Annotated in this window: 78 protein-coding genes, 1 pseudogene and 2 riboswitches (1 of these 81 running past the window's edge); of the genes and pseudogenes, 48 read left to right on the top strand and 31 right to left on the bottom strand. The window is 68.2% G+C overall.

The features are described from left to right. The 3 genes from DM450_RS18965 to DM450_RS18955 all read right to left on the bottom strand — a co-directional run. Positions 1-1,800, bottom strand: partial view of a TonB-dependent receptor domain-containing protein gene (locus DM450_RS18965; protein WP_142638239.1) — the 5' portion only. Its footprint begins 927 nt before the window's first position; 1,800 of the gene's 2,727 nt are visible here — the first part of the coding sequence; the start codon lies at positions 1,798-1,800; the stop codon falls past the left edge of the window. Positions 1,801-1,929: 129 nt separating this feature from the next. Further along, positions 1,930-3,036: an anhydro-N-acetylmuramic acid kinase gene (locus tag DM450_RS18960; protein WP_142638237.1), complete on the bottom strand. Its 1,107-nt coding sequence runs from the start codon at positions 3,034-3,036 to the stop codon at positions 1,930-1,932. Then, positions 3,036-3,893, bottom strand: a complete 858-nt coding sequence (locus DM450_RS18955; RefSeq protein WP_142638235.1) for a hypothetical protein — start codon at positions 3,891-3,893, stop codon at positions 3,036-3,038. The genes DM450_RS18960 and DM450_RS18955 overlap by 1 nt, the downstream gene beginning before the upstream one ends. A gap of 194 nt (positions 3,894-4,087) precedes the next feature. Between DM450_RS18955 and DM450_RS18950 the strand changes: the two genes are divergently transcribed. From DM450_RS18950 to DM450_RS18930, 5 genes are read left to right on the top strand one after another with little or no spacing between them, the layout of a single operon-like run. Then, the gene (locus DM450_RS18950) at positions 4,088-5,110 is read left to right on the top strand and encodes an SIS domain-containing protein (protein WP_260610561.1); all 1,023 of its coding nucleotides are present in this window, start codon (positions 4,088-4,090) and stop codon (positions 5,108-5,110) included. Positions 5,111-5,133: 23 nt separating this feature from the next. After that, the gene (gene nagA / locus DM450_RS18945) at positions 5,134-6,330 is read left to right on the top strand and encodes an N-acetylglucosamine-6-phosphate deacetylase (RefSeq protein WP_260610559.1); all 1,197 of its coding nucleotides are present in this window, start codon (positions 5,134-5,136) and stop codon (positions 6,328-6,330) included. Next, positions 6,327-7,391 carry a beta-N-acetylglucosaminidase domain-containing protein gene (locus tag DM450_RS18940; RefSeq protein WP_142638231.1) on the top strand — a complete coding sequence of 355 codons (1,065 nt, stop codon included), beginning with the start codon at positions 6,327-6,329 and terminating at the stop codon, positions 7,389-7,391. The genes nagA and DM450_RS18940 overlap by 4 nt, the downstream gene beginning before the upstream one ends. 14 nt (positions 7,392-7,405) lie before the next feature. After that, entirely contained in the window at positions 7,406-9,148 is a 1,743-nt protein-coding gene (gene dld / locus DM450_RS18935) for a D-lactate dehydrogenase (protein WP_142638229.1), read from the top strand. Next, on the top strand, positions 9,145-10,014 hold the full coding sequence (locus DM450_RS18930; protein ID WP_142638227.1) for a BadF/BadG/BcrA/BcrD ATPase family protein: 870 nt from the start codon (positions 9,145-9,147) through the stop codon (positions 10,012-10,014). The genes dld and DM450_RS18930 overlap by 4 nt, the downstream gene beginning before the upstream one ends. A gap of 216 nt (positions 10,015-10,230) precedes the next feature. Here DM450_RS18930 and ppdK read toward each other — a convergent pair whose 3' ends face one another. After that, positions 10,231-12,909: a pyruvate, phosphate dikinase gene (ppdK, locus tag DM450_RS18925; protein ID WP_142638225.1), complete on the bottom strand. Its 2,679-nt coding sequence runs from the start codon at positions 12,907-12,909 to the stop codon at positions 10,231-10,233. 167 nt (positions 12,910-13,076) lie between these two features. After that, positions 13,077-14,720 (bottom strand): Na+/H+ antiporter, encoded by a 1,644-nt coding sequence (locus tag DM450_RS18920; RefSeq protein ID WP_185928823.1) that lies wholly within the window; start codon positions 14,718-14,720, stop codon positions 13,077-13,079. Between the two features lie 410 nt (positions 14,721-15,130). Between DM450_RS18920 and DM450_RS18915 the strand changes: the two genes are divergently transcribed. From DM450_RS18915 to DM450_RS18885, 7 genes are all read left to right on the top strand, one after another. Next, positions 15,131-17,905, top strand: coding sequence for a TonB-dependent receptor (locus DM450_RS18915; RefSeq protein ID WP_142638221.1), 2,775 nt, complete (start codon positions 15,131-15,133; stop codon positions 17,903-17,905). Positions 17,906-18,026: 121 nt separating this feature from the next. Next, a complete protein-coding gene (locus tag DM450_RS18910; protein ID WP_142638219.1) occupies positions 18,027-21,059 on the top strand; it encodes a TonB-dependent receptor in 3,033 nt (1,010 codons plus the stop codon). Positions 21,060-21,150: 91 nt separating this feature from the next. After that, positions 21,151-21,693 carry an RNA polymerase sigma factor gene (locus tag DM450_RS18905; protein ID WP_260610558.1) on the top strand — a complete coding sequence of 181 codons (543 nt, stop codon included), beginning with the start codon at positions 21,151-21,153 and terminating at the stop codon, positions 21,691-21,693. Positions 21,694-21,700: 7 nt separating this feature from the next. Next, the gene (locus DM450_RS18900; RefSeq protein WP_142638217.1) at positions 21,701-22,729 is read left to right on the top strand and encodes a FecR family protein; all 1,029 of its coding nucleotides are present in this window, start codon (positions 21,701-21,703) and stop codon (positions 22,727-22,729) included. Between the two features lie 138 nt (positions 22,730-22,867). Next, positions 22,868-25,093 carry a TonB-dependent siderophore receptor gene (locus DM450_RS18895; RefSeq protein ID WP_142638215.1) on the top strand — a complete coding sequence of 742 codons (2,226 nt, stop codon included), beginning with the start codon at positions 22,868-22,870 and terminating at the stop codon, positions 25,091-25,093. 204 nt (positions 25,094-25,297) lie between these two features. Then, positions 25,298-26,638: an Hsp70 family protein gene (locus DM450_RS18890; RefSeq protein WP_142638213.1), complete on the top strand. Its 1,341-nt coding sequence runs from the start codon at positions 25,298-25,300 to the stop codon at positions 26,636-26,638. Positions 26,639-26,726: 88 nt separating this feature from the next. Continuing rightward, positions 26,727-27,704: a rhodanese-related sulfurtransferase gene (locus DM450_RS18885; RefSeq protein WP_142639348.1), complete on the top strand. Its 978-nt coding sequence runs from the start codon at positions 26,727-26,729 to the stop codon at positions 27,702-27,704. A 40-nt stretch (positions 27,705-27,744) separates the two neighbouring features. On the opposite strand, the gene DM450_RS18880 is transcribed toward DM450_RS18885, so the two are convergent. The 5 genes and pseudogenes from DM450_RS18880 to DM450_RS18860 form a co-directional block, all read right to left on the bottom strand. Further along, positions 27,745-29,724, bottom strand: coding sequence for an OPT family oligopeptide transporter (locus tag DM450_RS18880; protein WP_142638211.1), 1,980 nt, complete (start codon positions 29,722-29,724; stop codon positions 27,745-27,747). 103 nt (positions 29,725-29,827) lie between these two features. Beyond that, positions 29,828-31,372, bottom strand: coding sequence for a vWA domain-containing protein (locus DM450_RS18875; protein ID WP_260610557.1), 1,545 nt, complete (start codon positions 31,370-31,372; stop codon positions 29,828-29,830). A 256-nt stretch (positions 31,373-31,628) separates the two neighbouring features. Further along, positions 31,629-32,528 (bottom strand): helix-turn-helix transcriptional regulator, encoded by a 900-nt coding sequence (locus DM450_RS18870; RefSeq protein ID WP_142638209.1) that lies wholly within the window; start codon positions 32,526-32,528, stop codon positions 31,629-31,631. A 167-nt stretch (positions 32,529-32,695) separates the two neighbouring features. Then, positions 32,696-33,886 (bottom strand): acyl-CoA dehydrogenase family protein, encoded by a 1,191-nt coding sequence (locus DM450_RS18865; RefSeq protein ID WP_142638207.1) that lies wholly within the window; start codon positions 33,884-33,886, stop codon positions 32,696-32,698. Positions 33,887-33,909: 23 nt separating this feature from the next. After that, positions 33,910-35,046, bottom strand: a pseudogene (locus DM450_RS18860) (AMP-binding protein); the annotation flags it as partial. 27 nt (positions 35,047-35,073) lie between these two features. Here DM450_RS18860 and DM450_RS18855 point away from each other — a divergent pair. After that, positions 35,074-35,883, top strand: a complete 810-nt coding sequence (locus DM450_RS18855) for a sensor histidine kinase (RefSeq protein ID WP_260610555.1) — start codon at positions 35,074-35,076, stop codon at positions 35,881-35,883. Between the two features lie 29 nt (positions 35,884-35,912). On the opposite strand, the gene DM450_RS18850 is transcribed toward DM450_RS18855, so the two are convergent. Further along, positions 35,913-36,317, bottom strand: coding sequence for a hypothetical protein (locus DM450_RS18850; protein ID WP_142638205.1), 405 nt, complete (start codon positions 36,315-36,317; stop codon positions 35,913-35,915). A gap of 566 nt (positions 36,318-36,883) precedes the next feature. Here DM450_RS18850 and DM450_RS18845 point away from each other — a divergent pair. Both DM450_RS18845 and DM450_RS18840 read left to right on the top strand, forming a co-directional pair. Next, positions 36,884-38,191: an acetamidase/formamidase family protein gene (locus DM450_RS18845; RefSeq protein ID WP_142638203.1), complete on the top strand. Its 1,308-nt coding sequence runs from the start codon at positions 36,884-36,886 to the stop codon at positions 38,189-38,191. An 85-nt stretch (positions 38,192-38,276) separates the two neighbouring features. Next, complete coding sequence (locus tag DM450_RS18840; protein WP_142639342.1) at positions 38,277-39,188, top strand: histone deacetylase; 912 nt, start codon at positions 38,277-38,279, stop codon at positions 39,186-39,188. Positions 39,189-39,198: 10 nt separating this feature from the next. Here the strand turns inward: DM450_RS18840 and DM450_RS18835 are convergent, their stop codons facing one another. Next, a complete protein-coding gene (locus DM450_RS18835) occupies positions 39,199-39,450 on the bottom strand; it encodes a hypothetical protein (protein WP_142638201.1) in 252 nt (83 codons plus the stop codon). Between the two features lie 202 nt (positions 39,451-39,652). On the opposite strand from DM450_RS18835, the gene DM450_RS18830 reads away from it, so the two are divergent. From DM450_RS18830 to DM450_RS18820, 3 genes are read left to right on the top strand one after another with little or no spacing between them, the layout of a single operon-like run. Further along, the gene (locus DM450_RS18830; RefSeq protein ID WP_142638199.1) at positions 39,653-41,278 is read left to right on the top strand and encodes a DUF4153 domain-containing protein; all 1,626 of its coding nucleotides are present in this window, start codon (positions 39,653-39,655) and stop codon (positions 41,276-41,278) included. Positions 41,279-41,301: 23 nt separating this feature from the next. After that, entirely contained in the window at positions 41,302-42,033 is a 732-nt protein-coding gene (locus DM450_RS18825; protein ID WP_185928822.1) for a response regulator transcription factor, read from the top strand. Next, a complete protein-coding gene (locus DM450_RS18820) occupies positions 42,030-43,646 on the top strand; it encodes a sensor histidine kinase (RefSeq protein ID WP_260610552.1) in 1,617 nt (538 codons plus the stop codon). The genes DM450_RS18825 and DM450_RS18820 overlap by 4 nt, the downstream gene beginning before the upstream one ends. On the opposite strand, the gene DM450_RS18815 is transcribed toward DM450_RS18820, so the two are convergent. Further along, on the bottom strand, positions 43,600-44,703 hold the full coding sequence (locus DM450_RS18815) for an NAD(P)/FAD-dependent oxidoreductase (protein WP_142638197.1): 1,104 nt from the start codon (positions 44,701-44,703) through the stop codon (positions 43,600-43,602). The two genes, DM450_RS18820 and DM450_RS18815, sit on opposite strands and share 47 nt — an antisense overlap. A 255-nt stretch (positions 44,704-44,958) precedes the next feature. On the opposite strand from DM450_RS18815, the gene DM450_RS18810 reads away from it, so the two are divergent. From DM450_RS18810 to pnuC, 5 genes are all read left to right on the top strand, one after another. Further along, entirely contained in the window at positions 44,959-46,497 is a 1,539-nt protein-coding gene (locus DM450_RS18810; protein WP_185928821.1) for an MFS transporter, read from the top strand. Between the two features lie 129 nt (positions 46,498-46,626). Then, positions 46,627-48,459, top strand: coding sequence for a diguanylate cyclase (locus DM450_RS18805; protein ID WP_142638195.1), 1,833 nt, complete (start codon positions 46,627-46,629; stop codon positions 48,457-48,459). 94 nt (positions 48,460-48,553) lie between these two features. Beyond that, a riboswitch (TPP riboswitch) is annotated at positions 48,554-48,663 on the top strand. A gap of 29 nt (positions 48,664-48,692) precedes the next feature. Continuing rightward, positions 48,693-51,002 (top strand): TonB-dependent receptor, encoded by a 2,310-nt coding sequence (locus DM450_RS18800; RefSeq protein ID WP_409529373.1) that lies wholly within the window; start codon positions 48,693-48,695, stop codon positions 51,000-51,002. 53 nt (positions 51,003-51,055) lie between these two features. Further along, positions 51,056-52,162 (top strand): phosphotransferase enzyme family protein, encoded by a 1,107-nt coding sequence (locus tag DM450_RS18795; RefSeq protein WP_409529372.1) that lies wholly within the window; start codon positions 51,056-51,058, stop codon positions 52,160-52,162. After that, entirely contained in the window at positions 52,162-52,722 is a 561-nt protein-coding gene (gene pnuC, locus DM450_RS18790) for a nicotinamide riboside transporter PnuC (RefSeq protein WP_142638191.1), read from the top strand. Before DM450_RS18795 ends, pnuC begins: the two co-directional genes overlap by 1 nt. A 214-nt stretch (positions 52,723-52,936) precedes the next feature. Here the strand turns inward: pnuC and DM450_RS18785 are convergent, their stop codons facing one another. Next, complete coding sequence (locus DM450_RS18785; RefSeq protein WP_142638189.1) at positions 52,937-54,382, bottom strand: alginate export family protein; 1,446 nt, start codon at positions 54,380-54,382, stop codon at positions 52,937-52,939. Positions 54,383-54,506: 124 nt separating this feature from the next. Further along, positions 54,507-55,844, bottom strand: a complete 1,338-nt coding sequence (locus DM450_RS18780) for a dicarboxylate/amino acid:cation symporter (protein ID WP_142638187.1) — start codon at positions 55,842-55,844, stop codon at positions 54,507-54,509. 234 nt (positions 55,845-56,078) lie between these two features. Between DM450_RS18780 and DM450_RS18775 the strand changes: the two genes are divergently transcribed. The 6 genes from DM450_RS18775 to DM450_RS18750 all read left to right on the top strand — a co-directional run bounded on the left by DM450_RS18775 (position 56,079) and on the right by DM450_RS18750 (position 65,080). Next, on the top strand, positions 56,079-57,887 hold the full coding sequence (locus DM450_RS18775; RefSeq protein ID WP_260610550.1) for an ATP-binding protein: 1,809 nt from the start codon (positions 56,079-56,081) through the stop codon (positions 57,885-57,887). Continuing rightward, on the top strand, positions 57,887-59,215 hold the full coding sequence (locus DM450_RS18770) for a sigma-54 dependent transcriptional regulator (protein WP_142638183.1): 1,329 nt from the start codon (positions 57,887-57,889) through the stop codon (positions 59,213-59,215). Before DM450_RS18775 ends, DM450_RS18770 begins: the two co-directional genes overlap by 1 nt. A gap of 104 nt (positions 59,216-59,319) precedes the next feature. Further along, on the top strand, positions 59,320-59,883 hold the full coding sequence (locus tag DM450_RS18765) for an RNA polymerase sigma factor (RefSeq protein ID WP_142638181.1): 564 nt from the start codon (positions 59,320-59,322) through the stop codon (positions 59,881-59,883). A gap of 84 nt (positions 59,884-59,967) precedes the next feature. Then, positions 59,968-60,948 carry a FecR family protein gene (locus tag DM450_RS18760; protein ID WP_142638179.1) on the top strand — a complete coding sequence of 327 codons (981 nt, stop codon included), beginning with the start codon at positions 59,968-59,970 and terminating at the stop codon, positions 60,946-60,948. 92 nt (positions 60,949-61,040) lie between these two features. Next, positions 61,041-63,722: a TonB-dependent receptor gene (locus tag DM450_RS18755; RefSeq protein ID WP_221889500.1), complete on the top strand. Its 2,682-nt coding sequence runs from the start codon at positions 61,041-61,043 to the stop codon at positions 63,720-63,722. Between the two features lie 17 nt (positions 63,723-63,739). Next, positions 63,740-65,080: an aminotransferase class V-fold PLP-dependent enzyme gene (locus tag DM450_RS18750; RefSeq protein WP_185928820.1), complete on the top strand. Its 1,341-nt coding sequence runs from the start codon at positions 63,740-63,742 to the stop codon at positions 65,078-65,080. On the opposite strand, the gene DM450_RS18745 is transcribed toward DM450_RS18750, so the two are convergent. Next, positions 65,052-66,110, bottom strand: a complete 1,059-nt coding sequence (locus DM450_RS18745) for a PepSY domain-containing protein (RefSeq protein WP_142638177.1) — start codon at positions 66,108-66,110, stop codon at positions 65,052-65,054. The two genes, DM450_RS18750 and DM450_RS18745, sit on opposite strands and share 29 nt — an antisense overlap. Then, the gene (locus DM450_RS18740) at positions 66,110-68,263 is read right to left on the bottom strand and encodes a TonB-dependent receptor (protein ID WP_142638175.1); all 2,154 of its coding nucleotides are present in this window, start codon (positions 68,261-68,263) and stop codon (positions 66,110-66,112) included. The genes DM450_RS18745 and DM450_RS18740 overlap by 1 nt, the downstream gene beginning before the upstream one ends. 176 nt (positions 68,264-68,439) lie before the next feature. On the opposite strand from DM450_RS18740, the gene DM450_RS18735 reads away from it, so the two are divergent. Further along, positions 68,440-69,087, top strand: a complete 648-nt coding sequence (locus DM450_RS18735; protein ID WP_142638173.1) for a DsbA family protein — start codon at positions 68,440-68,442, stop codon at positions 69,085-69,087. On the opposite strand, the gene DM450_RS18730 is transcribed toward DM450_RS18735, so the two are convergent. After that, the gene (locus DM450_RS18730; protein WP_142638171.1) at positions 69,078-69,575 is read right to left on the bottom strand and encodes a hypothetical protein; all 498 of its coding nucleotides are present in this window, start codon (positions 69,573-69,575) and stop codon (positions 69,078-69,080) included. The genes DM450_RS18735 and DM450_RS18730 overlap by 10 nt on opposite strands. Positions 69,576-69,968: 393 nt before the next feature. On the opposite strand from DM450_RS18730, the gene bglX reads away from it, so the two are divergent. Both bglX and DM450_RS18720 read left to right on the top strand, forming a co-directional pair. Continuing rightward, entirely contained in the window at positions 69,969-72,287 is a 2,319-nt protein-coding gene (gene bglX / locus DM450_RS18725) for a beta-glucosidase BglX (protein ID WP_142638169.1), read from the top strand. Between the two features lie 328 nt (positions 72,288-72,615). Next, on the top strand, positions 72,616-75,600 hold the full coding sequence (locus tag DM450_RS18720) for a TonB-dependent siderophore receptor (RefSeq protein ID WP_142638167.1): 2,985 nt from the start codon (positions 72,616-72,618) through the stop codon (positions 75,598-75,600). 146 nt (positions 75,601-75,746) lie between these two features. Here DM450_RS18720 and DM450_RS18715 read toward each other — a convergent pair whose 3' ends face one another. The 4 genes from DM450_RS18715 to DM450_RS18700 all read right to left on the bottom strand — a co-directional run bounded on the left by DM450_RS18715 (position 75,747) and on the right by DM450_RS18700 (position 80,452). After that, positions 75,747-77,519 carry a sensor domain-containing diguanylate cyclase gene (locus DM450_RS18715; RefSeq protein WP_260610549.1) on the bottom strand — a complete coding sequence of 591 codons (1,773 nt, stop codon included), beginning with the start codon at positions 77,517-77,519 and terminating at the stop codon, positions 75,747-75,749. 252 nt (positions 77,520-77,771) lie between these two features. Continuing rightward, positions 77,772-78,398, bottom strand: coding sequence for a glutathione S-transferase (locus tag DM450_RS18710; RefSeq protein WP_142638164.1), 627 nt, complete (start codon positions 78,396-78,398; stop codon positions 77,772-77,774). 108 nt (positions 78,399-78,506) lie between these two features. Further along, entirely contained in the window at positions 78,507-79,670 is a 1,164-nt protein-coding gene (gene lldD, locus DM450_RS18705; protein WP_142638162.1) for an FMN-dependent L-lactate dehydrogenase LldD, read from the bottom strand. Further along, entirely contained in the window at positions 79,667-80,452 is a 786-nt protein-coding gene (locus DM450_RS18700; RefSeq protein ID WP_142638160.1) for an FCD domain-containing protein, read from the bottom strand. Before DM450_RS18700 ends, lldD begins: the two co-directional genes overlap by 4 nt. A gap of 245 nt (positions 80,453-80,697) precedes the next feature. Here DM450_RS18700 and DM450_RS18695 point away from each other — a divergent pair, with 245 nt between their 5' ends. From DM450_RS18695 to DM450_RS18665, 7 genes are all read left to right on the top strand, one after another. After that, entirely contained in the window at positions 80,698-82,614 is a 1,917-nt protein-coding gene (locus DM450_RS18695) for an FUSC family protein (protein ID WP_142638158.1), read from the top strand. A 110-nt stretch (positions 82,615-82,724) separates the two neighbouring features. Further along, positions 82,725-83,417, top strand: coding sequence for a ferritin-like domain-containing protein (locus DM450_RS18690; RefSeq protein ID WP_142638156.1), 693 nt, complete (start codon positions 82,725-82,727; stop codon positions 83,415-83,417). Next, on the top strand, positions 83,414-83,899 hold the full coding sequence (locus tag DM450_RS18685) for a GtrA family protein (protein WP_142638154.1): 486 nt from the start codon (positions 83,414-83,416) through the stop codon (positions 83,897-83,899). Before DM450_RS18690 ends, DM450_RS18685 begins: the two co-directional genes overlap by 4 nt. 3 nt (positions 83,900-83,902) lie before the next feature. After that, complete coding sequence (locus tag DM450_RS18680) at positions 83,903-85,093, top strand: glycosyltransferase family 1 protein (protein ID WP_142638152.1); 1,191 nt, start codon at positions 83,903-83,905, stop codon at positions 85,091-85,093. 18 nt (positions 85,094-85,111) lie between these two features. Next, positions 85,112-86,593, top strand: a complete 1,482-nt coding sequence (locus DM450_RS18675) for a CHAD domain-containing protein (RefSeq protein ID WP_142638150.1) — start codon at positions 85,112-85,114, stop codon at positions 86,591-86,593. 320 nt (positions 86,594-86,913) lie between these two features. After that, the gene (locus DM450_RS18670; protein ID WP_142638148.1) at positions 86,914-88,050 is read left to right on the top strand and encodes a VacJ family lipoprotein; all 1,137 of its coding nucleotides are present in this window, start codon (positions 86,914-86,916) and stop codon (positions 88,048-88,050) included. Between the two features lie 7 nt (positions 88,051-88,057). Beyond that, positions 88,058-88,399, top strand: a complete 342-nt coding sequence (locus DM450_RS18665; RefSeq protein ID WP_142638146.1) for a cupin domain-containing protein — start codon at positions 88,058-88,060, stop codon at positions 88,397-88,399. A 33-nt stretch (positions 88,400-88,432) separates the two neighbouring features. Here the strand turns inward: DM450_RS18665 and DM450_RS18660 are convergent, their stop codons facing one another. The 4 genes from DM450_RS18660 to DM450_RS18645 all read right to left on the bottom strand — a co-directional run bounded on the left by DM450_RS18660 (position 88,433) and on the right by DM450_RS18645 (position 92,027). Further along, positions 88,433-89,458, bottom strand: coding sequence for a HoxN/HupN/NixA family nickel/cobalt transporter (locus tag DM450_RS18660; protein ID WP_242526517.1), 1,026 nt, complete (start codon positions 89,456-89,458; stop codon positions 88,433-88,435). Positions 89,459-89,631: 173 nt separating this feature from the next. Continuing rightward, positions 89,632-89,874, bottom strand: a riboswitch (cobalamin riboswitch). A gap of 68 nt (positions 89,875-89,942) precedes the next feature. Continuing rightward, positions 89,943-90,416: a DUF2269 family protein gene (locus DM450_RS18655; RefSeq protein WP_142638144.1), complete on the bottom strand. Its 474-nt coding sequence runs from the start codon at positions 90,414-90,416 to the stop codon at positions 89,943-89,945. Beyond that, positions 90,409-91,692 carry an SDR family oxidoreductase gene (locus tag DM450_RS18650; RefSeq protein ID WP_142638142.1) on the bottom strand — a complete coding sequence of 428 codons (1,284 nt, stop codon included), beginning with the start codon at positions 91,690-91,692 and terminating at the stop codon, positions 90,409-90,411. The genes DM450_RS18655 and DM450_RS18650 overlap by 8 nt, the downstream gene beginning before the upstream one ends. A gap of 11 nt (positions 91,693-91,703) precedes the next feature. After that, positions 91,704-92,027 carry a hypothetical protein gene (locus tag DM450_RS18645; RefSeq protein WP_142638140.1) on the bottom strand — a complete coding sequence of 108 codons (324 nt, stop codon included), beginning with the start codon at positions 92,025-92,027 and terminating at the stop codon, positions 91,704-91,706. Positions 92,028-92,215: 188 nt separating this feature from the next. Between DM450_RS18645 and DM450_RS18640 the strand changes: the two genes are divergently transcribed. The 4 genes from DM450_RS18640 to DM450_RS18625 all read left to right on the top strand — a co-directional run bounded on the left by DM450_RS18640 (position 92,216) and on the right by DM450_RS18625 (position 100,462). Further along, a complete protein-coding gene (locus tag DM450_RS18640; RefSeq protein WP_260610547.1) occupies positions 92,216-93,976 on the top strand; it encodes a sensor histidine kinase in 1,761 nt (586 codons plus the stop codon). Continuing rightward, complete coding sequence (locus DM450_RS18635) at positions 93,973-95,325, top strand: sigma-54-dependent transcriptional regulator (RefSeq protein WP_142638136.1); 1,353 nt, start codon at positions 93,973-93,975, stop codon at positions 95,323-95,325. Before DM450_RS18640 ends, DM450_RS18635 begins: the two co-directional genes overlap by 4 nt. A gap of 364 nt (positions 95,326-95,689) precedes the next feature. After that, complete coding sequence (locus DM450_RS18630; protein ID WP_185928819.1) at positions 95,690-98,077, top strand: TonB-dependent siderophore receptor; 2,388 nt, start codon at positions 95,690-95,692, stop codon at positions 98,075-98,077. A gap of 171 nt (positions 98,078-98,248) precedes the next feature. After that, positions 98,249-100,462 (top strand): FkbM family methyltransferase, encoded by a 2,214-nt coding sequence (locus tag DM450_RS18625; RefSeq protein ID WP_142638134.1) that lies wholly within the window; start codon positions 98,249-98,251, stop codon positions 100,460-100,462. Between the two features lie 110 nt (positions 100,463-100,572). Here the strand turns inward: DM450_RS18625 and DM450_RS18620 are convergent, their stop codons facing one another. Both DM450_RS18620 and rtcR read right to left on the bottom strand, forming a co-directional pair. After that, positions 100,573-101,625 carry an integrase gene (locus DM450_RS18620; protein ID WP_142638132.1) on the bottom strand — a complete coding sequence of 351 codons (1,053 nt, stop codon included), beginning with the start codon at positions 101,623-101,625 and terminating at the stop codon, positions 100,573-100,575. Positions 101,626-101,767: 142 nt separating this feature from the next. Continuing rightward, positions 101,768-103,354: an RNA repair transcriptional activator RtcR gene (rtcR, locus tag DM450_RS18615; protein WP_142638130.1), complete on the bottom strand. Its 1,587-nt coding sequence runs from the start codon at positions 103,352-103,354 to the stop codon at positions 101,768-101,770. Between the two features lie 432 nt (positions 103,355-103,786). Here rtcR and DM450_RS18610 point away from each other — a divergent pair, with 432 nt between their 5' ends. Then, positions 103,787-105,013, top strand: a complete 1,227-nt coding sequence (locus tag DM450_RS18610) for an RtcB family protein (RefSeq protein ID WP_142638128.1) — start codon at positions 103,787-103,789, stop codon at positions 105,011-105,013. A gap of 40 nt (positions 105,014-105,053) precedes the next feature. Then, positions 105,054-106,079: an RNA 3'-terminal phosphate cyclase gene (gene rtcA / locus DM450_RS18605; RefSeq protein ID WP_142638126.1), complete on the top strand. Its 1,026-nt coding sequence runs from the start codon at positions 105,054-105,056 to the stop codon at positions 106,077-106,079. A gap of 9 nt (positions 106,080-106,088) precedes the next feature. Here rtcA and DM450_RS18600 read toward each other — a convergent pair whose 3' ends face one another. Then, positions 106,089-107,138 (bottom strand): alpha/beta hydrolase, encoded by a 1,050-nt coding sequence (locus DM450_RS18600; protein ID WP_142638124.1) that lies wholly within the window; start codon positions 107,136-107,138, stop codon positions 106,089-106,091. A gap of 362 nt (positions 107,139-107,500) precedes the next feature. On the opposite strand from DM450_RS18600, the gene DM450_RS18595 reads away from it, so the two are divergent. The 3 genes from DM450_RS18595 to DM450_RS18585 all read left to right on the top strand — a co-directional run bounded on the left by DM450_RS18595 (position 107,501) and on the right by DM450_RS18585 (position 111,600). After that, a complete protein-coding gene (locus DM450_RS18595; protein ID WP_142638123.1) occupies positions 107,501-108,730 on the top strand; it encodes an MFS transporter in 1,230 nt (409 codons plus the stop codon). A gap of 90 nt (positions 108,731-108,820) precedes the next feature. Beyond that, the gene (locus DM450_RS18590; RefSeq protein ID WP_260610544.1) at positions 108,821-109,759 is read left to right on the top strand and encodes a LysR family transcriptional regulator; all 939 of its coding nucleotides are present in this window, start codon (positions 108,821-108,823) and stop codon (positions 109,757-109,759) included. Positions 109,760-110,391: 632 nt separating this feature from the next. Next, on the top strand, positions 110,392-111,600 hold the full coding sequence (locus DM450_RS18585) for a hypothetical protein (protein ID WP_142638121.1): 1,209 nt from the start codon (positions 110,392-110,394) through the stop codon (positions 111,598-111,600). A gap of 76 nt (positions 111,601-111,676) precedes the next feature. On the opposite strand, the gene DM450_RS26310 is transcribed toward DM450_RS18585, so the two are convergent. Then, positions 111,677-113,179, bottom strand: coding sequence for a DUF2779 domain-containing protein (locus DM450_RS26310; protein ID WP_260610543.1), 1,503 nt, complete (start codon positions 113,177-113,179; stop codon positions 111,677-111,679). A gap of 547 nt (positions 113,180-113,726) precedes the next feature. Continuing rightward, a complete protein-coding gene (locus tag DM450_RS18575; protein WP_142638119.1) occupies positions 113,727-114,986 on the bottom strand; it encodes a replication initiator protein A in 1,260 nt (419 codons plus the stop codon). Positions 114,987-115,343 lie beyond the last annotated feature (357 nt).

Here is a 115,343-nt window from a genome sequence, read left to right as displayed (position 1 = left end):
CAGGCTGCTGAACGGCAGCGACGACATGCCGGCGGCGAATTCACCGAAGTTCGGCGTGCGCAGGACGCGCTGGTAGGTGCCGCGCAGGCGCAGGTTGCCGTCGACTTCCCAGTTGCCCTCGACCTTCCAGGTGCCGTGGGTGCCGAACATGTTGTAGTCCGACAGACGATAGGCGCCGCCCACGTCCAGCTTGCGGATCAGCGGCAGGTCGCGCAGCACCGGCACCAGCACTTCGCCGTAGAGTTCCTTGACGTCGAAGTCGCCGCTGTAGGCCGACTGCACGCCCTGGCGGTAGGTGTTGCCGGTCAGCAGCGCGGTGTCCTGGTTGATGCTGGCGGTCTCGCGGCGGTATTCGAGGCCGACCGCGAAGCCGATCGGGCCGGCGGGCAGCGAGAACAGCTCTTCCAGCGTGCCGCTCAAGGTCGCCGCCGTCACGAACTGGTCGCGCTTGCGGTCGAAACCTTCGATCGAGCTGCCCAGCGCTTCGGCGATCCCGCTCTGGTTGGGGCCGAAGATGTTGACGCTGTTGACGATGGAATCGAACTTGTTGGCGCCCGTCGAGCTGGTGACGAGGCCGTCGCCGGTGATCAGCGTGTGCTCGGTCGAGCGGCCGTACTGGGCGTAGACGTTCCACTTGGTGGCGCCGGTCAGCGGGCCGCGCAGGCCGGTCTGGACCTGCAGGGTGTTACGCTCGGTCTCGTAGTTGATGAGGCCGAGTTCGGCCAGCGAGCGCGAGACGTTCACCTGCGCCGCGCCGTTGACGAAGGTCAGCTGGTTGCGGATGTCGTCGGTGAGGTAGGGGTTGCTCTCGCTGATCGAGACGGTGCGGTTCACCGAAACCGGCGTGGCGCCGGGGGTGCCGGTCTCCTGGGTGCGCGAATTGTTGTACATCACGCGGCCATAGGCCTCGATCTGCGGAGTGATCTCGTACTTGAACAGCGCCGCGGCATTGATGCGCTTGAGCGGCGAGACCAGCGGATAGCGGTTCGAGATGTTCGAGGTGGCGGACGGGTTGGTGGTGAACTCGCCGCTGTCGGTGAAGCCGAACTTGCGGCCGCTCGCCACGTCGGTGAAGACGCCGCCGATGCTGGGAATCGTCTGGTTCGGGGTTTCCGCCCAGTCGCGCTGGCCGGCGCGGATGAGGTCGCGCTGGGTGTAGTCGGCGGCGATGACGATGTGGCCGCGATCGCCAAGACCGGTGCCGACCATCAGCGAACCGCCGTACTGCGCGCCGCCATGTTCGGACAGGCGGCTCGTCGCGGTGCCGCGCATGCCTTCGAAATCGTCGTTGAGGATGAAGTTGACGACACCGGCCACCGCGTCGGCGCCGTAGACCGCGGCAGCGCCGCCGGTCAGCACGTCGACCCGCTTGATCAGCGAGGCGGGGATCGAGTTGACGTCGGCCGAATTACGGAAGCTGAACGGAGTCGCGCGGGTGCCGTCGATGAGCACGAGCGAGCGGCTCTGGCCGAAGTTGCGCAGTTCGAGAACCTGGGCGCCGAAGGCGTCGCTGCCCTGCGAACCCTGGCGGACACCGCCGGAAAGCTGGGGCAGCTTGGTGGAGAAGTCCTCCACCGTCAGCGCCGCCTGCAGCTTGATCTGCTGCTCGCCGGTGGAAACGACAGGGCTGCTGGAAGTCAGGCCGGCCACCGAGATGCGGGTGCCGGTGACGACGATTTCAGCGGCGGCGCTGGTATCGTCGGCGGGGGCGGAATCGGCGGACTGTGCGAACGCCGTGCCTTGCGACAGGGCAATCGCCAGCGCTGTGGTGGCGACCATGGTCCTTTGAAACTTAACCATTTTTGACTTCCTCATTGTCGTTTCCCTGGCGCCGGAGTTCGTTGCTCCGGCACATTTTCGCACCATGCATACCTGTATGGGATATGTAAAGCGCTGGTATTTTATTGGTCGTAGTTTTCTGGAGGCCCCTCAGACCACTCCGGCCAGAGCCGCGTCCGGCCGCCAGATCGCGCCGCCGGTGAGGGGGCGCCCGACCCCGGTGGTGCCGGGATAGGTCAGCGGCAATCCGCGCAGGCTGCGCGCCGCCAGGAAGGCCATCGCCTCGGCCTCGACATAGTCGCCGCGCAGGCCCACCTCGTCCGCCGTCCGGCAATCGCCGAGACGCGCGCGCAGCGCCTGCATCAGCGTGGGATTGTGGCTCCCGCCGCCGCAGACGATCCACACTTTCGGGGCCGCCGGCAGCAACCGCAGCGACGCCCGCACCGCTTCCGCCGTGAACGCCGTCAGCGTCGCCGCCGCATCTTCCAGCGAACGGGCGCCCGCCCATTCGAGCGGAAAATCGTAGCGGTCAAGCGACTTCGGACCCGATCCCCGGAAATGTTCGTGCTCCAGCAGCATGGCCAGCACCGCCGCGTCGACCGCGCCCGCCGCCGCGATCCGCCCACCCTCGTCATAACGACCGGCCCCGCGCGCCTGCACCACCTGGTCGATCAGGCCATTGCCCGGCCCGGTGTCGAACGCCACCAGCGACCCGTCCGCGCCGATCCACGTGAGGTTCGCCACGCCGCCGAGATTGAGGAACGCGATCGGCCCCGCAAGGCCCAGCCGCTCCGCCAGCGCGGCATGATAGGCGGGCACCAGCGGCGCGCCCTGCCCGCCCGCCAGCAGGTCGTCCTGCCGCATCTGCGCAACCACCGAAACGCCCAGCGCATCGGCGAGGACCTGCGGGTCGCCGATCTGCACGGACAGCCGCCGCTCGGGCCGGTGCAGCAGCGTCTGCCCATGGAAACCGACCAGATCGGGCCTGCGCCCGGCCCGTGCGATCACCTGTTCACCGGCGCGCAGATGCGCCGCCTCGATCACTTCGGCCGCCAGCGCGAACGAATGCGGCCTTGCGCCATACCCGTTCCAGGCCAGCGCATCGCGCGTGGCCTTTTCCAGCGCATCGCGCTCCGCCGCCGAATAGGCGGTCATCGCCCCGGGCCCGAAGGCCGCGATCCGTTCCCCATCGGTTTCCAGCAGCGCCACGTCGACGCCGTCGAGCGAGGTTCCGCTCATGTACCCCATGACCAGCATCAGCCGTCATTCTCCCAACTACAGATGACAAGGCTCGCATCGTCGTGCCGCTTGACCCGCGCGAATTGCCGCAGGGATTCCGGCGCGCTTTCCAGCTCGCGCAGCCGCGCCAGCCAATGCGCCCAGTCCCGCTGCCCGGAAATGGCCAGCAGATCGGCGGGCTCGGCCGCATCGAAAAGTTCGAACAGGCGCAGGAAACCGTCACTGGCCAGGGCGAAACGCGCGCCCGGCCGGACCGGGAACCGCACCTGCCAGACATGATCCGCCGCGCGCGGCTCGGTGCCCAGCACCCAGTAGCCACCGGCGCGGTTCATCAACCGGCGATTGGCCAGAAGCCCCGGCAGCAGCCGCGCCTTGAACGCCTCGGGCGAGATTTCCCCCTCTTCGGCAAGGATCTGCCGCAAGGCCGCAATCGTGCGCGCCTCGATGGCGTCGAGCGCCGAACTGCCAAAAACCTGCCCCTGATTTGCAATGACACGGCAATCGGCAAGCGTCGTGATCTCCGCCTCGCCGCCGATCACCCGCACCATCGCGAAGGCCGCCGAAGGGTGCTCGTGCGCCTCGGCGCGCGGACCGGTCTGCTCGCGCTGCAAAGCCTCGCCGCATTGGCGCATGACCTGGCGCAGCAGTTCGGTGGTCGGCATATCGGGGTCTTGCGCCAGCCCCTCGGCCAGCAGGCCATTGGCCTTTTGCGCCAGCCAGCTGGCATCGCTGGGCGCATCGAGCAACCGGGGACCAATGCCGGTCGCCCCGTCAATCACCCAGGCGGCATTGCCATGGTGGCCCACGCAATCCTCGTTGACTCCGCCCTTGACGCTGCCCGCGCCATCGGTGGCGGCAATCTCGATCCTGAGCATCGGCTTCTCCCAGCTTGCGACTCCGGCATCCCTTGCGGAACACCGAACCGGTATCATGAGGTCAGGAGGAATAAAACCACTTTAATGCCACTTGTATCGCAATTCGAAAGTGGTATCTTCCCAATATGACCCTGACCAAGCCAGACCTAACCGCACCAGAAACGCACCTGGAGGCCACTGAGGGCGAGACCCTGATGGCCCGGGAAGCCCGCGAGGCCCCGCTTCGCTGCACCGAGCAATTGCAGCGCAATGCCGAACTGGTGCGCGAGGCCGGTCGCCGCCTGCGCGCGCTGGCCCCGCCGTTTGCCGCCACCCTTGCCCGTGGCAGTTCCGATCAGGCCGCCGCCTTTGCCAAGTTCCTGCTGGAGACCCATGCCGGGGTGCCCACGCTGAGCCACGCGCCTTCGGTCGGCTCGCTCTACCATGCCACGTCGCCGCGTTTTGCCGGGGTCCCGCTGATCGCGATCTCGCAGTCCGGCCGCAGCCCCGACCTGCTCGCCGCCGCCGAAGATGCCAAGGCGCAGGGCGCGGTGGTGATCGCCGTGGTCAACGACGCGCAGTCGCCGCTGGCCGACCTCGCCGAGATCGTCATTCCGGTGCACGCCGGGCCCGAAACCAGCGTGGCCGCCACCAAGAGCTTTGTCTGCACGCTCGTCGCGCTCACCCATCTCGTGGCCGAATGGAGCGAGGACGCGGCCCTGCTCGCCGCGCTCGAGACCGCGGGCGAGGTTCTCGAAGCCGCCGCCGCGGCCGACTGGACCCAGGCGGTCGAACTGCTGAAGGATGCCGGCGACATGCTGGTGCTGGGCCGCGGCCCGACCCTGCCGATCGCCGGCGAGGCCGCGCTCAAGCTCAAGGAAACCTCCAGCCTCCATGCCGAGGCCTTCAGCAGCGCCGAAGTCGCGCATGGGCCGATGACGCTGGTCGGCGCGGGCGATCCGGTGCTGGTGCTTGCCCCGCTCGACGTCGCCCGCACCGGCCTGCGCGAGCGGCTGGACGACTTTGCCGCGCGCGGCGCCAGAGTGATCGCCGCCGGCATGGCCGAGGACATCGCCCCGGCCGCGCTCACCCTGCCCTCACGCAGCGACGTCCACCCGGTGCTGGGCGCCATCGCCGCGATCCAGAGCTTCTACGGTCTTGCCAATGCCCTGTCGCTGGCGCGCGGCCGCAACCCGGACAATCCGCCCCATCTCAACAAAGTGACACGCACGTTATGAGCCTGTCGGCCATGAACCCCGCCATGAACCCCGCAACGACTCCCGCAATGCCCGAGGCGGCTCGCCCCCTTACCGCGCTTGTCGGCGCCCGCATCGTGCTGGCCGACCGCGTGGTCGAGGATCAGGCGCTGCTCCTTGCGGGCGATCGCATCCTCGGCCTCGCACCGCGCGATACCCTGCCCGAGGATTGCCGTGTCGAGCAGATCGACGGCGGCTGGCTGCTGCCCGGCTTCATCGACGTGCAGGTCAACGGCGGCGGCGACGTGCTGCTCAACGACAGCCCGACGGTGGAGGGCATCCGCGCCATCGCCCGCGCCCATCGCCGCTATGGCACCACCGGCCTGCTGCCCACGCTGATCAGCGACTATGCCGAGGCGGTGGACGTGGCGATCGCGGCCGGCGAGGCAGCGCTGGCCGAAGGCGTGCCGGGCGTGCTCGGCGTCCATATCGAAGGCCCGCACCTCAACCCCGCCAAGAAGGGCATCCACGACCAGACCCGCTTCGCGCCGGTCGATGCCGAGGTGATCGCCCGGCTCGCCGCGCCGACGCTGGGCCGCCGGGTGGTGACGCTGGCGCCCGAACTGGCACCGGCGGGATCGGTGCGCGCGCTGAGCAAGGCGGGCATTCTTGTCTGCGCGGGCCACAGCATGGCCGATTACCAGCAGAGCCACGCCGCGCTGGCCGAAGGGCTGGCCGGGTTTACCCACCTGTTCAACGCGATGACCCAGTTCGTCAGCCGCGATCCCGGCATGGTCGGCGCGGCGCTGGAAGACCGCGCCAGCTACTGCGGGCTGATCGTCGACGGCTTCCACGTCCACCCCGCCGCCATGCGGGTTGCCATCAAGGCGCGCGGCACCGAGGGCATCATGCTGGTGACCGACGCGATGCCGCCGGTGGGCGGCACGCGCGGCACCTTCACGCTGATGGGCACCGAGATCACCGTGGCGAACGGCAAGTGCACCGGCCCCGACGGCACCCTGGCGGGATCGGCGCTGACGATGGCCGAGGCGCTGCGCAACACGATGGACATGCTCTACTGCGACATCGTCACCGCCTCGCGCATGGCCAGCGGCAACCCTGCGCGGTTCCTGCGGCTGGAGCACGAGACCGGCACCATCGCGCCGGGCCTGCGCGCCGACCTCGTGCTGCTGGATGAGGCGCGCCGCGTGCGCGCCACCTGGATCGGCGGCGCGCGCGAGGATCTGGGAGAAGACGCGTGACCCCGCCGCTCGGGCTGATCGAGGGCCGCTTCGGGCGGATCTGGGACGCGGCCGAGCGCAGCCACGTGGTGCGCACGCTGGCCGGGGCCGGCTACGGTTTCTACCACTATGGCCCCAAGGCCGACCGTTCACTGCGGCGCGAATGGCGCAAGGCGCATGACCTCGCCCAGAGCGAGGCGCTCGCCCGGCTTTCCGCCGAATGCCGCGCGGCGGGCATGCGTTTCGGCATGGCGATCACCCCGGTCGGCTCCACCCATCCCTTCGACGATGCCGCGCGGGCCGACCTTGCCCGCCGCATCGCCGACCTCGACGCCATCGGCATCGACGACCTGGCGGTGCTGTTCGACGATCTGCGCGGCGACATGCCGCAGCTGGCCGAGCGGCAGGCCGATGTCGTCAACTTCTGCGCCGGGCTGACCAAGGCCACGCGGGTCTATACCTGCCCGACTTATTATTCCGACGATCCGGTGCTCGACCTGGTCTTCGCGGACCGTCCGGCGGACTATCTCGGCACGCTCGGGCGGCTGCTCGACAGCGCCGTGCAGGTCTACTGGACCGGCGAGGAAGTCTGCGCGAAGGAAATCGGCCCGGCGCACCTCGAACGCGTGGCGGGCGAGCTCGGCCGCAAGGTCTGCCTGTGGGACAACTGGCCGGTCAACGACGGGGCGCGGATGTCGCGCTTCCTGCACCTGCGCGCCTTTACCGGCCGTCCGGCGGCGATTGCCGAACACATCAGCGGCCATGCGGTCAACCCGGCGATCCAGGCGCACCTCGGCTGCATTCCGGCGCTGACGCTGCCGATGCTCTACGCGAAAGGGGAGCGCTATGCCTATGGCGCCGCGTTCGATGCCGCCGCGCGCACGCTGCTCGGCGCGGAATTCACGCAGCGGCTGCGGCAGGACCTTCCGGCGCTGCAGGACGTCGGCTACGAGCGCCTCGGCGCACGGGCGGACCGCCTGCGCGCACGGTATCGGGACATCGATCACCCCGCCGCGCGCGAGATCCTGCGCTGGCTGGACGGCGATGACCTGATGACCGACGACGAGGTCCAGACCCAGTAAGCGGGAAACACGCGATGACGACAAGCGCCACGACACGAGACCGCAAGCTGCTGGGCGAACTGCGCGGCGCGGTCGGCGGGCGCCACGTGCTGACCTCGGCGCGGGCGACGGCGCGGTTCCGCAAGGGCTATCGCACCGGCGAGGGCCCGGCGATCGCGGTGGTGCGCCCGGGCAGCCTGGTGGAACTGTGGCGGGCGGTGCAGGCCTGCGTGGCGGCGGACGTCTCGATCATCATGCAGGCCTCGAACACCGGCCTCACCGGCGGCTCGACACCCGATGGCGACGACTATCCCGGCGGCCTCGTCATCATCAGCACGACGCGGCTCTCGGCGCTGAAAGTCATTCGCGGCGGCGAGCAGGTGCTCTGCCTGCCCGGCACCACGCTCTACGCGCTGGAAGCGGCGCTGCGCCCTTATGGGCGCGAGCCGCATTCGGTGATCGGCTCCTCCTGCCTCGGCGCCTCGGTGGTGGGCGGGGTCTGCAACAATTCGGGCGGCTCGCTGATCCGGCGCGGGCCCGCCTATACCCAGCTGGCGCTTTACGCGCAGGTCCAGCCGGACGGCAGCCTGCGCCTCGTCAACCACCTCGGCATCGCGCTGGGTGACGCGCCCGAGGCCATGCTCGCCCGGCTCGACGGCGGCCAGTTCACCGAAGCCGACATCGACCCCGCCGGTGACAAGTGGGCGCACGACCACAGCTATGCGGCCCACGTGCGCGACATCGACAGCGACGTGCCCGCCCGCTTCAACGCCGACCCGCGCTGCCTGTTCGAAGCCGCCGGAAGCGCGGGCAAGCTGATCGTCTTTGCCGTCCGCCTCGACACCTTCGCGCGCGAGGAGGAGACCAGCACCTTCTACATCGGCACCAGCCGGCCCGACCGGCTGACGGCGCTGCGCCGCACGATGCTGCGCGATTTCGACACCCTGCCGATCGCCGGCGAATACATGCACGCCGAGGCCTTCGACGTCGCCGACCGCTATGGGCGCGACATGTTCTTCGCGATCGAGCGGCTCGGCACCGACCGGCTGCCCGCGCTGTTTGCCGCCAAATCGCGCTTCGACGGGCTGTTCGGCAGCCTGTTCGGAGGCGGCCTGTCCGACCGCCTGATGCAATGGTCGAGCCGCTTCATCCCCGATCATCTGCCGCCGCGCATGCGCGAATACCGCGCCCGCTTCGACCATCACCTGATCCTGAAAGTCCCGCGCGAGCAGGTCGATGCCGCCCGCGCACTGCTCGGCGAGTTGTTCCCCGGCGGCGGCGAGGCCGACCATTTCGAATGCACCGCGCAGGAGGCCGCCAAGGCCTTCCTCCACCGCTTCGTCGCGGCGGGTGCCGCCGTGCGCTACCGCGCCGTCCACCGCGACACGGTGGAAGACATCGTCGCCCTCGACGTCGCGCTGCCGCGCAATACCCGCGACTGGGTGGAGCAGCTGCCCGCGGAGCTTGCCGCCCGCACGGTCCACACGCTCTATTACGGGCACTTCTTCTGCCAGGTGTTCCACCAGGACTACATCGTCACGAAGGGCACCGATCCGCTCGCCTTCGAACACGCGCTCTGGGCCCTGCTCGACGCGCGCGGCGCCCAGTATCCGGCCGAGCACAACGTCGGCCACCTCTACGTTGCCCGGCCCGAGCTGGCGCGGTTCTACCGCGAGATCGATCCGCGCAACCAGCTCAATCCCGGTATCGGCCATACCCCCCGTGGCCGCGACTGGAACGACCATGCCTGCGCGGGGCCCCACGGAGAACACCCATGACCTACTACCTCGGCATCGATGCAGGCGGCAGCAATTGCCGCGCCCGGCTGGTCGATGCCCAGGGCCGCGCGATCGGCGAGGGCAAGTCCGGCACCGCCAACGCGCGCATCGGCATCGAGGCGCTCTATGACACCTTGCGGGAGACCGCGGATCAGGCGGTCGCCGAGGCGGGCCTGACCCCGGCCCAGCGCGCCACCATCCACGCCGGCATGGGCATCGCCGGGATCACCCGCCCCGGCGTGCGCGAGGCGCTGGCAGAGCTCGATTTCGGTTTCGCCTCGGCCGCTTACGCCACCGACGCGCAGATCGCCAACCTCGGCGCCCATGGCGGCGAGGACGGCGCGATCCTCATCATCGGCACCGGCAGCGCCGCCCAGCTGCGCGTCGAGGGCCGCGATTTCACCATCGGCGGCTACGGCTTCCCCATCTCGGACGAGGGCAGCGGCGCCGCGCTAGGGCTGTCGGCGATGCGCCACGCCTTGCGCGCGCTCGACGGGCGCACCCGCAAGACCCCGCTCAGCGCCGCCGTGACCGAGCGTTTCGGACACGACACCGCCCAGGCCATCGCCTGGATGGACCACGCCACCCCGCGCGACTACGGCACTTTCGCGCCGCTGGTGATGAGCTATGCCGAGGCGGACGACGCCATCGCCCGTTCCATCGTCGAGAATGCCGCCGGGCACATCGAGCGTTTCATCGAGACGATCTTCGAGCGCGGCGCCGCCCGCTGCTCGCTGGTCGGCGGCCTCGCCCCGCGCATGCAGCCCTGGCTGCGCGCCCGCACGGTCGAACGCCTGAGCGCACCGCTGGGCGATTCCCTCGACGGCGCCCTGCGCCTTGCCGGTTTTGCGGCGGCCAAGGCCTGACGGGCTGTTTCAAAATGCCCGAACGGGCATTGTGAGGGCGGCACCAGCGGCCTGTGGCACCCGGAAAGCAAATGCGGACCGCACGCTGGCGCATGCGGTCCGCATTCCCGGTCGGGTCGCTCCTCCTCCCCGACACGGTTTACCTCGGTTGGCCTTATACCAGACTGCGATGAGGCAAGCGCAACGCAGCCTGGAACGCTCAGGCGCCGCGCGGGCTTACTGGCCCGCGAGCGCCGCCTGCGCGGCCGCCAGACGCGCGATCGGCACGCGGTAGGGCGAGGCGGAGACGTAATCGAGGCCGATCTTCTCGCAGAACGCGATCGAGGCCGGATCGCCGCCATGTTCGCCGCAGATGCCCAGCTTGATCCCCGGGCGGGTCTTGCGGCCGCGCTCGGCCGCCAGCTCGATCAGTTCGCCGACGCCGTCGACGTCGATGCTGACGAAAGGATCGCGCTCGAAGATGCCCTTGTCGACGTACTGGGTCAGGAAACGCCCGGCATCGTCGCGGCTGATGCCGATGGTGGTCTGGGTCAGGTCATTGGTGCCGAACGAGAAGAATTCCCCGATCTCGGCGATCTCGCCCGCCTTGAGCGCGGCGCGCGGCAGTTCGATCATCGTGCCGACCAGATAGTCGACCGAGGCGCCGCGCTCGGCGAAGACTTCGGTGGCGACGCGGTCGACGATCGCCTTCATCAGCTCCAGTTCCCGGGCCGTGGCGACCAGCGGGATCATCACTTCGGGGATCGGCGCCTCGCCGGTGCGCTCCTTGACGATCAGCGCCGCCTCGAAGATCGCGCGGGCCTGCATCTCGTAGATTTCGGGATAAGTCACGCCGAGGCGGCAGCCGCGATGGCCGAGCATCGGGTTGAATTCATGCAGTTCGGCCGCCCGGCGCTTGAGCGTGTCCACCGCCACCCCGGCCGCGCGGGCCACGTCCTCGAAGTCGGCGTCGGCATGGGGCAGGAATTCGTGGAGCGGCGGATCGAGCAGGCGGATGGTGACCGGCAGGCCCGCCATGACCATGAAGATCTCGGCAAAATCGTCGCGCTGTTCGGGCAGCAGGCGGTCCAGCGCGGCGCGGCGGCCGGCCTCGTCCTCGGCCAGGATCATCTCGCGCACGGCGGTGATGCGGGCGGCGTCGAAGAACATGTGCTCGGTACGGCACAGGCCCACGCCCTCGGCGCCGAAGTCGCGCGCGGTGCGGCAGTCCTGCGGGGTTTCCGCGTTGGCGCGGATGCGCAGGCGGCGCACCTTGTCGGCCCATTCCATCAGCGTGCCGAAATCACCCGCCAGCTCGGGCTGCACGGTCGCCACTTCGTTGGCCATGATCTCGCCGGTCGAACCGTCGATGGTGACGATGTCGCCTTCCTTGAGCACCCGGCCTTCCATGCGCACGGTGCGCGCGGTGCCGTCGATCGAGAGGCTGCCCGCGCCCGAGACGCAGGGACGGCCCATGCCGCGCGCCACCACCGCGGCGTGGCTGGTCATGCCGCCGCGCGCGGTGAGGATGCCGCGGGCCGCATGCATGCCGTGGATGTCCTCAGGGCTGGTCTCGACCCGCACGAGGATCACCGCCTTGCCCTGCTCGGCCAGCTTCTCGGCGGTATCGGCATCGAGCACGATCGCCCCCGAAGCGGCGCCCGGCGAGGCGGGCAGGCCCTTGGTCAGCACGTCGCGCGGCGCCTTGGGATCGAGCGTGGGGTGGAGGAGCTGGTCGAGCGCGGCGGGATCGACGCGGGCGACCGCCTCTTCCTCGCTGATCAGCCCTTCGCGCGCCATGTCGACGGCGATCTTCAGCGCCGCCTTGGCGGTGCGCTTGCCCGAGCGGGTCTGGAGCATCCAGAGCTTGCCCTGCTGCACCGTGAACTCGATGTCCTGCATGTCGCGGTAGTGCTTTTCGAGGATCTCGAAGACACCGGCGAGTTCCGCGTACGTCTGCGGCATCGCCTCTTCCATCGACAGCGGCTTGGCCCCGGCGCGCTCGCGGGCGGCCCGGGTCAGGTACTGCGGGGTGCGGATGCCGGCCACGACGTCCTCACCCTGCGCGTTGATGAGGTATTCGCCGTAGTAGGCGTTCTCGCCGGTCGCCGGGTCACGCGTGAAGGCAACGCCGGTGGCCGAGGTCTCGCCCATGTTGCCGAAGACCATCGCCTGGACGTTGACCGCCGTGCCCCATTCGCCGGGGATCGCATTGAGGCGGCGATAGACCTTGGCGCGGTCCGACTGCCAGGACCCGAACACGGCGCCGATCGCGCCCCAGAGCTGGTCGTGCACGTCCTGCGGGAACGGCTTGTTCCAGAGCTTGGCGACGATGCCCTTGTACTCGGCGACCAGCAGCTTCCAGTCGGCCGCGGTCATCTCGGTATCGAGCTCGTAGCCGCGATCTTCCTTGGCGATGTCCAGCGCTTCCTCGAAGGCACCGTGATCGAGTTCGAGCACGACGTCGGAATACATCTGGATGAAGCGGCGATAGCTGTCCCAGGCGAAACGCTCGTCACCCGACGTCGCCGCGAGGCCTTCGACCGTCTCGTCGTTGAGGCCGAGGTTGAGCACGGTATCCATCATGCCCGGCATCGAGATGCGCGCGCCCGAGCGGACCGAGACCAGCAGCGGATCGGCGGTGTTGCCGAACTGCTTGCCGGTCACCTGCTCGATATGGGCCAGACCCTGGGCCACTTCGGCCTTCACGCTTTCGGGATAGACGCCGCCGTCCTGATAGTAGCGCGTGCACATCTGGGTGGTGATGGTGAAACCCGGGGGAACCGGCAGACCGATCGCGGCCATGCCGTCGAGGTTGGCGCCCTTGCCGCCCAGCAGGTTCTTGTCGCCCTTGCCGCCGTCGTCGACACCGCCACCAAAGCGATAGACATAGCGCGTTTCAGTCAAAGCCGTCATCAATCCATTTCCTTGTTACCGCTCCGCCCGAAAACCGGGATTCGGCGATTTGCGAGGATATGGCATGCTAAATGGCGGCTTTTGGACGCGGTCACCATCGACAAATCGCAAAGCCGGATTTCACGATTTGTGAAATCCGGCCCCGTCGAACCCCGTCCAGGAAACGGCTAACCCCTGAGACGCGCCTCGGAAAGATCGAGTTCGCGCGTCAGCTTGCGGATCGTCGCGCTGCCGACCTGGCGGCTGCGGATGAGGTCCGCCAGCCTCGCCCGCTCGGCCTTGACGCCGACCAGGCGGAATTCGCGGAACAGCTTTTCCTGCGCCCGCACGGCATCGCGCTCGTCCTCGCTCAGCCCCTCGATGCGTTCGCGGTAGAGATCCATCACCCGGCCGCCGGCCGCCGCGAAACGGTCGGCATCGCCGCGCTCTTCGGCGAGCCGGTGCTGGTGGCGCTCGATCGCGCGGATCGCCGCTTCCGCCGTCGCCACGCGGGCGGCATCTTCCTCGGCCTGCTTCGAGGGCTCGCCGGGCATCGTCAGCCCCTTGAGCAGCACCGGCAAGGCGATGCTGGCGAGGATCAGCGAAACGATGATCACCCCCGCCGCCAGGAAGATCGCCAGATCGCGCGCCGGGAACGGCGTGCCGTCGCCGAGCGCCAGCGGCAGCGTCAGCACACCGGCCAGCGTGATGGCGCCGCGCACGCCCGCGAACGACATCGCCGCGACCAGCCGCCAGTTGGGGCTGCGCAGCGCGGAATCGGGAAGCGATCCGGTCTGGCGCCGACGCAGGATCGTGAACTTGAACGAGAGCCACACCCAGGCGAAACGCAGCGCCGCAAGACCCGCCACGATCGCCACGACATATAGCGCCAGCCAGCCCGGCTGGCTGTGCCCGGTCACCGCGACGGTCTGCCGCGCTTCATAGAGGATGCCCGGAAGCTGCTCGCCCAGCAGCACGAAGATGATGCCGTTCAGCGTGAACTGGATCGTGTCCCACACCGAATTGCGGCGCATGCGGGTGACCGCCATGGCCTCGCGCGAGATTTCGGCAAACGTCATCGTCACCCCCGCGCCGACGGCGGCGAGGATGCCCGAGGCATGGAAATGCTCGGCCAGCATGTAGGAGCCGAAGGGGATCAGCAGGCTGACGAGGATCTGCGAGCCGGTATCCTCGCCCCAGCCGCGCGTCACCCAGGCCTTGGCGCGCGAGACCACCACCGTCACCGCCACGCCGATGGCCAGGCCCGCGCCCGCCACCCACAGGAAACTCAGCGCCGCATCGCCCGCCGAAAACGTGCCGGTCAGCGCCGCCGCGACGGCAAAACGCAGGCAGACGAGGCCCGATGCGTCGTTCAGCAGCGATTCCCCTTCGAGGATGTGCATCATGCGCTTGGGGATCGGCACGCGCGCGGCAATGGCGGAAACCGCGATCGGGTCGGTCGGCGAGACCACCGCGGCGAGCGCGAAGGCCACCGCCAGCGGCATCGCCGGGATCATCCAGTGGATGAACAGCCCCATGCCGATCACCGTCGTCAGCACCAGCCCCAGCGCCAGTTCGACCACGGTCGAGACGTCCTTGAACAGTTCGTCCTTGGGAATGCGCCAGCCGTCGAGGAACAGCAGCGGCGGCAGGAACAGCAGCAGGAACAGCTCCGGGTCGAGCGAGACGCTATAGGATGTCGACAGACCGATCGCGCCGCCCAGCACGATCTGCACGAGCGGCGTCGGCACCGACCAGGGCAACATCCGCGACACCGCACCGCTGACGACAACCGCCAGCAGCAGAAAAAGCACGACCGAAACGGACTCCAAACCGGGGCTCCTTTGAGTTGCATGGAAATGACCGCGCGAAGACAGGCTCAAGGCCCGTCGCCAGCCGCAGGTCGATAATCCGAAAATGTCCGGGACGGACACAGGCAAGGGCTGAGCAGGGACCATGGCCCGGCCAGTCCGGGATTGCAAACCCTGCCGCGGTATTTTTTTCGCCCCGCGCATTAGGGAAACATTTTGAAACAGCACCGGCGGAAATTTCAAAAACAGAACAGATCAGACGAAACAACTAAACAACTACAACAGTATTCACAAAAACGTCACAAATAGTCTTTGAACTTTCATAATTTTATGTGTCCCCGCCAGTATCCCGCCGCGCTCTTCACCTGCGATCGCGACGACCTTTTCCGCTCGCGAACAAGGACGGACAAATTGCAATGAGGGGTAAGACAATGTGGCATAAGCGCAGCCTCTGGCTGGTATCGACGGCACTCGCCTGCGCGGCGCAGCCCGCGATAGCGCAGGACACGGGGCAGGACACGGCGCAAGACGCGGGGCAAGCCGGGGCGCAAGCCGGGGCGCAGGACGGCGGCTCGATCGTCGTCACCGGGTTCCGCGCCAGCCTGCTGGGCGCGCGCGATGCGAAGCGCAACGCCACGATCATCCAGGATTCGATCGTCGCCGACGACATCGCCGCCTTCCCCGACCTCAACCTCGCCGAAGCGCTCCAGCGCCTGCCCGGCGTCGCCATCAACCGCGAGGCCGGCGAAGGCCGCCGCATCTCGCTGCGCGGCCTCGGCCCGGACTTCACCCGCGTCCAGCTCAACGGCATGGAAGTGCTGGGCAACGTCGACAGCCCGCAGGACAGCCGCGGCCAGGGCACGCGCGACCGCGCCTTCGACTTCAACATCTTCGCCGCCGAACTGTTCAACCACGTCGACGTGCGCAAGTCCTACTCGGCCGACCAGACCGAGGGCGGGCTGGCCGGCACCGTAGGCCTCTACACCGCACGCCCGCTCGACTATGCGGGCGACAAGATCGCCGTGTCGGCCTCGGCCGGCACCAACAGCTACACCAAGGACTTCCAGCCGCGCCTGACCGGCCTCGTTTCCAAGAACTGGGGCGATTTCGGCATTCTCGTCTCGGCCGCCTACAGCCACCGCCAGACCCGCGAGACCGGTGTCGACACCTACCGCTGGCGCACCAACGGCGCCAACGGCTCCGACATTTCCGGCCTGACGCAGGAGGAGCAGGACAAGATCACCTCGGGCACGCTGCGCTTCGCACGCGGCAACCGCCTGTCGGTCTGGGATTCGACGCAGGACCGCCTGGGCGTGACCTCCTCGATCCAGTGGAACCCCGGCGAGGCCACCCACATCACCCTCGACGGCCTCTACGGCAAGTTCAAGGCCGACCGTTTCGAGACCCACCTCGCCTCGCGCGGGTCGGGCGGCTCGACCTGGCTTGGCGGCGCGCAGACCTTCGCCGGCGTCACCTACCCGGCCTCGAGGATCAACGCGATCGGCTGGAACGACGAGAACGAGGTGACCTACCTCGACGTCTCGGGCGGCCAGACGTCCACCGAGACCCGCACCCAGAAGACCAGCAACACCTTCAAGCAGCTGGTGCTGAGCGGCGACACCGGGTTGACCGACAAGCTGACGTTCCGCTTCCTCGGCGGCATCGAGCGCTCCAGCTACGACATGCCGATGAGCGACAAGTTCTATACCGAGGCCTACGGCGACGTCATCTCGCAGTACACCGGCACTTACGGCCTCAAGAACACCTACGGCTGGGACACCAGCGACGCCGCCAACTACCACGCCCACGAGATCGACATGTCGGCGTCCTACCAGGACACCGCGATGGACACGGTGCGCGGCAGCCTCGAATACCAGTTCTCGCCCGACGACAAGCTGAGCCTGGGCGGTGAATGGCGCCGCTTCAAGAACAGCGGCTATACCCTGACCGCCGACGACGTGCTGCTCAGCAGCTTCAAGTCCGGCGCCGTCAGTGCCGACATCGGCGACTATTCCAAGGTCTACAACGGCTATTCCGGCCAGTCGTGGGTCATCGTCGACTACGACAAGGCGCTTTCCGCGCTCGGCATCGATCGCGGCGACTACCTGACCAACCGCGGCAGCGAATATGCCGTCGAGGAGCGCACCTGGGCGGTCTATGCCCAGTACGACTGGAACCACATGCTGGGTTCGGTGCCATTCCGAGGCAATATCGGCGGCCGCTTCTACCACACCGGCATCGATTCCGTCGGCGTGGGCACGGTCGACGGATCGCTGAACACCATTCGCGGCACCTCGAGCTACCAGGGCTTCCTGCCGGCGGCCAACCTGATCTTCGAGCTGACCGACAAGCTGGTGGTGCGCGCCGCCGCGGCCCGGAACATCAACCGTCCGACGCTGAGCGCGCTGGCCGTCAACGGCACCGTCAGGAGCGGCGACGGCGGCGAAGTCTCGGTCTCGACGGGCAATCCCAACCTCAAGCCCTACAAGTCGACCGACCTCGACCTCTCGGTCGAATACTACCTCGGCAATCACGGCTCGATCACCGGCGCGCTGTTCTACAAGACGCTCGACGGCTTCATCGGCACCAAGACCGTCACCAACACGACTTACGGCGAGACGGGTCTCTCCACCGACCTGATGGACGGACTCACCGCCAATACCGTGGTTTCGAGCTACTCGCGCCCGATCAACCTCGGCAAGACCGACCTGTGGGGCCTCGAACTGGCGGCGCAGAGCGACTTCACCTTCCTGCCCGCACCGTTCGATCACTTCGGGGTCGCGGCCAACTTCACTTATGTGAAGTCGCAATACGATTACCGGACGATCTACGGTGACATCGCCGCCAGGACGACGCTTGAAGGCCTGAGCAAGTACAACGGCAATATCACGCTCTACTATCAGGACGCCAGGTTCGACGTGCGCGGTTCGGCCAACTACCGCTCCAGCTACGTCTATTCGGCAGCGCCGATCACCACCACCGTGAACGGCGTGACGGTCGTCGACCAGGATCTCTCGGGCTATGCCGCGACGGTCTATGTCGACATGTCGGCGCACTACAAGATCACCGACCGCATCCAGCTCACGCTCGATGCCATCAACCTCACCAACCAGGCCGAGAAGCAGTATTCGGACACCTCCAAGCGTCTCTACGTCTACACCCGTTCGGGTCGCACCGTGATGGGCGGCGTCCGCTTCGAGTTCTGATCGAGGCGGCGGCGGAAGGACGGGCCGCGCGCTTCGTCCTTCCGCCGTTCATACCGGCAAGCGAGGTCACACCACTGTCATGGAGCCCTGATAGCCGCGCCGGCGAAAGGGCGCATCCTCCGTGTCTTCGCTTCCGACAGGCGGCCGGCTCAGGGCCGTCCTCATCCTGTCCGGCTTCGTGCTTGCCCTGCCACCGGCAGCGGCACAGGCGCGCGAGGCGGCCACGCCGCGCGAAGGCACGGTCAGCCTGCATGTCCCGGCCGGGCGCCTGGCCGATGCCCTGGCCGAGATCTCGCGCCGCTCGGGCATGCAGATCGTCACCTCGGCGCCCGCCGACCTCAGGACCCTCCACCCCGTGCGCGGCCGTTTCGCGGTGAGCGAGGCCATCCGCCAGGTGACGCAGGGCCTGCCGGTGACGGTCCGGCAGGTGCCCGGCGGCTATCTCGTAACTCCGGCAGCGCCGGTTGCCGTTTCCGCTCCTGCTTCCGCCCCCGTGCCGCCGCCGGATGGCAAGGCAGCCCCGCAGCCCCTCGCCCTCGCCCTCGTCCTTGCCGATCCCTTCGGCCAGCCCATCGTCGTCACCGGCTACCGCGAGAGCCTGCGGCAGGCCATGGCGGTGAAGCGCTCCGCCCGCGCCATCCTCGAGGCGACCCGCGCCGAGGACATCACCGCCTTCCCCGACCACAATGCCGCCGACGCGCTCCAGCGCCTGCCGGGGGTGGCGATCAGCCGCGACAACGGCGAAGGCCGCCAGATTTCCGTGCGCGGCCTTGGCCCGCTGTTCACCCGCACCACGCTCAACGGCATCGAGGCGCTGGCGACGACCGCTTCCGGCATGGACAACCGGGGTTCCGCCAGCCGCCAGCGCAAGTTCGACTATTCGGTCTTCGATGCCGGGCTGTTCTCGGGCGTGGAGGTGCGCAAGACCTGGTCGGCCGACCGCGACGCGGGCGGCATCGGCGGCACCGTCGCCCTGCATACGCTGCGCCCCTTCGACCGCCCCGGCAACGTCACGCTGGTTTCAGTGCAGGGTCGCAGCTCCGGCGATGCAGGCGGCGTGACCCCGCAAGTGACTGCCGAAGTGTCGCGGCGAAGCGACAGCTGGGGCGCGCTTCTCGCGCTCTCCTACAGCCGCAACCGCGTGACCGAATACGGCTACCGCAACTGGGACTGGGTGCCGGTCACGTTCGGCGAAGACAACATCGGCGCAGCGGTCGACGCCGCAGACCGCGCGCGGCTGACCGGCGCTTCGGGCGATCCCGTCTACATGTCGCGCGGGCAGACCTATTCGACCTGGACCAACCGCTTCGAGCGCCTGAACCTCGTCGCCGCCTTCGAGCGCGAGGACGACAGCGGGCTGCACATGACGCTCGACCTGATCCATGCCCGGCTCGCCAACCACCGCGGCGAATATTCGCTGGCCGCCGCCGGCACCAACGGGCTCACCGCGGGCACCGTCGATGGCACGCAAGTCCTGAATTCGGTGCGGATCGCCGGGGACACGATGGTCGCGGCGGACTTTTCCGGGGTCGACATGCGCAGCGAGCGCAAGGTCACCGAAGACCACACCGACTTCAACCAGGCGGTCTTCGCGCTGCAACGCCCGCTCGGCGACAGCACGCGGATCGAGGCGCGCGCCGGCTATGCGCGCTCCGACTTCGAGGAACCGGTGTTCGACAAGGTCTTCCTCGAATCCACCGGCCAGTCCTTTTCCTATGTCGCCACCGGCCGCCATCCGCGCAACCGCTACGCCTTTGACCTCGCCGATGCCGCAAGCTGGGATCTCATGCGCGCCGACGTGCGCGAGGATGCCATCGTCAATGAAAACGCCACCGCCCGCCTCGACGTGATCCGCCGCCTCGCCCCGGGCATCGAGCTCAGGGTCGGCGCCAGCTTTCGCCATTACGGCAACGACGGCTACGAGCGGCGCGTGTCCGCCGACTACCGGTCCGGCAGCCAAGCCGCCGCGACGGGCCTGATCGAGGCGCGCTCGCTGGCCCGCTATGTCGTGGCCGATCTCGACGCGACCTTTGCCCGCATCGGCCAGTCCCGCGACCTGACCGCGGCGGACAACCTGCCCGGCACCGCCTACCGCGTCAGCGAGAACGCCTTTGCCGCCTTCGCGCTCGCCCGGTTCAACCTCACGCTGGGCACGCTGCCGCTCGATGCGGAACTGGGCCTGCAATACCTGCGCATGGATACCCGCTCGGCCGGCGAGGCGAGCGACGACACCACGCTGGTCTCGGTGGTCCAGCACAGCCGCCATGGCGCCTGGCTGCCCTCGCTGCAGACCCGGCTCGACCTTGCGAAGGACCTGCGGCTGCGGTTTGCCGCCAGCCGCAACCTCAACCCGCCCGACGTTGCCGACCTGCGCGCCGCCGCCTCGGTCAATTCCACCCCGTTCGGCGGCACCGTGGAGACCGGCAACCCGGCGCTGCGCCCGTTCAGGGCCACCGCGTTCGACCTCTCCATCGAGCGCTACATGGGGCGCGACGGCTATGCCTCGCTCGGCCTGTTCTACAAGCGGATGGATTCGTTCATCATCTCCGAAACCACGGTCATGGCCTATTCCGAAACCGGGCTGCCGCTGGCCTTCCTCTACGACGGGCTGGACGGGACCGCGCTCTACAACGTGGTGCGCCCGCTCAACGGCCCACTGGGCGGCCCACTTGGCGGCAGGGGCGCCTCGATCCTGGGCGCGGAAGCCGCGATCCAGCGCGACCTGGATTTCCTGCCCGCCCCGTTCGATGGACTGGGCGTGCAGGCCAACCTCACGTTCGCCTCGGGCAGCAGCGAGGTGATCTACGACGGAAAGGCCGTCCAGCTGCCGCTGATCGATCTCTCGCGCTGGTCGGGCAATGCCACGCTCTACTACACCGGGCGCGGCTGGGACGCCCGCCTCGCCGCGGCCTGGCGCGGCACCTACCGCATCGACATCGGCAACAACGGGAACATCGGCGAATGGATCGAAGGCGGCATGACGCTGGACTTCGCGGCGCACCTGCGCATCACCGCCGCCATGCAGGCCTCGCTCGAGGCGCGCAACCTGACCGACGCGCCGATCACCCAGTACACCGACCGCGACGCCCACCGCCTGCTCGCGCGCACGCGCAGCGGGCGGGTCTTCGCGCTCGGCCTGCGCTCGACATTCTGACGATGGGAACCGGGATGTCCCCGCTTGCCCGCCGCGAACCTCTACACCAACGGCGCCGCCGGTCCGGCGCTCCTGTATCGGGATGCCCGACATGTTCATGAGCGATGCCGCCAGCCCCCTGCTGGCGGGAATGACACGGCTGAAAAGCTATGTCCGCAAGCGCATGCGCGATCCCGAGGGTGTGGAGGACGTGGTGCAGGAAACCCTGGCGCGGGTCATGGAACAGGAGCGCAGGCAGGCGATCGAGCAGCCGCTCGCCTATGCCTTCCGGGTGGCGGATTCGGTGATCGTCTCGGACCTTCGCAAGCACCGCCGGGCCGGATCGCCGACGGGGCGGCAGGCCGATGCCCATCCGCTCGAACTCGATCCGCTGGAACTGGTCTGCGACATGCCGCTCGCCGACGAGGTGCTGGATTACCGCGAGCGCTTCGCCCGCTTCGAAGCCGCGCTGGCCCGCCTGACGCCGATGCGGCGCACCGTGTTCCGGATGCGCCACATCGACGGCCAATCGCGGCAGGACATCGCCGAGGAACTGGGGCTCGGCCTCGAAGCCGTGAAAAAGCACCTCGTGCGCGCCATGGCCGACCTTGCGCTGGCGCTCGAGAGCGATCTCGAGACGGCCGCAGAGGACTGACAAGACAATGGACAAGCCCCTCAACGATACGCTGGAACTGGCCGCGGACTGGGCCGACCGGTTCGGCGACCTCACCCCCGACGAGCGCCGCGAACTGGCCGCCTGGCTCGAAGAATCCGCCAGCCATGCCCGCGCCTTTGCCCGCATGCGCCGCCTGATGGGCGACAGCGCGCTGATCGAGGCCTGCGAGGCGCGTGCCGAGGCCGGGTTGCCGCCGCTGCCCGGCTTGCGCCCGGACACGGGCCACGCGCTCCGCCCGCGCAGGCGCCTGCAGGTACCGGCCCGCCCGGCCCTGACCCGCAGGCAAGCGCTTGCCGCCGGTATCGCCGGGGCACTGGCGCTGCCGCTTGCCGGTTACGGGTTCATGGAGGCAGCAGCGCCCGACGCCCCGGCGCCGCTGCGGTTTGCCAGCAAGGTCGGCGAGCGGCGCCGGCTGACCTTGCCGGACGGATCCGGGCTGCTGCTCGATGCCGCCTCGCGCGTGGCGGTGGACTTCTCGCAAGCCGCGCGCCGGGTCGTGCTCGAACAGGGCGCGGCCCGCTTCGACGTCCGCCACGATCCCGCCCGTCCCTTCGCGGTCCACACCCCGCATGCCGCCATGATTGCGCTCGGCACCAGCTTCAGTGTCGACCGGCTGGCCCGGGCCAGCGAGCTGCGGGTGTTCTCGGGCCGGGTCGGGCTCGAGGTGCCGCAGCGCGACAGGCTCGAGGTGGCGGCGCACCGCTGGGCGCTGGTCGAGAGCAATGGGGACGAAAACGGGGGCGCTGCACGGGTGACCAGCGGCCGCTTCGATCCCGCCGCCAGGGCGGACTGGCAGGACGACTGGCTCGATGCCGATGCCATGCCGCTCGGCTTCGCGGTGGAACGGCTTGCCCGCTACAGCCCGGTGCCGATGCGGATCGCCGATCCCAAGCTGGGGCGCCTCACTTTCAGCGGACGGTTCCGGCTCGACCAGCCGGAACAGTCGCTCGAACTGATCGGCGCGCTGTTCGGACTGCGGCCGCAGCGGCGGGGCGACACCCTCTACCTCGCCTGAAGCACCAGCCGCACCGCGCCCCGCAAGAGGCGGAACGGCAACGCGGTTTTCCATTTTTGCTATTGCGAATGTATCGCAATATCTCTAGCCGCCAGCGAAAGGGAAGCGACTCCAATAACAGCTCAGGGTTCGTACACGATGACTTTCAACACGGTTCGCAGCCGACTGCTGGTTGGCGCCGCCACCGGCCTGCTCGCGGCAACGCTCTTCTCCGCCGCAGCCGCAGCCGCAGCCGCAGACGCAGATTCCGGTGCCGACGGCGCGGAAAACGCCCGCCCCCGCCGCGACGACATCGTCGTGACCGCCGAACGCGGCGGGCAGACGATCAACGCCGCCACCAAGTCGACCCTGCCGATCGCCGACACCCCGCAGTCGATCAGCGTCATCACCTCCAGCGACATTGCCGGGCTCGGCCTGCAGAGCCTCAACCAGGCGATGCGCTACGTTGCCGGCGTGACCCCGGAGACGCGCGGCACTTCGGCCGAAGTCTACGACCAGTTCAAGCTGCGCGGCTTCGACGTGCCGACCTATCTCGACGGCCTCAAGATGTTTTCCAGCGGCACCGGTTATGCCGTGCCGCAGGTCGACGTCTCGCGCATCGACAGCATCGAGATCGTCAAGGGCGCCGCCTCGGCGCTCTACGGCGCGTCGAGCCCGGGCGGCTTCGTCAACGAACAGAGCAAGCTGCCGATCGACCGTGATTTCTACGGCGCCGCCTCGGCCAGCTACGGCACTTACAACCTCTACCGCTTCGACGCCGATGTCGGCGGCAAGATCGGCGATGGCGACGGCAGCGTGCTGTGGCGCCTCTACGGCAGCGCCAACGGCGCCGACACCCAGCAGGACTTCGGCAAGCGCGAACGCCAGACCGTATCGGGCGCGGTGACGCTGGGCGCGGGCACCTCGACCGACTTCACCGTGCTGGCCGCCTATTCGCACGATCCCTACAACGGTAACTACGGCGCCTTCCCGACGGTCGGCACGCTGATCGCCAACGAGGCCGGCAAGCTGCCCACCTCGTTCTACGGCGGCGAGCCGAACGACCGCTTCAGCCGCGAGCAGTTCGGCCTGACCTACATCCTGAACCACGATTTCGGCGGCGGCTGGAAGTTCCGTTCCTCGGCGCGCTACCAGTACGTGTCGAGCGAGCTCGGCCTCGTCTACACCGGCGGCCCGCAGGCCTCGCCCGACACCGACCCGACGCTCTACACCCGCTATTCCTACGCGACCGACGAGAGCCTCAACAACTGGACGTACGACAACCGCCTCTCCGGCGAAGTCGACACCGGCCCGCTGCACCACGCGCTGATGTTCGGCGCCGACCGGCAGGTCGCCCACTCGCGCGAACTCTATGCCTTCGGCGGCGGCACCACCATCGATGCCTACGACCCCGTCTACGGCACCATGGATACGCCGAGCGATCCCTACCACGTGCTCAACTACAGCCTGGTCGGCTATGCCGATCCCAAGCTCGTCACCGCCCGCCAGCGCCAGCAGGGCGTCTATGCGCAGGACGAGATCTCGCTGGGCGCCCTCAGGGTGATCCTCAGCGGCCGCCAGGACTGGGCCCGCGCCACGCAGGCAGGCGTGGTCAAGAAGGACAGCAAGTTCACCTACCGCGCCGGCGCCCTCTACAAGACCAGCATCGGCCTCTCGCCTTACGTGAGCTATTCGACCTCGTTCGAACCGCAGGGCACGACGCTGCTGGAAGACGGCTCGCTGGCGGATCCTTCGCTCGGCAAGCAGCTCGAGATCGGCGCCAAGTACACGGTTCCGGGCACCGACATCCTGATCAGCGGCGCCTGGTTCAACATCCGCCAGACCAACGTGATCGTCTCCGACCCGGTGACCTACACCTCGCAGCAGATCGGCAAGGTCCGCTCGCGCGGGTTCGAGCTGGAGGCGAGCGGCTCGCTGCCCTATGACCTCAGCTTCCGCCTCGCCTACAGCACGCAGGACGTGAAGGACATCGAGGACGTCTACGCCAACCGCCAGGGCCGCGGCCTTGCCACCGTCGGCCGCGGCGGCGTGAGCGCCAATCTCGAATGGTCGCCCAAGTCGGGCGCGGCAGAAGGCCTCACCATCGGCGGCGGCGTGCGCCACGTGGATCGCACCTACGCCGATCTCTACACCAATGCCGACGGCACCGAGACGCCCTACAACACCCCGTCCTACACGGTGTTCGATGCGCTGCTGCGCTACAACCTCGCCAAGCTCGGCACCGGCATGGAGCGCGTGACGCTCTCGGCCAACGTCACCAACCTGTTCGACAAGAAGTACCTGACGAGCTGCTACGCCAACTACAGCTGGTGCTGGTACGGCAGCCGCCGCACGGTGCAGGGGACCATCGGCTTCACCTGGTAAACCGATAAGCGGGCGAAAGCCCCGCACCCTGACCAGACCCGCTTCCCCCGCGCGCCTCCCCGCAGGCGCGCGGGGGAAGTCGTTTGCGCCATGGCTTGCGGGACCGCAAAAGGACTGCAATAGGCGCCGCCCGCTTTCGCTGGCGAGATTCCTGTGCCAGCGTTCGCGAAGCCCCTGCTCCCAAGACCGTTTCAAGGATCCCCCATGACCGCGCCCTCCTCCGTCGGCATCGACTTCGGCACGACCAATTCGGTCATCGCCCTCTCCGGCGCGCCGGGCGAGGCAGACCTCGTCGAGTTCGCGGCACCCGGCGGGCCGTCCTCGGTGTTCCGCTCGGCGCTGTGCTTCTGGCAGGACGATGCGGTGAAGGGCGGCCCGTTCCCAGGCGGGCTGGCGCATGAGGCAGGCCCCTGGGCCATCGCCGAATTCCTTGACTTCCCGCAAGGCTCGCGCTTCCTGCAATCGTTCAAGTCGGTCGCGGCAAGCGCCACCTTCGAACATGCCAACCTCTTCGAAAAGCGCCTGCGCTTCGAGGAACTCGGGCAAGTGTTCCTCACCCACCTGATGGCCCACGGCGGCGCCCCCTTGCGTGACCTGCCAGAGCGGATCGTGATCGGCCGCCCGGTGCGCTACGTCGGCGCGCGGCCTGACGCGGCGCTGGCCCGCAAGCGCTACGACGCGATGTTCGCGATGCTCGGCCGCCCGGTCCACTACGTCTACGAACCGATGGGCGCCGCCTTCAGCTTTGCCTCGCGCCTGTCCGAACCGGCAACCTTGCTGGTGGCCGACTTCGGCGGCGGCACCAGCGACTTTTCCATCGTCCGGGTCGAGGCGCCCGGTGCCGCGCGGCGCTGCGTGCCGCTGGGCGCGGCGGGCATCGGCATTGCCGGTGACCGTTTCGACTACCGGATCATGGACCATCTGGTGCTGCCGCTGCTCGGCAAGGGCGGTACTTACCGCTCGTTCGACAAGGTGCTGGAAATTCCGCCCGGCCACTTCGCCGATTTCGGCGACTGGTCGCGCCTCGCGCTGATGCGCAACCGCCGCACGCTGGAGCAGCTGGCCCGCCTCAGACACGGCGCCACCGACCCTGCCGCCATCGACCGCATGATCGCGGTGGTCGAGCATGAACTGGGCTTCGGGCTTTACGAGGCGGTCGGCCGGCTCAAGCGGACGCTGTCGGGCGCCGAGCAGGGCGCGCTGCGCTTCGAGAGCGACAACCTCACCATCGACGCCGACGTCAGCCGCGCCGATTTCGAGCGCTGGATCGCCCCCGACCTCCAGCGCATCGACCAGACCGTCGACCGCGCGCTGGCCAAGGCCGGGTTGCAGCCGGACCAGATCGACCACGTGTTCCTGACCGGCGGCTCCTCGCTGATCCCGGCCGTGCGCGCGCTGTTCGAACGCCGCTTCGGCGAAGGCCGGATTGCCACCGGCGACGAACTGACCTCGATCGCCCACGGCCTCGCGCTGATCGGCCAGTCCGCCGACTTGTCCGAATGGACCGCCGAGGACGAAGACGAGGACGACGGCGTAGAAGTGTGAGAGTCCGAACCGAAATTCGCTCTTCCGCGAATTTCGCATGAACCACTCCCTCTTTGGCATCCGCGCGCGTTCACGCTATGGGCGCGCGATGGATACCCTCAGCCGCGACTCCGAAGCGGCCACCTTCTGCGTGGCCGCGCTGTACCGCTTTACCCCGTTCGCGGACTTCGCCGCCTTGCGCGATCCGCTTGACCGGGTGTGCCGCGATAACGGCATCCGCGGCACCCTGCTGCTGGCGCATGAGGGGATCAACGGCACCATCGCCGGCAGCGACGCGGGCATCGCCGCGGTGCTGGACCACATCCGCGCGCTGCCCGATTGCGCCGACCTCGACGTCAAGTTCTCGCGCGCTTCGGCGATGCCGTTCCACCGCATGAAAGTGCGCCTGAAGCGCGAGATCGTGACCATGGGCGAGCCCGAAGTCGATCCGCTGGCCGTCGTGGGCACTTATGTCGAGCCGCAGGACTGGAACGCGCTGATCGCCGATCCCGACACCATCGTCATCGATACCCGCAACGACTACGAAGTGGCGGTGGGCACGTTCGAAGGCGCCATCGACCCGAAAACCGCGACTTTCCGTGACTTTCCCGCCTGGTTCCGCGCCGAACGCGACCGCCTGATGGCCGAGAGCGCCGCAGCGGCAGCGGGCAGGACGCCCAAGGTCGCGATGTTCTGCACCGGCGGCATCCGCTGCGAGAAATCGACCGCGTTCCTCAAGCAGGAAGGAATCGACGAAGTCTACCACCTCAAGGGCGGCATCCTGAAGTACCTCGAAACCGTGCCCGAGGACGAGAGCCTGTGGCGCGGCGAATGCTTCGTGTTCGACCAGCGGGTGACGATCGGCCACGGCCTTGTCGAAGGTTCGCACGTGCTGTGCCACGCCTGTCGCCGCCCGGTAAACGCCGAGGACGTCGCCTCCCCGCTCTACGAGGAAGGCGTGTGCTGCCCGGCCTGCCACGCCGAACGCACGGACGAACAGCGCGCCTCCTATCGCGAGCGGCACCGCCAGGAAATGCTCGCCGCCACGCGCGGCGTTGCGCATGTTGGAGCCGTACGCGCCGACTAATTCGCGATGATCCGGCCGGTGCGCACCGGCCGGTGCCGCCTTACGCGGCGGGGGCGGTAACCAGCCCCCGCGTGCGCCGGTAGAGCCCGGCCACCATCAGCACAAACAGCACCGTGCCCGCCACCAGCGGGATCTTGCCAAGGTCGCCCACCAGTGCCAGCGGCGCCTCGCTGTTGGTCGCCCAGACGATCAGCGCGAAGCCGACACCCCACAGGCTTTCGCCAACGATGAGGCCAGTCGCGGTCAGCACGCCCATGCGGTGGGCAAACTCGGGATCGGCGCGGCGCGCGGCCCAGCAGTCGTAGAACCAGCCGACGATCGCTCCGGTGACGGTCGGCAGGATCACGCTCATCGGCAGGTAGATGCCGATGCCGACCGCCAGCGGCGGCAGCCGCAGGCGGCCTGTCAGCCCCAGCACTTCGTCGAGCGCCACGAAGGCCGCGCCCGCCGCCGCGCCCCAGCCGATCATCGCCCAGTTGAGATCGCCACCCAGCACGCCCTTGGCCAGCGCCGAGATCAGCGCCGCCTGCGGGGCGGGCAGGGCCTCGGCGGTCGCGCCGGGCGCTCCGGCAAAACCGACGGTCATGTTCAGCAGGTTCAGCACCGGCGGAATCACCAGCGAACCGAACACCACGCCGATAACCAGCGCCACCTGCTGCTTCCACGGCGTCGCGCCGACCAGCTGGCCGGTCTTGAGGTCCTGCAGGTTGTCGTTGGAGATCGTCGCCACGCCGAACACCACGCCGGTCACGATCAGCGCATAGGCGACGAGCGCCGCCGTCGTATCCGCGTTCTGGTCACGCCCGAACAGGCCCACCAGCAGGATCGAGGCGGCCACCACGGCCAGGATGCCGATGCCCGAGACCGGCGAGTTGGACGCCCCGATCAGGCCCGCCATGTAGCCGCAGACCGCCGCGATCAAGAGGCCGATCACCAGCACGAAAAGAAGCGCGCCGCCCACCAGAAGGAGCGAGGAACCGGCCAGCGGTCCGCCCGACAGCACGCTGGTGAGCAGGATGCCGATGGGCACCAGCATCGCCAGCGTCGCGGCAGCGACGATGCCGATCGGCATGTCGCGCTCTTCCAGCGCCAGTTCCTGCCCGGCACTGCGCGCCCGGCTGGCCGCCAGCGCCGAGCGCACGCCCGAAACCACCGGCCCGGCGATGCGCAGCAGCGTCCAGATGGCGGCAACCGCAATCACCCCCGCGCCGAAGAAGCGCACATCGGCGCTGAACACGCTGCCCGCCCAGTCTTCCACGCTGGCACCCGGCATCGGATGATTGGCGGTCAGCATCGGCAGCAGCACCCACCAGCCGACGACAAGGCCCAGCAGCATCGCCATGCCCACCGAGATCCCGACGAGATGGCCGACCCCCAGCAGCGCGAACGAAAGCCCGCCGGAAATGCCGGTCGCCCCGGCCCCGGTGCGGAACCACACCGAAGCTTCGGCGGCAATCAGCTTGGTCTGCGTCAGGATCGCGAAGGCGGCCGAGGCCACCGTGTTCCAGGCCAGCACCGAGAGGCCCCTGGCACTCTCCGCCGCGCCCTGCTCGCTGGCGAAACCGACCCGCAGCACTTCGGCGGCGGCATGGCCTTCGGGATAGGGAAGCGGTGTATCGACCACCAGCGCGCGGCGCAGCGGCACCGAGAACAGCACGCCCAGGATACCGCCGGTGCCGGTGATCGCCGCCGTGGTCCAATAAGGGAAGCCCTGCCACCAGCCGATCATGACAAGCCCCGGCAACACGAAGATGATCGCCGCCAGCGTGCCCGCCGCACTCGCCACGGTCTGGACGATGTTGTTTTCCAGGATCGTCGAATTGCCCAGCATGCGCAGGATCGCCATCGAGATGACGGCGGCGGGAATCGAGGTCGCAAAGGTCAGCCCGACCTTGAGCCCGAGATAGACGTTCGCCGCCGTGAACAGCAGGGTGATCGCCCCGCCCAGCAGCACGCCGCGCAGCGTGAGTTCCGCCATCGGCCGCGCGCTGGCTGGCGTGGCCTCGGAAATGCCTGTCATTCTTGCTGTACCTTCGATCCGGCCCTGCGCCGATCCGCCCTGATGGCACGGGCGGATCGGGCTGGCCAGAGGAACGCGCGCGATCGTGGGGAAAGTCGCCGCGTTACTCTGCGGCGGAAGTCTCCGCCCCGACAGGCGCGCGGCTGGCGGCAAGCCGCGTCAGTTCCACGAACTCCTTGCGCCAGTAATCGCCCTGCGGCCCCGCCAGGCTGGCGATGTCGCCATAGTCGAACCGGCCCAGCCGGGTATCGCCGCGCAGCTTCTGCCCGAAAGCGGCCACCGCAATGGCAAAGGCCATGTCCCCCGTCGGCGCCTTTGCCGCCGCAAGACGGCCCGCCGCCACCGGCACCTCGATCAATCGGCTTTCGGTGCCATCCGGCAACTTGTAGCGCAGCCGCACGGTCGCCGCTTCGGAGGCATCGCCGGCCGGAACCGGCGGCGGCGCGCCATTGGCGGCATACCTACGCGCCGGCAACCACCCCTGCTGACCGGCAGGCACGATCTCGTAGAGCGCGGTGACCTGATGCCCCGCCCCGATCTCGCCCGCGTCCACCTTGTCGTCGGCAAAGTCCTCCTCGCGCAGCGCGCGGTTCTCATAGCCGATCAGGCGGTACTCGCCGACCGCCGCCGGATTGAACTCCACCTGCACCTTCACGTCCCTGGCGATGGTGAACAGGGTGGAGGAGAGCTCCTCGTCCAGCACCTTGCGGGCTTCCATGGCGCTGTCGATATAGGCGTGGTTGCCGTTGCCGAGATCGGCCACCGCCTCCATCATCGCATCGTTGTAATTGCCCTGCCCGAAGCCGAGCGTGGTCAGGCTGATGCCGTCCTCGCGGTTCTGGCGGACCATGGCCTCAAGCCCCTTCTGGTCCGACAGGCCAAGGTTGAAGTCCCCGTCGGTGGCCATGACGATCCGGTTGATGCCGCCCGCGATGCGATGCGCACGGGCCAGCTCGTAGGCCATCGACAGGGCCGGGCCGCCCGCCGTGCCGCCCCCGGCCGTCAGCCCGGACAGCGCCGCCCTGATCGCCGCCGGATCGTGGCTGCCCTCGATCAGCGTCTCCACCGAACCCGAGTAGGTGAGGATGGAAACGCGGTCGTCCGCGCGCAAGCCCTCGGCAAGGATCGACAGCGCCTGCCTGACCAGCGGCAGCTTGTCCGGCGCATCCATCGAGCCCGAAACGTCGACCATGAACACGAGGTTCGCCGCCGGTCGCTGGGCGCGCGGGGCATCGTAACCGCGCAGGCCGATGCGCAGCAGCCTGGTGCCGGGATTCCACGGGGTGACGGCAAGATCGGTGGTCACGCTGAAGGGCGTGGAGCGGTCTGTCGGGGCGGGATAGTCATAGCGGAAATAGTTGATCATTTCCTCGGTCCGCACCGCCTCGGGCGGCACCGGCTGACCGCCCATCAGCATGCGCCGGACATTGGCATAGGAGCCCGTGTCGACATCGACCGCGAACGTCGAGACCGGCTCGCTCGCGACCCGGTGGATCGGGCTGACCGCCTTGCCATCGTATCGCTCGCCGCTTTCGGCGTTCCCCGCCATCGCCTCGTACCCCGCCTCGCCGGCAGGTCTCGAACCGCCACAGCCCGCCAGCATCAGTCCCGGGACCAGGGGGCAGCACACTATCAGACGCAATCGCACGGGCTTTCTCCACCAGTTTCGTGGAGATGAAATAGTTCGGCAATTCCGCGACCTACAAGTACGCCGCCGCCGTCAATCCGATGCATGCACCGGACGTCAACGACGGCTGGCGAGCGGCAACCCGAATTTCACGGAACCCATGCTTCGGCCTGCACCCGTCCTGCACCGACATTACACGAACAATCGACGGCCATAAAAGGGGAGGTACATGCGATGCGATGGCCGCGGATCGCCCGTCCACGCCGCCCCAGGCCGTTCAGGCGTTTGCGGCCCAGCCCCGACTGCCGGCCCCTCGCCGGTTGCGGAAAGCGGTCGGCGTTTCGCCGGCAAACCTGAGGAACGCCCGGTTGAAGCTGCTCTGGCTGGCGAATCCGAGCATTTCGGCGATGGCGTTCATGGGGGTTTCGGACTGCGAAAGAAGCTGTTGCGCCCGTTCCAGCCGCACCTTGAGGACGAACTGGTGCGGCGTCATGTTTGTCGCCTTGCGAAACACGCGGCAGAAGTGGGAAGCGGTGATTCCCGCTTTCGCCGCCATGTTTTCCAGATTGTGCTCCGCCTCGGGCTTCTGCCTCACCGAATCCATGATGTGGTGAATGCGGTAGGAGGAGAAGGCCGACGTCGGAAAATCCGCCGCGAGCGTCTTTCGCGGACCACGCATCATGTGGTGCTTGAGCGCATCGATCAGCGACGCCACGTAGATATCGCGCGCGCCCGATTCCGGCTCGTAGAGTTCGGCCAGGATCTGGCGCGACAAGGCCGAGCCAAGGGGATCGTTGAAGGCAAAGCGCATGTGGGAGAACTGGTCGAGCACGGCCGCCGAGCGCAGTTCGTCCGCATCGATGCTGAGCGTCACGACATCGAGCTCGCCGTCGACCAGCCAGCGCGTCGCCATCGTCGCCGGTACGATCGTCGCCGCGCCGGGATAGGATGCGTCCTCGCTCCACCCGTCCCGCTCCCAGGTCCGCACGCTGGTCTTGCCGGCGAGCTGGACCACGAACAGCGGATCGGGCAGCCCCGGCAGGGCGTAGCTGCCGACAAACTGGCGCCAGCGGCTGAAACGCCAGCGGCCGTCGGTCGATGCCAGGCTGACTTCCGGACCGCGCTGCAACGTGTCGGCGATTATGGCCTCGCCATGCCAGACGTGAGGCACGTCCATGCCGCGACCCGCCATCATGGCCGCCACCGCAAGGGCCGCGAATGCCCGTCAGGAACGCTCATGCGTATCCATTCCTCTTCCCGTTTCGGCAGTCAGGCTGCTCTTTCGATCCGAGAGGGATACCCCAATTCACGGCGAGATGCCTTGTCAAAAATTTGCATCGATTTTTACGTTTTGTGATCTCGGCCCGGCCAGTCCCGCTCGTCGAACCCCATGCCGCGGGCGATGATTTCCAGCATGATCTCGTTCGATCCGGCAAAGATGCGACTGATCCGCGCGTCGGTATACATGCGGCTGATGCGGAATTCGTCCATGTACCCGGCGCCGCCATGCAGTTGCACGCCGAGGTCGGTCATCTCGCCCTCCAGTTCGCTGGCGATGAGCTTGGCGGCGGCGGCCGCTTCGCCGGAAAGCTGCCCGGCATTGGCCAGCAGCACCAGCTGATCGACAAACACCTGCGCGGCGTCGATCCGCGCCTTCAGCGCTGCCAGACGAAAGCGGTTGTGCTGGAACAGGCCAACGGGACGACCGAACGCGATCCGGGTCTTCACGAAGTCCGTGGTCAGCGCCAGCGCCGTCTGCGCGGTGGCCATGCTGGCGATGGCGGCGATCAGGCGCTCGGTCGCCAGGAATTCGATCAGCACGGCCAATCCGCGCGCGGGATCGCCCAGCAGGTTTTCGGCGGGAACCTGCACATCGCTCAGGAATATCTCGGCGGTGTCCTGCGCGGCGAGCCCCATCTTGCCAAGCCTGCGCCCCCGCTCGAAACCGGCCATCCCGCGCTCGACCACGAAGAGGCCGAGCTGTTCGCCGCCCGCCTCCTCCTTACGTGCCGGCCCCGTCCGCGCAGCAACAACCACGGCGTCTGCAAGAATGCCATTGGAGATATAGGTCTTGGCGCCGTTGAGCCGCCAGCCATCGCCATCGCGCACCGCCCGGGTCCGGATCGCGCGCAGATCGCTTCCCCCGCCCGCTTCGGTCATGGCGATGGCAAGGATGGTCTGCCCGGCAATGATCTTCGGCATCAGCCGGTCGCGCAGGGCAGGCGCGCCGAGTTTCGCGATATAGGGCGCCGCGAGGTTGCTGTGCAGGTGGAGATAGAACCCCGTCTCCCCGCCGCGCACGTTCTCCTCGATGACGATCTGGTCGAAGCGCAGGTCCTCCATCCCCGCGCCCCCATGGGCGGTATCCGCCCAAAGACAGAGGAGCCCTGCTGCCCCGGCTTTCAGGTAGGCGTCCCGGTCGACGATCCCCTCGCGGCGCCAGCGTTCGGCATGCGGGGCAATTTCGGCAGCCATGAAGCGGGCGACCGAGGCGCGGAACAGGGCATGCTCCACTTCGAAGATGCGGCGTTCCATGGGTCAGCCCTGCGCTGCGCCGCTCATGCGGCGCGGAACTCGTCGATGAGCTTGCGTTTCATGAGCTTTCCCGTCGGCTCGCGCGGCAGTTCATCCCGGAACACGAATGCCTTGGGTGTCTTGACCCCGCCCAGCGCGGAGCGGGTGAAGCCTGCCAGTTCGTCCGCCAGCTCGTCCGCCAGCTCGGGCCCCGCGACCACGCCGGGCGCCAATTGCACCACCGCCATGACCCTTTCGCCCAGGTCCTCGTCCGGAACGCCGATCACGGCGACGTCGGCGACCCTGGGGTGGGTGACCAGACAGTTCTCGATCTCCTGCGGGTAGATGTTCACCCCGCCCGAGATGATCATGAAGCTGCGACGGTCGGTCAGATAGAGATAACCGTCCCGGTCGACATGCCCGACATCGCCAAGTGTCGCCCAGCCCCGGGCATTGATGGCAGCGGCGGTCTTTTCCGGATCGTTGTGATAGGCGAACGCAGGACCGTCGGCGAAATAGACGTCCCCCGTCTCGCCCGCCGGCAGTTCCTCGCCGTCCGGTCCGAGAATCCGGACATTGCCCAGCACGGCCTTGCCCACCGAGCCCGGCCTTGCCAGCCACTCGTCCGAGGCCAGCGCCGTGATGCCGCAGCATTCGGTGCCCGAATAGTATTCGTGCACGATAGGCCCCCACCAGTCGATCATCGCCTGCTTGACCGCGACCGGACACGGCGCCGCGGCGTGGATCACGGCACGCAGCGAGGAATGATCGTGGCGGGCGCGGACTTGCGGGGGAAGTTTGAGCAGCCTGACGAAGTGCGTCGGCACCCAGGTGGCGTGGGTGATGCGGTGCGCCTCGATCATCGCCAGCGCGGCTTCGGCATCGAAGCGCTGCATGACGACGACCGTGCCGCCAAGCCGGTGGATCGTCATCGCCCAGCGCAGCGGAGCGGCATGGTAGAGCGGCGAGGTCGACAAATAGATCGTCTCCTCGCTCATCCCGTAGAGACCTGTTCCCATCGTCTCGAGCGGGGTCGTTTCATCGAGCGGGCCTTGCGGGAGCGGTGGTTTTACGCCCTTGGGCCGTCCGGTCGTGCCCGAAGAATAGAGCATGTCGGTTCCGGCGCTTTCATCCGCCACGGGCGTTTCGGGGAAACGTGCAGCCGCGTCCCGCCAGCCGCCCAGCCCCTGCGCGCCGAAGGTGCCCCGGTGGCCTATGACACATTGACGCGCGACGGCCACTCCTTTGCCATACGCTTTGCGCCGCAACGCTCGCTGGCGGGCAATTTCCTTGGCTGGATCGTCCAGTTCATGGACGTGAGCGAAGCGCGGGCAGCCCAGCGGCAGCGCGACGACATCCTCGAACTGCTCACCCACGACATGCGCTCTCCGCAGGCGTCCATCCTTGCCGTGCTGGAAACGGCGCCGGCGGAAACCATCGCCCCCGAGGTTGCGCGGCGCATACGGCATTACGCGGAGCGCACGCTGGGCCTTGCCGATGGCTTCGTCCAGCTCGCAAGGGCGGAAGCGCTGGACTATACCCTGGAGGAAGTGTCGCTGAACGACATGATGATCGACGCCGTCGACGATCTATGGCCGCAGCTTTCCGCCAGGTCGCTCGACCTCGAGACAAGCGAGACGCACGCGCGCCTGATGGTGCAGGTCGAACGCTCGCTGATGACACGGGCGCTCATCAATATCCTGGACAATGCGATCAAGTACAGTCCGGCTGGAAGCGGCATCCGCTGCACACTGGAGCGCGAGGTCGACGCCGATGGCCGGGCCTGGGCGCTATGTGCGATTGCCGATGAAGGCCCGGGGCTGGGGACGGAACAGAAGCTTCGGATATTCGACCGCTTTCACCGCGCCCCGCTGGGGGGCGGGCGCAAGACCGATGGCGTCGGGCTTGGTCTGAGTTTCGTGCACACGGTGCTGATGCGGCATGGCGGTGCCATTCGCTGCGAAAGCGAACCGGGCCAGGGGGCAACCTTCACCCTCGCCCTGCCGATCATCGGCTAGAGCGGTTTCCAGACCGTCAGATCGCAAACTCACTCAACCGGAGCCTGACGCGCAGCGGCAAGCCTGGACGCGACCGCCTCCACGATCCGCGCGTCGGAGATTGCCTTGCCTGCCCGTCCTGCCTTGCCAGCCCTGCCTGCCTTGCGGGGCTCGCTGGCGAGCACGCGGTAGAGGTTTCGGCCGGTCGCCCTGTCCGAGAGCGAAAGGACAACAACCCGCTGCATCCTCGATCTGGAACGGCTGGGCGCCAAAAGCCACGCACCTGCCGACGCCCCTCCTTCGCTCGGCGCGAACAGTCCCGCCCGGCCGGGAAGATCGGACACCGTCAATTGCACGAGATACGCGCCCCGATCGGAAGCGGAGAACCCCTGCGCGACCAGCCCGGCCTCCAGTTCGTCAGCCAAAGGCCGGGTTACATTGCCGTCCACCAGCATCCGGACACTTCCGGGCGGCGGCAGGGCACCAAAGGTCTGGACAACCACTGGCGGCTTGCCTGCACATCCCGCGAGCATGGCCAACGCGACCACGGCGGAACACCGCCCCCCAAACCGCACTTGCTGGCTTCCTGCACTCGTCAACGTCCAACTCCTTGCAGGTGACACCCCCTCCCAGATCGTAACCCCACCTTGTGCCTGCCTGGCAACCGGGTGAACGGCAATTTTACATTGCTTTACACCACTTCAGCCGATTTTCCGCTTAGGGTGCGCCTGTCACACCGCCTCGGGCGCTGTACCACTCTGATCGCAAGTGCTGACCCCAGCACACCACCCCATGCACTGCGTCAGAGGTGCAATCTGACCCGGGCAAAACCGGGCATACCACCTCAGGCCCTGCCTCTGCAGTTTCTGTGAGGCAGGGCCTATCTCTTGCCCCGCACACGAAGGGATTGCTGGCCGGACTTCGGCAACGGCCGGCGGCACGCTTCCAGGCGGCGTAAACACATTCCGCATTGCCAACGCCCCTTTTGATTACATATGTAGTCGGTAAAGGGAGAAAGCCGATGTTGCGTTCCATGACAGCCGCTGGCGCCTTGTGCCTGTCGACAAGCGTGGCACTGGCCTCGCCCCCGGCTCCGTCCGCGTTGGACGGTCAGTGGGTGCTGACGGTCGATCGATGGGGCAATCCGGAATATTCGACGCTTGACCTGTCGATCCGGCGCAATGTCGTCTCCGGCGACTGGGACGGTGCCCCCTTGTCCGGGACCGTGGACGGCCGGACCCTGCGGTTCCGGACAACCGACCAGCGCGGGGCGGAGTATCGCTTCGAGGTACGACTGGAAAATGGCCGGCTATCGGGCACCGCCGACTACCCTGACAACAATTTCGCGGACAGGCGCCAGACATTCACCATTTCCGCCCGTGCCGTGCCCGAGCGCCCGACCGCTCGGCCGCGCGTGATCGACTATGCCCCGCACTCGTTTGCCAACAGCTTCTCGGCGGAGCGCGAACCGGTCCTGACGATCTGGCCCGGCGATATCGTGCGCACGTCGACCGTCGATTCCGGCGGCATCGACGCGCAGGGCGTCACCCGCGCCCTGTTCGGCAATCCGCAGACCGGACCCTTCTTTGTCGCGGGCGCACGGCAAGGCGACACGCTGGCCATCCACATCCGCAAGCTGACCCCCAACCGGGATTGGGCGGAGAGCCTCGACACGATCGTGACACGGGTGCTGGGGGCGGGCCTGAGCGCAAAGGCTTCCGAGCTTGGCCGCCCGGTGCGCTGGCACCTCGACCGGGAAAACGGCCTTGCGACGCTGGAGGAGCCCGGGAGCCGGCTGAACGGCTATCGTGTCCCGCTGCGACCGATGCTGGGAGGGGTCGGGCTGGCAAGCGGTTTCGCCTCGCCGCCGCTGTCGACGGGGGATACCGGCCGTGCGGGCGGCAACATGGACTTTCCCGAGGTGGTCGCGGGCAGCACGGTGCTCCTGCCCGTGCAGCAGCCCGGCGCATTGCTCTACCTGGGCGACGCACACGCCCTACAGGGTGACGGCGAGACCTCCCAATATGCACTCGAGACCTCGATGGACGTCGAATTCTCGGTCGAGATCATCAAGGGAACCGCCATCATGATGCCGCGGGTCGAAACGGCCGGCGAGATCATGACGCTGGGTCAGGCCGGCTCGCTCGATGAAGCGACACGGGCGGCGACCACGGGCCTGATACAGTGGCTGCAACAGGACTACGGCCTGAGCCTGTCCGACGCGGCAAAGGTCCTGGGAAGCGCGGTGCGCTATTCGATCCCGAACCTCGCAGGCCGCAGTGTCGGCGTGGCCGCGCGCATCGACAAGGCATTGCTGCCGCCCCGGTAGCCCGGGTAGCACCGGCCGCCGCCGGGAGGCCCGGCGCGCCTATGCATGCTCGACCTGTGTTCCTCGGTGTTCTACCGCGATGGCCATGCTGCATGTCGTCCATCACCCCGGCTACGTGGTCGCAACCGAGCGCACCGGCACGTTCCCGCATGACAAGTATGCGCTGGTCATGCAGGCGCTTGGCAAAAGCGGCGCGGCGATGCGCGTTCACACCCCGGACGTCATGCCGCGGGAATGGCTCGAGGCCGTCCACGACCCGGCCTATGTCGACGAAGTGATCGGCTGCGCGGTGCCGGAAGCCAAGCAGCGCCGGATCGGTTTTGCGATCGACGAACGCATCTCCCGGCGATCGCAGCTCTCGCCCGGTGGAACCTGGCTCGCCGCGAAGCTCGCCCTGCAGCACGGATATGCCGCGAATTCCGCCGGCGGCAGCCATCATGCCCTGGCCGATACCGGCGCGGGATATTGCGTCTTCAACGACCTGGCGCTGGCCGCCAACCGGCTGATCGAGGAAGGCAGCGCTTCACGCATCCTCATCCTCGATCTGGACGTACATCAGGGCGACGGCACGGCGGCCCTGACCGCGGGGCGCGGCGACATTTTCACGCTTTCCATCCATGCCGAGAAGAACTTCCCGGCCCGCAAGGCACGCTCCTCGCTGGATGTCGGCCTCCCCGACGGCACCGGCGACACCGGCTACCTCGATGCCCTTGCCGGATCGCTGCCCATGGCGCTCAATCATTTCGGGCCGGACCTGATCCTGCTGCAGGCCGGCGTCGATCCCCACGCGGACGACAAGCTCGGCAGGCTGTCCTTGACCGACGAGGGCCTTGCCGCGCGCGATCGGTTTGTGGCGGCAGAGGCCAGGCTTCGCGGCGTTCCCCTGGCGAGCACGCTGGGCGGCGGCTACGGCGCCGACCGCGAAGCCGTGGCCTGGCGCCACGCCCGCACGATCCTCACCCTTTCCGCCGCGATCGCCGCAGGTGCTGCCGCCTGATCGCGCCGGCCTACCGGGACGCCTCCCGTTCGGCCTTGAGCCGCTCCACCAGTCTTTCGATTTCGTCGGGATTGAGCACCCAGGTGCGGGTCTTGCGGCCTTCGCGAAACACCGGCCGCGTGAGCAGGATACGTGCCTGCTCCTTGGCGAAAGGCTTGAAAAGCGCGAAATGCATCACGCATTCGAGCATCACGCCGATCACCGGCGTCTTGCCGTCCAGATCGATCAGCGTTGCCGGCTGGTCCCAGGGAATGTTCATCATCCCCCGCGCCTATCGCGCCTCGCGCCGAATGCAAAGCCTTTGCCTGCGGGCGCCGGCCGCAGGAGCTTCACCGCTTCGGCCTGCACCATTTCTGCCTGCACCATTTCTGCAACGCGCCTGCGCCGACAATTGACCGCGATCCCGCGATAAACTGCCCGCCGCCCGCCGAATGATGGCTCCCGTCAATCAGGGAGACACACAAATGCACTTCGCCGCCGCCCCGCTGGGGGCCAGCTTCCGGTGGAAGCTCGGACTGGGTCTGGCCGTGGTCGCGGTGGGGGACTGGCTGCTCTACCAGCGCGGCCTTGCCTATGGATCGTGGGGCCTCCTGGCCCTTGCCCTGCTGGCGGCGCTGCTGGCCGGAACCCCGGCACTGCGCCGCAGCAAGCCCGGCCTGCCCGCCGCACTGGCCGCCTGCCTGTTCGCGCTGGCGCTGACCTGGGATCCGGGGCCGCTGGCGTGGACGCTGTTCTGGCTCGCGGCGGGCATGGCCGCCCTGCTGGCGCGAACCGGACGGTTCGACGACGGCTGGCGCTGGGCGCAGCGCCTGTTCTGGCAGGCCCTGCGCGCACCGTTCGCTCCGCTGCTCGACATGCGGCGCATCGCGAAGGTGCGTGCCGCCGGGCACGGCAGGCGCATCGGCCTGCGGCGGGCGGCATCGCTGCTGACGATGCCGCTGCTGGGCGGCGCGGTGATCGTCGCGCTGTTCTGCGCCGCCAACCCGATCCTGGCCGGCGCGGTCTCCTCGCTGCTGTCGATCGACACCTCGCTGGTCGCGCAAGGGGGCCGCGCGATCCTCTGGACGATAGTCTTCGCGATGGCCTGGAGCCTGCTGCGCCCGGGCCTGCTCAGGCACCCGCTGCCGCTGTTCGAAGGGCGCGGCGAGCTTCGCCTGCCCGGGTTTTCGCCCGCCTCGATCACCCTCTCGCTGGTGGTCTTCAACGCCATCTTCGCCGTGCAGAACCTGCTCGATGCCGCCTATCTCTGGGGCATGGCCGCGCTGCCGCCGGGCATGACCCTGGCCGACTACGCGCACCGCGGCGCCTACCCGCTGATCGCCACCGCGCTTCTTGCCGCGCTGTTCGTGCTGATCGCGCTGCGTCCGGGCTCCGAGACCGCCGGTTCGCCCGCGATCCGCAGGCTGGTGACCTTGTGGATCATGCAGAACATCGTGCTGGTCGCCTCCTCGATCCAGCGCACGGCGGACTACATCGAAGCCTATTCGCTGACGAGGCTGCGCATCGCCGCGCTGGCGTGGATGGTGCTGGTCGCCTTCGGTCTTGCCACGATCTGCTGGCGGCTGCTGCGGAATCGCAGTTCGGCCTGGCTGGTCAACGTCAACCTGGCCGCCACCGCGCTGGTGCTGACGGGGTTCTGCTTTGTCGACCTGGGCACCATGGCGGCGCGCTGGAACGTGCGCCATGCCCGCGAGGTGGGCGGCCGCGGCGCCGCGCTGGACTTGTGCTACCTGAACCGCATGGGCGGCTCGGCGCTGCTGCCGCTGCTCGAACTCGAACAGCGGCGCGGCCTGAATCCCGGGTTCCATGCGCGCGTGCAGGCGGTCCGTCTCGACGCGCAGCAACGCCAGCCGGTCGCCCTGGGCCTGATCGACATGCGCCGGCAGGAACAGGCGCGCACCATCGCCGCCACGCTGCCCCGGCCCGACCTTGGCGGCGGCTTGCGGGACTGCGACGGCGCGGTGATCACCGAGCTCCCCGCCGAGCCGCCGTCACCCGTCCCAGCACCGGCACCGGCACCCGCATCAGCCCCGACGCCGTCTCCGGCGCCGCCCGCACAATCCCCGACGCAACCCGCTGCGCCGCGTTGACACGGACCTTCCAGGAAATGAACATGGCCGCCATGCCCGGCACGATCCTTCTCGTCGACGACGATCCCCATATCCGCCAGTTGCTGGTCTTCGCCTTCGGCAAGGCCGGTCTCCAGACCATCGAGGCGGGCGACGGCGAGGACGCGCTGGCCCAGGTCGCGCGTCACGGCCCCGATCTGGTGATCCTCGACATCAACATGCCGCGCATGGACGGGCTGGAAGTCTGCCGCCGCCTGCGCGCGACCAGTGACGTGCCGATCTTTTTCCTCTCCTCGCGCGATGACGAGATCGACCGGGTGCTGGGCATCGAACTGGGCGGCGACGACTATGTCGTGAAGCCCTTTTCCCCGCGCGAGGTCGTGGCCCGCGCGATGGCGATCCTGCGCCGCACCGGCGCGCGCGGCGCCTCGGCTGCCGCGCCCGCCGAAACCGTCGCGGTCCTGCGCCACGGCCTGCTGAGTCTCGATCCCGAAAGCTGGACCGCGCAGTGGCATGGCCGCGAGGTGAGCCTGACGGTGACCGAATTCACCATCCTGCGCACGCTGCTCGCCGGGCCCACCCGCATCTTCTCGCGCGACCAGATCATCGACCGGCTGCGCGGCCCCGGCTTCGCGCTGACCGACCGCACGATCGACAGCCATGTCCGCAACTTGCGCCGCAAGTTCGCCGAAGCGGGCGGCTGCGACCTGGTGGAGACGCGCGCCGGGATCGGCTACCGGCTCGGCGCCTGCAGCGGAGCGGCCGCGCCGGGATGATGCGCCTCTGGGCCCGCACCAAGGCCGCGGTCGCCCGGCGCTGGCCGATCCTGCGCCTGCGCACGATCCTGCTGGGCACGCTGCTGTTTGTCGCCGCGCTGCCGGGGTTCGGGGCGATCTTCCTGCGCGTCTACGAAAATGCGCTGGTGCGGCGGACCGAGGCGGAGCTGGTCGCCCAAGGCGCCGCGCTCGCCGCCAGCGCCGCCGTGGTGGGCAGCGGGATCGCGCTTCCCGCCCCGCTGCCAGCCGCGCCGCCCGCCGTCCCCGAACGCTACCACGACCGCGTGACCGAGGTGGACTTGCGCTCCTCCCCCATCCTGCCGCCCCGCCCCAGGGCAGCAGCAGGGGCGGTGGCCGATCCCGCCGCCGTGGCGCTGGCCTGGCGGATGATGCCGGCGTTTCAGGAAACCAAGGTGACGACGCTCGCCTCGATCCTGATGCTGGACCGTCAGGGCATCCTGCTCAATGGCCCGCAAGCCGGCGGAAGCCTTGCCACGCTGCCCGAAGTCCATGCCGCGCTGGCCGGCGTGCCGACCACCGTGCTGCGCGAGAACGCCGGTTATCCCGCCCGCCACGCACTCGACTGGCTGAGCCGCGCCGCCAACATCCGCCTGCACCATGCCCGCCCGGTCGTGGTGGAAGGCAAGGTGGTGGGCGTCCTGCTCCTCTCCCGCTCGCCGCGCGCGCTGTTCCTGGGCATCTACGAGGACCGCGGCAAGATCGCGCTGGGCGTGGCGGCGATCTTCGCGATGCTGCTGGTGCTGTCCGCGGTGCTGTCGCGCGCCATCGTGCGACCCATCGAGGGCCTCAGCCGGGCCACCCGCGCGCTTGCCTCGGGCCGCCGCGTCCCCTCCCGCCAGCCGACCCTGCAAGTCGTCGAGATCCGTGCCCTCTACGAGGATTTCGAGCAGATGGCCGACGCCATCGAGAAACGCTCGCGCTACTTGCGCGATTTTGCCGCCTCGCTGAGCCACGAGTTCAAGACCCCGCTGGCGGGCATTTCCGGCGCCATCGAACTGCTGCAGGATCACGGCGCGCAGATGTCGCCTGCGGATAGCGAGCGGTTCCTCGCCAACATGGCCGCCGACGCGCGGCGCCTGTCGCGGCTGGTCGGGCGGCTGATGGAACTGGCCCGCGCCGACGTCCACGTCGGCGCAGCGCAAGCCGCCGCCCAGCCGGGAGAGATCCTGGCCGCGGTTGCCGACGCGCTTTCGGGCGAACATTTTGCCGTCACGCTCGATCTGCCCGAAGCCATGCCCGCGGTGTCCATCGACGGCGACGCGCTGGAAGCGGTGCTGACCACGCTCGCCGAAAATGCCCGGCAAGCCGGAGCCCGCAGCCTCGCCGTGACGCTCGCCAGCGACGGCAACGGCGTGCGGATCGATCTTGTCGACGATGGCCCCGGCATCCCCGAAGCCGACCGCCCCCGCGTGTTCGAGCCGTTCTTCACCAGCAAGCGCGAACAGGGCGGCACCGGGCTCGGCCTGCCGATCGCCCGCTCGCTGCTCGGGGCCTATGGCGGCGACCTTGCGCTGCTGCCCGCCGCCACCGGCGCGCATTTCCGGATCAGCTGCCCCGCCGCCCCGCCATCGCCGCCACCCGCTCCGCGATAGCGAGCGACGAGGTCAGGCCGGGAGAATCGATCCCGAACAGGTTGATGAGCCCCGGCAGGCCGTGGTCCGCCTCGCCCTGCAGCATGAAATCGGCCGCCGGCATGCCCGGCCCCGACAGCTTCGGGCGAACCCCGGCATAGGCGGGCTGGAGGCGCTCTTCCTCGACCTCGGGCCAGATCCGCCGCGCGGCGGCGAGAAATTCCCCCTTGAGCGCGGGATCGACGGTATAGTCGATGGCATCGACCCAATGGATGTCCGGCCCGAACCGCGCCTGCCCGTCGAGATCGAGGGTAAAATGGGTGCCCAGGCTCGCCGGGCCGGGCACCGGATAGATCAGGTGCGAGAACGGCACTTTGCCGGAATAGGAAAAATAGCAGCCCTTGCCATGGAACAGCGGCGGCACCAGCCCCGGCTCCAGCGCCTCGATGGTCCGCGCCAGCGCCTGCGCCCCCAGCCCAGCGGCATTGACGAGGATCGGCGCCGCCAGCCGCGTATCGCCGACCTGCACGCACCAGAGCGATCCGGCCCGGACGATGGCATCCACCCCGGTCTCGCAGACCAGCATCGCCCCATGCGCCTCCGCCTCCCCCAGCAGCGCCAGCATCAGTCCGTGCTGGTCGACGATGCCGCTCGACGGCGAATGGACCGCCCCCGCGCAGGCCAGCGCCGGTTCGATCATGCGCGCCTGCTGCGCGGTGAGGCGCACGAGGTCCTCCACCCCGGCACGGGCGCCGCGCGCCATCACCGTGTCCAGCGCCGCCAGTTCGGCCTCGTCGCCGGCGATGATGAGCTTTCCGCAACGCCGGTGAGGCACTCCGCGTTTTTCGCAAAAGTCATAGAGCCGGTGTCGCCCCTCGACGCAGAGCCGCGCCTTCAGCGATCCGTCGGGATAATAGAGCCCGGCGTGGATCACCCCGCTGTTGCGGCTGGACGTGACCATGCCGAACTGCTTCTCGCGTTCGAGCACGATCACCTCGTGGCCGCCCAGTGCCAGCGCCCGCGCCGCCGCGAGCCCGACCACGCCTGCCCCCACCACGATCGCGCCGACTTCGTCCATGCCCCTACCCTAACGCCTTGCCCGCCGCCGTGAAGGCATTTTCCCGCAAATCCGGACACGCGCAGGCAGTTGCGCCGCGCGCAAACAGGGGCGGTTTTGCCGCCGGTTGGCCGCTCGGGCGGCCACGACAGTTCGCATAAATGAAATCGCACTTGCGCAGTTCGATCGGGCGAGCGGGGGCCGGGCGTCCTATATGACACGTCGAATCATGTTGATGCCAGCCCCCCTCTCCCGCCCCCGCAGACCGGACACCCCGTGCTGAGGCCCCGCCGCCGCGGGATCGCCTCGGTCAACGCCGAAGTGCGCGACGGCATCGTCCCGGCGGCGGGCAGGATCGCGATGACGCCCGATCGCAGCGCGCAGGCGCCCGGCGCCAATTACCGGCTGGTCGCTCTCATCATCGCCTCCGCCCTGTTCATGGAATTCGTCGACGCCACGGTGCTCGCCACCGCGCTGCCGACGATGGCCCGCGATTTCAGCGTCCGCCCGCAGGACATGAGCGTGGCGCTGACGTCCTACCTGCTGGCGCTGGCGATCTTCATCCCCGCCTCGGGCGTGCTGGCGGACCGCTTCGGATCGCGCACCGTGTTCCGCACCGCGATCGTGCTGTTCATGCTCGGCAGCCTGGCCTGCGGGCAATCGCCGACGCTGGAGATGATCGTGCTCTCGCGCTTCGTGCAGGGCATTGGCGGGGCCATGATGATCCCGGTCGGCCGTCTGGTGCTGCTGCGCACGGTGGCCAAGCAGGACATGGTGAACGCGATGTCCTGGCTGCTGGTGCCCGCACTGATCGGCCCGATCGTCGGACCGCCGCTCGGCGGCTTCATCGTCACCTATCTCGACTGGCGCTGGATCTTCTACATCAACCTGCCGATGGGCATGCTGGGCCTGTGGCTGACCGGCCGCTTCATCGCCAACGTGCGCGAAGAGCGTCCCAACCCCTTCGATGTCACCGGCTTCATCCTGAGCGGCATCGCGCTCGGCTGCCTGCTGTTCGGCTTCGAGATGGTCAGCCGTCCCGGCGAGGCCGTGCTGGCAGGCACGCTGATCGCCGTCGGGCTGCTTGCCGGCATCGCCTATGTCGCCCATGCCCGCCGCCGCGAAGGCGCGATCCTCGACCTGGCACTGCTGCGCGACGACACCTTCCGCCTTTCGGTGATCGCCGGATCGGTGACGCGCATCACCCAGGGCGCGCAGCCCTTCCTGCTGCCGCTGATGATGCAGGTGGGCTTCGGCTTTTCCGCCGCGCGCAGCGGCACGATCACGGTCGCCACGGCGGTCGGATCGCTGGCGATGAAGAGCTTTGCCCCGCGCATCCTGCGCCGCTTCGGCTTCCGCCGCTCGCTGATCGTCAACGGGGTGATCGCCACGGCAGGCTACGCGATCTGCGGCCTGTTCAATCCGGCCTGGCCGACCTGGGCGATGTTTGCGGTGCTGGTGGTGGCGGGCTTCTTCATGTCGTTCCAGTTCACCGCTTACAACACGATCGCCTACGACGGCATCGACAAGCAGCAGATGAGCAATGCCACCGCGTTCTACGCGACCTTCCAGCAGCTGATGCTCTCGCTGGGCATCTGCGTGGCCGCGGTCGCCTTGCACCTCGCCATGCTGGCGCGCGGTCATGCCTTGCCGACGCTGGGCGATTTTTCGGCCGCGTTCTGGGTGGTGACCGCCATCTCGCTCTCGGCAACGATCTGGAACCTGCGCTTTGCGCCCGAGGCAGGCGCGGAGATCAGCGGCCATTCGGACGACACCGCAGCGCAAGGCGCCAGGCCTTCCCCGCAGGAAGGCTGAGAGACCGTTCGGAAATTCGCCAAAAGCGCATTTCGCGGCACCAGCCCCTGAACGCTTGCCAACTCGGCGCCGATGAAAGAACAGTCGGGCGCTTCCGTCTTTAGCGATAAACCTGAAGGGGCCGATCGCATGCGTATCGCGACCATCACCAACTGGGCCTACGGCGCCACTGTCTGCCTGACCATCGCCGCGGGCGTCGCCATGGTCATGGCCTCCAGTGCCGACAGCGCCGAACATGGTGCCATCGTGCAGCGCGACCTGTTCGACCAGCTCACCGCCGAGGTCGAGACCGACCTTTCGGAGCTGACCGATCAGGCCCGCCTCTTCGCGGTATCCGGCGATCCCAGCCACGCCATCGCCTATAATCGCCTGCGCACCGAACTCGGCCCGGTCGAGCAGCGCATGGCCAAGCTGCGCGACAATGGCGCGAGCGAGGAGGAACTGCGCTCGCTGGAACAGGCGCTGCGGCAGGCGCGTACGCTGGAAGACGAACAGCAGGCCGCCATCGCCGCCATGCGCAAGGGGGACGATGCCGTGGCCCGCAAGATCGTGTTTGGCCCCGAATACGAACGCGAACTGGAACGCACCCACTTCCTGCTCGGCCGCTTCCGCTACATGCTCGACGAGCGTTCCGACGATGCCGTGGAAGAAGCCGCCACCGCCTCGCAGCGCCTGCGCACGATCTCCGAGGTCATGGTGGCGTTTACCGCCGTGCTGTTCCTCTTCGTGCTGGGCTTCATCCTCAAGCGCCGCATCCTGAAACCGGTGGTCACGCTGAGCGACGTGGTGAACCGGCTGGCCGACCAGGACTACGAAGTGGAGCCCCCCGCGATCTCGCAAGTCGACGAGATCGGCGACATGGCCCAGGCAGTGCGCATCTTCCGCGAGAACGGCCTCGAACGCCAGCGCCTGCAGAAGGAGCGCGATGCCGACTGGGCGGTGCGCGACCTGCTCGCCCGGATGACCCAGCGCCTGCAGGGCTGCGAATCGGTGGATGACCTCTACCGGGTGGTGCAGCTCTTCGCGCCGAAGATCGCGCCCGACCTCGCCGGCCGCCTGTTCATCCTCGACGAGCGGCACGCGCGCATGGCCTGCGCCGCGCAGTGGCTGACGCCCCACGGCAGCAACCTCGCCTTCAGCCCGGACGACTGCTGGGCGCTGCGGCGCGGGCAGATCCACAGCCCGGGCCACAACCTCACCGACGTGCCCTGCCGCCACGTCGCGCTCGAGGCGGTGCAGGCGACGATGTGCGTGCCGCTCACCGCGCAGGGCGAGACGATCGGCCTGCTGGTGCTCGAAAACCTCTCGGCAGCAGGCGAGCCGGCGCCGTCGACCACCACCTACATCGAACTGATGTCCGAGACGGTGGGCCTCGCGCTCGCCAATCTCAACTTGCGCGAGGCCTTGCGCGACAAGGCGCTGCACGATCCCCTTACCGGCCTGCGCAACCGCCACGAGCTGGACGCCACGCTGCGCAGGCTGGTGATCGCCGCCGATGAGACGGATGCCCCGCTCGCCTGCCTGATGATGGACATCGACCACTTCAAGCAGCTGAACGACCGCTACGGCCATGATGTCGGCGACCTCGCCTTGCGGGCGGTTGCAGGCGCCTTCGCCGGCGTGGTGCGCAGCGACGAACTGGTGTTCCGCTACGGCGGCGAGGAATTCCTGATGCTGATGCCTGATTTCGACGAGAAACGGGGGCTTGAGCGCACCGCCCTCATCCGCGAGCGGATCGCCGAACTGGACCTCCTGCACGAAGGCCAGCCGATCGGTCCGATCACCGTGTCGATGGGCCTTGCCGTCTATCCCCGTCATGGCACCGCACACACCCTGATCGCGGCGGCGGACGCTGCCCTGCTGCGGGCCAAGGAAACCGGACGCGACCGCGTGGTCGTTGCCACCGACCGCCCCGCCCCCAACCACGTCCCCCGCCACGGCGACAATGCCCCCGGGGCCTGACGCGCCCTTGCCCCCGCTCGCGCGATCACTTGGGCGGCGGCCTGCCATGAAATGCAATAAAGGGTTTCCACCGCCCCCGCGAACGACTAGAGGCGCGCCATCCCCGGGGGGCCGCTCATGCGCGACTGAGAGGTGGTCAGCAGACCACGACCCGCTGAACCTGATCCGGCTGACACCGGCGTAGGGAGGGCTGGCGGCTGATCCGTTGTCCCTCCGATTGGAGTGGACACGAAGTGAAGACCGGCAATTTCCGTACGATTTCCCGCCTGGCCCTCGGGCTCCCTGCCCTGCTCGCGGCCGTTCCGGCGCTGGCCGACGAAGCCGGTTCCGCAGACGGCGCCGACGGCAAGGCAGACATCAGGGTCATCGGCCACCCCGATCCCGAAGGCCTGCTGCCCGACCAGACCGCCCCCAAGGCGATCAGCGCGATCTCGTCCGACTTCATCGTCAAGCAGGCGCCGACGCTCAACGCCTTCCAGCTGGTCAACCTGCTGCCCGGCGCCAATGTCTCGTCGAGCGATCCCTACGGGCTTTCGACCAGTTCCAGCCTGACCATGCGCGGGCTTGGCCAGGACCAGATCGGCGTGCTGATGGAAGGCGCGCCGCAGAACGACATCGGCTATTTCTACGCCTATCCCTCGCAGTTCGCCGATGCCGAGAACGTGCGGCAGATCGCGCTGGCGCAAGGCGCCGCCTCGATTGACGCCCCGGTGGTGGCGGCCGCAGGCGGCCTGCTGTCGCTGACGCTCGACGATCCCAAGGCGGAGATGGGCGGCCTCGTCAACCTCTCGCTCGGCTCCTACGATGCGCGCCGCGCCTTCGTGCGCTTCGACACCGGCACGCTCGGCGCCAGCGGGATCAAGGCCTTCATCTCCTATTCGAACAACCGCGCGGACAACTGGCGCGGCGCCGGTTTCGACAAGCGCCAGCACGTCGACGCCAAGCTCCTGCGCGAATGGGGCGAGGGCAACCGCGCCGCCATCGCCTTCTCGTACAACGACGCCAAGACCTCGACGTATGCCAGCCCCTCGCTGGCCGACTGGAAAGCCTATGGCCGCGGCTACAACTACGACAAGCAGTACAGCGAGGGCAGCACCACCTACTGGCGCCTCTACCGCGCGCCGTTCCGCAACTTCTACGTCTCCGCGCCGATCCACCTGAACCTCGGCGACCGGCTGGCCTTCGACACCACCGCCTACCTCCAGTTCGGCCACGGCAACGCCCCTTACGGCACCCAGCTGACGACCACCGGCAACTACCTCGGCACCGAGGAACTGACCCAGCCGATCACGCTGCCCGGCGCGGTGGACGGGACGGCGACGGTGCTCGGCAACTGGACCGGCAAGCAGCGGCGCGTCGGCGACGTCAGCAAGCTGACCGTCACCGCCGGCGCCCACACGCTCACCGCCGGGCTCTGGTTCGACTACGGCACCGACCGCGTGACCCAGTCCTACACCTCGATCGACGCCAGCGGCCATCCGCTCGACCAGTGGGGCTACCAGAGCAAGGCGATCCGCACCGCCGACGGCCGCCTGCTGGCCTATGAGAATGCCCGCACGGAAACCGTCACCAAGGGCTTCTTTGTCGCCGACAGCATCGCCGTGACCCCGCGCCTCGGCGTCGAGCTGGGCTTCAAGGGGGTCGACGTGCTGCGCAATGGCCGCAACTACCTGCCCGGCCCGCAGGACAAGGTCCGCCGCGACAGTTTCGCCGCGCTGCCCCGCGCCGCCGTGCACTACACGCTGGACGAGCGGCAGCAGCTCTTCGCCAACGTCACCACCAATTTCCGCACGCCCAACGAGTTCGCGCTCTACAACAGCTACTACGCGGGCGAGCTGGTCAGCCAGGGCACGAGCGGCCTCAAGAACGAATATTCGGTCTCCGAGGAACTGGGCTATCGCTACATCGGCCCCAGCCTGTCGTTCTCGCTGACCGCCTTCCACTACCACTTCCGCAACCGGCAGGTGGCAACCGTGGTGAACAGCGGCGGCGCGCTGGTCAATTCGACGATCAACGGCGGCAGCCAGACCTCCTACGGCCTCGACGGCGAGATCGACTATCGCCCGGCCAGGGGCGTCAGCGTCTACCTCTCGGGCGAATACCTGCACACCCGCCAGGACGACGATCTTGCCGTGGGCGGCGACTATCTGCCGACCAGGGGCAAGCGTGCCGTCGCCAGCCCGCAGTTCCAGTTCGCCATGGGCACGACGTATGACGACGGCCGCCTGTTCGGCAGCACCGCGCTCAAGTACGTCGGCCGCCAGTACGCCACCTTCATGAACGACGAGAGCATCAAGGGCTACGCCACGCTCGACCTTTCGATCGGCGTGCATCTCGCCGGCCTCATCGATGCGCAGCGCATGGACCTGCGGCTCAACGCGATCAACGTGACCAACCCGCACGTGCTGTCCGGCGTGCAGGCGATCACCGCCAATGCGCTGGATACGACGGCGCGCGGCGGCACGCTGATCTCCGGCTCGGCGCCGACCTACTACGTCGGCAGCGGCCGCGCCTTCGTGGCGACGCTCTCGCGCGCCTTCTGACCATGAGCAGCGCGGCACCTCGTCCGGCCGATGGCCCTCATCGGGTGCACGGGATGGGCACGGCCTGGGAGGCGCCGACCTGGCCTGCGATCACGGCCGGGGAGGCCGCCGCGATCCTCGATGCTTTCCCGGATGCGGGGACCTTCGCCGGACTGCGCTGGCATTCGCCGCGCCCGTTCTCGGCTGCGGTGCTGGCGCAAACCGACCGCGGTGAATTTTTCCTGAAGCGCCATCACCGGCGGCTGCGCACGCGGCAAGCCCTCGCGGAAGAACATGCCTTCATGGCGCACCTGCGCGGTGCGGGCCTCGGCGTGCCGGACGTCATGCCCGCGCGGGACGGCTCCGGCGCGGTGACGCGGGGCGAATGGAGCTACGAACTGCACCGGCGCTCGGAAGGGGACGATCTCTACCGCGACCGGCAGTCGTGGACACCGTTCCTCTGCGCCGGTCATGCCCGCGAGGCCGGCGCCGCGCTGGCAAGGCTGCACCTGGCGGCACGCGGCTTCGCGGCCCCCGAGCGCGGCGGGCACCCGCTGGTCGCCAGCTTCACCATCCTGCCCGCCCGCGATCCGCTGCTGGCGGCCGAGGCCTATGTCCGCGCCCGTCCGGCGCTGGGCGCCTATCTGGCCGACAGGCCGTGGCAGGCCGAACTGGCGCGGCTGTTCGCGGCGCTGGGCAGCGGCCTTGCCGACCGGCTCGAACACGAGCCGCTGCTGTGGACACACAACGACTGGCATCCCTCCAACCTGCTGTGGTCACAGCAGGGCATGGTGAGCACGGTGTTCGATTTCGGACTGGCCACGCAGACCTGTGCGCTGCACGACCTTGCCACCGCGATCGAGCGTACCGCCATCCCCTGGCTCGACATTGCCGAAGGCCGCGACAGTCCCGCCGATGTGCGCGCCGCGCTGGCGCTGCTGTCGGGTTATCGTGCGGTGCTGCCGCTCAGCCAGGGCCAGCTCGTCACTCTCCTGCGCCTGCTGCCGCTGGTGCACATCGAATTCGCGCTTTCCGAAGTGGACTATTTTGCGGGCATCCTCGGCGATCACGCGCAGGCCGATCTTGCCTGGCAAGGCTACCTGATCGATCATGCCGACTGGTTCCTCTCTGCCGCCGGACAGGCCTTCCTCGGCGCACTTGAGCAGGGGCACCTCGCCTGATGTCGGCTCTCGAGATCATCGCCGTCATCGTCAGCTTCCTCGGCATCTGGATGACCGCGCGGCGCTGGCTGCTGTGCTGGCCGGTGAGCCTCCTGGCCTGCGCGCTCTACTTCAAGCTGTTCCTCGACGTGCGGCTCTATGCCGACATGGTGCTGCAGGCGCTGTTCGGCCTCGCCATCCTCTACGGCTGGTTCGTCTGGGCACGGGGCAAGCAGGATAGCGGCGAAGTGGTGGTCAGGCCGCTCGCGCTGTCGCGGGCGGCGGCGGGGCTGGCCCTCGGCGCCCTCGGCGGCCTCGCCATCGGCTGGATCACCAGCCGCTTCACCGACGCGGCCTTGCCGTGGATGGACGCGATGCTGAGCAGCTTCAGCCTTGTCGCCCAGTACTGGACCGCCCGCCGCCATGCCGCCAGCTGGCTGCTGTGGATCGCGGTGGACGTGCTCTACGTCGGCATGTTCGTGTTCAAGGGCCTGTGGCTGACGGCGGGCCTCTATGCGGCGATGATCGGGCTCGCGGTGATCGGCTACCGGGCCTGGCAGCGCGCGCGGACACGCACCTGACCGCCCCGCTCCCACCCATGGCGAAGCGCCGGCGGCCGTTCAGGCGGCAATCGTCGCCCGTTTGAACGCGCTGCGCTTGGGCGCCATGGCAAGGGTGGCGCGCACGTCCGGCCCCGCCTGCCCCGGATCCTCGAAGGCATCAGAAACGCAAGCCCCAGAAACGCAAGCCCCAGAAACGCAAGCCCCAGAAACGCAAGCCCCAGAAACGCAAGCCCTAGAAGCGCAAGCTGAGCCAGCCCGCGAGGAAATCGGAACTGCGGTAGCCTGCCGAAGTCAGTGCGGGACCGGCCTGGAGGTGCTCGTAGCGGCCGGTAAAGGTCACGCGCGGCGAGATCGTCCAGACCGCCTGCAGGCGCGCCAGTTCGGCGATCTTGCGGGCGCGCCCGTTCTGGGTACCGGCAAAGGCCTGGCCGTTGGCGCGGTAGACCGCGTCGGTCACGCTGTCGCGCCAGGCGAAGCGGTACTCCGCGCTGACTTTCACCGACTGCAGCGGCGCGAAGCTGAACGTGGGCGCCAGCGAGCGCAAGTTCGTGGGTGTCAGATAGAGCTGGTAGCTGAAGTAGACGTTGTTGCCGAACGGCGAGTAGGCATCCCGCAGCTTGCCATCGCCGTAACCGCCGCCGCCGCTGGCGTAGTCGGCGCTCACGCCGATGCGCGGCGCCGCCTTGCCGGCCCCCAGCCGCAGTGACTGGGCCAGCAGCACCTGCCAGGCATCGATCCGCTGCTCCATGAATTCGCCCCACTGGTGGTTGACGGTCCAGTCGAGATTGACCGGCCCGGCATCGCCGTAGACGTGGACACCGCCGTAATAGCGGGTCGCCGGGCCGACCCGCCCGCCCCAGGCGCCAACCCCGTTTTGCCGCCGCCAGAGGAAAGGATCGACGAACAGCTTCGAACCGCCCAGAAACGTCGGCGGCACCGCGAAGCCCAGCGTCACCCCGGAAAACCGGCGCTCGGGATCGCTCTTGTCATCGCGCAGGCCATCCTCGCCATAGGCCGTGGGGCGCAAGTCGAACACGTCCGCGCGCACGGCCTTGCCGCGCACCCAGGCACGCACGCCGTTCAGGGTGTAATGCATGGTGTTGTTGTCGCGCTGCGAGGTCAGCAGGTTGGGGCCGTCCACGAACTCCTGGCGGCCATAACGCAGGCCGAGCTCCAGCCCGCCGACCTCTTCGCTGACTTGCGCAAAGTACTGCTGCGCGGCAAGACCGTTGCGAAAGTTGCTGGAAGGCTTGCCGAGGTTCTCGCCGCCGAGGCCGCCACGCGCCAGTTCGCCGTAGAAACGCACGTGCGGGCCCACGTGCAGGTCGGCGCCGGCAACCACGCGGGAGATGTCCTGGCGCTGCGCCTCACCCTCGCGCAAGTTGGGATTGGTGGTCTGGTTCATCCGCAGGCGCAGTTCGCCGGAGAGCGTCAGGTAGACGCTGTCATCGCCGGTCAGCGGCAGGAACTTGAGACGGTCGAGCGGATCGTCGCGCCTCGCCTTGCTGGCCATGACCCGCCAGTCCTCGGCCCAGCGCGAGATGCTGTAGCCGTTGGTCACGGCGCCGTCGCCGTTGGCGGAAACCGGGTAGGCGGGGGCTTTCGCCTCTTCGGCATGCGCCGTGACGGAGGCGCAGCAAAGGGTTGCGGCAAGCAGCCGCGCAGACAGAATGGTCATGTTCGGGGGGATCCTGTGCGGGGCTTTTGCCCCGTCTTGGTTCAGGCGGAAATCAGGCCGGCCTCGGCGCCGGCTTCAGGTCGGGCGCGCCGCTTGCTCTCCCGCGAGCGGCGCGTGCAAGCGGTCAGACGAGGGCGCGGTTCTCGGCGGCGACGGGCTCGGCGGCAGCGGGGTCGCGCTGGGCAAGCACGGCCCTGAAGCGCGCGGTATCGAGCTTGCCTTCCCAGCGCGAGACCACCACGGTTGCCACCGCATTGCCGATGAAGTTCGTCAGGCTGCGGCACTCCGACATGAACCGGTCGACCCCCAGGATCAGCGCCATGCCCGCCACCGGCACCGCGGGCACGATGGAGAGCGTGGCCGCCAGCGTGATGAAACCGGCGCCGGTCACGCCCGCCGCGCCCTTGGACGAGAGCATCGCAACGCCCAGCAGCAGCACCTGCTGGCCCAGCGTCAGTTCCACGTTGCAGGCCTGGGCGATGAACAGCGCCGCCAGCGTCATGTAGATGTTGGTGCCGTCAAGATTGAAGCTGTAGCCGGTCGGCACGACCAGGCCGACGATGCTCTTGGGGCAGCCCGCGCGCTCCATCTTCTCCATCAGCGAGGGCAGCGCGCTTTCCGAGGACGAGGTGCCCAGCACCAGCAGCAATTCGGCCTTGAGATAGGAAATCAGCGCAAAGATCGAGAACCCGGCAAGCCGCGCCACCACGCCCAGCACCACCACCACGAACAGCGCGGACGTGACGTAGAAGGTCGCCACCAGCCCGGCGAGGTTGGCAAGGCTGCCCACCCCGTACTTGCCGATGGTGAAGGCCATCGCGCCGAACGCACCGACCGGCGCCGCCTTCATGACGATCGACACCAGCTTGAAGAACACCATCGAGACGGTTTCCAGCAGCGAGAGCGCGGGCGCGCCGCGGTCCCCCAGCATGGCCAGCGAAATGCCGAAGAGGATGGCGATCACCAGGACCTGAAGGATATTGCCCTCGGTCATGGACGAGAGGAACGTGTCCGGGATCATGCCCGTCAGGAACCCGGTGATCGTCGTTTCGTGTGCCTTCTCGGAGAAGAGTGCGACCTTCGAGGCATCGAGCGTGGCAGGATCGATGTTCAGGCCGTGACCGGGGCGAACCACGTTCGCCACGACCAGCCCGACGATCAGCGCCAGGGTCGAGAAAAAGAAGAAATAGGCAAATGCCTTGCCTGCCACCCGGCCGACCGCGCGCAGATCGCGCATCGAGGCGATGCCGGTGACGATGGTCAGGAAGATGACCGGGGCGATCACCATCTTGACCAGCTTGATGAACGCATCCCCCAGCGGCTTCAGCGCCTCGCCCGTGGCGGGCGCGAAGTGGCCGATGGTGACACCCGCCGCGATGGCGATGAGCACCTGCACGTAGAGATGAGCATACCAGCGGCGGGGCGCGGCGGACTCGTGCGTATCGGGCAATGGGGTGTGCATGGCAGGCCTTTCTTCCTCTCTCTGCACGCGCAAGACTTATGCTTATCGCGGGCTGGGCCAAGGCTGTTCGATTCCACGCTGCGGCCAAAGACATTTTTGCAATCCATTTAAACCGCCGGATTCCGGGCACTTCGCGGCGGAGCCGGCGATGGCGATGGGCGGAAATCGGCACATTGCACTGCAGCGATGTGCAACAATTTGCACATCGCTGCCACTGCGGCTACCGTCCGGGGGGTGAATCGCCGCCATGGTCTCTACTGGCTTGTCGCCGCACTCGCCGCCGCCCTTGTTGCGGGCAGCGTGGCGGGCGAAGTGGTGCGCCGCCGCTCCGCGGCCGCCTTCGCGGCCTCGGTCGCCGCCGACGCGCGCCTGCGACAGGCCCTACTCGACAGCGAGATCGCCCGCTTCCGCCTGCTGCCGCAAGCGCTGGCCGACGACCGCGACGTGATCGCCGCCGCGCGGGCCCAGCCAGGCGCGGTCAAGCGGCTCAACGCCAAGTTCGAGACCTTTGCCAACCGCATCGGCGCCTCGGCCATCTACCTCATCGGGCCGGACGGTTTTTCGGTGGCCGCCAGCAACTGGAACCGCCGCGAGAGCTTCAGCGGGCGCGACTATCGCTTCCGGCGCTACTACCGCGACGCGATGCGCAGCGGCGGCGGCGCGCAGTTCGCGCTGGGCACGGTCAGCCATCACCCCGGGCTCTACCTGGCCCGCAAGGTGGCCGGCAGCAGCGTGCTTGTCATCAAGCTGGATTTCGACCGGATCGAGGCGCAGTGGCGCACCGCCGGCGGCGAGACCTTCGTGACCAATGCCGACGGCGTGATCCTCGTCACCAGCCGCGATGCCTGGCGCTTCGCGATGACCGCGCCGATCGGCACCGCGGCGCAGCAGGCCGTGGCCGCCGACATCGGCGCGCCGGGGCTGAAGCCCACGCCCTACACGATCGACCGCGAGGGGCTGGTCCGCATGGGCGAGCGCGCCGGCGCCCTGCAACTGGCCAGCAGCCCGCCCAGCCGCGACGGCTGGCGGGTCAACCTCGCCCTGCCGATCCGCGTCGCGGTGACGACGCCGATGCGCAGCGCCCAGATCATGGCCGCGCTGCTGGCGCTGCTGGCCGTCGGCGCGGTCTGGTGGCTGGCGCAGCGCAACCGCCGCCGCCGCGAACGCACTGCCCTGCTCGAAGCCGCGGTGACCGAGCGGACCGCCGAACTGCGCCGCGAGATGGAGGAGCGCGCCGCGCTCGAACACCGCGCCGCGCTCCTGCGCGAGGAACTGCGTCTCGCCAACCGCCTCGCCACGCTGGGCCAGGTGACGGCAAGCGTCGCGCATGAAACCGCCCAGCCGGTGACCGCCATTCGCAACTATGCGGCTTCGGCGGGCCACCTGCTCGACCAGGGTGCCAGCGACGAGGTGCGCGAGAACCTCTCGGCGATCGACCGGCTTGCCGAGCGGATCGGCGTGATTACCGCGCAGCTTCGCGGGTTCGCGCGAAAGGGCATTGCCGGAGAGGGTAGCGGCGCAGGAGGCGGGGCAGGATCGGTGCTGCTGGCAGATGGGCTCGACGGTGCCCGCCTGCTGCTCAAGGAACGGCTGGCCGCCGTGCGCTACGAGACACCGGACATTCCCCCCGGCCTCGTTGTCCGGGGGGACAAGGTGCGGATCGAACAGATCCTCGTGAACCTGCTGCAGAACGCCACCGAGGCGCTGGCCGGACACCCCGATCCGCGCATCAGGATCACGCTGGCGCTCGAGGAGAACGAGGACGGCAAGGCGCAGGCCCTGCGCCTCGTCATTGCCGACAATGGCCCCGGCATCGCCCCCGAGATCGCCGCCCGCCTGTTCACTCCCTTTGCCACCAGCCGCGCCGAAGGGCTGGGGCTGGGCCTGGGCCTCGTCATCGCCCAGGACATCGCCCAGGAGTTCGGCGGCTCCCTGCGCCTGCTCCCCGATGAAGCCGTACGGAACGCGATTCCGGGCGCGATGCCGGACACGATGCCGGGAATCGGCGGCGCCACGTTCGAACTGCGTCTGAGACTTGCCTGATGACCGACAGCCCCCTTCCCGCCAGCCCTTCCGAAAACCGCGATGCCCCCCGCGTCGCGCTGGTCGAGGACGATGCCGACCTCGCCCGCGCCACCGCGCAATTGCTGCGGCTGGCGGGTTTCGCGGTGGAGACCTTTGCCGCCGCCGCCCCGGCGCTCGCCGCCATCACCGCCGACTGGCCGGGCGTGGTGGTCACCGACGTGCGCATGCCGCTCATCTCCGGCATCGACCTGTTTCGCCAGCTCCATGACCGCGATCCCGAACTGCCGGTGATCCTCGTGACCGGGCACGGTGACATCGCGATGGCGGTGCAGCTGCTCAAGGGAGGGGCCTGGGACTTCCTGACCAAGCCCTTCGCCCCGGACGCCCTGATCGCGGCCGTTCGGCGCGCCGCCACCGCGCGCGGTCTCACGCTGGAAAACCGCCACCTGCGCAGCCTTGCCGAAGCCGACGACGCGCCGCTGTTCCTCGGTGAAAATCCCGCGATCCGCCGCCTGCGCGAGATGATCCCGGTGCTCGCCAATGCCGATATCGACCTGTTCATCGAAGGCGAGACCGGCACCGGCAAGGACCTGCTGGCGCGCCTGATCCACCGCGCGGGCAAGCGCGCGCGCCACCGTTTCCTGCCGATCGCCTGCGCCGCGATGCCGCAGGCGCTGGCCGATCCGCTGTTCACCGCCAGCGGCCATGCCGAACCCGGCCTGGCCGCCGCGCATCGCGGCACGCTCTATCTCGACGACGTCGACCGCGCCCCGTCCCATCTGCAGGAACGGCTGCTGCCCTTTGCCGAACAGCGCGTGCTGCGCCGCCGCGACGAGGCCGTGCCAGTGGACATACGTGTCATCTCGACCAGCCAGAACGCCGCGGAAGGGCCGCCGCCGGCGCTGCTGGCGCCGCTGTTCTACCGGCTCGCCGCGATGCGCCTCAGCATCCCCCCGCTGCGCGAGCGGCGGGAGGACATTCCAGCCCTGTTCGCCCGTTTCGCGGGCGATGCCGCCCGGCGGCTCGGCCGCGACCTGCCGGTGATCACCGCGCCGCTGCGCACCATGCTCGAACGGCACGACTGGCCCGGAAACGTGCGCGAGCTCGGCAATTTCGCCGAACAGTTCGTGCTGGGACTGGGCGATCCCGCCCCTGCCCCCGGTGCGGCGAAGGGGCTGACCGAACGGGTCGATGCCTTCGAGCGGGACGAGATCATCGCCGCCGTGCAGGCGGCGGGCGGCGAGATCGGTGCGGCCATCCGCGCACTCGATCTGCCGCGCAAGACCTTCTACTACAAGGTCAACAAGCACGGCATCGACCTGACCGCGCTCCGCCGCAAGGACTGACCGGGCCGCAGGGGCTGACCGGGCCGCAACCGTCCCACCGTCATCGATCTGACACCGGCAGGCCATAGGAGAGCCGCCGTCCCGCAAGCTTCACCGGTTCTCCCGTGCCTGTCATTCGCCCGATCGACATCTGGTTCGCCGATGAGGTGCTTCCCCACGAAGGCCGCTTCCTCGCCGCCGCACTGCGCATCTGCGGCGCGCGCGAGGAGGCCGAGGACCTTGTGCAGGAGGCATTCGCCCGGCTCTTCACGCTGGACGGCTGGGCCGCCATCGACAATCCCCGCGCCTACGTGATCCGCATGCTGCGCCATATCGCCATCGAGCGGATGCGCCGCCAGCGCATCGTCGATTTCCGGCAGCTCGCCGACGTCGATCACCTCGCCCTCGCCGACGACACGCCGGACCAGCACCGCATCATCGCGGGACGCGACGGGCTGCGCCGGGTGGCGGAGCTGATCGCCGGCCTGCCGGAACGCTGCCGCACCGTCTTTGTCCGCCGCCGGATCGAGGGGGAATCCTCGCGGGCGATCGCGCGGGATCTCGGCATCAGCCTGTCGACGTACGAAAAGCGGCTGGCCCGCGCCATCGAACTGCTCTCCCGCGCCCGTCTCGACGCGGAGGCGGAACCGCCCGGTGCCGGCGAAGCCCAGGCGCGGCGCCAGCGGTAAAAAATAAATCGGCCGCGGACTTGGCGGGTTTGCACGCGCCGCTCGTCTTCTGTTCCGGCCTTTGAACTTACCGCATCCGGAACCATGAGCATCTTCGACGAGAAACGGCATCGGCGCCGCAAGGCGACCGGCGAAGCGGCGGTCTGGCTCGCCCGCCATGAGGCCGGCACGATCGATGAAGCGGCTTTCGAGACATGGCGCGGCGCCGCGCCCGGCAATGCCATCGCCTTCGCCCGCGCGCTCTCGGTCTGGCGGGCAGCCGCACCGGACCGCGCCGGGGCCGCCGATGTCCATGCCCCCACACATGCCCCCGCACACGGCACCGCACCGGCTCAAGGCCTGTCGCGGCGCCGGGCGCTGGCCGCGTTCGGCGGCATCGGCCTCGCCGGATTGCTGGCCGCCGGCGGCGTCACCACGCGGGCCTATGCCTGGCAAAGCGCTCGCTCCGATGTCGGGCAAAGCAAGCGCCTGATCCTGCCCGATGGCAGCCACGCCATGCTGAACACCGACAGCCAGCTGCAATGGCGGTTTTCCGAGAGCGAACGCAGCCTGTGGATCCTGCGCGGCGAAGTGGCGCTGGACTTGCGGGCCGGTGTTGCCGCCCGCGTCCACGGCGACGGCCAGGTCGCCCTGCTCTCGGCCGGGCGCTTCAACGTCCGCATCCAGCCCGAGGCGATGGACGTCACCGTGCTCGCCGGCCGGGCCTTGGCGGGGAGCGGGCAAAGCACTATCGATGCGCCCGGCCAGGTCGCCGCCGCCAACGAGGGGCTGCTGCTCTCCGCCGCCCGGCCCACCGTCCGCCCCGCCAGCCCGCAGCGCCTGGCGGCAACGCTGGCCTGGCAGCAGGGCGAGATCGTGTTCGACAACCAGCCGCTGCAGACCGCCGTGCAGGAGTACAACCGCTACCTCACGGGCAAGATCCTGATCGCCGATCCCGAACTGACCGGCATCCCGGTCGGCGGGCGCTTCACCTCGACCGATCCGGCCGCGTTCCTCTCCGCGCTCGATCTGGGCCTCGGCATCCGCGCCACCCCCAGCGGCGGCGGCTTCGTGCTGACACGCTGAAAAATTTCGGCGCCGCTTGGCGGTTCGGCCCGGCCGGATCGTCTGGAAAGGCAGAGGCGCCGGTCGGCGCCTGTCAAAGGGGTCGTTCATCCATGTCCGCACGGTTTCGCCGCGCGCCGCTTTTCGCGGCGTTGCTTGCCACGTCTGCTGTCTGCGCCGCATCCGCCACCTTCGCGGCGCCTGCCATGGCTGCCGAGCAGCCTGCCTTCGCCATTCCCGCCCAGCCGCTGTCGAGCGCGCTGACGCTGTTTGCCCGCCAGGCCAAAGTGCAGATCTTCTTCCCCAGCGCCACCATCGCCGCCCAGCGCGCGCCCGCGCTCAATGGCCGGATGCCGCGCCAGCTTGCGCTGTCCCGCCTGATTGCCGGCAGCGGCCTTGCGGTGAAAAAGGACGACGGCAGGACCGTGATCCTCGGCCTCGAGGACGACCGTTCCGAGCCCGCCCCGCGCGGCGGCCGCAGCACCCTTCCCGCCGAGGAAGACGCCTCCGACATCATCGTCACCGGCACCCGCGCGCAGGCACAGACGGTGTTCACCGCGCTCTCCCCGGTCGACACGCTGTCCCAGGAGCAGGTCAGGGCCACCGTGACCGCCCGCCTCGACGAGAAGCTCACGCAGCTTGTCCCCGCCTTCATCGTCCAGAAGCTGCCCGCCTCCGACGGCCCGGAATTCATCCGCCCCGCCTCGCTCAACAACCTCTCGCCCGACATGACGCTGGTGATGGTCAACGGCAAGCGCTTCCACCGCTCCTCGTTCCTCAACAGTGGCGCCCAGGCAACCGACCTGGCGCAGATCCCCTCCTTCGCGATCGGCCATGTCGAAGTGCTGCGCGACGGCGCCTCGGCCCAGTACGGATCGGACGCGATTGCCGGTGTCATCAACGTCATGTTCGACACCAAGCCGGGCTTTTCCGCCTATGCGCAAGGCTCGCAGTACTACAAGGGCGACGGCGGGCAGGTGCAGCTGGGCGGCCGCGCGGGCTTTGCCCTGCCCGGCGGCGGCCACTTCGTGGTGACCGGCGAATTTGCCGACACCAACCCGACCTCGCGCAGCCAGCAGCGCCAGGACGCCATCGATTTCGCGAATTCCACCGGCATCGCCGTGAAGGCCCCGGTCCAGCGCTGGGGCAATCCGCAGCTCCAGACGATCAAGTTCGCCGCCGACGCCGCCGAGCCGATCGGCGAGGACATGGAAATCTACGGCTTCGGCACGTTCGGCAAGGGCAAGGGCTGGTCCGACATCAACTGGCGCAACCCGGCGACCACCACGTCGGTCTACAAACAGACCGCCGCCTTCCCCGGCTTCGACGTCAACGCCATCTATCCCGCCGGTTTCACCCCCAGCGAAGGCGTGCGCTATACCGATTTCCAGACCGTGGGCGGGCTTCGCGGCGGCAAGGGCGGCGACTTCCACTGGGATCTTTCCGCCTCGCTGGGGCAGAACGCCACCGCCTTCTACCTGCACAATTCGATCAATGCCTCGCTCGGGCCGGACAGCCCGCTGGACTTCTACCTCGGCCGCAACATCCAGCGCGAGTTCAACCTCAATGCGGACGGCGTCTACACGCTTTCCCTGCCGGTCTTCGCCAGCCCGGTGACGGTGGCCTTCGGTGCCGAGCGCCGGGTGGAGACCTACACGATCCGCGCCGGTGACAAAGCCTCCTATGCCGTCGGCGCCGGCGCGGCTTATGGCCTGGCCGCCGGTTCCAACGGCTTTCCCGGCTTCTCCGACCTTCAGGCGGGCTCGTGGAGCCAGACCAGCTACGCCGGCTATCTCGACGTGACGGTGCCGGTGACCCGCGCGTGGAGCGTCGAGGCGGCGCTGCGCGACGAGGACTATTCGAGCTTCGGCAACAGCTTCAACTACAAGGTCTCGACCCGCTACGAGATCACCCCGGCACTGGCCGTTCGGGGGTCCTATTCGACCGGGTTCAAGGCGCCGACCCCGGCCCAGCTCCATTCGACCAGCACCTCGCAGGGTCTCGATACCACCACGCTGCTGCTCTACACCACCGGCCGCCTCTCTCCGCTCAACCCGGTTGCGCAGTATTTCGGCGCCACCGCGCTGAAGCCGGAGACCTCCAAGACCGCCACGGCGGGCTTTGTCTGGCGCACCGGCATGGGCCTGTCCGGCTCGATCGACGCCTACCAGATCAGGGTCGATAACCGCTTCAGCGTCTCGCCCAGCCATGTCCTGACCGATGCGATCAAGGCCGACCTCATCGCCCAGGGCATCAGCCAGGCGGCGGACTATCGCACGATCACCTTCTTCACCAACGACTACGACACCCGTTCGCGCGGGGTCGACTTCGTGGTCTCGTACAAGCACCCGGTCGGCCCCGGCACGCTCGATGCCACGGCCTCCTACAGCTATACCCAGACCCGGGTCGTCTCGAGCCGGATCGCCCAGAGCGACACTACCCGCGTGAAGTACCAGAACGGCCTGCCCGAACACAACGCGGTGGGCACGATCACCTACACGCTGGGCAAGGTCTCGCTGATGGGCCGCCTGCGCTATTACGGCGGCTGGACGGATTCGAGCGGCAACTCCACCGGCGACATCTTCCAGGACTTCGGCGGCATCGCCTTCGTGGATGCGGGCGTGACCTATGCGCTGCGCCCCGGCCTGTCGATGCGGGTCGGCGCGGAAAACCTGTTCAACACCTACCCCGCCAAGGCGACGTTCCAGGCCAGCCGCGGCCTCGTCTATTCGCGCAACGCCCCTTACGACACCAATGGCGGCAACTACTACGCCCGCCTCGACGTGGCGTTCTGATGGAAGGAAGCGAAGCCATGGCCCAGCGGCGGCCCGCGCAGTTCGATCGCCGTGCATGGATGACCGGCGCCATGGCCTCGGGCCTGCTGTCCGGCACCCTGGCCTCCGCAGATGCGGGGCCGGGAAATGGGCCGGGAAATGGGCCGATCGGGGCCGCGCTGCGCCGCGCGGTCCCGGCGGCCCCGCAGGACAGCGCCTACTGGGCCCAGGTGGCGGCCCAGTTCGACGTGACGCACGACATCGTCCAGCTGGAGAACGGCAACTGGGGATCGATGGCGCGGCCGGTCGCGCAGGCCCATGCCCGCAGGCTCGCCCGGGTCAACGCCGAGAATTCCTACTACGCGCGGCGCGGCTTCTGGCAGGACATCCTGCCGGTCCGCGCCCGCGCCGCCGCCATGCTCGGCGTCTTGCCCGAGGAGATCGCCTTCACCCGCGGGGCGACGGAAGCGCTGCAGACCCTGATCGCCGGCTACAACCGCCTGCGCCCCGGGGACCAGGTGCTCTGCTGCGACCTCGACTACGACAGCACCCAGGCCGCCTTCCGCTGGCTCAGGCAGCGGCGCGGCGCCGATCTGGTGACCGTCGCCATGCCCGAACCGGCCAGCCATCAGGGACTGATCGATGCCTATGCGGCGGCGCTGGAGGCCCACCCCAGGGTGCGGCTGATGCTGCTCACCCATGTCGGCCACCGCACCGGGCTGGTGATGCCGGTCAAGGAGATCATCGCCCTTGCCCGTTCGCGCGGGGTCGACGTGATCCTCGATTCCGCCCATGCTTGGGGGCAGCTGGACTTCACCATCGGCGATCTCGGCGCCGATTTTGTCGGTCTCACCTGCCAGAAATGGATCGGCGCGCCGATGGGCGTGGGGCTTGTCTACATCCGCAAGGACAGGCTGGCCGACATCGACCCGAACATGAGCGAAACCGGCAATCCCGACCATGGCACCCTGAGCCGCGTCCATACCGGCACCGCCAGCTTCGCGGGCTATCTGGCGCTGGCCGATGCGCTGGACTTCCACGAGGCGATCGGCATCACCGCCAAGCAAGCGCGCCTGCGCCACTTGCGCGGCCTGTGGGCGGAAACCCTGCGCGATCATCCGGGCATCGAGATCCTCACCCCGTCCGATCCGCGGCTGACATCGGCGCTCACCTCGTTCCGCCTGCGCGGCCGCAACGGCGCGGACCAGAACAAGGCGCTCGCCGCCACGCTGCTGGAGCGTTTCGGCATTTTCACCGTCCAGCGCGAAGGCCTGGCAAGCGGCGCCTGTGTGCGGGTGACCCCGGCGATCTTCACCCCGGACGAGGCGGTGCACCGCCTGGTCGCGGCGCTCAGGACCCTCGCCGGACAGGCCGCCTGAACCAGAACGTCCAGACCGCCAGCGTGCCCAGCAGCGACAGCGCCAGCCCGGAAAGCGACATCACCAGCCGGAAGGCCAGCCCGCCGACCTTGGCGGCGTGCAGCGGGTAGAGCAGGTTGTAGCCCCGCACCCGCGCCGGCAGCGCGGCCGCATCGCGGGTGGCGACGATCCGGCCGCTGTCCGCCGCGAACCACACCGTGGTGCGGCCATTGGGCAGCCATTCGCCGGGACCGCGCATGCGCAAGGTGATGAGGCCGCTCTCACCGCGCGGCAGCGACAGGCTGCGCACTTCGGCATCGGGAAACCGCGCGCGCGCCTGCACGATCATCGCCGCCCAGTCCAGGTCGGCGCCGAGGCTGCGCATGGGCACCTTGGGCGCGGCCAGCCGCCGGTCGATCTCCTGCGGGGCGCCGGGGCCCAGCAGCACCGCCGACAGCGGCCGGAACACCAGCACCGCCCCCGTCACCAGCGAGAGCGCCAAGAGCGGGGCGACAACGATGCCGAGATCGCGGTGGTGGCGCACGATGGCGGGCCGCGTCATGCGCGCGGGCCAGAGCCGCCACTCGAACGTGCGGCGCGTGCGCCACCACAGCACCGTCCCGCTCACCACGAAGAACAGCCCGCAGAGCCCGGCAATGCCGATCACCGTCTCGCCCGCATCCCCGGCAAAAAGGTGCTGGTGCAAGTCGGAGAGCCAGAGTTCGGGCCGCTGCCACTGGCTGTCCCAGCGCGCCACGGGATCCCCGGCCTGGGTCACGTAGGCCCCGCCCCCGTCCGCAAAGGCCAGCCGGTCGAGCCCGAAATCCGCCCCCGCATACGTGATCGCGCGAGGCTGCGGCCCATCGCCCTGCATCAGGCGCTGGGTCGTGCGCGCCAGCACCGCGGTGTCCTGGACCTGCACGTCACCGGCATTGGGCAGCATGACCCAGGCATCGCGGTGGAGCAGGATCGTGCCGGTAAGGCCCAGGAGGGCCAGCAGGAGGCCGATCAGGCCCCCTGTCCAGCGGTGCAGGCTGTCGAGCAGCTTCATCAGAAGCGGTAGTCCCAGCTCATCGTGAAGTTGCGCCCGCGGCCGGCAAAGAAGTGGGCATTGTCGGTCGGGCGCACGGTCTGGGTATAGTAGTCGATGTAGAACCGGTCGAAGATGTTCTGCGCCGCCAGCGTCAGCGCGCCGAAACCGGTCTCGTAGCGCAGGCTGAGGTCGGTCACGTTGTAGCCGTCGAAGCTGTAGGTGTCGTTCCAGTTGCCGGGCGAACGCTCGAACTTGCGCGAGAGGAAGAACTGCGTCTGCACCCGCGCCGAGACCGGGCCGTGCCGGTAGCTGGCGGCCAGGTTCAGGCGGTCGGGCGAGATGTTGGCGCCGTCGAGATCGCGGTCGACCTTGAACACGTCGTCATCCGAACCGTCGGTGCGGCCGATCAGGTGCGCGTAGCCCGCCGAAAGCACGAGGCCGGGCACCGGCGTCTGCGCCGAGAGGTTGAACTCCAGCCCCTGGATCTCGACGCGCTGGCGCTGCACCTCGAAGACCCCGCCGGTCTGCACCAGCAGCGAGCCGTTCTTGCTGGTCGACCAGAAATAGGCGGCGCTGGCGTCGATGGGCCCGCGCTTGACCTCGACGCCGACCTCGCGGTTGTTCGAGACGATCGGCGCGATGTTGACGTAGTTGTCGATCTCCACGCCCGGCTTGTTCACCGCGCGGGCGATGCGGCCGACGTCGGGCACGGTGTAGCCCTCGGCGTAGCTCGCATAGGCACGGATGCCTTTGAACGGCTCGACGATCACCCCGCCGTTGAGCAGGGTATCGCTGAAGCGCGGGGTGCCGCCGGTCACGTCGAAACCGCCGCCGTAGCTGGCCAGCGTGTGATAGTCGGCGATCGTGATGCGCACGTCCTCGTGGCGCAGGCCCCCGGCAAGACGCAGCCGGTCGCCCAGCAGCGCCAGGTTGAACTGCGCGAACGGCGCGAGGCTGCGATAGTCGGCCGGCGGCACCCAGACGCGGTCGGTGGCGATCAGGCGCTGCTCGGTCTTGTCGTAGAGCAGGTCGATGCCGACGGTGGCCGTCAGCGCCTCGAAGCCGGGGATCTTGCGTTCGTAGGAGAACTTGCCGCCATACTTGCGGCTGCGGTTCTGCGACTGGTCGAACAGCGTGCCGATCGGCGCAAGCGCGGCATCCTGGAACGTGGCGATCGGGGCGATCTCGCCGCCGTAGGTATCGCGCGACCGGTTGAAGAAGGCCTGCGCCATCAGGTTGCCGCCCCAAAGGTCGCTGTCGGTATACGTCAGCGCCGCGCTTTCGGTGCGGTTGGTGGCGGGCACACCCGGCGGGGTGCCGCGCACCGAAGTGGTCGGCAGGTTCTTCGTGTAATCGCCGTTGGCGGCCACGTAGTCGCCATCGCCCTTGAGCTCGAAGCGATTGACCATGAGGTCGAGCCGCGCGCTGTCCGACACCGCATAGCCGAACCGGCCGAATACCGACCAGGAGCGGCTGTCCTGCGTCTCGCCCTGGGTAAGGTCGGTGCCGATACGCTCGCCGTGCCCGTCGTAAAACACGCCGCGCTTCTCGAAGGCGCCGCCGACGGTGGCATCGAAACGCCCCTCGCGCCAGCCGATCAGGCCGGCGACCTTGCCGCCGATGCCATCGCCGTGGAAACCGGTATCGGCATTGCCCTGGACCAGCACGCGGCCGGAGATGCCGTCCTGCCGGGGCGGGCCGACGGTGACCTGGTTGACGATGCCGCCGGTGCCGCCGATCCCCTGCAGGGCGTTCGACCCGTAGATCACCTCGACCCGGTCGACAAAGAAGGGATCGATGGTGAAACCGTCGCGCGCGCCGTCGCGCAAGGGGGCCGTCTGCGGAATGCCGTTGATCGCATAGAGCGGCGAGCGGCCGCGCAGCGTCTCGCCCGCGCCCGAAAGCTTCTGGCGCGTCGGCGAGAACGAGGGGGTCAGGGCCGAGACCGCATCGACAACCGACCCGCCGATGGCGACCTGCTGGTTCAGCGACTGGTTGTCGATCACGTCGACGGTGAGCGGAAGCGCGTTCACCGGCAGCGCCGTGCGCGCCGCGGTCACGACGATCGCTTCATCCGGATCGGCTTGCGCACCGGAGACTTGCGCGAAGGCCGGAACGCTGCCCGCCAGCATGGGCAGGACCAGCAAGGAACGTCGAAATGTGAACAGCATGGCTTCCCTCATGTTTGGAAGGCCCTGTAACATTTTGCGACTTTGTTGCAAGGGATTCGCATTATCGCATTGCAGCAGACATAACCGGCGGGCATTCGGGGCTTGCAGTCCGGCCCGATCTGGCCCAGCGCCGCGCACACGTCTTCGTTTGGAATTTCAGGATGATGAAAATGAACATGGGACGGCGCCTTGCCGCTGTGGCGATCGGGATCGCGGCGCTGTCCGGGCTCGCATGGAGCCCCGCGCCGGTCCAGGCCGCCGAGACGGCCATGGCCTCCCCCCAGGAACGCGCCCGCATGAAGGACGCGCTGGCCAACGATCCCGGCGTGCCCAGCCTCGCCCCGCAAGGCTACGATGTCACCATCGTCGTGTTCTCGGACTACCAGTGCCCCTATTGCCGCAAGTTCCACGCCGACCTCAAGCAACTGACCGCCAGCGACCGCAAGCTGCGCGTGGTCTACCGCGACTGGCCGATCTTCGGCGCCGCCTCGCGCGAGGCGGCGCGCGTGGCCATGGCCTCGCGGTATCAGGGCAGGCACGCCGCCTTTAACGACGCGCTGATGGCCGGGCCTGTCAAGCTCGATCCGGCGGCGATCCGCCAGGCCGCCACGCGCGCGAAAGTGGACTGGGCGCGCCTGCAGGCGGATCTTGCCCGCCACGGCGGCGAGATCGACGCCGCCCTGCAAAGGACCGCCCGCCTCGCCGATACGCTGGGCCTTTCGGGCACGCCCTCGCTGGTCATCGGCGATTACCTGATCCCCGGCGCCATCGACGGCGCCACGCTGCGCAGCGTGGTGGCGAAATCGCGCCCCGCTCAGAAATAGATGTCGACGTAGTCGGTCAGATCGTCGCACCACTCGAATTCGCGCAGCCGGTAATAGCGGCGGTTCTGGGTCACGGCAAAACGCCAGGTCTTGTCCGCCGAGCAGGCGCGACCGGGATCGGGCGTGTTGGTGATGCTGATCCGGCCCTGGAACGTGAAGTAGTCAGCGCCGATCTCGGTGATGGTCCCGTCGAGCGCCAGCAGTCCGGGGCCGTTGGCATCGGCCTGGCGCCCATGCAGCTTCCACACCCCGCCTTCCCGGCTGACCATCAGTGCGCCGCGATGGTCCCAATCGATCCACTGGAGCGTCAGCCCCTTGTTCGCCAGCAGGCGCCGCGCGCCCTCCTGGTCGAGAATGCGGGTCGCAGCGCGCGCGACCGGCCCGCTGGTGCGGTCCTGCGCAGCGGCAGCCAGGGACGATCCGCCGGGCGCAAGACCGGCCAATGCCAGTGCCAGCAGCAGCGCCCCACCCCTGATCTGCGGCCTCATGCCTGCCACGCTCCTGCCCATCCCTTTCCTGCCATCCCTTGCCTGCCATCCTTGCCTGTCCGGTCCGGCGCCCTGTCGGCGCCGCCGTCCAAACTCTGCACCAACGAGGGGCGTCCCGCAAACTATGGGGGCGCAAACCAAGAAGGCGCCGTTCGAAATGATCGAACGAGGCCCGGCGTGAAAGCGGCTCCGAAATTGGCCCTTGTGATTTAACGATAAATCACCCAATCCCGCGCGCAAGCAGGAACTGGAGCGGGTGAGTGGCGCAAACGGCGAGGCTGGACGGGGGTAAAGGACCGGCGGCGATCGGCGCGCCCTCTTTCTGCCGCGCGGCGGAAGCTTTACTCCCCTTGTTCGACCTTCCTCCTCCCCAATGACCGACAGGGATCCGCAATGACTTCGAAAAGCAAGTTCCGCCGCAAGGCCCTTACCGGCGCTGCCCTGGCAGCCACGCTGGCCGCATCCGGCCCGGCCATGGCGCAAGGCAAGGCGGCAGCCTCGGCCCCGCCCAGCGAGGAAGCGGTGCGCGCCCGCGCCGATGCCCTGATCGCGCAGATGACCCCGGAGGAGAAGGCCGGGCAGATCACCCAGTATTTCGACTTCACCGATTCCCCGGACGAGGCCCGGCGCGTCACCGACGAGATGGCCGCCGGCCGGGCCGGTTCGCTGCTCTTCGTGCACGACCCCGCCGAACTCAACCGCCTGCAGCACATCGCCGTCGAGAAGACCCGGCTCAAGATCCCGCTGCTGTTCGGCTTTGACGTGATCCACGGCCTGCGCACGATCATGCCGGTGCCGATCGCGGTGGCCGCCAGCTGGGATCCGCAAGTGGCGGAGGACGGCCAGGCGGTCGCCGCCGCCGAAGCCCGCGCCGCCGGCCTGCACTGGGCCTTCGCGCCGATGGTCGACATCGCCCGCGATCCGCGCTGGGGCCGCATTGTCGAGGGGGCGGGCGAAGACCCCTATCTCGGCAGCGCCATGGCCGCCGCGCAAGTGCGCGGCTTCCAGGGCGCCTATATCGGCAGCGCCGGCCGCATCATCGCCGGCCCCAAACACTTCGCCGGTTACGGCGCCTCGATCGGCGGGCGCGACTATGACGAGGTCAACCTGTCCGACAGCGAGCTGTGGAACGTCTACCTCAAGCCCTTCAAGGCCGCCGTCGATGCCGGGGCGGGCAATATCATGAGCGCCTACATGGGCGTCAACGGCGTGCCCGCCACCGGCAACCGCTGGCTGCTGACCGACGTGCTGCGCAAGACCTGGGGCTTCAAGGGCTTTGTCGTCACCGACGCGGGCGCCGCCTTCGACCTCAAGACCCATGGCTTTGCCGCCAGCACCGAGGATGCGGGCGTGCGCGCGCTGAGCGCGGGCGTGGACATGGAAATGGCGCCGCCGTTCGGCCAGTCCGCGTTCAGGACGCTGCCGCAATCGCTGGCGGCAGGCAGGATCACCGCGGCCCAGCTCGACGACGCGGTGCGCCACGTGCTCGAAGCCAAGATCCGCATGGGCCTTTTCGAGAAGCCCTACGTCGACCTCAAGCAGGCGGCCCGCGTGCTGGCCGACCCTGCCCACCGCGAGGTCGCACGCGTCGCGGCCGAGCGCAGCGCCGTGCTGCTGCGCAATGAGGGCGCCGCGCTGCCGCTCAGCCGCAGCGCGCTCAAGTCGATCGCGGTGATCGGCCCGCTTGCCGATTCCGCGCGCGACACCGTGGGCCCCTGGGTGTTCGACCAGGACGACAAGGAAACCGTCACCGTGCTCGCCGGCATCAAGGCCGAACTGGGCAGCGGCGTGAAGGTCTCCTATTCGCCGGGCGTGACCCTGCCCGCACGCGTCAACAAGTCGATCTTCCAGTCGGACGAGGAGTTCGCCGCCGGCAAGGCCCGGAACGTCGACGACACGCCCGAGATCGCCCGCGCCGTGGCGCTGGCGAAGGATGCCGATGTCGCCGTGATGGTGCTGGGCGAAGGCCAGATCATGATCGGCGAGAATGCCTCGCGCTCCTCGCTCGACCTGCCGGGGCGCCAGCAGGAACTGCTCGACGCGGTGATCGCCACCGGCAAGCCGGTCGTTGTCCTGCTGATGAGCGCGCGCCCGCTCGACCTCAAGGGCGCCCGGCCGGCGGCGCTCATGGACATCTGGTATCCCGGCACCCGGGGCGGCACGGCGGTGGCCAACCTGCTGTTCGGCAAGGTCTCGCCCGGCGGCAAGCTGCCCTACAACTGGCCGCGCGACATCGGCCAGCTGCCGCTGCCCTATGCGCACCTCACCACCCACCAGCCCAAGACGGTGGAGGAGCGCTACTGGAACGAGCCCAACACGCCGCTCTATCCCTTCGGCTACGGCCTGTCCTATTCGACTTTCGCGTTTTCCAACCTCAGGCTGGACAAGACCCGGGTCGCGCGCGGCGAGGCGGTGCCGGTCTCGGTCGAGGTGCGCAACACCGGCAGCCGCAAGGCCGACGAAGTGGCGCAGCTCTACATCCACCAGCGCTACGGCACCGCCGCGCGCCCGGTGCGTGAGCTCAAGGGCTTCGAACGCGTGACGCTGGAGCCGGGCCAGACCCGCACCGTGCACTTCACGCTGCGCCCCGAGGACCTCAGCTACTGGGCGGCCTCGACCCGCGCCTTCGTGCAGGATGCCAGCACGTTCGACGTCTACGTCGGCGACAGTTCTACCGCCGCGCTCAGCGCCAGCTTCGAAGTGGCCGACTGACGCCTGCCCCGCTCCCCCACCCGCGCGCGCAGGAAACTGGTGATGGGCGGGTGGGGGGCGGGTGGGGGAGCCGAATGCACGGGTTACGGCAAACAACGGCAGTCCCCGTCGCACAGAACAGGTGCCCACCGCGCTACTTGCCGAAAGATCATCCGAAAGTTGCAATATTGCAACGGATGTCCGGATTATTGCAAAGCATGTAACATTTGCATTGCACATTCCTCACGATTGCAGACGTTTGCACACATTCAGTGCGTCGTCGTCTCGATGATGCGCGAACCGACCGGTGGCCGGGATCCGGCCTCGGGGCAACCGAAGGAATGCAGACATGTTTACGCGCAAGGACCGGCTGCTGCTCGGTGCAGCGGCCCTCCCCGCATTGGCCCTGCTGTCGCCGATGCAGGCACTGGCCCAGGCCGTCCAGGGGGACGACGAGGCCAGCGAACAACCCATCATCGTCACCGGTTCGCGCATCGCGCGTCCCGAGCTGGATTCGCCCAACCCGGTCACCGTGGTCACCGCGCAGGACATCACCAATTCCGGCACGACCAACCTGACCGACTACCTGAAGACGATCCCGGCGCTGCAGGGCTCGTCCAGCTCCTACAACAACAGCGGTGATCGCGCCGGCATCGGCGCCACCGGGCTCAACCTGCTCGACTTGCGCAATCTCGGCACCCAGCGCACGCTGGTGCTGATCGACGGCCGCCGCCAGGTCGCCTCGGTGGACGGCACCCAGTCGGTCGACATCAACACGATCCCGACCGACCTGATCGAGCGCGTCGAAGTGCTGACCGGCGGCGCCTCGGCGGTCTACGGCGCCGACGGCGTCTCGGGCGTGGTCAACTTCATCCAGAAGAAGGACTTCGAAGGCCTGACCGCGCGCGTGCAGAACGGCCTGTCGAAGTACGGCGATGCCGGCCAGCGGCTGATCGCGATCACCGCCGGCCATAACTTCGCGGACGGGCGCGGCAACTTCGCGGTGGCCTGGGAGCACGGCGAGGAAGACCGCCTCAGCTCGCACAGCCGCAAGTGGCTGGACGGGGAAAACAAGGTCGGCTTCTATCGCAACTCGGCCGATACCGAGGATGCGTCACAGGGCGAGAACAACGACGGAATCCCGGACTACATTCCGCTCAAGAACATCCGCTACAACGACACTTCACGCGAAGCCGGGATCGATGTCGACTTCGACTACATGCCGGACTTCGTCGGTGCAGATGGACGCCCCTTCGATAATGGCACGTTCGTGCCCAACTTCTATCAGCAGGGTGGCTCCGGCACCCTCGTATCCGACTACGGCAACGACCTGCTGCCGAAGATCAAGCGCGACATCGTCAGCGCGGTGTTCCACTTCGACTTCAGCGACGCTTTCAAGCTCTATGCGGAAGGCAAGTATGCCCGCACGCGCTCCTATTCGGTCGGCCAGCCCACGTACGACTATTACCTCTTCATTCCCGAGGACAATCCCTACATCCCGGCCGCCGTGCGGCCCTATATCGATCCCGATAACGGCGGCGTTCTGGTCAACCGCGACAACTTCGACTTCGGTCGCCGCGGGGAGGACATCACCCGCGAGACCGTGCGCGGCGTGATCGGCGCACGCGGCGACCTCAGCCCCAACCTGTCCTACGACCTGTCGTACGTCTACGGCCGCTCGAAGATCAAATCGCATTATACCAACAACATGATCACGGACCGCTATTATGCGGCGATCGACGCGGTCAGCGACGGCAACGGCGGGGTAACCTGCCGGGCCAACCTCGACCCGAGCTGGACCCCGTATCAGCCCTATAACTACACCCGCAGCGAAATCGCCCCGACGACCTTCTCGCCCGGCGACTGCATGCCGCTCAACCTGTTCGGCGAGAACGCGTCCGGCAACCAGGCGGCGCTGGACTGGATCATGGCCGACACCGTCGACCGCACCACGCTGACCCAGCATGTGCTGAGCGGCGCCATCACCGGCAACTCGAAGGGCATCTTCGAACTGCCCGGCGGAGCGATCTCGTTCGCTCTGGGCGGCGAGTACCGCAAGGAGAAGAGCAGCTTCGTCGCCGACGAACTGGCGGCACAAGGCCTCACCTTCACCAACTCGCTGGGCAATACCAAAGGGTCGTTCGACGTCTGGGAAGCCTTCGCCGAAGTCGACGTGCCGATCCTGGCCGACATGCCCTTCGCCAAGCGCCTCGGCGTCAACGGCGCCTTCCGCTATTCGGACTATTCGAGCATCGGTTCGACCAATGCCTGGAAGGTCGGCGGCGAATGGGCGCCGGTGCGCGACATCACCTTGCGCGGCACTTATTCCAAGGCCGTGCGCGCGCCGAACATCAGCGAACTCTTCAGCCAGGTCTCGCAGACGTTTGAATTCATCAACGATCCCTGTAACCACGAAAACCTGCAAAACGGCACGCAGTACCGCGTCGCCAATTGCCAGGCCTTGCTTTCTTCGCTGGGAGTGGCCGATCCTTCACAATACGTCGACGCCCGAAGCTCGAACCTCCCCGGTTTCCAGGGCGGCAATCCCGGTCTGCGTGAAGAGACTGCCAAGACCTGGACGGCTGGCATCGTGCTGCAGCCCTCGTTCATCCGCCACCTGACGATCACGGCAGACTGGTACGACATCCGCATCCAGAACGCGATCCGGACCGTCGACCCGCAGACCGTGACAGAACTCTGCGTCGATCAGTCCACGCTTCAGAACCAGTACTGCGATGCCATCACACGCCAGAATGGCACGAACGGCATCGCCTCGGCCGGCAACGTCACCAGCTTTGTCGTCGGCCCGCTGAACGTCGCCAACATCCGTACTGCGGGGCTGGACTTCCAGGTCAACTACATCGTGCCTACCGACAAGTACGGCACGTTCGGTGCGCGCGTCGTCGGCAATTACCTGCACCGCCTGAGCTCGGTGCCGATCCCGGGCGCGGACACGGTGAACGATGCCTATGTGGCCGGCAACGTCTCGCCCAAGTTCCAGGTCACCACCGACCTCACCTGGGCCAAGGGGCCGGTCAGCCTCGACTGGCAGGTCAACTACATGTCCGCGATGTATCGCTATGACCGCCAGACCATCGCCAACAACCCGGACGTGGTCGCGCCGAAGTACCTGAAGCTCAAGGAACGCTTCACCCACGACCTCAGCATGACCTACGACATCGACGACCAGTTCCAGGTCTATGGCGGCATCAACAACCTGTTCGACCAGAAGCCCGCCCTGGGTTCGATGAACACGCCGATCAGCGCGGTCGGCCGCTACTTCTTCCTGGGTGCCCGCCTCAAGCTGGCCGACCTGTTCGGCGGGGCCAAGTAAGCCCCTTCGCTCAGAACAGCCGATCGACAGGGGCGGGATCGCAGGATCCCGCCCCTGTTTTTTGGGGCATCACCCGGAAAGTCCGCAGCCCCGGAGCCCCACAAGCCCATGAGAAGGAGCGCCCGGCCCGCGTCCCCGATGCACGTTCAGCCCTTGCGCAGGTCGAGGTCGTGGCCGCCCGGAAGGTCGGGGCCGCCCGTCAGGTGCTGATCGTCGGCAAAGGGCTCGGCCCCCTCGAGCAGGCGGATCGCCACCTGGTTGCGCCCGGCCCGCTTGGCCTCGTAGAGCGCCTCGTCGGCAAGGCGGTAGAGCGTGCGGAAATCGGCGCCGCCCGACGTGGTCGCCATGCCGATGCTCACGGTGACCTTGCGCCCGCGGATCACCGCGCCGTGCTCCTGCTCCGCGATGCGCTGGCGCAGGCTCTCGGCAAACCGCATGAGATCGAAACCGGCCATCCCGGCCAGCATCATCGCGAACTCCTCGCCGCCCAGCCGCGCGACCGTGCAGGTGGCGCTTTCGTGGGGAGCGATGCAGCGGGCGATGCGCTCCAGCACCACGTCGCCCGCCTCATGACCGAAGGCATCGTTGATCGACTTGAACCAGTCGACGTCGATCACCAGCAGCGCCACCGGCTCGCCCCTGGTCCGGGAGGCGGCGAGAACGGCGCCGACCCGCTCGATGAAACCGCGCCGGTTGGGCAAGCCGGTCAGGGCATCGCGGCGGGCAAGATCCTGCGCCCGCGCCTCGGCCTGACGCGCCAGGTCGCGTTCCGCCCGCAGCAAGGCATGCGAGCGCGTGGCCGTGACCGAGAGCCACAGCGTCTGCCAGGCCGCCGCGAACAGCACGAGGATCTGCGACCCTCCGCCCCAGAACATCGAGTCCGCATCGAAGAAACTGGTCGATCCCAGCACCATCATCGGCACCGCCCAGGCCCCGGCGAAGTTGCGGGCCTCGGCGCTGCCGCGCCGCCAGGCCTGGGCGATGCACGCACCAACCGCCACCAGATTGGCCAGCACCAGCATGCCAAGCACGCTGCCAAGGGTATCGATCGGCCCGGATCTCATGAACGACAGCGGGATGCCCAGCGCGAATACGCTGCCCGTCAGCCCCAGCGCACTGCGCCTCAGCCAGCGGCTGACGCAAGGCGCTTCCAGCGCGGTGACGGCCGTCAGGGTTGCCAGCGCAATGGCGAGACACGACAGCCCGGTGCAGATCTGCGCGGAGATCGCCCCGGCCATCGCGGGGAAAAAGAACAAGTGCAGCTGCGACCAGCAGGCCCCCCATGCGACCATGCAGACCGCCCAGGCCGACTGCCAGGCCGAGAACTGCCGCCGCGCCGCAAATGCCAGCGACGCATTGTAGATCGCCCCTGCCAGCAGCAGCACCAGCGCCGCGCCGATCAGGGTGGCAAGGCCGGTCGTCTGGGTGCTTTCCTCGCCGCGCTCGACCAGCCGCATGCGCAGCAGCCGCGCGCTGGCCAGCTTGTCGAACTGCATCGTCACGCCCACCAGCGGCACATCGCGGTGCGGCGCGCGGAAGGCCAGTTGCCCCCCCGCCCGCCAGTGCGTGCCGAAATCGCCGCTGCGCACGTCCTGCCGCTCCACCGCGCCATCGGCGTAGAAGAACGTCACGATCAGGCGGTCGAAGCGGGAATTGTGGATGATGAGCGAGAGATCGTCACGCTCGCCATCCACAGTTCCCGCCTCGGGCGAGAGCATCGCGTGCAACCAGAGCGTGCCCTGCTGGTAGCCGGCCGGCTCCCCGCTGCAGGAAAATGCGGGCGGCTCGGCGCCCTCTGCCGCCACGGTCCCGCTCACCGCATGGCACAGCGGCTCGCCGATCCGCAGGCTCTCGGCAGCAGCCGGCGCAGCCCAGCCCAGCCCGAACAGTCCCCCGCACATGATGATGCACACGATCATGCGCAGGATCATGCCGGAGGCAGCCAGGGCCTTTCGAATCAGGCGCGGGACTAACGATTCGCAAACCATTGCCTCCCGCCCTAGGGCATAAACGTTAGGATATCATACGCGCCGATCGATATTCGTTTATTGCGTCTGTTGCCGGGGCGAGACAGTTCGCCGCATTATTTTCACCGGTCTGCTTGATTGCCGGGACGGGATATGCCGGGACGGCCTGCCCTCAGGCCGCCGCCGATCATGCCGGCCCGCCGATCATGCCGGAAAGTACACCGGATCCGCCTCGGGCGACCACGGCTTGATCGGCGCCATGACGGCGGCAAACAGCGGTGATGCCAGATAGGCCTCCAGCCACGGGCGCAGGTGCGCCAGTTCCAGCCCGGCAAACCACGCCCGGTCGACCGCGGCGAATTGCCGGACGAACGGGACGATGGCGGCATCGGTGAACCCGCGCGAGGCCCCGCCCAGGAATGGCGCCCGCGCCAGCCGGGCGTCCAGTTCGCCAAGGATCTCCAGCCCGCGCGCGCGGTGCCGCGCCGGGTCGGCATCGTGCCGCTCGGGATACTTGTAGCGGTCGAGGTCGTGCTTGAACGCGCCGTCGTTGACCGCGATCAGCGCGGCATCCTCGCGCGCCAGCCAGCCTTCCGGATCGCGGCGCGCCAGCGCCAGGTGCATGATGTCGAGGCTCTGCTCGGCAACCGTGCCGTCCGGCAGGACCAGCACCGGCACGGTGCCCTTGGGCGAGGCCGTGAGCATGGCCTCCGGCTTGGCGGAGAGGCGCACTTCGCGCAGCTGGCAGCGCATGCTTGAGACCAGCAGCGCCAGCCGCGCCCGCATGGCGTAAGGGCAGCGCCGGAAGCTGTAGAGGATAGGCTCGTTCATGATCGCTCCTGCCCATGACCGCGTGCCGCCGGCAATGCAAATGCCAAACGCTGCCGGGGCTCTCGGGACTCCCGGGGCTGCATCGCGGCGCCCCGCCCGGCAGGCGGATCAGGGCGAGACCAGCCCCGAGCTGACCAGGCTGTCGCGCGAGATTTCGCCGATCGCGCGCGCGCCGGTCAGCGTCATCGCCACCCGCATCTCGCTGGCGACAAGGTCGAGCAGGTTGGCGACCCCCGCCTCGCCCCCCAACTCGCCGCCCGCCGCCAGCGCATAGACAAAGGCGCGGCCCAGCATGACCGCATCGGCGCCCAGCGCCAGCATGCGCACCACGTCGAGGCCGGAGCGGATGCCGGAATCGGCCATGAGCGTAAGCTCGCCCTTCACCGCATCGGCAATCACCGGCAGTGCCAGCGCGCTCGACAGCACGCCGTCGAGCTGGCGGCCGCCATGGTTGGAAACGACGATGCCGTCGGCGCCGAAACGCACCGCATCGCGGGCGTCATCGGCATCGAGAATGCCCTTGAGCACCATCGCCCCCTTCCAGCTCTCGCGGATCCACTCGAGATCGCGCCAGCCGATCGACGGGTCGAAATTGGCGCCGAGCCAGCCGACATAGTCCTCCAGCGTGATTGCCTTGCCAAGATAGGCCGAGACATTGCCGAGATCGTGCGGACGCCCCATCAAGCCCACGTCCCAGGCCCAGCCGGGATGGGTCACCGCCTGCAGCATCCGCCGCAGCGCCGCGTTGGGCCCGGACATGCCCGAATGGCGGTCGCGGTAGCGCGCGCCGGGCACCGGCATGTCGACCGTGAAGACCAGCGTGCGCACGCCCGCCGCCCAGGCCCGGTCGAGCGCGTTCTGCATGAAGCCGCGGTCCTTGAGCACGTAGAGCTGGAACCACATCGGCCGGTCGATCGCCGGCTGCACTTCCTCGATCGGGCAGACCGAGACCGAGGACATCGTGAAGGGAACCCCGCGCGAGGCCGCCGCGCGGGCCGCCTGCACCTCGCCGCGCCGCGCATACATGCCGGTGAGGCCGACCGGCGCCAGCGCCACCGGCAGCGCGAAGTCCTCGCCAAGCACGCGGGTGGACAGGTCCACCTGCCCCACCCCCTTCAGCACCCGCTGCCGAAGCGCCAGATCCTGCAGGTCCGCCATGTTGCGGCGCATCGTCTGCTCCGCATAGGCGCCGCCGTCGATGTAGTGGAACAGGAACGGCGGCAGGTGGCGGCGGGCCGCCTCGCGGTAGTCGGTGGTGGAGGAGATGATCATGACGGGGCGTCCTCGGTGTTCCTGATGTGTCGTAGTGCCTGCGCCGAGCGCTGCTGGCGGGCGGCATCGCTCTCGATGTCGTCCAGCCGGTCCTCGACGTAGCAGAGGTGGGCAATGGCGGCGGCGCGCGCCGCCTCGGCGTCCGCGCCCAGCACCGCGTCCATGATCCGGCGGTGCTGGAGATCGAGCTGGCCGGGCACGCCGGGCAACCGGTAGAGCCGCGCCAGACTGTCGGAAATGCTGGTTTCGAGCAGCCCCTGAAGGCCGATCATGACCTGATGGAGCACGGCATTGTGCGCCGCGCGGGCGATGGCCATGTGAAAGGCGGCGTCGAGCCTGGCGAGCCCCAGCGGGGCCTCTGCCGCCGCATGATCGCCCCGCTCCGACTGCAGCGCGCGGGACAGTACATCGCAGGCCGCCGCGATCCGCGCGCGGTCCGCCTCGTCGGCGCGGCGCGCGGCAAAGGCGGCGGCATCGGCCTCCAGCGACTTGCGGATTTCCAGGACGTCGCGCCAGTAGCCGGCCTCGTCCCGGGCCAGCGGCGCCAGTTCCAGCAGCGCGTCGCGCAGCGGCTCGCCCTCCTGCGCCGCCGCGATGTAAGTGCCGCCGCCCTGGCGGCTGACCACCCGCCCGCGCGAGGCAAGGTGCTTGATCGCCTCGCGCAAGGCCGAGCGCGACACCCCGAGCTGCGCCGCCAGCGTGCGTTCGGCAGGCAGCCGGTCCCCCGGCATGAGCGCGCGGGCCGCGATCATCGCCTCAAGCCGGTCGGGCAAGGCGCTCATGCGGCGCTCCTTTCATCAAGGACATGCAATCGGCTCAATTGGTCCTACCATTTTTACCAAACAAACGGCGTGATTCGCTCTATCTGATAGTCTAAACGGCGAAGCAAGATAAATTGGTAGGACCTCATGCACAGCTTGCCTTCGGACCCTTCGGGCTCTTCGGGCTCTTCGAACCAGGACGATCCTTGCCGCTGCGAAATCGGGTTGATGCGCGGGGCGGCAGGCGTCAGGGTCGGGCAACCGTCATGACCGATCCAGCCGCCCCTGCTTCCGCCCCGTCCCGCCCCGCTGCCATCGCCCGCCCGCGCGCCCAGCCGTCCCAGGCACGCACCCTGGTGCGCTGGGCGGCGCGGCGGCTGGAACTGCGCTCGTTCGGACTGGTGCCGGAGCAGTTCAGCCATGCCGAGGGACTGCGCGCGGCGCTCGCGGTGGCGCTGCCGCTGGCCCTTGCGGTCGGCACCGGCCACCCCGGCATGGGCTGGGCGGTATTTGCCGCCTTCTGGACCTGCCTGTGCGACGCCCCCGGGCCGGACCGCCTGCGGCGGCGCCTGCTGGGCACCTTTGTGGTCTGCGGCGCGCTGATCGCGCTGACCGGCTCGTGGATCGCCGCTGCCGCACCCTTCGCGGGCATGATCGTCGGGCCGCTGTTTGTCTTCGCCGCCGTCCTGTGGTCTTCGCGCATCGCCTATGGCGGCCTGCTGGGCACGCTGCTGGCCGTCGTCGCGGTGGTCGCGGTGGGCTTCCGCCAGCCGCTGGCCCTGGCGAGCGTGCAGGCGGCGGCCTTCCTGGGCGGCGCGGCCTGGGCCTACCTGCTCATCAACCACCTCTGGCGGATCGACCCGCTGCTGCCGCTCGCCCGCGCCAGCGAGGCGGTCGTGGTACGGTTGCAGGACATGGCGGACAGCCTCGTGGTACTGGGCGAGGGGCGGCACCGGGACGACCGCTGGCACAGCGAACATGCCGAACACCGCCGCACCGTGCGCATGGCGATCGAACGCCTGCGGGCGATGCTGGAGCGTTATGCCGGCGATCCCGCGGCGACCGGCCCCTACGCCCGAGCCTGCCGTGCCGCCGAAACCCTGTTCGCAGCGCTGATCGCGCTCGACCAGGCCTACATCGACCGGATCGGCCCGGTCGACGAACGGCTCGCCACCGCCCGCGCCTGCCGCACCACCCTGCTGGCCTGGCGCCTGTCGCTAACCCGCGGGCACCACGGACCGCGCCCGCTGCGCTGGGCGGCGGCGCGACTGGACCGGCTGCGGCCGCGCCTGGGGGAAAGCCTGTTTGCCGGCTGCACGCTGGCTTTTGCCAGGGCGCTGGAAAGCCTGACAGCCCCCGCCCCTGCCCCCGCCCCTGCCCCCGACCCTGCCCCGGCCCCTGCGCCTGCCCCGCCTCCCGACCCGGCCCCCACCACGCCCGCAAAGGGCTTCGCGCCGCCCGCGCTGCGCCAGGCGCTGCGCCAGTCGGCCGGGCTGATCGCAGTCTATTACGCCGCCATCGTGCTCCACCTCGGCTATCCCTACTGGGCGGCGATGGCGGTCGTGGTCGTGCTGCAGGGCGGCGCGCGGGTGACCTGGACGCGCTGCCTGGAACGCATTCTCGGCAGCCTGCTCGGCGGGCTGATCGCGATGGCGCTGCTGCTGGTGTTCCACGGCCCGCTGGCGCTTTCGCTGCTGGCCCTGGCGCTCGCCTGCGACGCGATCGCGCTGCGTTCGGTCAACTACACCGCCTTCGTGGTGTTCCTGACGATGCTCTTCGTGATCGTCACCGAGATGCTCCAGCCCGGCGCGGGCATTGCCGGTGCGCGGATCGTCGACAACGTGATCGGCAGCCTCGCCGCGCTGCTGGCGGTGTTCCTGCTCTGGCCGGACTTCGGCGCCTCGCTCAAGGTCCGGATCGCGGAGGGCATCGCCGCCAACCGTGCCTACTTCGACGCCGTGGAGGCGCAAGGGCCGGTCGCCGAGATCGAGGCCGCCCGCCGCCGCGCCGGGCTGGCCAGCGTCGAGGCGGAGATCGCCCTCCACGATGTCGGCCGCCTGCCGCGCCGCTTCCGCCTGGCCGAACAGGGCAGCGCCTTGCGGGACCTGCGCACGATTGCCGGGCAGGCGGCGATCGGCTGGCATCGGCGCCTCGGGCAGTCCGGGCGCGCCGCGCCACAGTGATGACGGGCCGCGATGACGGGCGAAAGGCGCGCCCCTTCCCCTCCCGCGCGTTTGGGTTCATGATTTCCGCCTGAGGAAGCGCGTTCAGAACGCTTTGGGTGGAGGCAGGCATGGCGAGCGGGATCAGGCAGCGTTATCTCGATGTGCTGGGATCGATCTACCTCTACAACGAACATCGCGGCTACACCGCGATCGACCGGGTGCTGCAGGCGGTGCGCGCCCGCTCCCCCGGCGATCTGGAACTGATCCGCGCCATCGAGCAGCACCGCCGGGACGAACGCAAGCACTACGTGATGTTCCGAAGGTGGTTCGAACGGCGCGGGGTCATGCCGCTCGCGCTCGGCCGCCGTTTCGGCCACATCGACCGCTTCGTCGAACTCGTCTTCGGCCGGACCATCGACCGGCTCGATACCCAGGCCGTGATCGACCGCGACGACCTGTTCGAGCGGTTGTGCCGGGTGATCTCGCTGACCGAGCAGCGCGGCTACCGCCAGGTCGAGGCCCTGCTGGCCAACCGTTTCGTGCGCAGCGATCCCGTAATGATGCGGATCTTCCGCGTGATCCGCGAGGACGAGCCAAGCCACTGGGCGCCCTACGAGGGCTGGCTGGAACGGCGTCGCTCGCGCCCCTATCGCCGCCGCGAGCGCTGGACCGACACCTTCATCCATTCCGAGCTGCTGTTCCTGAAACTGCCGGTCCTGTTCCTCAACCCGTTCCAGCGCCGACGGACCGACTGGCCGGATGCCGCCGATGCGCAAACGGCCGCTGGCCCCATTGCGCCGGGAACGGCGGTGGAGCGATGAGCAAGCCGCTGGCGCAGCCCGAAGGCGCCCCACTGCAGCCTGCCGGCGCCCCCCTGCAGCCTGCCGGCGGCCCTGCGCTCGCCGGCCGCCTGCTGTCGCGCCGGGTCGCCGCGATGCTGGCCCGCAACACGGCCGTCAGCATCGGCGTGTTCCTGGTCGGCCTGGGCATCCTGTGGCTGCTGGTGGAGCGGCTCGCGGTGGGCGCGGTGGGCGCTGCCGGCGTCAGTTTCCTGGTCTCCAACTCGCTGCACTATGTCATTGGGCGTGCGTGGATATTTCCCGGAAGCGCCCGCGGAATACATGCCGGATACTGGTTGTTCCTGGCCAATTCGGGCATCGGGCTGCTCCTCACCATGGCGCTTTTTGCCGCGCTGCTCTGCTTCACGCCGATGCATTACCTGATTGCCCGTACCCTCGTTTCGGTCATTGCCGGGCTGGCCGTGTTCCTGCTCAACGCCGTTCTCAACTTCCGGCAGGTCTGACTCATGCGGATCGCCATTTTCTCCGGAAACTACAATTACGTTCGCGACGGCGCCAACCAGGCGCTCAACAGGCTGGCCGCCCATCTCGAAACGCACGAAGGCTGCGAGGTCCGCGCCTATTCCCCGGTCACCCGGACCCCCGCCTTCGAGCCGACCAGCACGCTGGTCCCGGTCCCCTCGGTCGCGCTGCCGCGGCGCCGTGAGTTCCGGCTGGCACTCGGCCTGCCGCGCAGCGTCCGCCGCGATCTGGAGCAGTTCCGGCCTGACATCGTCCACGTATCCGCCCCCGACATTCTCGGCACCCGCGCCCAGACTTATGCCCTGCGCCGCGGCATCCCCGTCGTTGCCAGCATGCACACCCGTTTCGAAACCTACCTCGACTATTACCGGCTGGGCTGGCTGCGCCCGCTGATCTGCGCGCATCTCGACCGGTTCTACCGCCGCAGCGATCACGTGCTGGCCCCCACCCCCGCCCTTGCCGAGCAGTTCACGCGGCTGCGCGGCGACGATCACGTCAGCGTCTGGAGCCGGGGGATCGACCGCAGCCTGTTCCACCCCTCCCGCCGCGACATGGCATGGCGGCGGGCGCAAGGCCTGCGCGACGAGGACTTTGTCGTGCTGTTCTTCGGCCGGCTGGTGCTCGAAAAGGGCATCGCCACGTTCACCGCCGCGATGCGCGCCTTGCAGAAGGACGTTCCCGCCCGCGCGCTGGTAGTCGGCGCGGGACCGGCGGCCGATGCCTTCGCCGCGCTGCCCGGCACGGTGATGACCGGCCATCTCGCCGGTGACGCGCTGGCCCGGGCTGTCGCCAGCGCCGATGCCATGCTCTGCCCCAGCACCACCGAGGCCTTCGGCAACGTCATTCTCGAAGCGATGGCCTCGGGCGTGCCGGTGGTCAGCGCCGATGCGCCCAGCGCCCGCATGTTGCTCGGTCCCGGCCAGCAGCGGCAGGCTCCCGCCGGCTACCTCTGCCCGCCCCGGGACCTGGCGGCCTATGCCGGCCGCCTCGCGGCGCTGGCCGCCGCCCCGGACGTGCGCCGGGCCATGGGCGCAGCGGCCCGCCGGAACAGCGCCGTCTATTCCTGGGATGCCGCCGGACGGAGCGTGGCACGGATCTACCGTGCCCTCGCGCCCGGCGCGGCGGGGAAAGGCGACCAGACCAACGGGCAGGCCCGCATCCGCGCGGCAGGCTGAACGCAAGACGGGGAAACCATGGCGGACACCAGCGCACTGGAAGAAGAGCTCAAGCTCGAACTCTCGCCCTACGATGCCGACCTGCTGGCCGACTGCGGGCTGCTGGGCGGTGCGCCCCGGCTGGTTTCCCAGGAATCGACCTATTTCGACACGCCGGACCATGCGCTGGCCCGCGCGGGCCTGTCGCTGCGGGTGCGGCGCAGCGGGCGGCGCCACAAGCAGACGATCAAGGCGGATGGCAGTGCCGCCGGCATGCTCGTGCGCAGCGAATGGGAGCGCGAGATCGCCGGCAACCAGCCGGTGCTCGACGAGGACAATCCGGTGACCGCCCTGCTCGGCCACCGCACCGCGCTGCTGGCGCCGGTCTTTGTGGTCGAGAACGAGCGGCGGGTGTGGAACCGGGACGGCATCGAGATCGCGCTCGATGAGGGACGGATCGTCGCGGGCGAACGTCTGGCGCCGCTCTGCGAGGTGGAACTGGAGCGCAAGGGCGCGCAGCTTGACGCGCTTTTTGCCCTGGCCCGCGAGATCGAGGCCCGGGTTCCCGCAAGGATCTGCGTGCTCAGCAAGGCCGAGCGCGGCTATCGCCTGCTGGGGCCGGCGGCGCCCGCGCCCAAGGCGGGGCGGGTCCGCCTGACCCCGCAGATGAGCGTGGCGGATTCGCTCGCGCTGATCGTCGGCCACTGTCTCGGCCACTTTCACCGCAACCTGCCCGCGCTGCTCGACCATGGCGACGCCCATGCGCTGCATCAGGCCCGCGTCGCGATCCGGCGGCTGCGCTCGGCGCTCTCGCTCTACCGTCCGGTGGTGCAGGAGCCGCGCACGGTGGCCCGCTTCCAGCGCGAGCTGCAATGGCTGGCCGGAAAGCTGGGCGCCATGCGCGAGATCGACGTGCTGCTCGCGAACGACGACGATCCGGAGGCCATCGCCCCGCTCTGCGCCGCCAGACGCAAGGCTGCGGGCGAAGCGGCGGCGGCGCTGCGCTCCAAGCGGTGCCGCATGCTGATGCTCGACCTTGCCGAATGGATCGCGGTCGGCCGCTGGCGCCGCGCCGCTCCCGATGCAGCCCCCGAGGCGGCCCCCGATACCGCGTTGGGCGAGCCGTCCCTCGGCGCCTTTGCCGCCGCGGTGCTGACCCGTCGCCGCAAGGTCCTGCGCAAGCGCGGCCGCCATCTGGCGGCGCTCGGCGACGAAGCCCGCCATGACGTCCGCAAGGCCGCCAAGAAGCTGCGCTATGCGGCCGACTTCTTTGCCGCGCTCTATCCGCAGGAACGCGAAGGCCGCCGCGCCAGGCGCTTTGTCGCCCGCGTGGAAAGGCTGCAGGAGCGGCTCGGCACGCTCAACGACCGGGTCACCGCGCCGGCGGTCCGTGCCCGGCTGGGCCTTGCGCCGCGCCGGATTCCGACCGCCGATGCCGAAAAGGCCGAGCAGGCCCGCCTGCTGCGTGCGGCCGCCAGCGACTACGACGAAGTCGCAACCGCAAGGCCTTTCTGGCGTTGATGGGGTTGCGGGCGCCCTCACCGGCCCCAATATCGACAGGCAATAGCGTCCAAAAACCGTTCCATCGCCCCATTCATCGAAAGGATCCTCGACAGATCTGGCACTGGATTGACGAAAGCGGCAATCGCGCATAGCCGCATGTCCAATGGCAATCGAACATTGCCGCCCGACCTGCGGCGCCCCCCGGCAAGGCCGCTCACGTAATTGCCGCCCCCCCGCGCGATCCGCCCCCTCGATTCCCCGTCGAGACCGCGCCGGGAGCATGCTCTACTCTGCAAGGCTGGCCCCGCATCCGGCGGCCACCCGACAAGGACGATCGAATGAGTCTGACGGCCGCCGCTGTCGTATTGATGATGGGTTCCGCGCTTCCTGAAGGGGGCGACCTTCCCCAGACCGATGCCGCCCCCGCCGCCCAGCCCGTCGCAGGCGCACCGGCCGCAGGCGGGCAGGTCACGGGCGGACCGGTCAGCGTCCCCCTGCCCGCCTTTGCGGCATCCCCGGTGCCCCTGATCGATCCCGCGGCCGCGGCTGCCGAACAGCAGGCCGGTGAGCCGGCCAGCGAGCAGGGCGCCGACAACGAGACGATCGGCGACGACATTCTCGTCACCCGCCGCAAGCCGCCGCCGCCGGGCGACCCGCTGGAGCGCATCAACGAACAGTCGTTCAAGGCGGTGCAGGCGGTCGACAGCGCGGTGGTCGAACCCGTCGCCAAGGCCTATAACAAGGGCCTGCCGCGCCCGATCCGCCAGGGCCTGCGCAACTTCTTCACCAACCTGGGCGAGCCGGTGGTCTTTGTGGCCTTCCTGCTCGAACTCAAGCCCGGCAAGGCGATGGAGACCGTGGGACGCTTCGCGATCAACACCACGCTGGGCGTCGGCGGCGTCATGGACGTGGCCAAGCGCAAGCCCTTCCACCTGCCCTATCGTCCCAATGGCCTCGCCAACGTGCTGGGCTATTACGGTGTCGGCCCCGGGCCCTACATGTACCTGCCGATCATCGGCCCGACGACGCTGCGCGACCTGATCGGCGATTCGGTGGACAACCTTGCCTCCCCGGCCCTGCTCGGCAAGCCCTTCACCAAGCCGGAAGTGGCGTTGCCGATGATCGTGCTCAACCAGCTGGGTGAGCGCGCCGCCTTCGACGACGAGATCAACAAGATCCGCAAGGAAGACCGCCCCTACGCGGCCTATCGCGAACTCTACCTGCGCCAGCGCAAGGCCGAGATCGAGGCGCTGCATGGCCGCACCCTGCCCGATGTCGTGCCGGTCTACGGCCCGCGCATGCCCACCGCCGGCGGCAAGACGGCGCAGGATCCGGCAGGCCAGGAACAGGCGGGCCAGCCGGTGCAACCCGCGGTGCCGGAACCGGCAGCGGAACCGGCACCCGCTCCCGTTCCGGCCCCCGTGCAGATGATCTCGCAGCCGGTCATCCAGCCGATCCCGCAACCGGCGGCCTAGTCGCGCCGTGGCAAGCGACAGTCCGCCGCAGGCCCCGCGCAATCTCCTGGCCGTCGCGCCGGGGGACGAGGCGCAGGAACGCTTCGAGGACCTGCTGCGCGCGCCGGGCGTGAGGATCGAGCGGATCGTCTCGCATGGCCAGACCACCCCGCCCGACCAGCCCTATGTGCAGGACTGGGACGAATGGGTGCTGGTGCTCGAAGGCGCGGCCGAACTGCTGCTGAACGGCACCTGTCGCCGCACACTGGCAGCCGGCGAACACCTGATGATCCCCGCCGGCATGCCGCATCTCGTCACCCGCACCGCCAGCCCCACGATCTGGCTCGCGGTCCACATCGGCGAGCCTTGAGCGCCAAGGGGAGGAGCCGCCGGATAGACGCGCCTACCCCAGTTCGATCTCGTCGAAGCGGCGCCAGCGGTAGATCGCATAGCTCACTGCCCAGCAGGCCACGAACAGGCCGATGATCAGGAAGCCGAGCATGTTGAAGCGCTCCGACAGCGCCCGGGCGCCGTCCCAGGGCTGGCCCTCGAGCGCCAGTTTCTCGGCGAACAGCCCGGCGGTCTGGACCGCGCCGATCACCAGCGCGACCAGCGCCGAGATCGCCGTGATCGTGATGTTGTAGTAGAGCTTGCGGATCGGCTTCACGAAAGCCCACTCGTAGGCGCCCAGCATGATGACGCCGTCGGCGGTGTCGATCAGCGCCATGCCCACCGCGAAGAGCACCGGCAGGACCAGCAGCGTGCCGAGCGCGATGCCGTCCGCCGCATGGGCCCCGGACAGCCCGAGGATGGCGACTTCGGTGGCGGTGTCGAACCCCAGCCCGAACAGGAAACCGAGCGGCGCCATGTGCCAGCTCGATCGCACCAGCCGGAACAGCGGGCGCAGGATCCGCGCGATCAGCCCGCGCCCGGCCAACAGGATGTCGAGATCGTCCTCATTCGGCATCTCGCCGCGCCGCGCCTGCCGGAACCGCATCCAGACCCCGCGCAGGATCGCCAGGTTCATGATCGCGATCGTGAACAGGAAGGTGGCGGAGATGGCCGTGGCGATCACCCCGCCCGCCTCGCCGATCGCCTCGAAGTCGGACAGGGTGCTGGCGGCAATCGCGATCGTCGTCGCCGCGACGAGGACGATCGCGGAATGGCCGACCGCGAACCACAGGCCCACCGTCAGCGGGCGCTGGCCGTCCTGCATGAGCTTGCGCGTCACGTTGTCGATCGCGGCGATGTGGTCGGCGTCGACCGCGTGGCGCAGGCCCAGGCTCCAGGCCAGCAGCGCCGTGCCCAGCATCAGCGTATTGCCGTGGAAGGCGGCAAAGGCCCAGACCCAGGCCAGGACATTGGCGGCGATCAGCGCCGCGAACAGCACCGTGATGCGGCGGCGCAAGGTGAAGGAAAGGAAACCCATAAAAACCCCGTCGGCGCCAGCGAAACCGGACGGGGAGCCTGCCGCGCCTGCGGCCGGCATCGCCGTGCCGGACGGACGCCACCTGACGCCCGGCACGAATGCCGGTGCGGCCCCCGCCGCACATGCGTCGCTCAGACGGAGTTTCCGTGCCGCGGCCATCCCCTGGACCAAGGCAAGAGCGACCATGCGCCGGCAGGTCTCCTGGCTCGCGGGTCATCGCTTGATGCACGGCCTTCCCGGGCCTCGCAGGATTTAGCGTCCGGCCCAGTGGCTGCGGCGAGATCCTTGCCCCGCCGCGATATGCATCGCGCTCGCCGCTTACAGTTGCAGGGACAGCCACGGATTCGAGGGGAAATCCCCTCCCACCATATTCCCTATTAAGCCCCTTTCGGGGCACCGGCGCGATCATGCCGCAACGTGCATGAGCACGCTTCGGCAGGCGCCTTGGTAGCGCCCGCCCGCGCCGCCCGCAAGCGCGCGCGGGTCACAACGCGATCTCCGGCTTGGCGGTCATCAGCCAGAAGATCACGATCACGCCCAGAAATGCGGGCCAGCCGAGCGCAAACCACCAGCGCGCCAGGCGGTGATAACGCGGCGGCAAGGACGCGCCCTCGGGCGTGTCGTCGGCGATCCGGCGCATCGCGATCTGGATCCACACGACCGGCAGCCAGCAGGCCCCCACCACCGCATAAAGCAGCATGGCCGCGACCAGCCAGCCGCTGCTCAGGGGAAAGCCCGCAAGCCGCGCCAGCCACACCCCGGTCACCGGCTGGACGATGACCGCAGGCGCGGTGAACAGCCAGTCCGCCAGCACGACATTGCGGTTCACCACCCGCCGCGCCGCGAGGCTGGCGCTGCGGTTCGCCATCCAGCCGTGAAACGCCGTGCCGAGCCCGGTGCCCAGCAGCAGCGTGGAACTGAGGATATGGATCGTCTTGAGCAGGAAATAGTCAGCCACGGCGCCCCTCCATCGCAAACAGGGCCAGCGAAAGGCCGAGAACGGCCAGGTTCTTGACCAGCGGGCCGAACGGATCGGCCCAGAGTTCGGGAGCGGCGGCGGTCAGGATCGCGGTATAGACTGCCATCAGCACCACCCCTGCCAGCGGCGCGCCGCGGCGGCGCAGGATCAGGCCGAGGCCCACGGCGATGTCCGCCAGCGATCCGGCCCAGAGCGCCGCCGTCGCCCCGGGTCCGGCCAGGCCGACCCGGCCGAGCCACGGGGCAACCGTGGCGGTCGGCGCAAGGGCCAGCGAGACGATCCCGCCGCCCAGCCACACCAGCGCCAGCAATCCCGCCAGCACCGGCGCCAGCGCGCGCAGGCGGGCTTCGGTGAGGTCCGCCGCGCAGGCCGGGTACCGGGCGAGCGCCTCGCCCAGCGTCATCGGGCAAAAGCCCAGCGCGGCGACAAACGGCGCGGACGGCGCGGTGTTGCCCGCCGCCAGCATCGTCAGGCTCTCCCGCGTGGCCGGACCGATGCCGAGCCGGGCGACCAGCGCCAGCAGCGGTTTCGGCAAGGAGAGCTTGGGCGCCCGCCCCTGCGCCAGCCCCAGCCAGCCGCGCAGCGCTTCGGTCAGCTCATCGGTGCTGACCGCCTGCGGCCCCACCGCATCGAGCGCGCAGGCCAGCGGCCCGGGCCGCTCCAGCAGCCGCAGGACCGCCCGTGCCAGATCGTCGATATGGATCGGCTGCACCTGCCAGCGCCCGGAACCGAGCCGGGGCAGGAGCGGCAGCGCCGCCAGCGCCGTGAACAGCGCCGTGCTGGCCCCGCCGCGCCCCATCACCAGCGAGGGCCGCAGCACCGCCCAGCCCATCCGCTCGCCCGCCGGGTCGAGGGCCATGAGGTGATCGTCCGCCCGCTTCTTGCTGCGGTGATAGGCGGTCACCCCGCTCTCGTCGGCGCCGAGCGAGGAGATCTGGATCACCCTTCCCACCCCCGCCGCCAGGCAGGCATCGAACAGTGCCCGCGCGCCCCGGTCGTGAACCCCCGCATAGTCGACGCGGTTGCCGATGATCCCGGCGCAGTTCACCACCGCGTCGATGCCGGCAAGGCGCGGCGCCCAGTCCGCCGCCCGGTCATGGGCGAGGTCGCAGGCCAGCGTCCGCGCCATGGGAAAGGACCGCCGCAGCCGCTCCGGTGCGCGCGCGGCTAAGGTCACGCGCGCACCGGCGGCCAGCAAGCGGCCGGCGACGTGGCGGCCGATGAAGCCGCCAGCCCCGACGATCAGGACATGCATCGCCGCCGCCCTCACGCGTCGCGGCGCGGGCTGCGGGTCCAGACCGCAAGGCCCATGCCCACCAGCGCCAGCAAGACGCCCATCAGCGCGCTCGTCATCGTGCCGCGAATGAGATCGGCCGGGCGGACGGCAACACTGCTCATCGACACGAACAGCATCGGCGTGGCGACCATCATCACCATCGACCAGACCGTCCAGAAGCGCGAGCGCTCCTCGGTGCCGCACAGTTCGGCCAGCAGGATCGACAGCGGCCGCCACAGGACGACGGCGGCGAGCGTGGCGACCAGCGCGGTCAGGGCATAAGTGAGGAGCAAGGCGGAGATCGGAGCCAGCATGGCGTGGGTTCCCTTCGTCGGCCCGCCGGGGATCGGCAGGCGCAAAAGGTGAATTGCAACGCCCGTGCCAATTGGCCCGCCAATTGCTGTGCCTAATGAGCATGGCCGCAAATTCGCCGAAAAGCGGGGCCGCGGAGCAGAGCGAAATGTAAACGATGTAAACAGGAAGCCGTGGTATGGTGTTAACGATGGATACAGCACTCGGCATCCTTGCCTATGTCGGCGCGCTCGCGCTGACCGCGCTCGCCAGCCTGCTGCTGGCTGTCTTCGTGGCGCTGCGCGCGCGGATGCTGCCGGGTGGACGGCTGCTGGTGGTGTTCCTTTGCGGTGTTGCCCTCTGGAGCATCGCGCAGGCCGCACCGGCGCTGCTCGGCCCTGCCTCGGGGACGTTCAGCACCGTGTGTGTCGCGCTCTCCCCGCTCCCCGCCGCAGCTTTTGTCCATCTGGTATTTGCCTATGCCCGCTGTGCCAGCGAACGCCCGGTCGCTATCGCCGCTTATGCCGCGGCGCTCTTCGCGGCGACGGTGGGACTGGTGTTCGGCGTCGGCGCGGTCGTGCCATGGCGGGGTTTTCCGGGCTTTTTCGTGCCCTCGCCCTGCGGCTGGGGCGTCCTCGGCGCGGCAGGCCTGCTCTCCCTCGCCGGGCACCTGCGCCTGCTCCGGACCTGGCTCGGGCAACGCCGGGGCAGCGGCGAGATCCGGCGCCAGAGCGAGCAGGCCCGCGCCGTTTTCGTGGCGAGCGGCCTCGGCCTTGTCGCCCTCACCGGCTTCGCGTTTCCGGCGCTGGGGATAGCGATCTATCCCTTCCCGGTGCTGCTGCTGCCGCTCTATTCGGTGGCGCTGGTCTACGGCATCGTGCGCCACCGTTTCATGGCCGTCGACCTCTGGGCGCGCCGCGCGCTCGTGTGGGTGCTGCTGCTGGCCGGCGCCGGCATGGCCAGCGCGCTGATCGCCGCGCTACCGCTGGCGCTGGCCGGGCGCCCCGCCGGATTCCTGGCGACCTGGACCGCGCTCGCCGCCACGCTGCTGCTGGGCATGGCGGTGCTGACGCCGATGAAGCGATGGGTCGACAGGCTGGTCTTTCCCGGCGGCCAAGTCAGCGAAACCGATATTGCCACATGGCGCGACCAACTGGCCGAGCCGGCTGACACGGCAAGTCTTGCGGCACGGGCCAACACCCTGCTGCGCACCCGCCTCGGCCTGCCGGAAGACGGCCCCCACCTCGTGCTGGCAGGCGAGACGGTGACGCTGTCCGGGTGGGACGACGCCCCCCTTGCCACCCGCCACATCGCCGAGCGCCTCGCCGCGCTGGTCGGGGAAGCCGCCCGCCGCCTGACCGCCGCGCAGCGCCTCGTTGCCGAGGAACGCGAGGCCCGCCTTGCCGAAATCGGCGCGCTGGCGGCCACCGTCGCGCATGACCTGCGCAATCCGCTGGGCATCGTCGCCATGGCCGCGACCGGCGCCCCCGCCGATGTCCGCGGCGAGATCGCCGAACAGGTGGCGCGCATGAACCACCTTATCACCGACATCCTCGACTATGCCCGGGCCTGGACCCTCAGCCCCCGCCCGCTCGACGTGACGATGCTGGCAGGGCGTTTCGGGATCGAGGCACAGGTGCCCGCAGGCATGACCGTCACCGCCGACCCGATGGCGCTCGACCGGGCGCTGGCGAACCTCGTCGACAATGCGCGGGCGCTCGGCAGCACGGTCGCCCTGATCGCCGCGCCCGGCCCGCCCGCCACGATCGACATCTGCGACGATGGCCCCGGCATTCCCGCCGAGATCGCCGACAGCCTGTTCCGCCCCTTCGTCTCGCGCCGCCCCGGCGGCACCGGGCTCGGCCTCGCCATCGTCCGGCGCGTGATGGAGGCGCATGGCGGCACCGTCACGCTCGCCGCGCGGCCCGGCTGGTCCACCTGCCTGCGCCTCACTTTCGGAAACCCGACATGATCCTGCTTGCCGACGACGAACCCGCGTTCCAGCGCCTTACCGCCCGGTGGCTGCGCAGCCTGGGCCATGACGTCGAGACCGTGGGCGACGGCGATGCCGCCCGCGCCGCCTTTGCCCGCTCGCCCGCCGATGTCGTGCTGCTCGACCTCGCCATGCCGCCGCACCACGCCCCCGAAGCGGGGCTGGCGCTGATCCCCGCCTTTGCCCCGGCCCCGGTGGTGGTGATGACCGGCCATGCCGACCACGCGCTGGCATTAAAGGCCATCGAGGCGGGCGCATGGGACTTTCTCGCCAAGCCGGTCGATCCCGACATGCTGCAAGTCGTTGTCGCGCGTGCGGTGGAGCGGGCGCGGCTCGCTCGCGAGGTGGCGCAGCTCAAGGCGCAGTCGGTCGGCAGCGAGGACATGGGGCTGGCCGGCAGTTCCCCGGCGATGACCGCCCTGCGCGATCTAGTCCGCCGCGTGGCGCCCACCCCGCTGCCGGTCATGGTGCTGGGGCCGAGCGGCACCGGCAAGGAACTGGTCGCCCGCGCGCTCCACCAGGCATCGCCGCGCGCCGCCCGGCCGCTGGTACCGATCCACTGCGGCGCGGTGCCCGCGGACCTCCTCGAAAGCGAACTGTTCGGCCACCTCAAGGGCAGCTTCACCGGCGCCCATGCCGACCGCCCCGGCCTTGTCGAGACCGCCTCGGGCGGCACCCTGTTCCTCGACGAGATCGGCGAGATGCCCGCTGCCATGCAAGTGAAGCTGCTGCGTTTCCTGGCCGATGGCACCTATCAGCCGGTCGGCGCGCGCGCGATGCGCAAGGCCGACGTGCGTGTGGTCGCCGCCACCCACCGCGACCTTCAGGCCGCCGTCGCCGACGGCAGCTTCCGCGAGGACCTCTATTACCGCCTGCGCGGGGTCGTGCTGCGCACGCCGGCGCTGGATGAACGGCCCGGAGACGTGCCCCTGCTCGCCAGCCTGTTCCTGCGCCGCGCGGCGCAAGGCGAGGCGCGGTTCACGCCCGATGCCCTGACCTGGCTGGCGACGCGCCCCTGGCCCGGCAACGTGCGCGAACTGCGCGCCGCGGTCGAGTGCGCGGCAGCATTGGCCCCGCGCGGCGCGGCGGGAATCGCCATCGCGGCGCAGGACCTTGCCTTCGCCACCGGAGAGGCCATCACGGCGGCGATGGCGCCGCCTGCCGCGATGCCTCCGCTGTCGCTGGAGGCTGAAATCGCCGCGCTCGAACGCCTGCGCATTACCGAAGCGCTGGAGCGGACCGGCCACAATCATACCCATGCCGCCCGCGAACTGGGCCTGTCACGGGTCGGGCTGCTCAAGAAAATGGACCGGATGGGCCTGCGCTGAGGGATCGGGTGAAAGCGAGAGGCTCGGCCGGGGGGAGCGGGGGCGGGTGCGACGATTGATACAAATGTCCAGCTTGCGCGGTCCGGTTGTCGCTATTAATAATCGCTCTCAATAGATAACGAGTCAGGCAGGACAGACATGAGGATCACGGCCGGTTCCAGCCCCGCGTGCCGGAACGTCAGGGTGTTTTTACGCCACGGCCGCGCCATGCGCTGAGCCCGTTCTCGCAGCGCTTGCGGCGACCTGCCGCCTGCCGTTCCTGCCGCCTGCCGTTCCTGCCCCGTTTTCCGTGGATCGAAAGCCATTTTCGCCAGCGATCCGCGCATCCATCGCAAATAATAATCATCTGCAACAAGGAGGCACCGTGTCCACTTCCCGTTTCCGTCATTCGTCCGCCACGGCAGCGCAGGCCTATCTCGCGCTGAGCTGCATCGGACTGGCGACAAGCGCCGCGCCCGCGCTTGCACAGGACAGCACCGAAGCCGCGCCCGCGCGCCTCGGCGGCATGACCGTGTCCGATACCGCGATCGACGATGACGGCTACAAGGTCGACACCCTCTCCAGCCCCAAGGCGACCGCGCCGCTGATCGATACCCCGCGCTCGATCACGGTCATTTCCAGCCGGCTCTTGAGCGACACCAATTCGACCTCGCTCGCCGAGGCGCTGCGCACCGTACCGGGCATCACCATGGGCGCGGGCGAAGGCGGCAACGCGCTGGGCGACCGTCCGTTCATTCGCGGCAGCGACAGCCAGGCCTCGACCTATCTCGACGGCGTGCGCGACATCGCCGCGCAGAGCCGCGAGACCTTCGCGGTGGAAGCCATCGAAGTCACCAAGGGTTCGGACAGCGTCACCAACGGTTCGGGAAATGCCGGCGGTTCGATCAACCTCGTCTCCAAGGCCCCCAAGGCCGACCGCTTCGCCCATCTCGACGCCAGCTACGGCAACGACGACTACAAGCGCATCACCGTCGACGTGAACCAGCCGCTCAACGACTTCATCGGCGTGCGCATCAACGGCATGTGGCATGACCAGGACGTCGCCGGCCGGGATGCGGTGTGGCAGAAGCGCTGGGGCGTGGCGCCGTCCATCACGTTCGGCCTGAACGGCCCGACCAGCCTGCAGCTCGACTGGTATCACCTTCATACCAGCGAACTGCCCGACACCGGCATTCCCTACCTCACCACCATCTCGAACCAGCCCGGCGCCAATGACCAGACCGCGCCCGCCGGCACTTCGGTTCGTTCGCGCGATGCCTATTACGGGCTGGCCGACCGCGATTTTCGCAAGACCACGGTCGACCAGTTCACCGCCCGCTTCCAGCACGAGTTCGACAACGGCCTGACCCTGCGCAACAGCGCGCGCTTCTCGGATTCGAGCCAGAAGTACCTCTGGACCCAGCCGGACGATTCCAAGGGCAACGTCTATAGCTACGGCACCGTCTCGCGCCGCGTGAACTCGCGCTATTCCAAGCAGCAGGGCCTCGTCGACCAGCTCGACCTGTCGGGCACGTTCGCCACCGGCGTGCTGGAGCACAGCTTCACCGCCGCGCTCGAATACAGCTGGCAGAAATCGGGCTACGGCAGCTACTATGCCGATAGCACCAGCTACACCGCGCTGCCCACCGCGGTCACCTGCGCCACCGCCACTTCGGGCAGCAACGCGATCTGCACCGATCTCGCCAATCCCAATCCTTACGACAGCTGGACCGGCTCGATCGTCAAGGGCCCGGCCAACTCGCGCACGCTGGCAAGCAGCGAAACCTATTCGGCCTCGCTGTTCGACACGATCAGCCTGGGCGAGCACTGGAAGCTGAACATCGGCGGCCGCTACGACCACTACGACACCGACGCCTCGGCCGCCGTCGCCAAGCCCTTCACCGCCGCCCGTACCTGGCAGCACCGCACCGACGACCTGTTCACCTACCAGGCGGGACTGGTGTTCAAGCCGATGTCCAACGGCACGATCTATGTCTCGACCGCCACTTCGGCGATCCCGCCGGGCTCGTTCCTTGCCCAGGGCAGCGAGGACAACGGCCTGACGACCGCCGGCGTCAGCACCGACGATCTCAAGGTCGCCAAGACCACGAGCTATGAAGCGGGCACCAAGTGGAACCTGTTCGGCGAGGCGCTGGCGCTCAGCTTCGACGTGTTCCAGACCCGCACCACCAATGCCCGCACCACCAACCCCGACGGCGGCGTGCTCAATGTCGGCACCAAGCGCATTCGCGGTTTCGAACTGGGCTTCAGCGGCAATATCACGCCGGAATGGAACGTCTTCGGCGGCTACACCTACATGGATTCCAAGGTGCTGAACGCCGGCCTGACCGCCACCACCGGCACCGATGCGAGCGGCGCGGCGGCCAAGTACTACGCCCCGGCGGCGGCCACTGGCCACGCCTTCCCGAACACGCCGAAGAACAGCTTCACGCTGTTCACCAACTACAAGGTGACACCGCAGCTCACCCTGGGCGGCGGCGCCATCTACATGGACAAGGTCTACGGCGGCTTCTCGGACACCCGTACTTACACGAACGGCGTGTTCACCATCGTCAAGACCCGCGCGACGTACGTGCCCAGCTACTGGCGCTTCGATGCCAACGCCAGCTACGACATCACCGACAATATCGCGGTGCGCGTCAATGCGCTGAACATCACCAACAAGCTCTACTACGACCAGGCCTATTCGACCCACTATGCCCACCAGGCAGCGGGCCGTACGGTGATCGGCACGGTCAGCTTCAAGTACTGATCCGCAGTCCGGATCGATGCACGGCCGGGGCGGGCAGAGTTCCCGCCCCGGTCATGCGATGCCGAGGCCCCGCATTTCCGGGGCCGCGCATCCGGCTCGGGGTCGTTTCCAGTCTATAAATCCTCAGACGGCCCGCATCCTTGCGGGCGATGGATTTTCTGGAGGCATGTCATGAACGCCGGCACGGCAGGATTCTTTAGCGAGGTAAGCCGGCAGCTCGGTGCCGGAAACGTCGGGCGGCTCGAAGCCCGCGGCCGCGAGATCCGTTACATGGCGCAAGGCTCGGGCTGGCGCTACGAAACGCTGCTCCAGAAGGAGCCCGAGACGATCGAGTGGATCGACAGCTTCCGCCCGGGCGAAACGCTGTGGGACATCGGCGCCAATGTCGGCATCTACAGCGTCTATGCCGGGGTGCGCGGCACCCGCGTCCACGCTTTCGAACCGCATTTCGCCAACTACTACCAGCTGTGCATCAACATCGGCCTCAACGGCCTGCAGGACCGCGTCACCCCGCTCTGCCTGGCGCTGACCGACCGCAAGGCGATCGCGGCGATGAACCTGGCCAGCGTCGACTTCGGCACCTCGATGAGCAGCTTCGGCGAAGCGCTCGACTTCCGGGGCAATCCTTACGCTCCCGCCTTCCGCCAGGGCATGGTCGGCCAGGACATCGACAGCCTGATCGGCGAATTCGGCATGGCGGTGCCCAACCACGTGAAGATCGACGTCGACGGCATCGAACTGCCGATCGTGCGCGGCGCCGCGCAGATGCTGGCGCGCGAGGAGGTCAAGTCGGTCTCGATCGAACTGATCGAAACCGACGCCGCGCAAGTGGATGAAGTGACCGAGATCCTCGCCGCTGCCGGGCTGCAGTTCCAGCACAAGAAACAGAACGCCGCGTTCGCGACACCCCAGACGCGCGACGTGCTGAACTACCTGTTCCGCCGCGATGCCCCTGCCACCAGCGTGCCGGTGAACTGGGATCCCAGCCCCGCGGATGTCGATGTCGTTGTCGATGTCGACGCCGTGGTCGCTGGCATCGTCGGCCGCATCGCCGAGGCCCCGATCGACGCCGTGCCCAGCGAGAACATCTACCTCGAAGAGGTCTTCCCCGCCGATCTCTATGCACAAATCGTCGCGCGGCTGCCCGCCGATGATGTGCTCGATCCCATCGTCCACCCCGATGCGGTTGCCGCCGACGGGCGCATTACCCGCCGCCTGCTCGACCTTACCGAGGCCACGCTGGGCCGCATCGCCCCCCAGGACCGTGCGTTCTGGCAGGCGATGACGCAGATCTGCACCCATCCCGCGCTGGCCGCCGCCCTCGTCGACAAGTTCGGCAAGACCCTGCGCGCCCGGTTCGGCGAGGAACTGCCCGAACTCGTCGCGGTGCCGCTGCTCTACCGCGATTTCCCCGGCTACCGCATCGGCATCCATCCCGATGCCGCCTCGAAGATCGCCACATTGCAGTTCTACCTGCCCGCGGACGAGAGCCAGCGCCATCTCGGCACCCGCTTCCACACCCGCACGCCGAAGGGCTTCGCGGACTACAAGACCAACGACTTCAAGCCCAACGCCGCCTATTCCTTCGTCCGCAGCGAGGAAAGCTGGCACAGTGTCGGCGAGCTGGGCCCGCAGGAACGCGCGCGCAACACGCTGGCGCTCACCTTCTACATCAAGGGCCAGGAATACCGCTCCGAACCCGACATGATGATGGGCACTCCGGTAGCTGGTCCGGCTTCGGCACCAGCCCCGCTTGCGGCCTCGATCGCCGAGGTGCCCCTCGCGGCGGCGCCGACGGTCCCCGATGCCGAGGACTACGTCCGGATCAACCGCCGCCTGCGCGATGTCGCGGCGCGCTTCGCCCGGCACGAGGACGTCGCCCGGCTGATCCCGCCCGGCAGCGCCGCGGTCGCGCTCGATGCCTCCAGTGCCTTCTCGCGGCATGTCCTCGACCAGGGGCAGGCGGGCTATCTCTTCACCGTGGGCTGGAGCGAGTGCGAGGGTGAAGGCGCCCGCGACGAGATCGCGTGCTACAAGCAGGCACTGCTCGACCTCGATCCCTATCGCGAGCGCAATTCGCTGGTCCGCATGGGGTTTGCCGATGCGCTCGAGATGTTCGATCCCGAAACGCTCGACTTCATCCACGTCGACGCCTGCCTGCACGAAAGCGGCGCGGCGGCGGAAACCCTGCTGGCCGACTGGTTCGCAAGGCTCCGTCCGGGCTGCATCTTTGCCGGAAACGGCTATGGGCCAGAGCGTCCGGACATCGTGGCGGCCATCGACGCGCTGGTGGCCGCGAACGGGCTAGAACTCCACCGCATCGACGCGGGAGCAGGCGGCCCGACACCGCGATACTCGGGATGGTTCGTGCTGAAACCGGAATGACGCCGAAAGGCCCCAAACCCGCCCCTTAATCCGGCTCCTGAAACCGGCGCCTGAAACCCAATGACAAGGCCGCAACCGCTTCCCCCGGTTGCGGCCTTTGCCGTTCGCCTTCAATCGCCGCCAACCGTCTCGTCCGGCGCGCGCCGGCACCACAGCGATTGCAGGCGCAGCGCCGCAATCGCCGCCTCCCGCTCGCGCCCTTGCAGCGCCACCAGCCCGAGATCGGCGGCACGGCCCGCCACCTTGCGCACGATGTCCCGCACCGCCGCGGCGGTCAGCCCGTTCTCGCCCACCACATAGTCGGTCCGCGCCGCCCGGGCCTGCCGCTCGCCCAGATGGCCATCGCCGGCGCGCGCATTCCAGGCGAGCTTGGCGAGCGGAACCGGGCCGCGCCCTTCCCTCCCCTTCGCACGGACGACGGCAACGCGGCGGAACAGCGCCCCTTCGGCAATGCCCGCCGCGCGGCACCAGCGGTCGACGCGCTGGAAGGTCTCGCCCGTCAGCACCCGCTCCTGTACGCCCGCCAGCCGCAGCAGGCCTTGCCCTTCGGCAGCGGGGACCACCTGCCCCGCCTCCAGCGCAAGGACCTGCGAGACCTTCAGGCCCGCCTCGCAGGCCACCGCCAGCAAGGCCGCATCCCGCAGACCCGGCGGCGTGTCCTCGCAGGCCTCCAGAAGGATCTCCAGCGTGAATGCCGGCTCGCGGCTGCCGACCTGCAAAGGCGCCGCTACGCCCTGCGCCGCCAGCCCCCTGAGCATGGCACGAAGCTGCGGCGATCCGGTCGGGTCCGCCAGCCCGGCGAGCCCATGCAGCGCCCGCAGCGACGCAAGCCGCCGCCGGATGGTCGCCGGTTTTTGCCCATGCACCCGGCAATCCTGCACATAGGCCAGGACCTCGGCCGGATCGGCGGGCAGCAACGGGCGCCCATCGATGCGCCCCTCCATCCTGGCGATGAAGGCCCGGTAATCGGAAAAGTCGTTGACCAGGGCCTTGAGGCTCGCGGGCGCGCGCGCCGCAAGGACGGACCGCAAGTCGGCATCGACCGCACCGCCATGCTCGCGCACGAGGGCGACGACTTGCGCCAGCCGGTCCGCGGCCTGTCCGCTGCCGCGCACCGGCACGCTCGCCTCACCCGGCGCATAGATGCTGATGATCCTGTCCAAACCGGCTTCCCATATCCGCGCCCCGACTATGCGAGCCCCCCTTCTAGAGCAATTTCCGATCCGATTGCACCGGACCGGCCGCTCCCGGTTTTCATCCAACGCATTTTGCAAGCCATCGGGCGTGCCACCCGCCGGGAACGGGTCAGCGCAAGCCGGTAAAGTCCAGGTCGAACCGCGCCAGATACTTGCGCAGGCGGTCGGCGTCGTTGGTGCTGGCGCGGCGTTCGCGCGAGGCGGCGAAAAGGCGCCGCCCGGCGCCGGAAAGCGAAGAGCTCTCCCGGCATACCGCCACGACATAGGCCAGCTGGACCCGGTCGAACGGGTCGATCGCGGCCAGTTGCGACGGATCGAGCACTGCCGCCAGCCCATCATCGCCGTCCGGCCCCCCGGACCACAGCCGCGCCAGTCGCGCGACTTCGCCGTCCACCGTCGCCACGTCGATCCGCCCCTTGGGCGCAAACGTCGCCATGCGGGTGACGCTGGCGGCAAGATCGCGGAAATTGCCGTTCCACGGCGCTGCCGGGGATACGGCAAAGGCAAGGAAGCGGGCGCGCGCCTCCTTGTTGAAGGAGACACGCTCCCCCTCGCGCTCGGCGTGGCGGTCAAGCTCGTAGTCGAGGTTGGGCTCGATGTCCTCGCGCCGCTGGGCAAGGCCGGGCAGCGCGAAGGTCCACAAGTTGAGGCGGGCGAACAGATCCTCGCGGAACGTGCCTTCCGCAACGCTGCGGGCAAGATCGCGGTTGGTGCCCGCGATCAGCTGGAAATCGCTCGCCACCTCACTGTCGGCACCGACCGGCAGGAACCGCTTGTCCTCGATCGCCCGCAGAATCATCGCCTGCTCGTCGAGGCCGAGTTCGCCGATCTCATCGAGGAACAGGATGCCCTTGTCGGCACTGCGCAGAAGGCCCGCGCGGTCCGAGGCGGCGCCGGTGAAGGCGCCCTTGCGGTGGCCGAACAGCGCCGACATCGCGCTGTCGCCGCGCAAGGTGGCGCAGTTGACCTCGACGAACGGCCCCGCGACCTGCCGCTTCACTTTCTTGAGATCGTGGATGCGGCGCGCCAGCTGGCTCTTGCCCGCCCCGGTCGGCCCCATCAGCAGGATCGGCGCGCGGGTGCGCGAGGCGACCTGCTCGATCTCGTCGATCATCGCATTGAAGGCGCCATTGCGTGTCTCGATCCCGGATTTCAGGAACGAGGTGCCGGTCGCGCGATCCTCGGCAAAGCGCGTGGCGATGGAATCGTAGCGCGACAGGTCGAGGTCGATGATCGACCAGGTGCCCGGCGCGGTCCCGTCGGTCCTGCGGCTGGGCTGGGTCTGCAGCAGGCGACCCGGCAGGTAATGGGCCTCGGTCAGCAGGAACAGGCAGATCTGGGCGACATGGGTGCCGGTGGTGATGTGGACCAGCACATCCTCGGCATCGGGGTCCAGCGGCAGGGTGCGGGTGAAATCCAGCAGCTTGCCGTAGACTTCCTCGAAATCCCAGGCATCGGCGAAATCGATGACGTGGCGCTCCACCGTGGTTTCCGGCGAGACATCGGCAATATCGGCGGTGACGTATTCGGCCAGCCGGCGGTGGGCACTGCCATGGATCATGACCAGACGATCGACCCGCAAGTCCTCGTGCATCGTCAGCGCGACCGATGGGCGCCACTTCATCCAGCGCGACGGGCCGAACTTGGCGGCATCCAGGGTGGATCCGAGAAACCCGATGACGGTAAGCGGCTTCATGATACAATCATATATCCACTTATATAGACATATACAAATCGCGGGACCCGCGTCGGCAACGATCGTGGCCGAACCGGATGGATTGCCGCTCGAAATCCGCGAAATTCCGAGGTTTTTGAGTTTTTTCGCGGAACCCTCCGGGCATTTGGCACGCCTCCTGCAATTCCATCCTCGTCGGGTTTGTCGAACAGCCCGGCAGCAGGAAACGGGAAAGCGGGGCGGCCGGAATGGGCTGGCCGCCTCCACTCCCCGGACGAAGGATTTTCGCCATGGCCGTGAAGCGCCTTTTCGCCGGCACCGCATCGCGGTTCCTGCCGCGCAGGCCCGCAAGGCCCGAAGGGAGATGCGGGTTCGCCCCCGCGCCTGAGCATTCAGGGTGTCTCGCCAAACCTCGTCGCCAGCATCTATGACGTATTTTCAAGGAGATCGGCGATGACCGACACCAGTTTCGAATTCCGGCAGGTCGAAGGCGGCGTGCCCATCAAGATGTGGACCCGAGGCGTGCCCGTGGACGAGAAGGCGCACGAGCAACTCGCCCGCGCGGCAAGGATGCCGTTCATCTTCCGCCATGTGGCGGCCATGCCCGACGTGCATGTCGGCATCGGCGCCACTGTCGGCTCGGTGATCCCGACCAAGGGCGCAGTGATCCCGGCGGCGGTCGGTGTCGACATCGGCTGCGGCATGATGGCGGCACGCACCTCGCTGATGGCGCACGACCTGCCCGACAGCCTCGAAGGGCTCCGCTCCGCCATCGAGCAGGCGGTGCCGCACGGGCGCTCGGTGGGACGCGGCCAGCGCGACCACGGATCGTGGGGCGCGCCGCCGCCCGCCATCGTCGAGGCCTGGGCGACGCTTGCCGTGCGTTTCGAGCGCCTGTGCGACAAGCATCCGCGCCTGAAGAACACCAACAACCTCACGCACCTGGGCACGCTGGGGACGGGCAACCACTTCATCGAGCTGTGCCTCGACGAGGAGGCGCGGGTCTGGATCATGCTGCACTCCGGCTCGCGCGGGGTGGGCAACGCCATCGGCACGTTCTTCATCGAGCTGGCCAAGCAGGACATGCGCAAATGGCACATCAACCTGCCGGACGAGGACCTCGCCTACTTCCCGGAAGGGACCGATCACTTCGACGACTACGTCGAGGCGGTGGGCTGGGCGCAGGACTTCGCCGCGCTCAACCGGCGGATGATGATGGCCAACGTGATCGCGGCCCTGCGCGGCCGGATCGCCAAGCCCTTCGAGGCCGAACTGGAAGCGGTGAACTGCCATCACAACTACGTGACGCGGGAGAACCACTTCGGCGAGAACGTGCTCGTCACCCGCAAAGGCGCGGTGCGCGCGGCGACGGGCGCCATGGGCATCATCCCGGGTTCGATGGGCGCGAAATCGTTCATCGTGCGCGGGCTCGGCAACCCGGAGAGCTTTAACAGCTGCTCGCACGGGGCGGGCCGGGTGATGAGCCGCACGCAGGCCAAGAAGCTCGTCTCGCTGGAAGAGCATCTGGCCGATACGGCGGGCGTCGAATGCCGCAAGGACGAAGGCGTCATCGACGAGACGCCGCGCGCCTACAAGCCGATCGAGGCGGTGATGGCGGCCCAGGCCGACCTCGTCGAGATCGTCCACACCTTAAAACAGGTGGTCTGCGTGAAGGGGTGATCCCCTTCACGCAGCGCCCTTTGGAATATCAGGGAATACCATGATCGAGATCGACGGTTCGGACGGTGAAGGCGGCGGGCAGGTGGTGCGCAATTCCTGCGCGCTCTCGCTGGTCACCGGCAAGCCTTTCCGCATTACCCATGTGCGCGGCCAGCGTTCGAAACCCGGCCTCATGCGCCAGCACGTCACCGCCGTGGAAGCGGCGGCGCGGATCGGCGGGGCGGAGGTGACCGGCGCCGCAGTGGGTTCGCACACACTCGAATTCCACCCCGGCACGGTGCGGCCCGGCGAGTACCACTTCGCCATCGGCACCGCCGGCAGCACGGGCCTCGTCCTGCAGACGGTGCTGATGCCGCTGGCGCTGGCCGATGCCCCTTCCCGCCTGGTGCTGGAGGGCGGCACGCACGCCATGCTGGCGCCGCCGTTCGACTTCATCGAGCGCACTTTCCTGCCGGTCGTCAACCGCATGGGCCCGAAAGTGGAAGCGCGGCTCGTGCGCCACGGTTTCTACCCGCGCGGCGGCGGACGGATCGAGGTGGACATCACCCCGGCGCCCTTGCAGCCGCTGGATCTGCACGATGGCGGCGCGTTCGATGGCGGCACCGCGCAAGTCCTGTTTGCCGGACTCCCGCGCGACATTGCCGAGCGCATGATCGCGCGTGCCCGCAAGGAACTGGCCGAATGGCCCGACGAGGCCTTTGTCCTGCGCGAACTTCCCGCCGACCAGGGCCCCGGCGTCATCCTGATGATCGCGGCCCGCAAGGACGCGGTGACCGAGCTGGCCAGCGGCTTCGGCCAGTTGGGCGTACCGGCCGAACGGGTCGCGCGGGTGGCAGCGGGGCGCCTGAAGGGGTACCTCTCTTCAAGCGCCTTTGCCGGGCCCTATCTGGCCGACCAGCTGGTGCTGCCCTTTGCCCTGGCCGGCAGCGGCTCCTTCACCACGGTGAAGCCGAGCGGCCATCTGCTGACCGCCATCGCACTGGCCGAGCGTTTCCTCGGCCGGCCGATCGCGCTGCGCCAGGAGCCCTGCGGGCGGCATCTCGTCGCCTTTGCCGGATGCGGCTGAAGCGCCCCTTCAGGCGAGGTGCCGGCGGAAAAACGCCTCCAGCGTGTCGAAGGGGATCACATCCACCTGGTCGTAGAGATCGGTGTGGCTGGCCCCGGGCACGATCAGCAATTCCTTGGGCTGCGCAGCGGCAGCATAAGCCGTCTCGCTGAAATAGCGCGAGTGGGCCTTTTCGCCGTGGATCAGCAGCATCGGTCGCGGCGAGATGTCCTGGATATAGGAAAGCAGCGGCATGTTCATGAACGACAGCGGCGTCGTCAGCGTCCAGGACGCGTTCGAATTGATCGCGCGCGGATGGAAACCGCGCTGGGTCTTGTAGTATTCGGCATAGTCGACCACGAACTGCGGCTCGCCGCCCTTCAGTTCGAGCGAGACCGGGCCATGGGCAGGCGCGCCGCGCTGGGCATCCTCCCAACGCTGCCGGCCAAGTTGCTCCAGCGTCTGCCGGCGCTGTTCGGGCGTGACGCTGTCATTGTACCCCTTCGACATGACCCGGCCCATGTCGTACATCGTGCTGGCGGCAACCGCCCGGACGCGCTTGTCGGCAGCCGCGGCATTGAGCGCCATGCCGCCCCATCCGCAGATACCGATCATGCCGATCCGCTCCCGGTCGACGAACGGCAGCAGGCCGACCGCATCGACCGCGGCGCTGAAGTCCTCGGTATTGATATCGGGCGAGGCGAGGTTGCGCGGCTCGCCGCCACTCTCGCCGGTAAACGAGGGATCGAATGCCAGCGTGACAAAGCCGCGCTCGGCCATGATCTGCGCATAGAGACCGGACGCCTGCTCCTTGACCGCCCCGAACGGTCCACACACCACGATGGCGGCGAGCGGCTCGCCCGCGCGATCCCGGGGAAGGTAGAGGTCACCGCTGAGAGTGATGCCATAGCGATTGGGGAAGCGGAGCTTCTGGTGGTCAACCCTGGTGCTTTGGGGGAAGGTCTTGTCCCATAGGTTGGACATGGTCTGGGCCTTTGCTGGAAGAACGGGAAGAACCTTGCCCGCCGCAAGGGCCAGCACGGCGGCACCGCTGAGCTTCACGGCGTTTCTGCGTTGCATCTAGGGTGCCTTGGTGTCGCTTGACCCCGGCGGAAAGGCCGGTGCCAACGGGAAATAGCGCCCCGGCAGCATCACCAACAGACTGGGGGGACTTGATGGGGCGATGAGGTAATCTCAACGTTACGGTCAGATATAGCCGGATCCAAAAGCATCCAAACGCCAAAACGATGAGCCCTACTCATTACCTCATCAAACACAGGCCCGATTGCCCCAGCCGCGGCGACCGCCTAATTCCCGGCGCGGCACCGAGGCCCCCCGCTCCGCTGCCACGCACGCCCTGCCCGGCAGATTCTCCGGTTTTGGCCCCTTGGTTCGCACCAAGGCCGACAGGTGCGCCGCCCACACCAGACATCGGAGGGCCCATGGCCAGCTTCAACACCGCCCAAACGGCGACGTCCGGCAGCGATCCTGCCACCCACGCTCCGGCCAGATGGAGCGCCGTCTACGCGATGGCGCTGTGCAGCTTCGTGCTGGTGGCATCGGAATTCCTGCCAGTCAGCCTGCTCAGCCCGATTGCCGCAACGCTTGCCCTCACCGAGGGACAGGCGGGCCAGGCCATCGCCATATCGGGACTGTTCGCGGTCATTGCCAGCCTGACGATATCGGCGCTGCTCGGCCGTGCGGACCGGCGCCGGGTGCTGCTTGCGCTTATCGCCATGCTGGTCGTTTCCGGCACCATGGTCGCCTTTGCACCAGGCTATCCGGTACTGATGGTCGGCCGCGCCATTCTCGGTATCGCGATCGGCGGTTTCTGGTCGATGTCCGCCGCGATCGCAATGCGACTGGTTCCAGCGCAGGATGTGCCCAAGGCCCTTGCCATCATCAACGGCGGTAACGCCCTGGCTTCCACACTCGCGGCACCGATCGGCAGCTTTGTGGGCGGCCTGATCGGTTGGCGCGGCACGTTTTTCTGCATCGTCCCGATCGCGGTTCTGGCCATCGTCTGGCAGGTCGCCAGCCTGCCTCCCTTGCCTGGCGAAAGGGCGCGCAGCGATAGTGCCATGGTGGGCCTGCTCCGCCGCCCGCCGCTGGTATTCGGCCTGCTCACCGTAGCACTGCTTTTTGCGGGCCAATTCGCGCTGTTCACCTACCTGCGGCCCTTCCTCGAGCAGATCACCCAGATCGGCGTGTCGATGCTTTCGCTGATGCTGCTGATCGTCGGAGCATCGGGGTTTATGGGCACGATCGTCATCGGCCGCCTACTCGGGCGAGTGCAACAGCAAGGACAGGCGCAGGTGCTGTTCCTGACGCTCGGCGTTCTTCCCGCGGCCATGGCTGCCGCCGCCACCCTGCTCGCCGCGTTCGGCGCCTCGCTCCCGATAACGGCGATCCTCCTGGCCATCTGGGGCTTTGCAAGTACGGCGGCGCCCGTGGCATGGTGGACCTGGCTCGCGCGCACGTTGCCTGACGAGGCGGAGGCCGGCGGCGGCTTGATGGTCGCGATCGTCCAGCTTGCCATTACCCTGGGCGCTACGCTGGGCGGCGTCGTTTTCGACATGGCTGGCGCCCGGGTCGAATTCCTCGCCAGTGCCGGGCTGCTCGTTGCTGCCACACTGGCCGCCTTCGCGCTGGCCCGGAGGCTTGGAGCCTGACCGGTATCGCCCGGCTTTCTGGGCCGAGCCGGAGCAGACGAGAGGGCTCCGCCCGGACTTGCCCCCACTTGTCCGGACGCCGGAGTTGCGATGATCGCGCGGATCGAACATGATGCCGCGATGCCGTTGAACCGCACCGATCTTGCCGATTTCTCCTACTTCCTCGCCATTGCACGGCATCGAAACTTTCGCCTCGCCGGCCTTGAACTCGGCATCACCGCCTCGGCGCTGAGCCACGCGCTCAAGGGCCTGGAAGGTCGCCTCGGCGTGCGACTGGTCAATCGCACCAACCGCAGCGTGACGCTGACGTCGGCGGGCGAGGAACTCCGTTCGGTCATCGCGCAACCGTTCGACATGATCGAAACCGCTGCCGAAGCCCTCAATCGTTTCCGGGATGCCCCGGCCGGGCGCATTCGGCTCAACGTGATTGGCGATGCGGCGGAACTGCTGCTGGCACCGGTCATGCCGTTGTTCCTCGAGCGCTATCCCGACATGGAGATCGACATCGTCGCATCCGACAGGATGGTCGACATCGTCGGAGAAGGCTTCGATGCGGGCATACGTCACGGCGGCACCGTTCCGGAAGACATGATTGCGCAGCGCCTCTCGCAAGACCTGCATTGGTGCGTCGCGGCCGCGCCTGCCTATCTGGAGCGTTATGGCACGCCCGAAAGACCCGAAGACCTGCGCGAGCATCGCTGCCTCGGCTTCAGGCTGGGCGACGACCGCGTCTACCACTGGGAATTTGCAGGCCCCGACGGCGACATGGCCATCGCCGTTCCCAACCGCATCACGGTGCGAGGCGGGCGAGCCATGATGCCCCTGGCGGTTGCCGGTGCGGGCCTCATGTATGGAAACGAGGCCATTTTCCAGCCCTATCTCCAGCGGGGCGAGCTTCGCCTCGTGCTGGAAGACTGGTCCTGCATGGGGCCGGGCTATCACATCTATTACTCGAGCCGGCGCCAGGTACCAGCGGGGCTGCGGCTCCTCATCGAACTCATTCGCGAAGTCAAGCCGCTCGGCTATTAGGTCATAAACGCATGAGCGGCACCATCGAGATTTGAGGCAAGCTGGCTCAGCGGCAGGAGGGAAGGCGCTTGAATATTTCGATATTTCAAGACTTCCCGACGCGGCGCTGGGCGTTTTGATCAAGCGAAGCTCACCGTAAGGTAGATCTCGCAGGGACGCCAAAACGGCTTCCATCTCGAACCGACGCGACCTTGGATGGGCAACCAGCCCGCCCGGCGACACCTTCGGCCCGAGTTGTTCGCCATTTGGGCACCTCGATGGTCCGTTGATGAGTTTGCGGCCTAGGAACAGCGGTCTTAACTCCGGTTGGGTTGAACGAATCCCTCCAACACTTCGGTGGTTCCCATGATCATGGGGATTTCGCCGGTTCGGAATAGGCCCTGCCCGGCTGACGGCCAAACCGCGACCCATTTGTCCCGCGTTCGGGCCACGGTATGAAACGGGCAAAATGCCTTCGCGAAAAAGCACCGCACCGTGCCGCCCGCCTAACGGTTTCTCTAAAGGCAGTTGGGGGGCTAAAGGCCGCCCCTATCATTATCGATAGTGCCTTCTGCTTTGCTCAAAGAAGGTGTATAGCTATATACATTTAATTATACACCTTGGAAAAACCCCCAGAAACCGGGACTTCCATCATGTCTGCACCTCTCGAAACCCCGTCCGGCGCGGTTCTTGCCGCACTCTATCTCGGCCGCCTTCAAAGTGCCCTCCGAACAGCCTCGCAGGGCTGCCTGCAGATCCTAGGGCTCCGGGTCGTCCGTGAATGCCTGATCGCAGCCCTTCGGCAGGAGGGACATGCCTTTACCGAACAACGCTTCCACGAATGGTTCGCGGGACTAAAGACGCTGTCCGACCTTCCTCAGCACAGATTACGCCCTGCCAGGGCCATATGCCAAGCGATATTGACTGAGCTTTTGCACAGTTCATGGCCCCTCCTCGCCGATGCCGCCGAGAAGATCCAACGTGCGTTTCTCGCCCTGTCCGATGTTCCGGACGCCATGACATCCCCCTCGCCCACTGCCGCCCATGCAGAGATCAATGCGATTATCGAGGAGGCACATCAACTGCTCGCGGCGATCCCTGTTGAGGCAGAGGACCTGCCCTTCAACGCAATCTCGGCGCTCCTGCAAGCCGTCGGCGCGAGCACGCGGTTCGGCCAGCAGGAGCGCGGATACGAACTTCTCGAGACCGGATCCGGTCGTATCGCCCGCGAAGCAGATACCCCGACCAATTGCCGATGGGCACTCGACTTGCTGGTCGGCACAAGGCTTGCGTCGGACTGGGCCTCGCCGCTTGGGCGCCTGCCGCTGCCCATTCCCCTGCCTGGCTTCCTCTCCTTTCCCGGTCATGGACAGTGCAACCAAGATCCAAGCGATGATGACCTGTGGGATACGCAGCGCCGCTTGCAACAGCAGAGCACCGACGCGCTGCGATCCGCCTTGTGGCAGCTAGAGCAGTGGCTATGGGAAGCAGAGCGCCGCGCCAGCACGATTGCCGAACGGAGTGCCGGCCGCCGTTCGACGGGCAGATCCGGTCCGGTGCTGGAAATGCTGGCCGGCTTTGGGGCCATGCGCGGCCGCCAGATCGAGCTTGTCCTGGGCGCCTCCCGCCTTGGTGTGCGCACGATCCTTGCGACGATTGCCGAGTCCGGCCAGTTGGTTACGGAGGCGGCACACAACCGTACCATGCTCTATCGCTATGCCGAATGTCGGCCGAAAGCGCCGGGGCCGCAACCGAACGAAGAGAGCTTTGCATTCTCGCAGCAATCGCTCGACGAGTTTGAAGCTTCCATGAAGGCTCTGGAGGCCCTTCTCGACAAGGCCTCACCACCCGCGGGGGATTAGCAGTTAGACGTTTCACGCGCGTCTCGAACGGGCCTGTACGCCAGTCCGATCTCAAGTTTGAGCTACTCCCACCACGTTAAGCTGCCGTAGTCAGTCGGCGGGCGAGCAGGATCATGGCCCAGGTATCCTGCCGGCAATAGGCTCTAAGCGCCGCCTCGATCTCCTGACGGCGCTCCCGGGTGGTGGAAGGGTCAATGGCTTCCAGAAACCTGTCCTGCGCCATGGCACCGCCTTTTACCTCCAATCTGTCGTAATCAAGATCAGCGACGCTGGGCAGCACGGCTTTCATAGACCACGAACCGCGTTGCGCCCGATGATACCAGCAACTGCGGGCCACTGGCTGCAAGTCGACTGTCCGTTCCGCCATGGACAGCAAGGGCGCCGCATGGTCGGGCACATCGCGCGCGAGTCGTCGCAGGACGCTGCGTTCGAAACCGGCATTATAGGCAATCAATGTGGCGTCGACGGGAATAGCGGCGACCAGTGCTTGCGCGCATCCCTTTCGCGGATCGCTTCCGTCGCAGCATAGATACTCGTGGTGCGAAATGCTCCCGTCAGCCTGCTCGAGGTGCAGTGAGAACTGAAAGGGCACTTGTTGAAATGGCTGTGTCCCGATCCACCGCGGAAGTGCCGGCGATGCCGCTTCGAAGTCGATCCATGCACGGGGATAGGTCCATTGCCCGATTGCTTCACGAGCGCCCTCGAGGTCGTGAAAGGGCCTACCCGATCGGGTAGCTGCAACGATCATCGCCTCGCGCGGCTTTATCTCGTGCTCATCCAGAGCAAGCAGATCATCGTATCCTTTTCGTTTCCACTTTTTCCAGCCCCCATCCGGGAGGATCGTGACCGGCCATTGCGGTCCGGGCGCGTGCGCCGTGCAGTGCGGTAGGAACCGACACGGTGCCGGGTTGGTACAATGGGGGCCTAGTGGTAATTCCGGCTCGGGTTCTTTCATGACAGCTTGGGCTGCTTTCAGTATTCCCGGGACGTCGTTCACGAGGTGACGGACCCGGCCGAGAACATGATGGTCGCTGAAGAGCCCCCGATATTCCCCCGGGCGTTCGAGAACAAAATCCGGGTTGATCGTGCGGATAATGGCTCCGGCAATTTCAATGCCGCAGCGTTCGAGTACCGCGATCTTGTGGGCGACCCGTTCGAGGCTTCGCTCGCGAATGCGCAAGGCTGGCAGAATCTCGACCAGGATCCAGCTGTCTTCTCCTGCAGGTAACAGCATATCGGCGGTTACGGTGATGGCGGGTGCCGGATCATGGGTGACCGCGTCCGCAAGGCCTGCGGCAATGAAGCACGCGTTGAACAAGGGACGATGATCGTTGTGGCCCAGATGGCGGTTGGTTTCGTTTACGGCCGCTTGCAAGTCGGGGCCATCGCAGATCCGCTGTCCTTCCGGGGTGGCTGCTAGAGCTGCATGCAGGATCTGATCACGTTCCGGGTGGCCGGCAAAGGCAGGCTTGGCAACCTGTGTCGTTTCAGCCTGGACATTTCGTTCTAACCAAAGACGCCTTGGGCATGCGGCAAGGGTGTCGAGATCGTGGCTGGTAAAAGGCGATCTGGCGGGCATCCGCTAGGGCCTGTGTGCGGAGGGAGACGGATCAGGCCTCATTGAAGGCTTGCCGATGGCAGTGAGATAGTGGGTCTGCCGCTGTGCCGGGGGCATCGCGCCCATCTAAAAATCTCCATAAGACTGAGACTTCTGCGAGGTTAGAAAGCTATTTAGGGAATCTGTTACAAGGTTAGGGAGCCCGCTTGCTTCTGAAACCGCAGGTTTCCCGATGAGTCGCGAAAAAGGGCCGTTCCCGAAATGTCGTGAATGTGTTCCCGGAGTGTCGACAGCAACGTTCCCGGAGTGTCGAAGGGGTGTTCCTGAAGGGTCGAAGATCCACCTCAAGCTGTTCCCGGAGTGTCGAAGGTCCCGAAAAATCGCCGATTTTGCAGGCTGAGTTGAATCACTTTGATGAGGACGCTTGCGAACAAGGTTCAATCGGCAAACGAAGCCTGAAGCGCTCATCGCCGATTTGGCGGGGTGGCGGGGAATACGCGACACTTCGGGAACGCCCTTTGCCGTTCGGCTGAAACGGTCGCGGGATCGGTGCATCTCCCCCCTGCCCTCAACCGCGGATCTGGCGACCGTGCTTGGCGTGATGCCGACGTACCCAGCCGATGAACGCGCGCTGCCAGTCCGCCGGAGTACGTTCGGAGCTGGCAAAAACCCAACGTTCGAAATCGGCATGCAGGGCGTGGAGATCCCAGCCCGGGCATTCGCGGCGCAGCAGATCGATCGTCTCATCGGTCATGAAGCCGCGGGTGGCCGCATCGGAGAGGCCGGCCACGGTCGAGCGAATGAGCTTGCGGGCATCGATGGCGGCGTCATCACCCACCTGGCCGAGCGCGGCCGCGGACGAGGTTTTGGGGGATACGGCCGCAGGACGTTGTCTGTGAGCCTCTGCGGGTTTCCCCGGGGAAACGGGTGATAGCGCCTTGGCCTCGGGCGTGGAGGCGGCGCCTTCGGAAAGTACGGTTCCTGCGCCGCCTTTGCCGTCCACGCGGCGCATGCGCAGCATCGGTTCACCGTCCTTGGCGGTTTCGACGCTGAGCGCATAACCAGGTAGCTCGTCCTTCTCCGCCAGTTTGAGCATCTCGAACTTGAAGCGGCGATACTGCCCTTCGGCACCGGATTTTTCGAACAGCACAGGCATAGAAATGGCAAAACCGCCCTCCCCTGCCCCGCCGGCGTGCTTGCGTGCGACGCGATAGAGCCAGCGTTCGCGTCCACCGGTGATGTCGAAGTAGGCGCGGTCGATAGACAGCACACCGCCCTTCATCATCACGCCTTCCCAGAACCAGTTGGATAGCTCGATGGTCATTCCGCGCGATCGTTCGGTCTTTTCGTCAACCAGCTGAGTCCAGCCGTCGAGCCAGGAAAAGGTCGCTTCGCGGCGGTTTTCGGCCCGGATGTTGGTCTTGATGGTGGTTGAGACGAGACGATCCAGGGCCTGAGCGAGCAATTCGTAGGCACGCCCGGTGGTCGGGCGACCGATGGCGCGCAGCAGGTCGTAGGGCATCAGATGGAGCTTGCGGGGCACATCGTTGGTTCCCCGCCTTGCCATGTCGGCAAGCATGCTGGCGCAGTAGATCAGGATGTCCGCGTCCCAGATCGTCGCCATGCCATAGTCGGGATTGGCGCTGACGTGGACCCAGAGCTTGCCGTCGGGGCTGGTGTAGTCGATCGGCTTCACACGCTTCGACTTGGCAAGGCTGAAGAACGGACGTTCCATCATCTCGCGCTGATCGCGCAGCGGAAGCTCGACGATGTAGGGCAGGAAGATGTCGAACTGCTCTGTTGCCGCTTCGGGCTTCTGGCGACTCATGTTGGGTTTCCGACTGGCGTTTTGACGTGGTTGGACGGCACTGATCCGCACAACGCGGTGCCGGTGTTTCCCCAGGGAAACGCCGGTGTTCGTGAGAGCGGGTGATTCCCGGGTATCATGGCGATGCGGGCAGGGGAGGGCAAATCGCCGGGGTGTTGCGGCTGTGAAGAACTCGGCCAACAGGGAGCGGGGAAAGCCCGTGCATGCCAGAGCAATGTCGCTGGGCGGGGGGGGGGGAGCTCGGAAACTGTTTCCCCGGGGAAACCACTGGAGCTTAGGCAAGAAAAAAGGCAGGGACGTTGTGCCCCTGCCTTTCAGCGAACCTATATTCGAGTGCCTTGCGAGACGGTGTCCGCA

Origin of the sequence: Sphingomonas sp. IC081 (assembly GCF_006874585.1) — a bacterium.
Taxonomy (GTDB): domain Bacteria; phylum Pseudomonadota; class Alphaproteobacteria; order Sphingomonadales; family Sphingomonadaceae; genus Novosphingobium.
Note: the sequence above shows the minus strand (reverse complement) of the source record. Positions and strands in the feature narration are given on the sequence as shown.

Bases quoted from the DNA above. Each gene is read 5' to 3' on its own strand.
- DM450_RS18795 (WP_409529372.1), top strand. From the start codon at position 51,056: ATGGGCACGGCCTGGGAGGCGCCGACCTGGCCTGCGATCACGGCCGGG.
- DM450_RS18650 (WP_142638142.1), bottom strand. From the start codon at position 91,692: ATGCATGTCCTGATCGTCGGGGCTGGCGGCTTCATCGGCCGCCACGTC.
- DM450_RS18950 (WP_260610561.1), top strand. From the start codon at position 4,088: ATGGCCCGGGAAGCCCGCGAGGCCCCGCTTCGCTGCACCGAGCAATTG.
- DM450_RS18815 (WP_142638197.1), bottom strand. From the start codon at position 44,703: ATGGACGAAGTCGGCGCGATCGTGGTGGGGGCAGGCGTGGTCGGGCTC.
- DM450_RS18885 (WP_142639348.1), top strand. From the start codon at position 26,727: ATGGATACCCTCAGCCGCGACTCCGAAGCGGCCACCTTCTGCGTGGCC.
- DM450_RS18900 (WP_142638217.1), top strand. From the start codon at position 21,701: ATGGACAAGCCCCTCAACGATACGCTGGAACTGGCCGCGGACTGGGCC.
- bglX (WP_142638169.1), top strand. From the start codon at position 69,969: ATGACTTCGAAAAGCAAGTTCCGCCGCAAGGCCCTTACCGGCGCTGCC.
- DM450_RS26310 (WP_260610543.1), bottom strand. From the start codon at position 113,179: ATGCCCGCCAGATCGCCTTTTACCAGCCACGATCTCGACACCCTTGCC.
- DM450_RS18740 (WP_142638175.1), bottom strand. From the start codon at position 68,263: ATGCTGTTCACATTTCGACGTTCCTTGCTGGTCCTGCCCATGCTGGCG.
- DM450_RS18805 (WP_142638195.1), top strand. From the start codon at position 46,627: ATGCGTATCGCGACCATCACCAACTGGGCCTACGGCGCCACTGTCTGC.
- DM450_RS18585 (WP_142638121.1), top strand. From the start codon at position 110,392: ATGTCTGCACCTCTCGAAACCCCGTCCGGCGCGGTTCTTGCCGCACTC.
- DM450_RS18960 (WP_142638237.1), bottom strand. From the start codon at position 3,036: ATGCTGGTCATGGGGTACATGAGCGGAACCTCGCTCGACGGCGTCGAC.
- DM450_RS18710 (WP_142638164.1), bottom strand. From the start codon at position 78,398: ATGAACGAGCCTATCCTCTACAGCTTCCGGCGCTGCCCTTACGCCATG.
- DM450_RS18955 (WP_142638235.1), bottom strand. From the start codon at position 3,893: ATGCTCAGGATCGAGATTGCCGCCACCGATGGCGCGGGCAGCGTCAAG.
- DM450_RS18750 (WP_185928820.1), top strand. From the start codon at position 63,740: ATGGCCCAGCGGCGGCCCGCGCAGTTCGATCGCCGTGCATGGATGACC.
- pnuC (WP_142638191.1), top strand. From the start codon at position 52,162: ATGTCGGCTCTCGAGATCATCGCCGTCATCGTCAGCTTCCTCGGCATC.
- DM450_RS18715 (WP_260610549.1), bottom strand. From the start codon at position 77,519: ATGATCGTGTGCATCATCATGTGCGGGGGACTGTTCGGGCTGGGCTGG.
- nagA (WP_260610559.1), top strand. From the start codon at position 5,134: ATGAACCCCGCAACGACTCCCGCAATGCCCGAGGCGGCTCGCCCCCTT.
- DM450_RS18680 (WP_142638152.1), top strand. From the start codon at position 83,903: ATGCGGATCGCCATTTTCTCCGGAAACTACAATTACGTTCGCGACGGC.
- DM450_RS18865 (WP_142638207.1), bottom strand. From the start codon at position 33,886: ATGGAACGCCGCATCTTCGAAGTGGAGCATGCCCTGTTCCGCGCCTCG.
- DM450_RS18820 (WP_260610552.1), top strand. From the start codon at position 42,030: ATGATGCGCCTCTGGGCCCGCACCAAGGCCGCGGTCGCCCGGCGCTGG.
- DM450_RS18890 (WP_142638213.1), top strand. From the start codon at position 25,298: ATGACCGCGCCCTCCTCCGTCGGCATCGACTTCGGCACGACCAATTCG.
- DM450_RS18635 (WP_142638136.1), top strand. From the start codon at position 93,973: ATGATCCTGCTTGCCGACGACGAACCCGCGTTCCAGCGCCTTACCGCC.
- DM450_RS18840 (WP_142639342.1), top strand. From the start codon at position 38,277: ATGCTGCATGTCGTCCATCACCCCGGCTACGTGGTCGCAACCGAGCGC.
- DM450_RS18845 (WP_142638203.1), top strand. From the start codon at position 36,884: ATGTTGCGTTCCATGACAGCCGCTGGCGCCTTGTGCCTGTCGACAAGC.
- DM450_RS18780 (WP_142638187.1), bottom strand. From the start codon at position 55,844: ATGCACACCCCATTGCCCGATACGCACGAGTCCGCCGCGCCCCGCCGC.
- DM450_RS18850 (WP_142638205.1), bottom strand. From the start codon at position 36,317: ATGCTGGTGGACGGCAATGTAACCCGGCCTTTGGCTGACGAACTGGAG.
- DM450_RS18770 (WP_142638183.1), top strand. From the start codon at position 57,887: ATGACCGACAGCCCCCTTCCCGCCAGCCCTTCCGAAAACCGCGATGCC.
- DM450_RS18595 (WP_142638123.1), top strand. From the start codon at position 107,501: ATGGCCAGCTTCAACACCGCCCAAACGGCGACGTCCGGCAGCGATCCT.
- DM450_RS18825 (WP_185928822.1), top strand. From the start codon at position 41,302: ATGGCCGCCATGCCCGGCACGATCCTTCTCGTCGACGACGATCCCCAT.
- DM450_RS18870 (WP_142638209.1), bottom strand. From the start codon at position 32,528: ATGGACGTGCCTCACGTCTGGCATGGCGAGGCCATAATCGCCGACACG.
- DM450_RS18895 (WP_142638215.1), top strand. From the start codon at position 22,868: ATGACTTTCAACACGGTTCGCAGCCGACTGCTGGTTGGCGCCGCCACC.
- DM450_RS18730 (WP_142638171.1), bottom strand. From the start codon at position 69,575: ATGAGGCCGCAGATCAGGGGTGGGGCGCTGCTGCTGGCACTGGCATTG.
- DM450_RS18745 (WP_142638177.1), bottom strand. From the start codon at position 66,110: ATGAAGCTGCTCGACAGCCTGCACCGCTGGACAGGGGGCCTGATCGGC.
- DM450_RS18575 (WP_142638119.1), bottom strand. From the start codon at position 114,986: ATGAGTCGCCAGAAGCCCGAAGCGGCAACAGAGCAGTTCGACATCTTC.
- rtcA (WP_142638126.1), top strand. From the start codon at position 105,054: ATGATCGAGATCGACGGTTCGGACGGTGAAGGCGGCGGGCAGGTGGTG.
- DM450_RS18785 (WP_142638189.1), bottom strand. From the start codon at position 54,382: ATGACCATTCTGTCTGCGCGGCTGCTTGCCGCAACCCTTTGCTGCGCC.
- DM450_RS18600 (WP_142638124.1), bottom strand. From the start codon at position 107,138: ATGCAACGCAGAAACGCCGTGAAGCTCAGCGGTGCCGCCGTGCTGGCC.
- DM450_RS18645 (WP_142638140.1), bottom strand. From the start codon at position 92,027: ATGCTGGCTCCGATCTCCGCCTTGCTCCTCACTTATGCCCTGACCGCG.
- DM450_RS18590 (WP_260610544.1), top strand. From the start codon at position 108,821: ATGATCGCGCGGATCGAACATGATGCCGCGATGCCGTTGAACCGCACC.
- DM450_RS18915 (WP_142638221.1), top strand. From the start codon at position 15,131: ATGTGGCATAAGCGCAGCCTCTGGCTGGTATCGACGGCACTCGCCTGC.
- DM450_RS18905 (WP_260610558.1), top strand. From the start codon at position 21,151: ATGTTCATGAGCGATGCCGCCAGCCCCCTGCTGGCGGGAATGACACGG.
- DM450_RS18755 (WP_221889500.1), top strand. From the start codon at position 61,041: ATGTCCGCACGGTTTCGCCGCGCGCCGCTTTTCGCGGCGTTGCTTGCC.
- DM450_RS18760 (WP_142638179.1), top strand. From the start codon at position 59,968: ATGAGCATCTTCGACGAGAAACGGCATCGGCGCCGCAAGGCGACCGGC.
- DM450_RS18720 (WP_142638167.1), top strand. From the start codon at position 72,616: ATGTTTACGCGCAAGGACCGGCTGCTGCTCGGTGCAGCGGCCCTCCCC.
- DM450_RS18660 (WP_242526517.1), bottom strand. From the start codon at position 89,458: ATGGGTTTCCTTTCCTTCACCTTGCGCCGCCGCATCACGGTGCTGTTC.
- DM450_RS18610 (WP_142638128.1), top strand. From the start codon at position 103,787: ATGACCGACACCAGTTTCGAATTCCGGCAGGTCGAAGGCGGCGTGCCC.
- DM450_RS18695 (WP_142638158.1), top strand. From the start codon at position 80,698: ATGACCGATCCAGCCGCCCCTGCTTCCGCCCCGTCCCGCCCCGCTGCC.
- DM450_RS18675 (WP_142638150.1), top strand. From the start codon at position 85,112: ATGGCGGACACCAGCGCACTGGAAGAAGAGCTCAAGCTCGAACTCTCG.
- DM450_RS18685 (WP_142638154.1), top strand. From the start codon at position 83,414: ATGAGCAAGCCGCTGGCGCAGCCCGAAGGCGCCCCACTGCAGCCTGCC.
- dld (WP_142638229.1), top strand. From the start codon at position 7,406: ATGACGACAAGCGCCACGACACGAGACCGCAAGCTGCTGGGCGAACTG.
- DM450_RS18640 (WP_260610547.1), top strand. From the start codon at position 92,216: ATGGATACAGCACTCGGCATCCTTGCCTATGTCGGCGCGCTCGCGCTG.
- DM450_RS18880 (WP_142638211.1), bottom strand. From the start codon at position 29,724: ATGACAGGCATTTCCGAGGCCACGCCAGCCAGCGCGCGGCCGATGGCG.
- lldD (WP_142638162.1), bottom strand. From the start codon at position 79,670: ATGATCATCTCCTCCACCACCGACTACCGCGAGGCGGCCCGCCGCCAC.
- DM450_RS18835 (WP_142638201.1), bottom strand. From the start codon at position 39,450: ATGATGAACATTCCCTGGGACCAGCCGGCAACGCTGATCGATCTGGAC.
- DM450_RS18830 (WP_142638199.1), top strand. From the start codon at position 39,653: ATGCACTTCGCCGCCGCCCCGCTGGGGGCCAGCTTCCGGTGGAAGCTC.
- DM450_RS18700 (WP_142638160.1), bottom strand. From the start codon at position 80,452: ATGAGCGCCTTGCCCGACCGGCTTGAGGCGATGATCGCGGCCCGCGCG.
- DM450_RS18690 (WP_142638156.1), top strand. From the start codon at position 82,725: ATGGCGAGCGGGATCAGGCAGCGTTATCTCGATGTGCTGGGATCGATC.
- ppdK (WP_142638225.1), bottom strand. From the start codon at position 12,909: ATGACGGCTTTGACTGAAACGCGCTATGTCTATCGCTTTGGTGGCGGT.
- DM450_RS18930 (WP_142638227.1), top strand. From the start codon at position 9,145: ATGACCTACTACCTCGGCATCGATGCAGGCGGCAGCAATTGCCGCGCC.
- DM450_RS18735 (WP_142638173.1), top strand. From the start codon at position 68,440: ATGGGACGGCGCCTTGCCGCTGTGGCGATCGGGATCGCGGCGCTGTCC.
- rtcR (WP_142638130.1), bottom strand. From the start codon at position 103,354: ATGAAGCCGCTTACCGTCATCGGGTTTCTCGGATCCACCCTGGATGCC.
- DM450_RS18670 (WP_142638148.1), top strand. From the start codon at position 86,914: ATGAGTCTGACGGCCGCCGCTGTCGTATTGATGATGGGTTCCGCGCTT.
- DM450_RS18625 (WP_142638134.1), top strand. From the start codon at position 98,249: ATGAACGCCGGCACGGCAGGATTCTTTAGCGAGGTAAGCCGGCAGCTC.